The sequence below is a fragment of the Leclercia sp. EC_58 genome (assembly GCF_019584355.1).
Classification (GTDB): Bacteria; Pseudomonadota; Gammaproteobacteria; order Enterobacterales; family Enterobacteriaceae; genus Enterobacter.
Map to the genome: position 1 here is coordinate 1,525,252 of NZ_VDAM01000001.1, position 84,644 is coordinate 1,609,895.

An 84,644-nucleotide genomic window follows, 5' to 3' on the forward strand; every position below is an offset into this window, starting at 1 on the left:
GAAGGTGCTGAGGATCCATGATTCGCGGGTAATAGTGTTCACTTTACTCATAGTCAGACTCCCTCTCTATCACAAGTAATCATTTGGTGACGTGTTTTGATTGATATTGGCACCAATGAATCAGCATTGCAATGGCGATTTGCGAGCGTTACGCCAATCTAAAGCTGCTCTGATTAAAAATCCTATACGTGATTTTTATGCTTTGTATTTGTTAACTTATTGAAATAAATATTTTTTATTGATAGCACATAGGTGCGGATAAAGACATTGCACTTAGGGTGGAAATAATTTGCGTGATACGTCACAAATAATCAAATTCAATCTTGTGGTGATTATTTGTGATTACTAGAGTGGTGGCCTGTTGTACGAACATTAGGCATCGTACTGCCTTTACCGGAGAGTGTTATGGAGCTCCTCTACAGCGTCTTTACCGTCTTTTTTAATCAGGTCATGACCAACGCCCCGCTGCTGTTGGGTATCGTGACGTGTCTGGGTTATATCCTGCTGCGTAAAAGCGTGAGCGTGATAATCAAAGGCACCATTAAAACCATCATCGGTTTTATGCTGCTTCAGGCGGGTTCAGGCATTTTAACCAGCACCTTTAAACCCGTTGTCGCCAAAATGTCGGAAGTGTATGGCATCAACGGCGCGATATCAGACACCTACGCCTCAATGATGGCCACTATCGAACGTATGGGAGATGCCTATAGCTGGGTGGGATACGCCGTCCTGCTCGCGTTGGCGCTGAACATCATTTACGTTCTGCTGCGTCGGATTACCGGCATCCGCACCATCATGCTCACCGGCCACATCATGTTCCAGCAGGCCGGATTGATTGCGGTTTCCCTCTATATCTTCGGCTACCCGATGTGGACCACCATTATCTGCACGGCGATCCTGGTCTCGCTCTATTGGGGCATCACCTCCAATATGATGTACAAGCCGACGCAGGAAGTGACCGACGGCTGCGGTTTCTCTATCGGCCATCAACAGCAGTTTGCCTCCTGGATTGCCTATAAAGTCGCCCCGTATCTGGGGAAAAAAGAGGAGAGCGTTGAAGATCTGAAGCTGCCCGGCTGGCTGAATATCTTCCACGACAATATTGTCTCTACCGCCATCGTGATGACCATTTTCTTCGGCGCGATCCTGCTCTCATTCGGTATTGATACGGTGCAGGCGATGGCCGGTAAAACGCACTGGTCTATCTATATCCTGCAAACCGGCTTCTCCTTCGCGGTAGCGATTTTCATCATCACCCAGGGCGTACGCATGTTCGTGGCTGAACTGTCTGAGGCCTTCAACGGTATTTCTCAACGCCTGATCCCTGGCGCCGTACTGGCAATTGACTGCGCGGCGATTTATAGCTTCGCGCCGAACGCCGTCGTCTGGGGCTTTATGTGGGGCACCATCGGCCAGCTGATTGCGGTGGCCATCCTGGTGGGCTGCGGCTCCTCCATCCTGATCATTCCTGGCTTTATCCCGATGTTCTTCTCCAACGCCACTATCGGCGTGTTCGCTAACCACTTTGGCGGCTGGCGCGCGGCGCTCAAGATCTGCCTGGTGATGGGCATGGTTGAAATCTTCGGCTGCGTGTGGGCGGTCAAACTGACCGGTATGAGCGCCTGGATGGGCATGGCGGACTGGTCAATCCTGGCGCCGCCAATGATGCAGGGCTTCGCCTCTGTCGGCCTTATTTTTATGGGCGTCATCATTCTGATTGCACTGGCTTACATGTTCTTCGCTGGCCGTACGCTGCGGGCGGAAGAAGATGCGGAAAAACAAACAGCAGAAGTTTCTGCTCACTAAGGAGTTTTGATTATGACCGTACGTATCCTGGCTGTGTGTGGCAATGGGCAAGGGAGCTCCATGATCATGAAGATGAAAGTGGACCAGTTTTTAACCCAGTCAAACATTGACCACACGGTAAACAGCTGCGCGGTGGGTGAATACAAAAGTGAACTGAACGGCGCGGACATCATCATCGCCTCTACCCACATCGCCGGTGAGATTAGCGTCGCAGGCAATAAATATGTGGTGGGTGTACGCAACATGCTGTCGCCTGCGGACTTCGGCCCAAAACTGCTGGAAGTGATCAAAGCGCACTTTCCGCAAGATGTGAAGTAAGGAGAGGCATATGAAACTACGTGATTCGCTGGCGGAGAATAATTCCATCCTTCTCCAGGCCGAGGCCAATACCTGGCAGGAGGCGGTAAAGCTGGGCGTTGATTTGCTGGTTAAGGCGGATGTCGTTGAGCCGCGTTATTACCAGGCCATTCTTGATGGCGTTGAGCAGTTCGGGCCCTATTTTGTGATTGCGCCAGGGCTGGCGATGCCGCATGGCCGCCCGGAAGAGGGGGTCAAAAAAACCGGTTTCGCCCTGGTCACCCTGAAAACGCCGCTGGTGTTTAACCACGAAGATAACGATCCGGTGGACATCCTGATCACCATGGCGGCCGTTGATGCCAATACCCACCAGGAGGTGGGCATTATGCAGATCGTCAACCTGTTTGAAGATGAAGCCAATTTTGACCGTTTACGCGCCTGCCGTACCGCGCAGGACGTGCTGGATTTAATCGACAATGCCACTGCGGCGGCAGCTTAAAAGGGAGTTGAACATGTCATTACCAATGTTGCAGGTTGCGCTGGATAACCAGACTCTGGCCCACGCTTACGAAACCACGCGTCTGATCGCGGAAGAGGTAGACATTATCGAAGTGGGCACCATTCTGTGCGTCGGGGAGGGGGTCCGTGCCGTCCGCGATCTGAAAGCCCTCTATCCGCATAAGATCGTGCTGGCTGACGCCAAAATTGCCGATGCGGGCAAAATCCTGTCGCGGATGTGTTTCGAAGCCAATGCCGACTGGGTGACGGTCATCTGCTGCGCAGATATCAACACCGCGAAAGGCGCGCTGGAAGTCGCGAAAGAATTTAACGGTGACGTGCAGATCGAACTCACGGGCTTCTGGACCTGGGAGCAGGCAGAAGCGTGGCGCGCTGCGGGTATTCAGCAGGTGGTCTATCACCGCAGCCGCGATGCGCAGGCCGCGGGGGTCGCGTGGGGCGAGGCGGATATCAGCGCCGTTAAGCGTCTGGCGGATATGGGCTTTAAGGTTACGGTGACGGGCGGGCTGGCGCTCGAAGATTTGCCGCTGTTTGCCGGCATTCCTATCCACGTCTTTATCGCCGGTCGCAGCATTCGCGATGCCGCCTCGCCGGTGGAAGCGGCGCGTCAGTTTAAACGTTCCATCGCCCAGCTGTGGGGATAAGGAGCGGTTATGTTAAGCAAACAGGTTCCGCTTGGCATCTATGAAAAGGCGCTCCCCACCGGGGAGTGCTGGCTTGAGCGGCTGCGGCTGGCGAAACGGCTGGGATTCGATTTCGTTGAAATGTCGGTGGATGAGACGGATGCGCGTCTTTCCCGACTCGACTGGAGCCGCGAGCAGCGTCTGGCGCTGGTGGACGCCGTCGCCGAAACTGGCGTGCGCGTCCCCTCGATGTGCCTGAGCGCCCACCGTCGTTTTCCGCTCGGCAGTGAAGATGACGCGGTGCGGGCGCAGGGCCTTGAGATCATGCGTAAAGCAATTCGCTTTGCGCAGGATGTCGGGATTCGCGTAATCCAGCTTGCCGGTTACGACGTTTACTATCAGGAAGCCAATGATGAGACGCGCCGTCGTTTCCGTGATGGCCTGAAAGAGAGCGTTGAAATGGCCAGCCGCGCGCAGGTCACCCTGGCGATGGAGATCATGGATTACCCGCTGATGAACTCCATCAGCAAGGCATTGGGTTATGCCCATTACCTGAATAATCCGTGGTTCCAGCTCTATCCCGACATCGGCAATCTCTCTGCGTGGGATAACGACGTGCAGATGGAGCTGCAGGCCGGCATCGGACATATCGTGGCGGTACATGTGAAAGATACCCGTCCCGGCGTCTTCAAAAACGTACCGTTTGGCAGCGGAGTCGTCGATTTTGAACGCTGTTTCCAGACGTTAAAACAGAGTGGCTATTGTGGGCCTTACCTGATCGAGATGTGGAGTGAAACGTCGGACGATCCTGAGCGCGAAGTGGTGCAGGCGCGTGACTGGGTACTTGAGCGTATGGCGCGAGCCGGGCTTGGGGAGGAAGATCATGCAGCAGCTTAAACAGCAGGTATTTGAGGCAAACATGGATTTGCCGCGTTACGGTCTGGTGACCTTTACCTGGGGAAACGTCAGCGCGATTGACCGTCAGCGCGGGCTGGTGGCGATCAAACCCAGCGGGGTGGCCTACGAGACCATGCGCATGGAAGATATGGTCGTAGTGGATCTCGACGGTAAGGTCGTGGAGGGGCAGTGGCGACCCTCGTCTGATACCGCGACCCACCTGGCGCTCTACCGGCGTTATCCCTCCCTTGGCGGGGTAGTGCATACCCACTCGACCCATGCGACAGCCTGGGCGCAGGCAGGGCAGGCGATCCCCGCGCTCGGCACCACCCATGCAGACTATTTCTTTGGCGATATCCCCTGCACGCGCGCACTCACCGAAGAGGAGGTGCTCGGCGAATACGAGCTCAATACCGGCAAGGTGATTATTGAAACGCTGGGTGACGGCGAACCGCTGCACACGCCGGGAATTGTGGTCTATCAACATGGCCCCTTCGCCTGGGGTAAAGATGCCCATGATGCCGTGCACAATGCCGTGGTAATGGAAGAGGTGGCGAGAATGGCGTGGATTGCGCGCGGTATTAATCCATGCCTGAAACCTATAGACAGCTATCTGATGGACAAGCACTTTATGCGTAAACATGGCCCGAATGCTTATTACGGGCAAAAATAAAAAAAGCCCCCGGGCAGGGGGCTAATAAGACTATGACAATTTTTTCGTTGTTGGCTTTCCTGGTGCTAGCGTCAAAGCGTTACCGATAGATATCTGCGCTGACGTGCATATTGCCGTTGCTGCCCGGTTCACGGGTGAGCATGACGTGATAGTAGCGGGCATCCCGCGCATCGGCTTCTGCATTAATGGCTTCAGTCGCTTCACTTTCCGTGGCGAAGTTATGGTTGATATAAATGACGCCCAGACTTTGCACATCATCCATATTTCTGGCCTGTCGGCCATCAACCTGAATGGCTGCTGTCGCGTTTGCACAAAGCAAAAGCGCAGCCAGAACGGCAAGGGTGAATTTTTTCATGATATGCGCTCCACGACTAACTACGGTGCGACGATATTCACGGCTGTCTTTTGTCCAGAGACAGGGTCTGATTAAAGTGTAAGCACGAATCTCGCAGGCTATGGCGACCATTTCTGATGCAGTTGTTCAAAAAATCGCCGCGATCGCCCGTGAGTAATGGTAAATCACCCACTTACAACCGCTTTGCGCTTTGTGCGAATTATTTGCGCAATCAGCTTGAGTTTCGAAGGGTGCGCAAGTATTATGACGCGTCAATTTTTCAGCCGACCTTTAACACGTTCCTTGCCTCCCCGGGCCTCGGCTGACCCAGACAGGAGGCTGAATAATCCGTAAGGAGCAATTCGATGCGTCATTACGAAATCGTTTTTATGGTCCATCCTGACCAGAGCGAACAGGTTCCGGGTATGATCGAGCGCTACACTGGTGCAATCACTGCAGCAGAAGGCACGATCCACCGTCTGGAAGACTGGGGCCGTCGTCAGCTGGCTTATCCGATCAACAAACTGCACAAAGCTCACTACGTTCTGATGAACGTTGAAGCTCCGCAGGAAGCGATCGATGAGCTGGAAACTAACTTCCGCTTCAACGATGCCGTTATCCGCAGCATGGTTATGCGTACCAAAAACGCAGTGACCGAAGCATCTCCGATGGTTAAAGCGAAAGACGAGCGCCGTGAGCGTCGCGATGATTTCGCAAACGAAACCGCAGATGATTCTGATGCTGGGGATTCTGAAGAGTAATTTCTGATGACCAACCGTCTGGTGTTGTCCGGTACCGTGTGCAGGACCCCACTTCGCAAGGTCAGCCCATCAGGAATTCCTCACTGCCAGTTCGTGCTTGAGCATCGTTCAGTGCAGGAGGAAGCCGGGTTTAACCGGCAGGCGTGGTGCCAAATGCCCGTTATTATTAGCGGTCACGAAAACCAGGCCATTACTCACAGTATAACGGTCGGTAGCGCAGTAACGGTTCAGGGGTTCATCTCTTGCCACAAGGCAAAGAACGGCCTGAGCAAACTTGTTCTGCATGCCGAGCAGATTGATTTGATAGATTCTGGAGACTAGCCAAATGGCACGTTATTTCCGTCGTCGCAAGTTCTGCCGTTTCACCGCGGAAGGCGTTCAAGAGATCGACTATAAAGATATCGCAACGCTGAAAAACTACATCACCGAAAGCGGTAAGATTGTCCCAAGCCGTATCACCGGTACTCGTGCAAAATACCAGCGTCAGCTGGCTCGCGCTATCAAACGCGCTCGCTACCTGTCTCTGCTGCCGTACACTGATCGTCATCAGTAATCGGGCACGGTCCATTAATACGACTTTAAGAGGATAAGGTAATGCAAGTTATTCTGCTTGATAAAGTAGCAAACCTGGGCAGCCTGGGTGATCAGGTAAACGTTAAAGCGGGCTACGCTCGTAACTTCCTGGTTCCACAGGGTAAAGCTGTTCCTGCTACCAAGAAAAACGTAGAGTTTTTCGAAGCACGTCGTGCTGAACTGGAAGCCAAACTGGCTGACGTTCTGGCGGCTGCTAACGCTCGCGCTGAGAAAATCAACGCACTGGGCACCGTTACCATCGCGTCTAAATCTGGCGACGAAGGTAAACTGTTCGGTTCCATCGGTACCCGCGACATCGCTGACGCTGTAACTGCAGCTGGCGTTGACGTTGCTAAGAGCGAAGTTCGTCTGCCGAACGGCGTTCTGCGTACCACCGGTGAGCACGAAGTGGACTTCCAGGTTCACAGCGAAGTCTTCGCGAAACTGGTTGTTAACGTTGTTGCTGAGTAAGTAATTACTCTTCACCACGTCGAAGCGCCGGCCTTGTGCCGGCGTTTTGCTTTTTAACGCGTCCTGTTCCCTTCTTTGTGACTTGTATGGTGGCTATTCCTTGCGCATTCCCTGATAATAAAATGAAACACTATTTTATCTTTGGGATTTGTCATGGATACCGCTCTGCCCGCACCGCTTTTCTCCCGTAAAAACATTGTGTTCGCCAGTGCTACGCTGTGCTGTCTGCTATGGGGTAGCTCCTATCCCGCGATCAAGAGTGGCTACGAACTCTTTCATATCGCCACCAACGACATTCCATCAAAAGTGGTCTTTGCGGGGTATCGCTTTGTTTTTGCTGGCCTGCTATTGCTGCTGCTCGCTTTGGCCCAGCGCAAGCCGATTGGTCGGCTCAGCCCGCGCCAGTTCGGGCAACTGACGATACTGGGCCTGACGCAGACGACGATCCAGTACACGTTCTTTTATATCGGTCTGGCATACACAACGGGCGCCAAAGGGTCGATCATGAACGCGACCGCCACCTTTTTCAGCGTCATGCTGGCGCACTTTATCTATCAGAACGACAAGATCAGCTACAACAAAGCCCTCGGTTGTATCCTCGGGTTTGCCGGGGTGATGATCGTGAACTTTAACAGCGGCTTGCAGGACTTCCACTTCGTCTGGAACGGGGATGGTTTTGTGGTGCTGGCGGCGTTTATCCTCTCTGCCGCCACGCTGTACGGTAAACGCATCTCTCAGACGGTGGATCCGATGGTGATGACCGGCTGGCAGCTGGCGATAGGTGGGGTGATGCTGGTGGTGGGAGGCTATATCACCGGCGGAACGCTGGCCGTTCCCAGCGTCAAAGCGGCGGCCATCCTGGGCTACCTGACTCTGCTCTCATCGGTGGCGTTTGCACTGTGGAGTTTGCTGCTGAAATATAACCGCGTCAGCATGATCGCCCCGTTCAACTTCTTAGTACCGGTGGCCGGAACCGTCCTTTCGGCCATTTTCCTCGGCGAAAATATCCTGGAGATCAAATACGTTGTGGCGCTGGTGTTGGTCTGCTCGGGGATCTGGTGGGTTAACAAAGTCAGTGAAAAGCAGGCCCGGTAAGCGTTACGCCACCGGGCGAACCGCTATCTGGCGCGGATGAAGCTGCCGTCAGACTGACGGGTAAACAGCACCTGCTGGCCGTTGCCGCTGTCAATGGTCAGCCCTGTCACCACGCCGCTCGCATTCTGGCGGATCTGCACCATCTGGCCGTTTTGCAGATTGCTTAACGGCTTGCCTGGCCCCTCAACCTGCGCCATGGCATAGACGTCGGTTGGCGGCAGGTTGTGATCGCGGAATAGCTGCGCCATCGTTTTGCCCGATTCTACACGGTAGGAACGCCACTGCTGTTCAATACCGGGAGGGGATTGCTGGGATTGTACCGGCGCGGCGGCCTGCTCCTGGGGCTGCTCTTCCTGAATCGGCTCCGGCTCAACAGGCGCGACCTGGCCGGGATCGTTAGAGGGTGACACCAGCTGCGTTTGCATCGGCTGTGAATCTGGCTGCGGCTGCGTCTGCGAACGGAAATCCAGTTCGGCATCACGACGCACGGGCGCTGTGGCGCTGTCGTCCGCGCCGCCTGGCAGCAGAAAACCGACAATCACCATCAGCGCACCGATAATAATGCCTCTGCGGTGCAGCGGCGGCAGCGGGTCCATGATGCGAAAGTTATCTGGCGCATGCCAGATTTTCGTCAGGGTAGGTTTTAGTTCAAATGGCCCGGGCATGGCTCTCCTCCTGCTCCGCGTCTTTTTTCCTGTCCCGAGAAGTATAGTTTGCTAACTGCCTGATGAGCGTAACAAAGCCAGCTTCCGTGACACGCATTCGGGAAAAATCCAGATAGCCTCTATTGTTTCCGTTTCGTCGTAATTTGTCATCTTTCCATAAGACAAAGTTTTACCGGATGGAAGGTGGCTGTTATGCTGCCCGCTACTTTAAATGTGATGGAAGGAAATCCCATGACCACCCCGACTTTTGACACAATCGAAGCGCAGGCAAGCTACGGCATTGGTTTGCAGGTAGGACAGCAGCTGAGCGAATCAGGTCTGCAGGGTCTGTTACCTGAAGCGCTGGTGGCGGGTATCGCCGATGCGCTGGAAGGTAAACAGCCAGCGGTTCCGGTAGATGTGGTTCACCGCGCGCTGCGTGAAATCCACGAACGTGCAGACGCTGTGCGTCGCGCCCGTTTCGAAGAGATGGCTGCGGCAGGCGAGAAATTCCTTGAAGAGAACCGTGAGCGCGAAGGCGTGAACAGCACCGAAACCGGTCTGCAGTTCCGCGTTATCACCCAGGGCGAAGGTCCAATCCCGGCGCGTACCGACCACGTTCGCGTGCACTACACCGGTAAACTGATTGACGGCACCGTGTTCGACAGCTCTGTTGCCCGCGGCGAACCGGCAGAATTCCCGGTAAACGGCGTGATCCCTGGCTGGATCGAAGCCCTGACCCTGATGCCGGTTGGTTCTAAATGGGAGCTGACTATCCCACAGAACCTGGCCTACGGCGAGCGTGGCGCTGGCGCCTCTATTCCGCCATTCAGCACCCTGGTCTTTGAAGTCGAATTGCTGGAAATCCTGTAAGCGACCTCTCCTCTTCCTCTCCCCGGCAGGGGAGGGGAAATTAGTTAAAAAACCTATAGTTACGCCCCAGCCAACAGATTATCTTGCAAAAGGTCACAGTAAGTGTATTTTTGTGAGCTGTTTTGCGTGGCTTAAGTGATATGTCACTCAGTTTCAACATATTGTTAACATAATATTTAAATCAAAGTATTCATCCCGCCGATTCTTACCTAATATCGATGAGTCCTTAACCGGGGCTATCGCTTTTCGACGTAATAAAGGGCCAGAAGAGCCTAAACAACACAGGCAGTAACAACAGGAAAACATCACATGGTAGATCAGGTAAAAGTCGTTGCCGACGAAGAGGCACCGTCTGAACAATCGCTACGGCGAAATCTCACAAACCGTCATATTCAGCTTATCGCCATCGGCGGCGCTATCGGTACCGGGCTGTTTATGGGGTCAGGCAAAACCATCAGTCTTGCCGGGCCGTCGATCATTTTTGTCTATATGATCATCGGCTTTATGCTCTTTTTCGTGATGCGGGCAATGGGCGAGCTGCTGCTCTCGAATCTCGAATACAAATCCTTTAGCGACTTTGCTTCCGACCTTCTCGGGCCGTGGGCGGGCTACTTCACCGGCTGGACCTACTGGTTCTGCTGGGTGGTGACCGGGATGGCCGACGTCGTCGCCATTACGGCTTACGCGCAGTTCTGGTTCCCGGGCCTGTCGGACTGGGTGGCCTCGCTGGCGGTCATCATTCTGCTGCTGAGCCTTAACCTCGCCACCGTAAAAATGTTCGGTGAGATGGAGTTCTGGTTCGCGATGATCAAAATCGTCGCCATTGTTGGCCTGATTGTGGTTGGCCTGGTGATGATCATGACCCATTTTACCTCCCCGAGCGGCGTGCAGGCCTCGTTCACCCATCTGTGGAACGACGGGGGCTGGTTCCCGAAAGGGCTGAGCGGGTTCTTTGCCGGCTTCCAGATTGCGGTCTTCGCCTTTGTGGGGATTGAGCTGGTGGGAACCACTGCCGCAGAAACCAAAGATCCTGAGAAGTCTCTGCCGCGGGCGATCAACTCCATTCCCGTGCGTATCATCATGTTCTATGTCTTCGCGCTGATCGTCATTATGTCGGTGACGCCGTGGAGCTCCGTGGTACCCAGCAAGAGCCCGTTCGTTGAGCTGTTTGTGCTGGTCGGTTTACCGGCGGCGGCAAGCCTGATTAACTTCGTGGTGCTGACCTCCGCGGCCTCGTCTGCCAACAGCGGCGTCTTCTCCACCAGCCGTATGCTTTTTGGTCTGGCGCAGGAAGGCGTTGCCCCGAGCGCGTTCGCCAAGCTCTCTAAACGTGCGGTACCGGCGAAAGGGCTGACCTTCTCCTGTATCTGCCTGCTGGGCGGCGTGGTGATGCTCTATGTGAACCCAAGCGTGATTGGCGCGTTCACCATGATCACCACGGTTTCGGCGATCCTGTTCATGTTCGTCTGGACCATCATCCTCTGCTCGTACCTGGTGTACCGCAAACAGCGTCCGCACCTGCATGAAAAATCCATCTATAAGATGCCGTGGGGCAAGCTGATGTGCTGGGTCTGCATGGCGTTCTTCGTGTTTGTGCTGGTACTGCTGACGCTGGAAGAGGATACCCGTCAGGCGCTGATGGTCACGCCGCTGTGGTTTATCGCGTTGGGGCTGGGCTGGCTGTTTATCGGTAAGAAACGTATGGCTGGCATGCGTTAATTGTGTTGTGCCGGGTGGCGGCTGCGCCTTACCCGGCCTACGGTTCGTTGCTTTTGTAAGCCCGGTAAGCGCTAACGCTACCGGGCTTTTTTATTCCCCGGCCAGCGCCCGCGGGAACAGGACGTTATTCTCCAGACTGATGTGCTCCATCAGATCGTCGATCATCTCGTTAATGCCGTTATACATCGCGCGCCAGGTGGTGCAGGCATCCGCAGGCGGGGTCACGTTATGGGTGATGTGCTTGATCACCTCAACCAGCTCACCGGCGTCGTCATGCTCGCTTTCCATCACGCTAATCGGCCCCATCGCCTGGCTGCCCATTCCCTGTTTGATCATTGGGAACAGGATCTGCTCCTCTTTCATCATGTGGCTGGAGAGCTCTTCGTGCAGCAGGGTCAGGTTCTTCGCCAGACCGCGCGGAACAGAGGCTTTTTCGGCATGAACGCGCTCAACTTTGGTGGCCTGCAGGATCAGCTCCGGCAGCTGTTCGCGGTGGCGATCGTGAAAGCGCACGATGATGTGATCGATGATTTCGGCCAGCGCCACGCTGCGCCAGTCTTTTTCCAGCGGCTGCTCGGCCAGCTTCGCCAGTTCTGCTTCGATGAGGTCCAGATCCAGCTCTTTACGCGACGCGGCACGCGCCAGGGTTTGTTTACCGCCGCAGCAGTAATCCATATCGTATTTACGAAACAGCGCGGAAGCGCGTGGGATGGAGAGCGCCAGCTCGCCTAAAGGTTGGTCGCGGAAGGCCATGGTCGTTACCTCATCGTTATTTGATAAGATGTATTTTAAATGCATCTTTTAGGCGAAGCTATAACCCTTTATAGGCAGGGGTAAAAAAGCGATACAGATCACAAAAAAATGCCGATTTAACTCTATGAATGGATTTAAAAAACGGGTTTCGAAACTTTTTAAAGGCACGGAGACGGTAAACAACCCGCTGCGCCTGCCGATAGATACAGGTCAGACAATACCTGCATATAAAAAAGGCAACGCATGTTTAAACGTATAAAAGTGATAACCCTTCTGATTTCGGTGCTGCTGGCGCTCGGGATCATGCAACTGATCTCCGCCGGCATTTTCATCAACGCGCTTAATAACGACAAAGAGAACTTCACCGTTTCCCAGGTCTCCAGCCAGAATGTGGCCGAGTTCACCGACGCCTGGATCAGCCTTAACCAGGCGCGCGTCACCCTGAACCGCGGCATGCTGCGCCTGCAAAGCAGCATGGCTTCGCAGATCAACGGCGGGCAGCTGAACGAGCTGGTCAACACGGCAAAAAATCTGCTGGCAGACGCCCAGTCCCATTACGACAAATACTACGCGCTGCCGGAAACGCCGGGCCTGGATGAAAAACTTTCCAGCCAGCTGGAAGAGCAGTACCGCATCTACTCGGCCACCCTGACCCAGATGAACCTTCTGCTCTCCCAGGGCAACCTCGAAGATATGTTTAAGCAGAACGCCGAGCAGAAGCAGACCGCAATGCAGAAAGTCTATCGTGAATGGCGCCAGGCTCAGGCAGCCCTTACCGATAAAGGCATCGAAGATAACGAAAGCGACTACAAACGCATCCTGTGGATCCTTTCCGGGATGATGCTTCTGGTGATCGCCGTGATTGTCTCCAGTTGGATCGCCATGCGCCGTGTGCTGCTGCTGCCGCTGCAGGAGGTCATCGATCATATTCGCGCTATCGCCGCGGGTGACCTGACACAGCCTGTTGACGTTCAGGGCAAAAACGAAATGGCGATGCTGGCCTATAACGTTCACGAGATGCAGAAGGCGTTGGCGAACACCGTAGGTGTGGTGCGTGAGGGCTCCGACACCATCTACACCGGCGCGGGCGAAATCTCCGCAGGCAGCAACGACCTCTCTTCCCGTACCGAGCAGCAGGCGGCCTCGCTGGAGGAGACCGCGGCCAGCATGGAACAGCTGACCGCCACCGTGAAGCAGAACGCCGATAACGCCCGTCAGGCATCACGCCTGGCGCTGGATGCCTCAAGCACCGCCAAAAAAGGCGGAAACGTGGTGGAAGGGGTGGTGCGCACCATGGACGAGATCGCCAACAGTTCCAGCAAAATCGCCCAAATCACCAACGTGATTGACGGCATCGCCTTCCAGACCAACATCCTGGCGCTGAACGCGGCGGTAGAAGCGGCGCGTGCCGGGGAGCAGGGACGCGGATTTGCGGTGGTGGCAGGGGAAGTTCGCACCCTGGCCCAGCGTAGCGCCCAGGCGGCGAAAGAGATCAAAGGGCTGATTGACGACTCGGGTGCCCGGGTCAGCGCCGGTTCCGCGCTGGTCAATGAGGCCGGAGAGACGATGGCGGAGATCGTCAGCGCCGTAACCCGTGTCACCGACATCATGGGCGAAATTGCTTCCGCCTCTGATGAGCAAAGCCGGGGTATCGATCAGGTCGGCCAGGCGGTGGCCGAGATGGATCGCGTGACCCAACAGAACGCCTCGCTGGTGGAGGAGTCTGCGGCGGCTGCGGCAGCGCTGGAAGAGCAGGCGGCACGCCTGAACGAGGCGGTGGCGGTATTTAAGATTGCGAAGGGCCCGCTGGCTAAGGCTGCGCCGGTGAAAACCTATGCTGCAAAAGCCAAACCGGTACAGGCGACGACCGACGCCAACTGGGAAACCTTCTGACAGAGGCCGGGTGGCGCTAACGCTTACCCGGCCTACGGAACGCATGACTTTGTAGGCCCGGCAAGCGTAGCGCCGCCGGGCTTTTTCACGGTTGTGAAACCGGAACTACCCTCGGTTTTTCCGGTTTCGCACTCACCGCAATCACCACCCCCACCACCAGCAACACAATTCCCGTGCTGGTTAACAGCGGCGGCAGGCTCTGGCGCATCAGGAAGGTATAGAGCAGACCGGCCAGGGTTTCGAAGACAATTAGCGGCCCTAAGATCACCGTCGGTAATTTCTGGCTGGCGACGTTCCAGCACAGGGCGCCCACCCACGAGCAGCAGATGGCAATCGCCAGCATCAGACCGAGAAAGACCCACGGACGTGGCCCCAGCGGCAGGGCGAAGTCCGGCTGTTGCACATTCAGCCATACGCAGGCGACAAGGTAGCCCAGTAACGAGACCGGCAGCGTCACCAGCGCCTGGGCGGTAGCCCACATCATCGGATGTTTGTCGGGGTTTTCCCGCAGCCAGCGGGCGTTACGCAGGGCGTACCATGCCCAGCAGACCACCGACACCGACGCCAGCAGGATCCCCGAAACATAGCGCCAGCCACTACCACCGGCAACGCCGTGACGCAGCTCGGCGATATTCACGCACACCAGCCCCAGCGCAATGGCAAACAGCCCCGGAAGCATCTTCGACCACGCCAGCTTGCCATCGCGCTGGCTGTAGAGCAGGTTGGCGAACACCGGGATCACCACCGGCAGCGTGCCGATGATCATGGTCGACACCGGGGCCCCGGTACGCTGGATCGCGCTTGCCAGGCAGACGTAATAGATCAGGTTGCCCATCATCGTCAGCGACAGGGCGGTGAGCCAGTCCCGGCCTTTCAGCTGGCGTAACCGCGCCCGGCCGAGCCAGGCGATCGGCAGAGCGATCAGCCCCAGCGCCAGATAGCGCCCCATCGACTGTAGCGCCGCCGGGTATTCCGGGACGATCAGCGGCCCGACAAAAATCAGTCCCCACATTAACCCTGCAAGCAGGGCATACAACACGCCGCTAATCATTTTTTCCTTCCTCTGCTCTGAACCTGCTGGCAGTGTAGAAAGGCAACAGAGGGCGGTATTGTATGAGATTGCGCATTAGCGCTGCGTTACCTGTTTCTGGTAGCGCACCGGCGTAATGCCATAGCGACGGGTAAAGGCCCGGGTCAGGTGCGACTGATCGGTCAGGCCCGTCGCGGCGGCCACCTCTGCCGCCGGGAGTCCTTGAGTGAGAAAGGCTTTGGCACGCCACAGGCGGATCGCCATCAGCATCTGATGGGGTGTGACGTGAAAATGGGCTTTAAACTGGCGCTGGAAATGGTACGGGCTGAGCGACACCACCTGCGCCAGCTCATCGAGGGTCAGGGAGTGCATATAGTTGTCATGCAGATAGTCGCGCACGCGCTCGAAGCGATGCGCCCCTTCGTGCCGCACCGGGGCATGGCGCGCCAGCGGCTGGAAGGTATCAATAAGATCCAGCAGCAGCCCTTTTTGTGCCAGCGGATCGTCGGTATGCCACAGGCCGTAGATCAGCTGACAGATCTGCTGTGAACGGCGGGGATCGTGGCGGGTCACATCGCTGAACCACCAGTGGCGGATGCCTGTCACCTCCTCCAGCAGCTCCGGCTCGAGGTAGATCATCCGGTAGCGCCAGCCGTCGGCAGTTTCGGCCTCGCCGGTATGCAGTTCATCGGGATTCATGGTGACGACGGAGTGAACGGGGGCAACGTATTGCGTGCCGCGATAGCGGAAGCGTTCGGCACCGGCTTCTATGGCGCCAATACCGAAGGCTTCATGGGTGTGGGGCTCAAAGGCGTAGCGGGAGATATGGGCGTGATACAGCTCCACGCCCGGCAGCTGCGCCAGATGGCGAAAGCGCGCGCTGTCTCTCTCATCGAAAAACTGTTCAGGTACGCCTTGCACGGTGAGCCTCCTCGCGGGTCAGAATGTCATTATCAGAGATGACCCGCAGGGATGCCACACTAATTAACCATGTTTTAACAATTACAGGATGTGCTTCACGCTCTCCGCAAGCGTGGTGGTCGGGCGGCCCAGCAGGGCGCTCAGGGTGCGGCTGTCATCAAATAGGCCGCCTTTCGAGGCACCAATATCGGAGTCGGCCAGCATCTCCGCCAAACCTGCCGGCAGACCCACTCCCTTCAGCGCGGCGGCAAAATCGGCTTCGCTCAGGTTCTGATAGACCACGTTTTTACCGCTCTGGCGACTCAGCTCGGCAGCAAGCTCGCTTAATGTCCACGCCTGGTCGCCTGCCAGCTCATAAACTTTACCGGCATGACCCTCTTCGCTGATAACGCGGGCCGCAGCGGCGGCATAGTCGGCGCGGGTGGCGGAGGCGATTTTGCCTTCACCGGCCGCACCAATAAACACGCCGTGTTCCAGCGCAGGCGGGGCGCTGGCGAGGTAGTTTTCGGTGTACCAGCCGTTACGCAGCAGGGCGAAAGGAATACCGGATTCGGCCAGCGCTTTTTCGGTGGCGACGTGCTCCACATGCAGGCCCAGCGGGGAAGTGTCGGCATGCAGCAGGCTGGTGTAGGCGATAAATTTCACGCCCGCCGCCTTCGCCGCGTTAATGACGTTCTGATGCTGCGGCGCGCGCTGGCCCACTTCGCTGGAGGAGATCAGCAGCAGTTTATCCACGCCCACGAGTGCGGTGGTGAAAGCGGCCTGGTCGGTATAATCGGCCTGACGCACGGTCACACCCTGCCGGCTTAGCGCTTCGGCCTTCGCCGGGTTGCGTACAATGGCGACCAGTTGGCTGGCAGGAACGGTTCTCAGCAGCTGTTCAATAACGAGTTGGCCAAGCTGGCCGGTAGCGCCTGTAATTGCGATCATGATGAATATCCTTCGTCTCGGGTGAATGTTGTGGCACACTATCACTCAAACTAACTTTTAGTAAGTACGTACAAAAAGGTAAGTATCTCATGGCAAACCCAACCCTCAGCGAGCAAATGCGCGACGGCAATCTCTTTGCCGAGCAGTGCCCTTCCCGGGATGTGCTTAAGCATGTGACCAGCCGCTGGGGCGTGCTGATCCTGGTGGCGTTACGTCAGGGGACGCATCGCTTTAGCGATCTGCGCCGCAAGATGGGCGGGGTGAGCGAGAAGATGCTGGCCCAGTCGCTACAGGCGCTGGAGCAGGATGGCTTTGTCAATCGTGTGTCGTATCCGGTAGTGCCCCCGCACGTGGAGTACAGCCTGACCCCATTGGGGGAAGAGGTGAGTGAGAAGGTAGCGGCGCTGGCCGACTGGATCGAGCTGAATTTGCCCCAGGTGATGAGCAACCGGAATGAACGGGTTTTGTAGGCCCGGCAAGCGCAGCGCCGCCGGGCATTGTGCGGTCTGCTTGCCGGGTGGCGGCTGCGCCTTACCCGGCCTACGAAACGGCAACGTGCTTTTACCTGCTTAAATTTAACTGATAAATCGCAAATCCAATCTCATCGGTCGCGACCTGCTGCATCGGGTACTGCGCTTTCTCTTTGATAAACGCCGCCGCTTTTTCCGTTGGTGCGGTCTCAAAGCGGATATCCAGCTTCACATCGCTGTGAACAGGGGCCAGACGCCAGTTGTTGTCTGCTGCCGGATGGATTTCGCCGCTCTTCTTCGACTGCTCGCCAATCCACGTTGCCAACACCGAACGGTTCTCATCCGGTGAGGCGAAGGCGATATGGCTGTCGCCGGTCCCGGCAAACTTACCGCCGTAAGCGCGGTAGTTGTTGGTAGCCACCAGGAAGGTCGCTTTCGGATCAATCGGCTTACCGTTAAAGGTCAGGTTCTTAATGCGTTCGGCCTGGGCATTCACCACCTGGCACTCGCCGTCATATTTCGCCGGCTGGGAGACATCAATCTGGTACTCCACCCCGTCGATCACATCGAAGTTATAGGTGCGAAAACCGTCCCAGTTAATCAGCGACTGCGGTTTGGTGCTGGTCGGGTCGATCTGGTTAAACTGGCCCGCTGAGCACTCCAGCCACTCCTTCACCTCCTGGCCCGTGGCTTTGACCACCACCAGGGTGTTCGGATAGAGATAGAGATCGGCGGCGTTACGGAAGGTCAGTTGGCCTTTTTCGACTTCAACATAGCTGGCCGGATCGTTCTTGCGTCCACCCACTTTAAACGGCGCCGCAGCGGAGAGGACCGGCAGTTTCGCCAGATCCGGATCGCCCTGAATATAGCGCTCCACGTAGGCTTTCTGCGCCATGTTCACCACCTGCACGGTAGGATCGTCCTGCACCAGCGCCAGATAGCTGTACATGTTGTCGGCAGATTTGCCGATAGGTTTGCTGACAAACTCACGGGTGACGTCGTGATCGTGCTTCAGCACCTCGACGATCTTTTTATCCTCGCCCACCAGCGCTTTTTTAGCGGCCAGATCGTAGATCGGGCGGGCTTCGGCCTTCGACTGGGTGACCTGCCATTTACCGCCGTCATTATTCAGCACCAGATCGACCACCCCAAGGTGATCCCCCCACATGCCCGGCATCACCGCGGGCACGCCGTTCAGGGTGCCTTTGGCAATGTCAGCCCCTTTAATGCTGGCGAAATCTTTGCCCGGGAAGACCGCATGGGCGTGGCCGAAGAGAATGGCGTCCACCCCTTTGACTTCGCTGAGGTAGTAGACCGAGTTTTCCGCCATCGCCTGGTATGGATCGGCAGAGAGACCGGAGTGGGCTACCACCACCACCAGATCGGCGCCTTTCTCGCGCATCTCCGGCACATACTTGCGGGCGGTTTCGGTGATGTCATTGACCGTCACTTTGCCGCTCAGGTTGGCCTTATCCCAGGTCATGATCTGTGGCGGGACAAAACCGATATAACCGATCTTCAGGGTCTGCGGTTTCCCGTCCTGATCGACCACGGTGGTCTCTTTGATCAGATAAGGGGTAAACAGCGGCTTCTGGGTCTTAACGTCGATGATATTGGCGTTAACGTACGGGAATTTGGCTCCTGAAAGCGCCATATGCAGATAGTCCAGCCCGTAGTTAAACTCATGGTTACCCAGGTTACCCACCGCGTAATCCAGGGTGTTCAGCGCCTTGTAGACCGGATGCATATCACCCTTTTTCAGACCTTTCGCCGCCATGTAATCCCCAAGCGGGCTACCCTGAATTAAGTCCCCGTTATCGACCAGGACGCTGTTTTTCACTTCGCTACGGGCTGCGTTAATCAGGCTTGCGGTACGCACCAGACCAAATTTTTCCGTCGGGGCGTCTTTGTAGTAGTCGAAGTCCATCATATTGCTGTGCAGGTCGGTGGTTTCCAGAATGCGGAGATCAACCGTCGCTGCCTGTACGCTCGCCGCAATCAGCGTCGCCAGGAGCGTTGCGCTAAACTTAATCATCAGAGGAGTCCTTTTATTCGATCCAGGCCACAAAAGAATATGTATCTATATTTTTTTGCTTACAGAATTGTGAATCCTGCCAGAAAAAAGGGCCCTGAAACCGGAATTGCTTCACAGATAGCGGATTTATTCACAATGCGATATAAATAAAACAAAGAGTTATACCCACTGTGATAACAAAGAGGTGGAGAATGTTAGATAAAATTTGTCAGCTCGCACGGGAAGCGGGCGAGGCCATTATGCAGGTCTACGATGGCAAGATCCCAATGGACACGATCCGTAAAATCGACGACTCCCCAGTGACCGCAGCCGATCTCGCGGCGCACGGGGTGATCCTGAAAGGCTTGCAGGCGTTAACGCCCGATATCCCTGTGCTTTCCGAAGAAGATCCCCAGCCCTGGGAGGAGCGTCAGCACTGGCAGCGTTACTGGCTGGTTGATCCGCTGGACGGCACCAAAGAGTTCCTCAAGCGTAACGGTGAATTCACGGTAAATATTGCCCTGATTGATAAAGGCAAAGCAGTGCTGGGGGTGGTCTACGCCCCGGTGCTGAAGGTGATGTACAGCGCCGCCGACGGCAAAGCGTGGAAAGAGGAGTGCGGCGTGCGCAACCCGATCCAGGTGCGTGACGCCCGGCCACCGCTGGTGGTGATCAGCCGCTCTCACTCGGATAACGAACTTGAGGAGTATCTGCATCAGCTTGGCGAGCACCAGACAACGTCGATCGGGTCATCGCTGAAGTTCTGCCTGGTGGCAGAAGGGCAGGCGCAGCTCTATCCCCGCTTTGGGCCAACCAACGTCTGGGATACGGCGGCAGGCCATGCCGTTGCCGCCGCCGCGGGGGCCCATGTTCACGACTGGCAGGGCAAGCCGCTCGACTATACCCCGCGGGAATCCTTCCTTAATCCAGGCTTCCGGGTCTCGCTTTACTGACCGACCAACTTATGCAGCAGGGCGACCACCTGCTGCACCTCCTCCTGGGTCAGCGCCCCGTCTTTCGCCCACTGCACTTTACCTTGCTTGTCCAGCACGACGACGGCTGAGCTCTCTTCTTCCAGTTGCCAGGCGCCGCGGGCTGCGCCGTTGCTGTCGACGATGAACTGTGACCATGGGTAGAGCTTTTTATTACTCTCCAGGCTGCTGCGCACGAACATGCCGGACCCCGGTATCGCATCATCGGTGTTTACTACGGTAGTGGTCTGATAAGTATCTTTTGGTAAATGTGCCGACTTGATCGCTTCAATCAGGGTTGCGTTTTTCTCTTTTGCCGAGGTGCGACCGGCAATATGTAGCACCACTCGCACTTTGCCAGGAAGCTGCGCGCTATTCCAGGTTTTGTAGCTAAACTCATTATTGTCGAGGATCAATTCTCCCCGGTCGGCAATGCCCACCGGTGGCACACGTTGTCCCTTCTCAAAATTATGTGCGGAAGCCATCAGTGGCAGCATCAGGCAGGCAGTTGCCAGGATGTTACGTATGGTCATGGTGTTTTCCTTTTTGTTTTATTAGCAGGTGATCCGACCACTTGGTCTGATGTTTTAATCATAAGTGCGATCGCGGCGCTTTACCCGCAATCCCGGTGCCAGAGTGAGGGGGAACGCACATATCTGCACAAAAACGATGGCTTATACTGCCCGAAAGTTACGATTGCAAAGAATATTCTGATTATTTGTCATCAAAAGGTAAATAAACTTATGCAGACTGGGTATCACCATTTTTCTCGTCTATAGTCATTGGGCAACAAAATTTGCGCTCCAGAGGGTCGGCCCGATTGTGGTGCCGCAAGAGCGTATGATTCGCAGGAGATAATAGAATGAAAATTTTTCAACGCTACAATCCGCTTCAGGTAGCTAAATACGTAAAAATCCTGTTCCGTGGACGGTTGTATATCAAGGACGTTGGCGCTTTTGAGTTTGATAAGGGCAAGATCCTTGTCCCAAAAGTGAAGGATAAACAGCACTTTTCTGTGATGTCCGAAGTCAACCGTCAGGTTATGCGTCTGCAAACTGAGATGGCTTAACCAACGTGCTATGCAGTAAAAGAAACGGCTCCCGATGGGAGCCGTTGATGTTTCTGGTTTAGGCCGAGGCGTTCTCTTCAGCATCCGGCATTTTTGGCACGAGCACCGTCGGTTTGTTGTCGATGCGCGTCACCAGAAGTTGATCGATGCGGTAGTTGTCGATATCCACCACCTCGAACTTATACCCCGAGAACTTCACCGAGTCGGTGCGTTTCGGGATTTTACGCAGCATAAACATCATAAAGCCGCCAATGGTCTCGTAGTTGCCCGACTGCGGGAACTCGTCGATGTCCAGCACGCGCATCACGTCGTCGATAGGCGTACCGCCGTCCACCAGCCATGAGTTCTCATCGCGCGCCACAATCTGTTCTTCCAGACCCTGGCCCACCAGATCGCCCATCAGGGTGGTCATGACATCATTGAGGGTGATGATCCCCACCACCAGCGCATATTCGTTCATGATCACCGCAAAGTCTTCCCCGGCGGTTTTGAAACTTTCCAGCGCTTCGGAGAGCGTCAGGGTGTCCGGGACAATCAGGGTATTGCGGATCTGCACCCCGCTGTTCAGCGTCAGGCTCTGGTTCGCCAGCACGCGGTTCAGCAGGTCTTTGGAGTCGACATAGCCGATGATGTGATCGATATCTTCATTACAGACCAGGAACTTGGAGTGCGGATGTTCCGCCACCTTTTTCTTCAGGCTCTGCTCATCTTCGTGCAGATCGAACCAGATCACGTTCTCACGTCCGGTCATGGATGACGGCACGGTACGGGATTCCAGCTCAAACACGTTCTCGATCAGCTCATGCTCCTGCTTACGCAGCACCCCCGCCAGCGCGCCGGCTTCGAATACCGCGTAGACATCGTCAGAGGTGATGTCATCTTTACGCACCATCGGCAGTTTAAACAGACGGAAAATGGTATTGGCCAGTCCGTTAAAGAACCACACCAGCGGGCGGAACACGAAGAGACAGAAGCGCATCGGGTTGATGATGCGCAAAGCCACAGCTTCTGGCGCAATCATACCGATGCGTTTCGGGGTCAAATCGGCAAAGAGAATGAACAGGCCAGTCACCAGCGAGAAGGAGAGAATGAAGCTCAGCTGCTCGGAAAGCTCAGGGGAGAAGTATCGGGAGAAAACGCTATGGAATGCGGGCGAGAATGCAGCATCACCCACAATACCGCCAAGAATGGCGACCGCATTGAGGCCGATTTGCACCACGGTAAAGAACATCCCCGGGTTTTCCTGCATTTTCAGGACGCGTTGGGCATTGAGATCGCCATCATCGGCGAGCAGTTTAAGTTTAATTTTACGGGATGCGGCCAGAGAGATTTCTGAAATAGAGAAAAATGCACTGACAGCGATGAGACAAAGTATTACTAAAATACTGTTTAACATATCTTATCCGGCTTCTCGCCAGATCCTCGGAGGGAAGTTGGTCATACAGGTGTGTAGATATTTTGAACACCGGTCCGAAGCGGTAGGCCGGTTATTTCGAGGGGTAGTATAGCGTAAACGGCTGTAAAGTCGCCAGAGATCGCATTTTGAGCCGGTTTTGCTCGTCAACAGGCAAAACCGGCTTACTGTTATGCCAGCTGCGGCGGCAGGCAGACACCAATGCCACCGATACCGCAGTAGCCGTACGGATTTTTATGCAGATACTGCTGGTGGTCATCTTCCGCATAATAGAACGGTAAGGCGTTGGTGATTTCGGTCGTCACCGGGCGATCGTCACCGGCGGCGTGCATCGCCTGCTGGAAGCGCGCCAGACTGTCGCGGGCGGCGGCATCCTGTTCCGGCGTGAGCGGATAGATCGCCGAGCGGTACTGGGTACCGTGGTCATTGCCCTGACGCATACCCTGCGCAGGATCGTGGTTTTCCCAGAATACCTGCAGCAGCTGTTCGTAGCTGACGACGTTCGGATCATATACTACGCGTACCGCCTCGGCGTGACCGGTCTGGCCGGAGCAGACTTCGCGGTAGGTTGGGTTCGGGGTATAGCCCCCGGTATAGCCTGCCGCGGTGCTGTAGACGCCCGGCAGTTGCCAGAAGAGGCGCTCCACGCCCCAGAAACAACCCATCGCGAACAGGGCAATTTCCATCCCTTCCGGGACGTTGGTCATAGAGTGGCCGTTGACGGCATGGAGAGTCGCGACAGGCATAGGGGTGTTACGTCCCGGTAATGCGTCCGCCTGAGCAACCAGGTGCTTTTTATCAAATAAACTCACGGTGTGGCCTCCGGGTGGGTGATGTTTGGGTTAAGGTTGTCACGACGCGTTTAATTGAACACAATAAATGCGGTGAATGAGTCTAGATTTAAACATAAGAAATATTAGGGTGTTTAACCATTTTTCAACCCGCGTATTGGGTTTTGGGCTTTTGCCGTGATTTGCTGCGGAGCGGCACTTCATATGCTTCCAGGGGTGGAAACAAGGATATTCAGGAGAAAACGTGCCAAAAATCCGCCAGTTATGTTTAGCCAGTCTCTTGCTGACAAGCGGAATCGCCAGCGCGGCGAACGTTCGTTTACAGGTTGAGGGGCTATCCGGGGCGCTGGAAAAAAACGTACGCGCACAGCTCTCCACTATTGAGAGCGACGAAGTGACGCCCGATCGTCGCTTTCGCGCTCGCGTGGACGATGCCATCCGTGGCGGTTTAAAAGCGCTCGGCTACTACGAGCCGACCATCGACTTCGAACTGCGTCCACCGCCGGCCAAAGGGCGGCAGGTGTTGATTGCCCGCGTCAAGCCTGGGGTTCCGGTGCTCATCGGCGGCACGGACGTGGTGCTGCGCGGCGGCGCGCGTACCGATCAGGACTATCTTGAACTGTTGAACACGCGGCCAAAGAACGGCACCGTGCTCAATCACAGCGACTATGACGGCTTCAAAAAAGATCTGACGAAGGTGGCGCTGCGCAAAGGCTACTTCGACAGCCAGTTCAATAAAAGTCAGCTCGGCATCGCCCTCGACCGCCATCAGGCATTCTGGGATATCGACTACGACAGCGGAGAACGCTACCGCTTTGGTGATGTGACCTTCGAAGGCTCGCAGATCCGTGATGAGTATTTGCAGAATCTGATCCCTTTTAAAGAGGGCGACTATTACCAGTCGAAAGATCTGGCCGAGCTCAACCGCCGTCTGTCAGCTACCGGCTGGTTTAACTCCGTGGTGGTGGCGCCGGAGTTTGATAAAGCGCGACAGACCAAAGTGCTGCCGCTGCACGGCGTGGTATCGCCACGCACCGAGAACACCATTGAGACCGGGGTGGGCTACTCCACTGACGTCGGCCCGCGCGTAAAAGCGACGTGGAAAAAGCCGTGGATGAACTCCTACGGCCACAGCCTGACCAGCAACGTCAGTCTCTCAGCCCCGGAACAGCAGCTCGATTTCAGCTATAAAATGCCGCTGCTGAAAAATCCGCTTGAGCAATATTACCTGGTGCAGGGCGGCTTTAAGCGTACCGATCTGAACGACACCGAAGCGGATTCCACGACCCTCGCCGTGTCGCGCTACTGGGATCTCTCCAGCGGCTGGCAGCGCGCCATCAACCTGCGCTGGAGCCTCGACCACTTTACCCAGGCCAACGTCACCAACACCACCATGCTGCTCTATCCGGGGGTGATGATCAGCCGGACCCGTTCCCGCGGCGGCCTGATGCCGGACTGGGGGGATTCCCAGCGCTATTCGATAGACTACTCCAATACCGCCTGGGGCTCGGATGTGGATTTCTCCGTGGTACAGGCGCAAAACGTCTGGATCCGCACCTTTTATGACCGTCACCGCTTTGTGGTGCGTGGCAACCTGGGCTGGATTGAAACCGGCGACTTTGAAAAAGTGCCGCCGGATCTGCGCTTCTTCGCCGGGGGCGATCGCAGCATTCGTGGCTATAAATACAAATCCATCGCGCCAAAAGATGACGACGGCAAGCTGATCGGGGCCTCGAAGCTGGCTACCGGCTCGCTGGAGTATCAGTACAACGTCACCGGAAAATGGTGGGGCGCGACCTTTATCGACAGCGGAGAAGCGGTGAGCGATATCCGCCGCAGCGACTTTAAAACCGGCGCAGGCGTCGGGGTGCGCTGGGAGTCACCGGTCGGGCCGATCAAGCTCGATTTCGCCGTGCCGGTGGGCGATAAAGATGAACACGGTTTACAGTTTTACATCGGTCTGGGGCCGGAATTATGAGTTTATGGAAGAAAATCAGCCTCGGCGTGTTGCTGTTTATCCTGCTGCTGCTGGCTGCGGTGGCCTTTCTGGTGGGGACCACCAGCGGGCTGCATCTGCTGTTTAAGGCGGCAGACCGCTGGGTGCCGGGGCTGGAGATTGGCCAGGTCACCGGCGGCTGGCGCGACTTACACCTGAAAAACGTCCGCTATGACCAGCCGGGCGTGGCGGTCAACGCCGGGGATCTGCATCTGGCGGTGAAGCTCAGCTGTCTGCGCGACAGCAGCCTGTGCATTAACGATCTGTCGTTAAAAGATGTCTTCGTGACGATAGATTCCAAAAAAATGCCACAGTCAGAGCCCGTTGCCGAAGAGGAGAGCGGGCCGCTGGATCTCTCCACGCCATACCCGATATCGCTTAACCGGGTGGCGCTGAATAACATCAACGTCAAAATCGACGACACCACCGTGTCGGTGATGGACTTCACCTCCGGCCTGCGCTGGCAGGAGAAAAACCTGACCCTGACCCCGACTTCTCTGCAAGGGCTGCTGATTGCCCTGCCGAAAGTGGCGGAGGTGGCCCAGGAAGAGATCGTCGAGCCTAAAATTCAGAACCCGCAGCCGGAAGAGAAGCCGCTGGGCGAAACCCTGAAGGATCTCTTCTCGAAACCGGTCCTGCCGGAGATGACCGACGTTCACCTGCCGCTGAACCTTAATATTGAAGAGTTTAAGGGCGAGCAGCTGCGCCTTACCGGCGATACCGATCTGACGGTCTTCAACATGCTGCTGAAAGTGAGCAGCATCGACGGCAACATGAAGCTCGACGCGCTGGATATCGACACCAACCAGGGGAGCGTCAACGCCACCGGCAACGCCCTGTTGCGGGATAACTGGCCGGTGGATATCACTCTCAACAGCACCCTGAACATCGACCCGATTAAAGGCGAGAAGGTGAAGCTGAAGGTGGGCGGCGCCATGCGCGAACAGCTGGAGTTTGGCGTGAACCTCTCCGGCCCGGTTGACGTGGTGCTGCGCGGCCAGACCCGGCTTGCAGAGGCGGGCCTGCCGCTCAACCTTGAGGTGGTGAGTGAGCAGCTCTACTGGCCATTTACCGGTGAGAAGCAGTACCAGGCCGATGACGTGAAGCTGAAGCTCACCGGCAAAATGACCGATTACACCCTGTCGTTCCGCACTGCGGTGAAAGGGGAGGGGCTGCCGCCTGCCGGCATCACTCTGGATGCGAAGGGCAACGAGCAGCAGATCAATCTCGACAAGCTGACGGTGGCGGCGCTGGAGGGCAAAACCGAGCTGACGGCGCTGCTCGACTGGCAGAAGGCGATCAGCTGGCGCGGGGAGCTGAAGCTCACCGGGATCAACACCGCCAAAGAGGTGCCGGACTGGCCCTCGAAGCTCGACGGGCTGATTAAAACCCGCGGTAGTCTCTACGGCGGTAGCTGGCAGATGGAGGTGCCGGAGCTGAAAATCACCGGCAACGTGAAGCAGAACAAAGTGGATGTGAACGGCTCGCTGAAGGGCAACAGCTACCTGCAGTGGGTCATCCCGGGCCTGCACGTCGCGCTGGGGCGCAACACCGCCGATATTAAGGGCGAGCTGGGGGTGAAAGATCTCGATCTGGATGCCACCATCGACGCGCCGAATCTGGATAATGCCCTGCCGGGGCTGGGCGGAACCGCGAAAGGACTGCTGAAGGTGCGCGGCACGGTAGAAGCCCCGCAGCTGCTGGCGGATATCACCGCCAACGGCCTGCGCTGGCAGGATCTCACCATCGCCCGGGTGCGGGTGGATGGCGACGTGAAATCCACCGATCAGATCGCCGGGCACCTGAACCTGCGGGTCGATCGCATTTCCCAGCCGGGCCTCAACCTTAATCAGGTGACCCTGGAAGCCAAAGGCAGCGAGAAACAGCACGATCTCCAGCTGCGCATTCAGGGTGAACCGGTCTCCGGCCAGCTGCACCTGGCGGGCAGCTTTGACCGCCAGGAGACCCGCTGGAAGGGCACCCTGGATAACACCCGCTTCGCCACCCCGGTGGGGCCGTGGTCGTTATCGCGCGCTATTGCCCTGGATTACCGCAACGCAGAACAGAAGATCAGTATCGGGCCGCACTGCTGGACCAACCCGAATGCCGAACTGTGCGTGCCGCAGACCATTGACGCAGGCGCAGAAGGGCGGGCGGTGGTCAACCTTAACCGCTTCGATCTGGCGATGCTCAAGCCGTTCATGCCAGACACTACGCAAGCAAGCGGCGTGTTCAGCGGCAAGGCGGATGTCTCCTGGGATACCACCAAACCGGGGCTGCCGGAGGGCAACGTCACGCTCGCCGGGCGTAACGTGAAAGTGACGCAGGTGGTGAACGATGCGCCGCTGCCGCTGGCCTTCAGCACCCTCAATCTCACCGCCGATCTGCATAACAACCGCGCCGAGCTGGGCTGGCTGATCCGCCTCACCAACAACGGGCAATTGGACGGCCAGATCCAGGTGACCGATCCGCAAGGACGGCGCAACCTGGGGGGCAACGTCAATATCCGCAACCTTAACCTGGCGATGGCGAATGCAATCTTCTCCCGCGGTGAGAAGGCGGCAGGCATGCTGAATGCCAACCTGCGGCTCGCGGGCAGCGCCCAGAGCCCGCAGCTGTTCGGTCAGATGCAGCTGAACGGGGTGGATATCGACGGCAACTTTATGCCGTTCGATATGCTGCCGAGCCAGCTGGCGATGAACTTTAACGGTATGAGCTCGACGCTTACGGGCACCGTGCGTACCCAGCAAGGGCAGATCAACCTCAGCGGCGATGCGGACTGGAGCCAGCTTGATAACTGGCGCGCCCGGGTGGCGGCCAAAGGCAGCAAGGTGCGGATCACCGTGCCGCCGATGGTGCGTTTAGACGTCTCGCCGGATGTGGTCTTTGAGGCCACGCCGCAGCTGTTCACCCTTGATGGCCGCGTCGATGTACCGTGGGCCCGTATCGTGGTGCATGAACTGCCGGAAAGCGCGGTGGGCGTCTCCAGCGATGAGGTCATGCTCAACAACAACCTCCAGCCGGAAGAGCCACAGAGCGCCTCTATCCCGATCAACAGCAACCTGATCGTACACGTAGGCAACAACGTGCGCCTGGATGCGTTTGGGCTGAAGGCCAGACTGACCGGCGATCTGAAAGTCGCGCAGGATAAACAGGGGCTGGGCCTGAACGGGCAGATCAATATTCCGGAAGGGCGTTTCCACGCCTACGGCCAGGATTTGATGGTGCGTAAAGGCGAACTGCTCTTCTCCGGCCCGCCGGATCAGCCGCTGCTGAATATCGAAGCGATCCGTAATCCGGAGGCCACCGAAAATGATGTGATCGCCGGGGTGCGCGTGACGGGCACCGCGGACGAACCGAAAGCGGAAATTTTCTCTGACCCGGCCATGTCCCAGCAGGAAGCGCTCTCATACCTGCTGCGCGGGCAGGGGCTGGACAGCAATCAGAGCGACAGCGCGGCGATGACCTCAATGTTAGTCGGTCTGGGGGTTGCACAAAGTGGTCAGGTTGTGGGTAAAATCGGCGAGACGTTTGGCGTAAGCAATCTGGCGCTGGACACCCAGGGGGTCGGCGACTCCTCTCAGGTGGTGGTCAGCGGCTATGTACTGCCGGGTCTGCAGGTGAAATATGGTGTGGGGATCTTTGACTCATTAGCAACTCTCACGTTACGCTATCGCCTGATGCCTAAGCTATATCTGGAAGCGGTGTCTGGCGTAGACCAGGCACTCGATCTGCTCTATCAGTTTGAGTTTTAGCAATGCGAATATTTGTCTACGGCAGTTTAAGAACAAAGCAAGGCAACAGCCACTGGATGACTAACGCCCAGTTGCTGGGGGATTACAGTATCGAGAACTACCAGCTGTACAGCCTGGGCCACTATCCAGGCGCCGTTCCGGGAGAAGGAGCAGTACACGGTGAGGTTTATCGTATTGATAATGCCACGCTGGCCGAACTTGATGCCTTGCGCACCAAAGGCGGGGAATATGCTCGCCGGTTAATCCAGACACCCTACGGCAGTGCATGGATGTACGTGTACCAACGTTCGGTGGAAGGTCTGACGCTGATTGAAAGCGGTAACTGGTTAGACAGAGACCAGTACTGATATGAATAACGCCACCTTCGGGTGGCGTTGTTTTTTCAGGCCGCACAGATTTTGTAGGCCGGGTAAGGCGCAGCCGCCACCCGGCAAAAGGCCGCACAGACAAAAAAAAGCCCCGACAAGTCGGGGCTCTCTTCACGCAGTAAGCATTACTTCTTAGCGCGTTCGAAGGAGGCAACGATTTCCGCTTTAGCGGCTTCTGCGTTGTCCCAGCCTTCCACTTTCACCCATTTGCCTTTCTCGAGATCTTTGTAGTGCTCGAAGAAGTGGGCGATCTGCGCTTTCAGCAGCTCTGGCAGGTCGTTCACATCTTTGATGTGATCGTACTCTTTGCTCAGCTTGGTGTGCGGTACCGCAACCAGTTTCGCATCTTCACCCGCTTCGTCGGTCATTTTCAGCACGCCAACCGGACGGCAGCGGATCACGGAGCCCGGCTGCAGTGGATATGGCGTTGGGACCAGCACGTCTACCGGGTCACCGTCCAGAGACAGGGTGTGGTTGATGTAACCGTAGTTGCACGGATAGAACATCGCGGTAGACATGAAACGGTCAACGAACAGTGCGCCGGTGTCTTTGTCGATTTCGTATTTGATAGGATCAGCGTTCGCCGGGATTTCGATAACTACGTAGATGTCTTCCGGCAGTTCTTTACCCGCTGGGACGTTGAGTAAGCTCATGTCTGTGTCCTTTAAATGATTGGTAATCAAGTGGCGAGTATTATAGCCAACTGGCGCGGAATGTCTCCGCCTGTTTTCGCCAATCCCTGTTCCTGAAAACCATTATCAGCACTTTCTCATGACAAGATAATCCATAAACTCAGCCGCATTTTTAATGGCTCAGTGAAAGCGATTACAAACTTGTGATTAACGTTTTATTCACTTTTCCGAAGTGTGATGTAACACACTCCGTTACATCTCGCATTGTCTATAGTCTCTTCGCAGAACATTTTTTACCCAACAATAAACTACCCTACGAGGACGCACTTATGTGGAAGCGCTTACTTCTTGTCACAGCAGTTTCGGCAGCCATGTCGTCTATGGCGATGGCCGCCCCCTTAACCGTAGGATTTGCCCAGGTCGGCTCAGAGTCCGGCTGGCGCGCCGCTGAGACCAACGTCGCGAAGAGTGAGGCCGAAAAACGCGGCATCACGCTGAAGATCGCCGATGGTCAGCAAAAACAGGAAAACCAGATCAAAGCGGTACGCTCTTTTATCGCTCAGGGCGTTGACGCCATCTTCATTGCCCCGGTCGTGGCGACGGGTTGGGAACCGGTTCTGAAAGAAGCGAAAGATGCCGAAATTCCGGTCTTCCTGCTCGATCGTTCCATCGATGTAAAAGACAAATCTCTCTATATGACAACCGTTACTGCCGACAACGTGCTGGAAGGCAAATTGATTGGTGAATGGCTGGTGAAACAGGTGGATGGTAAGCCGTGTAATGTGGTGGAACTGCAGGGCACCGTCGGCGCTAGCGTGGCCATCGACCGTAAGAAAGGCTTTGCTGATGCCATCTCCAAAGCATCAAACATCAAGATTATCCGTTCTCAATCCGGCGATTTCACCCGCAGTAAGGGGAAAGAGGTCATGGAGAGCTTTATCAAAGCTGAGAACAACGGCAAGAACATCTGCATGGTTTACGCCCATAACGATGACATGGTGATCGGCGCTATCCAGGCGATTAAAGAGGCGGGCCTGAAGCCGGGTACCGACATCCTGACCGGCTCTATCGACGGCGTACCGGATATCTATAAAGCGATGATCGACAAAGAGGCCAACGCCAGCGTGGAACTGACGCCAAACATGGCAGGTCCGGCCTTTGACGCGCTGGAGAAATTCAAGAAAGACGGCACCATGCCAGAGAAAGTCACGATCACCAAGTCCACGCTCTATCTGCCTGATACCGCTGCAGAAGAGTTAGAGAAGAAGAAAAATATGGGCTACTAAGCTCGACTGAAAATGCCGGGCGACGCTGCGCTTGCCCGGCCTGCGGCTCGCTTTTTGTAGGCCGGATAAGCGTAGCGCCATCCGACATGATGCAGGGGGAACCATGACCACAGACCAACACCAGGAAATCCTCCGCACAGAAGGATTAAGCAAATATTTTCCCGGCGTAAAAGCGCTGGATAACGTCGATTTCAGCCTGCGGCGTGGCGAGATCATGGCCCTGCTGGGTGAAAACGGCGCCGGAAAATCGACCCTGATTAAAGCCCTGACCGGTGTCTATCATGCCGATCGCGGCACCATCTGGCTGGAAGGCCACGCCATATCGCCCAAAAATACCGCCCATGCCCAGCAACTGGGTATCGGGACGGTCTATCAGGAAGTGAACCTGCTGCCGAATATGTCGGTGGCGGATAACCTGTTTATCGGCCGCGAGCCACGTCGCTTTGGCCTGCTGCGCCGTAAAGAGATGGAAGACCGCGCCACAAAACTGATGGTGTCATACGGTTTCTCTCTCGACGTCCGCGAGCCGCTCAACCGCTTCTCGGTGGCGATGCAGCAGATCGTCGCCATCTGCCGGGCTATCGATCTCTCGGCAAAAGTGCTGATCCTCGATGAACCTACCGCCAGCCTGGATACCCAGGAGGTCGAAATGCTCTTCACCTTGATGCGCCAGCTGCGCGACCAGGGGGTGAGCCTGATTTTTGTCACCCACTTCCTCGATCAGGTGTATGAGGTGAGCGACCGTATTACCGTCCTGCGTAACGGCGGCTTCGTCGGCTGTCGCGAAACCCGGGAGCTGCCGCAAATCGAGCTGGTGAAAATGATGCTGGGCCGCGAGCTGGAGAGCAATGCCCTGCAGCGTGCGGGCCGGACGCTGCTCAGCGAGAAGCCGGTGGCGGCGTTTAAAGGGTACGGCAAGAAAGGCACCATTGCGCCCTTTGATCTTGAGGTGCGCCCGGGCGAAATCGTCGGACTGGCGGGGCTGTTAGGGTCGGGACGTACCGAAACGGCAGAGGTGATCTTCGGGATTAAACCTGCCGACAGCGGCACTGCGCTGATCAAAGGTAAACCGCAGACGCTGCGCTCTCCGCATCAGGCTTCCAGCCTGGGGATCGGTTTCTGCCCGGAAGATCGCAAGACCGACGGTATTATCGCCGCCGCTTCGGTGCGCGAGAACATCATTCTGGCCCTGCAGGCCCAGCGCGGCTGGCTGCGTCCCATTCCCCGTAAAGAGCAAAATGTGATTGCCGAGCGCTTTATTCGCCAGCTGGGCATCCGCACCCCGAGTGCGGAGCAGCCGATCGAATTTCTCTCCGGCGGTAACCAGCAGAAGGTGCTGCTGTCACGCTGGCTGCTGACCAAGCCGCAGTTCCTGATCCTCGACGAGCCGACCCGCGGTATCGACGTAGGAGCGCACGCGGAAATTATCCGCCTGATCGAAACCCTCTGCGCCGACGGTCTTGCGCTGCTGGTGATCTCCTCGGAGCTGGAGGAGCTGGTGGGGTATGCGGATCGGGTGATCATCATGCGCGACCGTCAGCAGGTGGCCGAGATCCCGCTGGATGCGCTCTCCGTTCCGGCAATCATGAACGCCATTGCGGCATAAGGAGTAGATCGTGATGTCACGTTCACTTTCTCAGACCGGCGAGACGAAGCGCCGCTTCAGCTGGCCCACCGGCACGCCGCAAATCATTGCGCTGATCCTGGTGTTGCTGGTGGACAGCCTCGTTTCGCCGCATTTTTATCAGATTATCCTCCAGGATGGGCGCCTGTTCGGCAGTCCGATTGATATTTTAAACCGCGCCGCGCCGGTCGCCCTGCTGGCGATCGGCATGACCTTGGTGATTGCCACCGGCGGTATCGACCTGTCGGTCGGGGCGGTGATGGCGATTGCCGGGGCGACGGCGGCCTCAATGACCGTGGCCGGACACAGCCTGCCGGTGGTGCTGCTGGCGACGCTGGGCACCGGCGTGCTCGCGGGATTGTGGAACGGCATCCTGGTGGCGATCCTCAAAATCCAGCCCTTTGTCGCCACCCTCATTTTAATGGTGGCCGGACGCGGGGTGGCGCAGCTGATCACCTCCGGGCAGATCGTCACCTTCAACGCCCCGAATCTGGCGTGGATTGGCAGCGGATCGCTGCTCTTCTTCCCGACGCCGGTGATTATTGTGGTGGTCGCCCTGATCGCCTTCTGGCTGTTCACCCGCAAAACCGCCCTCGGGATGTTTATCGAAGCGGTGGGGATTAACATTCGCGCCGCGAAAAACGCCGGGGTCAGCACCCGTCTGATGGTGATGCTCACCTACGTGTTGAGCGGGGTCTGTGCCGCCATTGCCGGGATTATCGTCGCGGCGGATATTCGCGGGGCCGATGCCAATAACGCCGGGCTCTGGCTGGAACTGGATGCGATCCTCGCGGTGGTGATTGGCGGCGGCTCGCTGATGGGCGGGCGCTTCAACCTGCTGCTGTCGGTGATTGGCGCGCTGATTATCCAGGGGATGAACACCGGGATCCTGCTGTCGGGTTTCCCGCCGGAACTCAACCAGGTGGTGAAAGCGGTGGTGGTGCTCTGCGTGCTCATCGTGCAGTCGCCGCGCTTTATCAGTCTCATTAAGGGGATGCGTGGTCATGATAAAACGTAATTTACCGCTCATGATAACCCTGGGCGTGTTTGTGCTGGGGTATCTCTACTGCCTGACGCAGTTCCCCGGTTTTGCTTCGACGCGGGTGATCTGCAACATCCTGACCGACAACGCCTTCCTCGGGATCATCGCCGTCGGCATGACCTTCGTGATCCTCTCCGGCGGGATCGACCTCTCCGTCGGGTCGGTGATCGCCTTTACCGGCGTCTTCCTGGCTAAGGCGATTGGCTACTGGGGGATCTCTCCGCTGCTGGCCTTCCCGCTGGTGCTGGTGATGGGCTGCGCCTTTGGCGCCTTTATGGGACTGCTGATCGACGCCCTGAAGATCCCGGCGTTTATTATCACCCTCGCCGGGATGTTCTTCCTGCGCGGCGTCAGCTATCTGGTGTCGGAGGAGTCGATCCCGATTAACCATCCGGTCTACGACACCCTCTCAAGCCTGGCGTGGAAAATCCCCGGCGGTGGCCGGCTGAGTATTCTCGGGCTGGTGATGCTGGGCGTGGTGGTGATCGGCATTTTCCTCGCCCACCGCACCCGCTTTGGCAACGAAGTGTATGCCATCGGCGGTAACGCCACCTCGGCGAACCTGATGGGGATTTCCACCCGTAGCACCACCATTCGTATCTATATGCTCTCCACCGGGCTGGCGACACTGGCGGGGATCGTCTTCTCCATTTACACCCAGGCGGGCTATGCGCTGGCGGGGGTAGGGGTGGAGCTGGACGCGATTGCCTCGGTGGTGATTGGCGGCACGCTGCTCAGCGGCGGCGTCGGCACGGTGCTAGGCACGCTGTTTGGGGTGGCGATCCAGGGGCTGATCCAGACCTATATTAACTTCGACGGCACCCTCAGCTCGTGGTGGACCAAGATTGCGATTGGCATTCTGCTGTTCATCTTTATCGCCCTGCAGCGCGGCCTGACGGTGCTCTGGGAGAACCGCCAGAACTCGCCTGTCACACGGGTGAGCACCACCAGCAAGCTATAAGCGCCTGAATTTACGTCAAGTCTAAATCTTTTCCGGTAGCGGCCGATAACCCTTAATTCTGTCCAGATTTATCTCGCTACCGGAAATTACATCATGCTTAAAACGCTATCGATTCGTACCGGCTTGCTTTCGTTACTGGCCGTTATGACCCTTCTGCTGCTGCTTGTCAGCGGTATCGGCATTTATGCCCTCACCCAGAGCTCCTCCTCTTTGCAGCGCATTAACCATCTTCAGGGCGAACAGCTGGTGCAGCTCAACTCGGGCTACACCCTGATCCTGCGCGCGCGCAACGAGGCGGGGCAGGCCGTCCGCATGATGGAGGTGGGGCTGCTGGATGACGCCACAAAATCGGTGAAAAACATCAATGACGAACTCAAACAGGCGCAAACCACGCTGAAAAGCGTGATCGATAGCGGGGTAAACGATCCCGAAGGTGAGGCGCTGCTGAAGAAAGTTGCCGCGAGCCTCGCCGCCTATAATGCTGAGGGGATCGTGCCAATGCAGAACGCCCTGAATGCGCAGAATGCCGATGACTATTACGATCTGCTGGAGAACCGTCTGGTGCCGGTAGCGCGTCAGTTTGATAACGATATGCAGGCCTTCCAGGCCTGGAGCGACAGCCGGGGCAAAGCTGAAGTCGCCGCGGTGCAGGCGAGTAAAAGTCGGGTGATGCTGCTAATCATCGTCGCCGCGCTGCTGACCGCGGGCATTATCGTGCTGGCGTGGCTGGCACTGCGCCATATGCTGCTGAAGCCGCTCTCCTCCTCTATCGCCCAGCTTGAACACGTGGCCGCCGGGGATCTGACCCACGCCCTGACCACTCCCGCAAGCCAGGAGTTTAACCGTCTCAACGCCGCCATTGAGGGAATGCGCCAGTCGCTGATGGGCTCGGTGCTGCGGGTGCGTGACGCCAGCTCGCAGATCGATACCGGCAGCCGGGAGCTGACCGCAGGCAATATGCACCTTGCCCAGCGTACAGAATCGACCGCCACCTCGCTGGAGCAGACCGCGGCCAGCATGGAAGAAATCACCGCCACGGTGAAGCAGAACGCCCACAACGCCGAGCAGGCGCATCAGGTGGCGAAGACGATGTCAGATACCGCTGACCGCGGCAGCGAGATGGTCTGTTATGTCATTGAGAAGATGCGCGATATCTCCGGCAGCGCCGATCGTATCGCCGATATTCTCAGCGTGATCGACGGTATCGCCTTCCAGACCAATATTCTGGCGCTGAATGCCTCGGTGGAAGCCGCCCGCGCGGGTGAGCAGGGGCGCGGCTTTGCGGTGGTGGCCGGTGAGGTCCGTAACCTCGCCAGCCGTAGCGCCGATGCGGCAAAAGAGATCCGCACGCTCATTAGCGATTCGCAGGCGCACGTCAGCGAAGGCAGCGAACTGGCGCAGCAGGCGGGGGAAACCATGGACGAGATCGCCAACGAGGTGATGCGCATGACCCGCCTGATGCGTGAGATCGCCAATGCCTCGCACGAGCAGAGCCGTGGTATTGAGCAGGTGAATATTGCGGTCAACCAGATGGACGAAACCGCGCAGCAAAACGCGGCGCTGGTCCAGCAATCGTCCGCCGCGACGCGCTCGCTGGAAGAGCAGTCCCGCGAGCTCATCGAGGCGATGTCACTGTTTAAGCTGTCGTCGCAACAGGCGTAGCCTTATCGTCTTCCGGCGTCGGGAGGCTTTCCGCGCCAGCCGGGGTGCTGGCGATATGGTCATGAATGGCGCCCAGCAGCTTTTCCATCTCGGCGGTCAAGCGCAACGCATAAGGCGTTGGCTCAAGAAACAGACCCTTGCGGGTAAACAGCGGCTCATTAAACAGCATGCCAAAGCGTTTCAGGGCCAGGCTGACTGCTGGCCTGGACATCTCAAGACGTGAAGAGGCTTTGGCCATGCTCCCGCACCTGACGACTTCAATAAATACCGGAATCAGATTGAGATCGATGCCAGTGGATGAGCGAGAGAGGTTTTTCATATCGGCTGATTTCCATTGAACGCTATTTGAACGCCGTCATGATGACGCATTGATTCAGCGGGTTACAGCAGCATTTTTATATAGTTTTATACCAACAAAGATATAAATGTTTGGAAAAACAAAAGGGGCCGAGCGGCCCCTTTTGGTCAAACTCAACAATCAGGCATCCGGAAATTCACGGATAAAGCGTTCCACGTCGTCAACCATATGATCGTTGCCAACGAAGAAGGAACGGCGCTGGTGCAGGCTTTCAGGAATGATATCCATAATCCGCTCTTTGCCGTCGCTGGCTTTACCGCCCGCCTGTTCGGCGAGGAAGGCCATTGGGTTGCACTCATACAGCAGGCGCAGCTTACCTTCCGGGTGGCTGGCGGTGCTTGGGTAGAGGTAGATACCGCCCTTCAGCAGGTTGCGGTGGAAATCCGCCACCAGGGAGCCGATATAACGCGAGGTATAAGGGCGCTGGGTCGATTTATCCTCTTCCTGGCAGAATTTAATGTACTTCTTCACCCCGGCCGGGAATTTAATGTAGTTCCCTTCGTTGATGGAGTAAGTGCTGCCTTTCTGCGGGAAGCGCATGCGCTCCTGGCACAGGCAGAATACACCCAGCGACGGATCGTAGGTAAAGGCATGGACGCCGCAGCCGGTGGTGTAGACCAGCATGGTGGAGGAGCCATATACCACATAACCCGCAGCAACCTGCTTATTGCCCGGCTGCAGGAAATCTTCTTCGGTGACCGGCGTGCCGACAGGGGTGACGCGACGGTAAATGGAGAAAATGGTGCCGACAGAGACGTTAACGTCGATGTTGGAGGAGCCATCCAGCGGATCCATCAGGACGACATACTTGGCGTGTTCACACCCTTCAAAGACGACGATTTCATCTTCTTCCTCGGAGGCGATCCCCGCAACGATGTCGCGTGCGCGCAGTGCAGCTTTCAGTTTTTCATTCGCGAACAGATCGAGTTTCTGTTGAACTTCGCCCTGCACGTTTTCAGCACCGCTGGCACCCAGGATATCGACCAGTCCGGCTTTGTTGATATCGCGATGGATGATCTTGGCGCCCAGCTTTATTGCCGACAACAAAGCAGTGAGCTCACCGGTAGCATGCGAGAACTCGTGCTGCTTTTCGACAATAAATTCACCTAACGTTTTCATAACACTTTCCCTGCATTGGATGTTGAGTAAAGTTGTTGATGCCCAACAATCTTAACAAACTTTCAAATTGTCGCGCAGAGGTGAATCGCGCCAGCTTGCTACAGATTTTCCTGAAATGCATTTCTCTGCTGCTGACATATGCGTAAAATGTGCGCCACATTGAAGAAGGATAGTGACGTATGCGCATTCATATATTGGGGATTTGTGGCACTTTCATGGGCGGCCTGGCTATGCTGGCGCGCGCTCTTGGCCATGAGGTGACAGGTTCGGACGCCAATGTGTATCCGCCGATGAGCACGCTGCTGGAAAACCAGGGCATTGATCTGATTCAGGGCTACGACGCCAGCCAGCTGGAGCCGCAGCCGGATCTGGTGATCATCGGAAACGCCATGACCCGGGGTAATCCCTGCGTAGAAGCCGTGCTGGAAAGGAATATTCCCTACATGTCAGGGCCGCAGTGGCTGCATGATTTCGTTCTGCGCGATCGCTGGGTGCTGGCGGTGGCGGGAACCCACGGCAAAACCACCACCGCCGGTATGGCGACGTGGATCCTCGAAGCCTGCGGCTACAAGCCGGGCTTTGTGATTGGTGGCGTACCGGGGAACTTTGACGTTTCTGCCCGTCTGGGCGAGAGCCCGTTCTTTGTTATTGAGGCGGACGAATATGACTGCGCGTTCTTTGATAAACGCTCCAAGTTCGTTCATTACTGCCCGTGCACGCTGATCCTCAACAACCTTGAGTTTGACCACGCGGACATTTTCGACGACCTGAAAGCGATTCAGAAGCAGTTCCACCACCTGGTGCGCATCGTACCGGGCCAGGGACGCATCATTCTGCCGGAGAACGACATTAACCTGAAGCAGACCCTGGCGATGGGGTGCTGGAGCGAGCAGGAGCTGGTGGGCGAGCAGGGCCACTGGCAGGCGAAAAAGCTCACCAATGATGCCTCCCGCTGGGAAGTGTTGCTGGATGGCGAAAAAGTCGGGGAAGTGCAGTGGGCGCTGGTGGGCGAACACAACATGCATAACGGCCTGATGGCGATTGCCGCGGCCCGTCATGTGGGCGTCTTGCCTGCCGATGCGGCCAACGCGCTGGGCTCCTTTATCAATGCCCGTCGTCGTCTTGAGCTGCGCGGCGAAGCCAATGGCGTGACGGTGTATGACGATTTTGCCCATCACCCGACCGCGATCCTCGCGACGCTGGCTGCCCTGCGCGGCAAAGTGGGCGGCACGGCACGCATTCTGGCCGTACTGGAACCGCGCTCCAACACCATGAAGATGGGGATTTGCAAAGACGATTTAGCCCCCTCTTTAGGTCGCGCGGACGAGGTCTTCCTCCTGCAACCGCAGCACATTCCGTGGCAGGTGGCGGAAGTGGCCGAAGCCTGCGTCCAGCCTGCGCACTGGAGTGCCGACGTGGATACGCTGGCGGAGATGGTGGTGAAAACCGCGCAGCCGGGCGATCACATTCTGGTGATGAGCAACGGCGGGTTTGGTGGGATCCATCAGAAACTGCTGGACGGTCTGGCGAAGAAAGCAGAAGCAGTGGCGTAAAAAAAAGCCCGGTAGCGTTAACGCTGACCGGGCTTTTTTTGTAGGCCGGATAGGCGTTTACGCCACCATCCGGCAAACAGCAAGTAAGATATTAACCTTCGGCTTCCGCCAGCTCGCGCAGATACTGGAAAATCAGACGTGCAGACTTCGGCGGCTTGTTCGCCTCTTTCTCTTTTTTCGCGTTACGGATCAGAGAGCGCAACTGCTGGCGATCGGCGTCCGGCCACAGGTTCAGCACTTCCGGTACGGCGTCATCGCCCTGTTCAATCAGACGATCGCGGATCTGCTCCAGCTTATGGAACAGCGCAACCTGCTGGTTGTGGCGGTTTTTCAGCTTATCCAGCGCCTGGCGAATCGGCTCTACGTCGCGCTGGCGCAATAATTTACCAATCAACTGAAGCTGGCGGCGGCGGCCCTCTTTCTTGATGCGCTGTGCCAATTCGATGGCGGCACGCAGATCCGGGTCGAGCGGGATTTTATCCAGCGCATTCTTACCCAGCTCTACCATCTCCGCACCAAGCTGTTTTAACTCTTCGGCGTCGCGTTTAATTTCACTTTTACTGACCCAGATGATCTCATCATCTTCGTCTTCGATGTCATCACCGGGAACGTCGTCGAGCCAGTCTTCGGGCTGCTTAGTCATGTCAGGCTCCTTAAAAAAAGAGGCTAATGTTACCAGTTTAGACGCGTACTGAGAAACGGTTCTCTGTTAGACTTCAGCTAACTACACCTTACATTATGGCATTTACGATGAAAGTGATCTCACAAGTTGCAGCGCAGCGTAAAGCACTGGAAGAGGCCGTCTCCATGGCCCTGGAGCTGGCGTCAGCGAAATCGGACGGGGCAGAAGTCGCCGTCAGCAAAACCACTGGCCTGAGCGTCAGCACCCGTTATGGCGAAGTGGAAACCGTTGAATTTAATAGCGATGGCGCGTTAGGGATTACTGTTTATCACCAGAACCGTAAAGGCAGCGCCTCCTCTACCGATTTAAGTCCTGACGCCATTGCGCGGACCGTGCAGGCGGCGCTGGATATCGCCTCCTACACCTCTCCAGACCCCTATGCCGGGGTGGCTGACAAAGAGCTGCTGGCCTTTGAGGCCCCGGATCTGGATCTCTTCCATCCGGCGGAAGTGACCCCGGACGAAGCCATTGAGTTCGCCGCTCGCGCGGAGCAGGCCTCCCTTAATGCCGATAAGCGTATCACCAATACCGAAGGCGGCAGCTTTAATAGCCACTACGGCATTAAAGTCTTTGGCAACAGCCACGGCATGTTGCAGGGCTATTGCTCCACCCGTCACTCTCTTTCCAGCTGCGTGATTGCCGAAGAGAACGGCGACATGGAGCGCGATTACGCCTATACCATTGGCCGCGCGATGGGCGATCTGCAGACGCCGGAGTGGGTTGGGGCGGAGTGTGCAAAACGCACCTTATCCCGCCTGGCTCCGCGTAAACTCTCTACCATGAAAGCACCGGTTATCTTTGCCAATGAAGTGGCGACCGGGCTGTTCGGGCATCTGGTCGGCGCGATTGCCGGCGGCGCGGTCTACCGTAAATCCACCTTCCTGCTCGATGCGCTGGGAACGCAAATCCTGCCGGAGTGGCTGACCATTGAAGAACACCCACACCTGCTGAAAGGACTGGCCTCCACGCCGTTCGACAGCGAAGGCGTGCGCACCGAGCGTCGCGATATCGTCAAAGAGGGCATCCTGACCCAGTGGCTGCTGACCAACTACTCCGCACGCAAACTGGGGCTTAAGAGCACCGGCCATGCGGGCGGTATCCACAACTGGCGCATTCCGGGCCAGGGCCTGAGTTTTGAGCAGATGCTGAAAGAGATGGGCACCGGGCTGGTAGTCACCGAGCTGATGGGGCAGGGCGTGAGCGGCGTCACCGGCGACTATTCGCGCGGGGCGTCTGGCTTCTGGGTGGAAAACGGTGAGATTCAGTATCCGGTGAGCGAAATTACCATTGCCGGTAACCTGAAAGATATGTGGCGCAATATCGTGACGGTGGGCAACGATATTGAAACGCGCAGTAATATCCAGTGCGGTTCCGTTCTGTTACCGGAAATGAAAATCGCCGGTCAGTAATACCCGTCATACTTCACGCCGCAGATGCGTTGGCTGCGCGCGCTCACCCCGGTCACTTACTTATGTAAGCTCCCGGGGATTCACGCGCTTGCCGCCTTTCTGCAACGCGAATTATTTAGGGTATTAGTCGGTTTTTTTAATAATAAAAAGGAAGTGAGCAATGCGTAAAACCCTGTTAGCTATCCTCGCAGCGTCATCGCTGGTCATGAGCACCCCGGTCTTTGCCGACCTTGAAGACAATATGGACACCCTCAGCGAAAACCTGAAAGTTGTGCAAAAAACCGATAACGCGGCGGAGATGAAAGAGGCGTTAACCAAAATGCGTACCGCGGCGGTAGACGCGCAAAAAGAGACTCCGCCAAAGCTGGAAGGCAAAGCGGAAGATAGCCCGGAGATGAAAGATTTCCGCCATGGCCTTGAGACGCTGGTGGGCCAGATTGACGGCGCGCTGAAGCTGGCGAACGAAGGCAAAGTGAAAGAGGCCCAGGCGGCAGCCGATGGCTTTGTTACCACGCGCAATACCTATCACAAAAAATACCGTTAATGGGTGCCTGAGCCTTACGTCCTTGATACACTCATGAAATGCAGGGGGATTGTACTCCCCCCGCATACTCGCTCTACTCCTTGCCAGAGTTGCAATCCAGTCGGGCAGTCACCTCCAGTGAACCTTTGCGATAGCTAATTTCGCAAAGGTTTCGCCGGGTTATCAGTGTGAGCAGGATTGCTGTTATTGCGGCAATCGTTGTTACTCTGATAATAAGTTTTGTGCTTTTCATGGATGCCTCCTTGCTTTTAAAGCGGGCGAGGTAGCGAACTCCACGTGTTCGGACGTGTCGTTTCGAGCCCCCGCCCTGATTTTTCGTCAGGCGGGGCTTTCCACTTCCCGTCCCATGCATGAGACGGTCAGTCTCAAGCACCCACGGCCACTCTAACGAATCCTCATAAGAAAACCTTATCCAGCTCACACTTCTACGAGTCTGCTCGTAAACTTTTTCACTTCCACAACGTGGCTTTTGCCATTCAGGAGCGTGATATTCATCACGTTAGGCCAGCGAAAAATCGTTATTCAGCGCAATTATGTGGCACAGATCACTGGTGCCGCTCTCCTTTCCACTTCGAAGTGGAAAACAACTCGCTACAAACCCCTGACACCCGGCGTTAGTTTTATCCCAGAGCCAATAACGGGGTAAGACGAGTGATTAACGGAACGGTAATAAACGACACTGGAGACCAGGCGGCGCAAACTGAACAGCTGGCCGACACCATGCTCAGGCAGATTTTCGCCCTGCTTAGTCATCACCACATTATCCCCAATGCCGTTCAGGAGCAGATGCTGACCTCCCACGTTCGCGCCATGGCGCACCGGTCGGTAACCGGAGAGCCGTTGCCGGAGGTCGAGGCTGACCTGTTTGACGAAATTTCACCAGAATCCATGCGACTTGCCCGTGAAGTGGTGGCGCAGTTTGGCAATCTTCCTGATGAAGAAGCCTGGCTGCTCTCCGTTCATTTCGAAGTCGCCAAAGACAACCTTTAAGGAGCACATCATGGAACAAATTACAGTGGTCATCGGCGATCGCCTGGGTAAAGGCCAGAAGGTTGCAGCAGGCGTTGAAAAAGCGGGTGGCCGTGCGGTCGTGGTGCCGGGCATGGCGGCAGATATGAAGCTGGGCGACGTGATGAAGGCGGAGAACGCCACCTTCGGTATCTCCTTCTGCGGCAGCGGCGGCGCGGGCGCTATCACCGCCCAGACCAAATATGGCTACAAAGCGAAGTACGGCATGCGCTCGGTCGATGAAGGCGTCACCGCCATCAACGAAGGCTGCAACGTGCTCGGCTTTGGCTTTATGGATAAAGAAGAGCTGGGCGAGCGTCTGGTTCAGGCGTGGCAGAAGAAGCACGGCGCATAAGCATGAAAGAACAGTTCACCACCACGGTGAGAGTGAAGGGCAAGGGCGACGCCAAAGCGCGCGCCTTTGCCGACGCGCTGAACCATGTTCAGGCCGCGGTGATGAAAGCATCGCCGCATATCTTACTGCGTATTGAGCCACAGGATGTGCAGGTTGTTCAGGCGCAAGAAGCGGTGCGTAAAGAGGCGTTTCTGTTCTTCTTTTTGCGCCGGGAAAGACGCACCTACAGCGTGGAGCTGGACGTGACCGTCAACGTGACTGCCATCAATCTGGACCAGGTGGACTTTGTCACGCAACGCTGATTCTTACTAATAGGGCAGACGAATGTTCCTGATAATTTTAATAAAATCGCTCATCATCGGCGGCCTGGTTGGCGTCGGCGTTGGGGCCGGGGCTGCACGCATGTTTCATGCGCCTACCACACAGGGTATGGGCGCTTTTCGTACGTTGGGGGAGCTGAACTCCTGCGAGGGGGATCCGGCGTCCCACTTCTCCTTTGGGTTAGGCTTCTTCTTTAACGCCTGGGCCTCGTCGGTTGCGGCGGGTTCCTTCACCCAGGACGTTGATCACCGCATCATCCCGAACTGGGGTGCCGCGGCGCTGATGATCAAAAACCGCAACGTCGGCGAGACGCTGCACGATCCCCGCAAAATGGCGATCGCCTGCGGCGTGATCGGCATGATTGTCGTCACCTTCCTGAACCTCACCGCCTCCTCCGTTCCGGCTGCGTTGCAGGTCACCGCCGTTAAGGTGCTGGTGCCGGCGGCAAACCTGCTGGTTAACACCGTGATGCCGGTGATCTTCTGGCTGGCGGCCATCGACGCGGGTAAAAAATCGGGCTTCTGGGCCACCGTCTTTGGCGGCGCGGCGCAGCTGATTATGGGTAACGCCGTGCCGGGTCTGGTGCTGGGTATTCTGATCGGTAAAGGGGTGGAAGAGAGCGGCTGGAACCACGTCACCAAAGTGATGATGGCGGCCATCGTTCTGCTCTTCGTGCTGAGCGGCTTCTTCCGCGGCTTCGACATGAAGATGATCGAATCCTTCCATCTGACCGTGCCGAACTGGCTCGACATGATCCACAACTCGCTCAGCGGCAAGTAACAGGAGCCTCTAAATGGAACAGAATAAAGGTTTTTGGTATGCCGACTGGTCGTTCCCGATCTTTGTTGGCCTGCTCTCCTCCGGCGTCTTCGCCGGGACACACATGTATTACCTCTACGGCATCGGCGCCTTTAACGAAGTGGCCTTCGTGGCGATGCTGAAAGCGGGCATCGATACCGGTGCCTACGGCGCGGTGGCGGCGTTCGGCGCCAGCTTCCTGTTCGCCCGTATTATCGAAGGCTCCCTGGTGGGGATTCTGGATATCGGCGGGGCGATCCAGACCGGCGTCGGCTTAGGCGTGCCGGCGTTGCTGCTGGGGGCGGGCATCATGTTCCCGGTGACCAACTTTATCGCCTCGCTGGCAACCGGCCTGGTGATTGGCCTGGCGATTGGCTACGTCATCATTCTGGCGCGTAAGTTCACCATCAATCAGAGCAACTCCACCTACGGGGCAGACGTGATGATGGGCGCGGGTAACGCCTCCGGCCGCTTCCTCGGGCCGTTAATTATCCTCAGCGCGATGACCGCCTCGATCCCAATCGGCATCGGTTCCCTGCTGGGCGCACTGCTGTTCTATATCTGGCAGAAGCCGATTACCGGTGGCGCCATCCTCGGCGCAATGCTTTTGGGCTGGCTGTTCCCGGTCGCCCTTTAATACCCGCGGGCGCTTCGGCGCCCGTCTTCTCAGGAGAACCCCATGTTTGATTTACTCCTGCGCCGTGCGCGCTTCACCGACGATACCCTGACCGATATCGCCATTCAGGACGGGAAGATCGCGGCGGTTGGCGACATCACCGATCCCGCACAGCACACCGTTGAACTCAACGGTGACACGTACGTCAGTGCAGGCTGGATTGATTCCCACGTTCACTGCTACCCGAACTCGCCGATTTATCACGACGAGCCGGACAGCGTCGGTATCGCCACCGGCGTCACCACCGTGGTGGACGCGGGCAGTACCGGGGCGGACGACGTGGATGATTTTTACGCGATCACCCGCAAGGCCACAACCGAGGTCTTTGCCCTGCTGAACATCTCCCGCGTGGGGCTGATTGCCCAGAACGAGCTGGCAAACATGGCCAATATCGACGCCGACGCGGTAAAGCAGGCGGTGAAGCGCCACCCTGATTTTATCGTCGGCCTGAAAGCGCGCATGAGCAGCAGCGTGGTGGGTGAGAATGGCATTACGCCGCTGGAACGTGCGAAGGCCATCCAGAGAGAGAACGGCGATCTGCCGCTGATGGTGCACATTGGCAACAACCCGCCAAACCTCGACGAAATCGCCGAACTGCTGAGTTCAGGCGACATCATCACCCACTGCTACAACGGCAAACCGAACCGCATTCTGACCCCCTCCGGGGAGCTGCGCGCCTCCATCACCTCCGCCCTGAAGCGCGGCGTGCGGCTGGACGTGGGCCACGGCACGGCGAGCTTCAGCTTTGAGGTGGCGAAACGCGCCATCGCGATGGGCATTCTGCCGCACACCATCAGCTCGGATATCTACTGCCGCAACCGCATCAACGGCCCGGTAGGTAGCCTGGCGAGCGTGATGTCGAAGTTCCTCGCCATCGGCATGTCGCTGCCGCAGGTGATTGAGTGCGTCACCGCCAACGCGGCCGAGGGCCTGCGCCTGACGCGCAAAGGCCGCATTCAGCCGGGTTTCGACGCCGATCTGACGCTCTTCACCCTTAAGCGCCAGCCAACACTGCTGGTGGATGCCGAAAACGACAGCCTGCAGGCTGAAAACATTCTGGTGCCGCTTGCCGCGATCCGCGCGGGCAAGGGCTACATGACCGAACAAGGGAGCACGGAACATGCCTTCAATTTTTGAGAAATATAATTTAAAACAGGTGATTAACACCTCCGGGCGCATGACGGCGCTCGGCGTCTCCACCCCGCGCCCGGAAGTGGTGCAGGCTGCAATGGACGGCATGAACCAGTACTTCGAGATGAAGGATCTGGTGAACAAAACTGGTGAATACATTGCAAAACTGCTGGATGTGGAAGGGGCAACCGTCGTCTCCTGCGCCTCGGCGGGCATCGCCCAGTCGGTGGCGGCGGTGCTGGTGAAGGAGAGCGACTGGCTGCTGGAGAATCTCCACGTCACCCCGATTGAGAACAATGAGATCGTCCTGCCGAAAGGCCACAACGTGAACTTTGGTGCCCCGGTGGGCACCATGGTGGCGCTGGGCGGCGGCAGGCTGGTGGAAGCGGGCTACGCCAATGAATGCTCCGCCGATCAGCTGGCGGCGGCGATCACCCCGCGCACCGCGGCGATCATGTACATCAAATCCCACCACTGCGTGCAGAAGAGCATGCTCAGCGTCGAACAGGCGGCGGTAGTTGCGCGTAAACACGACCTGCCGCTGATCGTCGATGCCGCAGCGGAAGAGGATCTGCACACTTACTACCGCGCCGGGGCTTCTCTTGTTATCTACAGCGGCGCGAAGGCGATCGAAGGGCCCACCAGCGGGCTGGTGATCGGCAGAACCCAGTATGTGGAGTGGGTGAAGCGTCAGACGGCGGGCATTGGCCGGGCGATGAAGGTGGGTAAAGAGGGCATTCTGGGCCTCACCTGCGCCATCGAACACTACCTGACGGCGACCAAAGAGAGCGGGGCGGAGATGGTGGCGAAGATGACGCCGTTTATCGACGCGCTCAACACCCTGAACGGCGTCACCGCCCGCGTGGTGTGGGACAGCGCGGGCCGCGACATCGCCCGCACCGAGATTAAGTTCGACGAAGCCACCACCGGCGTCGGCACCGGCGATCTGGTGCATGCGCTGAAGCAGGGCGAATACGCCATCTACTTCCGCGGCTATAAAGCGAACGAAGGGATTATCGAAGCGGACGTGCGCAGCGTCAGCGCAGAGCAACTGAACATTGTCTACCGCCGCATCAGTGAAGTATTAGGCCAGGAGAAAACCGCATGAAACTGACCCCCAATTTTTACCGTGACCGCGTCTGCCTGAACGTGCTGGCCGGCTCGAAAGCCAATGCCAGGGCCATTTACGAGGCGGCGGAAGGTCATGTGCTGGTAGGCGTGCTCTCCAAAAATTACCCGGACGTGGCAAGCGCGGTGGCGGATATGTGCGAGTACGCTCAACTTATCGATAACGCCCTCTCCGTGGGGCTGGGGGCGGGTGACCCGAACCAGTCGGCGATGGTGAGCGAGATCGCCCGTCAGGTGCAGCCGCAGCACGTCAACCAGGTCTTCACCGGCGTGGCGACCAGCCGCGCGCTGCTGGGTCAGAGTGAGTCCGTGGTTAACGGCCTGGTCTCCCCCACCGGCACCGTCGGGATGGTGAAAATCTCCACCGGCCCGCTGAGCAGCGCGGCACCTGATGGGATCGTCCCGGTGGAAACGGCCATTGCCCTGCTGAAAGATTTTGGCGGCAGCTCAATCAAATACTTCCCGATGGGCGGCCTGAAATGCCGGGACGAATACCAGGCGGTGGCGGAAGCCTGCGCCCGTCACGACTTCTGGCTGGAGCCGACCGGGGGTATCGATCTGGAAAACTTTGAGGAAATCCTGCAGATCGCCCTCGATGCAGGCGTGAGCAAGATCATCCCGCATATCTACAGCTCGATTATCGACAAAGCCAGCGGGGATACGCGTCCGGAAGATGTGCGTACGCTGCTGGAGATGACGAAAAAACAGGTTAAGTAGTCCCTCACCCTAACCCTCTCCCGCCGGGGGAGGGAAACATGATCAGGAGCCACCATGCACACCCGTAACCTGCTTGTCGCTTCACTCTCAATGCTTGCCACCGCCGCTGTCGCTCAGACCCAGTACGCCTGGGTGGGCACCTACAACCCCAACGGCGAAGGGCTCTACCGCTTTACCGTCGACCCGCAATCCGGCGCGCTTGCCAACAAAACGCTGGTGAGCAAACTGCCGAACGCCGCGCAGTTAACCGTCTCCCACGACGGTAAAACGCTCTATCTGGCAAGCGAAGTGGAGCAGGGGGTGGTGCAGGCGCTGCGGGTGGGCGATAACGGCGAGCTGAGCGAACTGAATCAGGTGGCCTCCGGCGGTGCGGGGCCGGTCTATCTCTCGCTGACGCCGAACGGCAAGCACCTGCTGGTGGCCAACTATGTCAGCGGATCCATTGCGGTGCTGCCGATCAACGCTGACGGCAGCCTGGGTAATGCCACGGATACCCACCAGGATCAAGGCGAGCCGGGTGCCGCTAAACCCGAAGCCGCCGTAGAGGGCAGTTTTGCTATCAGCGATCATAACGGCCCCCATGCGCACATGATCGCCGCCGATCCGAGCGGGAAATATGTCTTTGCCACCGATCTGGGGCTGGATCGTATCTATCAGTACCGTTTTGACGATCGCACCGGGAAGCTCACCCCGAACGATCCGCCGTTTATCAGCGCCTCTTCGAAAGGGGCCGGGCCGCGCCATTTCGTCTTTACGCCAAAAGGTGACGCCCTGTGGCTGATAAACGAAGAGGCGTCTACGCTGACCCATTATGCCGTAGAGGCCAACGGCACGCTGAAAGAGGGCAAGAGTGTCTCTGCGCTGCCAGCCGGCTACAAGGGCACCAGTTTTGCCGCCGGGCTGGCGTTAAGTGGTGATGGTAAGCAGTTGTATGTTGCTAACCGTTTGCATAACAGCATCGGCCACTTTACCGTAACGGCGGAAGGAACGCTGACGCATCAGGACGATGTCTGGACGCGGGGCGATTACCCGCGCACCCTGACGCTGGATAAACAGGGGCGCTGGCTCTATGTCATGAACCAGCGCAGCGACAACATCACCCGGTTTCGCGTGGCGCAGGACGGCAAGCTGAGCGTCGAGCCAGACTATACCCCGGTCGGCAGTCCATCCCAGATGGTCATTTCACCCTAAGCTGTAAGAGGACAACCCCGTGCGATTTCCCAACCAACGTTTAGCGCAACTGTTCGAGATGTTGCAAAACGAGACGCTGCCGCAGGACGAACTGGCGCAACGGTTGTCGGTCTCCACGCGTACCGTCCGGGCTGATATCACCGCGCTGAACGCGCTACTGGCGGGGAACGGGGCGCAGTTTATCCTTAGCCGGGGTAACGGCTATCAACTGAAAATTGACGATCCGGCGCGCTATCAGCTGTTGCAGGCTTCGCATCCGCGGACGTTGCGTATTCCGCGCACCGGCCCTGAACGGGTGCACTACCTGGTGGTGCGCTTTCTCACCTCGGCATTCTCCCTCAAGCTGGAGGATCTGGCCGACGAGTGGTTTGTCAGCCGCGCCACGCTGCAAAGCGATATGGCGGAGGTGCGCGAGTGGTTTCATCGCTATCGCCTGACCCTGGAGACCCGCCCGCGCCACGGCATGAAGCTGTTTGGCAGCGAGATGGCGATCCGCGCCTGCCTCACCGATCTGCTATGGCAGCTGGCGCAGCAGGACAACCTTAATCCGCTGGTGACGGAAGTGGCACTCAATGCGGGCGTGCCGGAGCAGCTCGCCGCCGTGCTGCATGAGACCTTTACCCGCCACCATATCCGCCTGACCGATGAGGGCGAGCTGTTTTTACGGCTCTACGGCGCGGTAACGGTGCGACGCATCAGCGAAGGCTATCCGCTGCCGGAGTTTAACGCCGAAGAGGTGGCCGAGAATGTGCGCGACGCGGCGCGGGATATCGCCAGCGCCATCGCCCGGCTGGCAGATAAAACGCTGTCGCCTTCGGAGGTGACCTGGCTGGGAGTACATATCGCCGCGCGTCAGGTGCAGGAGATCTCCCCCAGCGCCATTAACGCCGATGATGAAGAGGCGCTGGTGAACTACATCCTGCGCTATATCAACACCCACTATAACTACAACCTCCTCGACGACGCCCAGCTCCACGCGGATCTGCTGACCCACATAAAAACCATGATCACCCGGGTGCGCTATCAGATCATGATCCCCAATCCGCTGCTGGATAACATCAAGCAGCACTATCCGATGGCGTGGGACATGACCCTGGCGGCGGTGTCGAGCTGGGGCAAGTACACCCCGTATGCGATCAGCGAAAACGAGATTGGCTTCCTGGTGCTGCATATCGGCGTCGGCCTGGAGCGCCACTACAACATTGGCTATCAGCGCCAGCCGCGGGTGATGCTGGTGTGCGACGCAGGCAACGCGATGGTGCGGATGATCGAGGCCGTTTTGCAGCGCAAGTATCCGCAAATCGAGGTGACGCGCGTGCTGACGCTGCGGGAGTATGAGCAGTGCGAGAACATCAGCGAAGATTTCGTCATCTCCACCGCGCGGATCGGCGAAAAAGCCAAGCCGGTGGTGATGATCGCCCCGTTCCCGACCGACTATCAGCTTGAGCAGATCGGCAAGCTGGTGCTGGTGGACAGAACGCGCCCCTGGATGCTGGAAAAGTACTTTGACGCCAGCCACTTCCGCGTGATTAATCAACCCATCGACCAGCAGACGCTGTTCCGTGAGCTGTGCGGTCAGCTACAGGAGGAGGGGTTTGTGGATGCGGATTTTCTCGACTCGGTGGTGGAGCGCGAGGCCATCGTCAGCACCCTGCTCGGCGACGGCATCGCCCTGCCGCACTCCCTCGGTTTGCTGGCACAAAAAACCGTGGTCTACACCGTGCTGGCCCCGCAGGGGATTCAGTGGGGGGATGAAACCGCGCACGTGATCTTCCTGCTGGCGATCAGTAAAAGCGAGTATGAAGAGGCGATGGCTATCTACGATATCTTCGTCACTTTCCTGCGCGAGCGGGCGATGACCCGGCTCTGTCAATGTCACGACTTTGCGGAGTTTAAAGCCGTGGCGATGGAGAGTTTGAGCCGGTTTTGAGCTCAACGCAGATGATGCACCACCTGGTTACTGCTGCCGCGCCAGATAAGCATCGGATCTTTCAGATCCTGCACAAATTTGCCGTCGATCAGCACGTTGATCAGATCCACCACCTGCATTTGCTCATCGTTCAGTTCGTCCAGCTTATAACCCGTCCACACCCAGATATCTTTGCCCGGGCACTCGGCGCGAATGCGCTGCACCAGCTTAAGGATATCCGGCACGTTTTGCGGGTGCAGCGGATCGCCGCCGGAGAGCGAAATCCCCTGGCGTTTGATGCGCGTGTCGTTGAGATCGTCGATGATCCGCTGTTCCATCTCCGCGGTAAACGGCATGCCGGAGTTGAGCCGCCAGGTGCTTTTGTTGTAGCAGCCGGGGCATTCATGAACGCAGCCGGAGACAAACAGGGTGCAGCGGGTGCCGGGGCCGTTGACGATGTCGACGGGGTAGTACTGGTGATAGTTCATTTTCGCTTCTCAATTGACGCCATTACTGCGTTGGCCGCTCTCACTCACCCGGGTCACTTACTTATGTAAGCTCCCAGGGATTCGCTCGCTTGCCGCCTTGTCCTGGCGCCAATTGCTTTGCGAAAAGTATTGCGTCGGCAGAATAACCACGCCGGGTGTCGCGTAGCGATCCCGGCCTACAATGAGAGTGCGGTCCGTAGGCCCGGTAAGCGCAGCGCCACCGGGCATTAACGTGGCAGCGGATTAACCGATCTGCCCATTCCCCAGATGCTTCACGCGGCGCTTCACCTCTTCCTGCTTACCTGCATTGAACGGACGGGCGTCCGGGCTGCCGAGGTAACCGCACACGCGGCGAGTCACGGAGACGCGGGCGGCGTCGTGGTTACCGCATTTCGGGCAAGTGAAGCCTTTGCTGGTGCACTCGAACTCACCGGTAAAGCCGCACTCGTAGCACTCGTCGATAGGCGTGTTGGTGCCGTAGTAGGGCACGTGCTGATAGCTGTAATCCCACACGTCTTCCAGCGCCTTCAGGTTGTGCTGAATGTTCGGGTACTCGCCGTAACAGATAAACCCGCCGCTTGCCAATGGTGGGTAGGCTGCTTCAAAATCGATCTTGTCGTACGGGTTGACCTTCTTCTCCACGTCGAGGTGGAAGCTGTTGGTGTAGTAGCCCTTATCGGTGACACCTTCCACCACGCCAAACTCGGCGGTATCCAGGCGGCAGAAGCGGTCGCACAGGTTTTCGCTCGGGGTGCTGTAGAGGCTGAAGCCGTAGCCGGTTTCCTCTTTCCACCGATCCACCGCGTCGCGCAGGCGCTGGACGATAGCGATACCTTTCTCACGCAGGGCTTCGCTGTCGTAGATGTGCTGGTCGCCAAACAGGGCGTTAATGGTTTCGTGAATGCCGATATAGCCCAGCGAAATGGAGGCCCGGCCATTCTTGAAGATCTCCGACACATCATCGTCGGCCTTCAGGCGCACGCCGCAGGCCCCTTCCATATAGAGGATCGGGGCGACGCGGGCTTTGACCCCTTCCAGACGGGCGATACGGGTCATCAGCGCCTTACGCGCCAGCACCAGGCGCTCGTCCAGCAGTTTCCAGAATGTTGCTTCGTTGCCTTTGGCTTCCAGCGCGATGCGCGGCAGGTTCAGGCTGATCACGCCCAGGTTGTTACGCCCGTCGTGGATCTGCTCGCCGTTCTCATCTTCGTACACGCCGAGGAAGCTGCGGCAGCCCATGGGGGTTTTGAACGAGCCGGTGACTTTCACCACCTGGTCATAGTTCAGAATGTCCGGATACATGCGCTTGCTCGCGCACTCCAGCGCCAGCTGTTTGATGTCGTAGTTCGGATCGCCGAACTTGTGGTTCAAACCGTCGCGGATGGCGAACACCAGCTTCGGGAAGACCGCGGTTTTGCGGTTTTTGCCGAGGCCGGAAATGCGGTTACGTAGAATGGACTGCTGGATCAGGCGCGATTCCCAGCTGGTGCCCAGCCCAAAGCCAAAGGTGACAAACGGCGTCTGACCGTTGGCGGTGTGCAGGGTGTTCACCTCATATTCCAGCGACTGGAAGGCGTCGTAGCACTCTTTCTCGGTGCGGGAGCGGGCATATCCATCCGCATCCGGGATCTGCCACTCTTCCGCCACCTGGCGATGCTTGTTGAAGCTGGCGGTCACAAACGGGGCCAGTACTTCGTCGATCCGGTTGATGGTGGTGCCGCCATAAATGTGGCTGGCGACCTGGGCGATAATCTGCGCCGTCACTGCGGTGGCGGTGGAGATCGATTTTGGCGGTTCAATCTCGGCGTTGCCCATCTTGAAGCCGTGCGTCAGCATGCCCTTCAGGTCGATCAGCATGCAGTTGAACATCGGGAAGAACGGCGAATAGTCGAGATCGTGATAGTGGATATCCCCGCGCTCATGGGCCTGCACCACATCGCGTGGCAGCAGGTGCTGACGGGCGTAGTGTTTAGCCACAATACCGGCCAGCAGATCGCGCTGGGTGGGGATCACTTTGCTGTCTTTGTTGGCGTTTTCGTTGAGCAGCGCGGAGTTGGTCTGTTCCACCAGGCCGCGGATCTCCTGGTTCAGGCGACCGCGTTTTTCACGTTCAATATCCCGGTCGTGACGGTATTCAATGTAGGCGCGCGCCAGCTGCTTATACGGGCCGGACATCAGCTGGTTTTCCACCGCGGTCTGGATCTCGTTAATGTCGACCTTGCTGCGGCCCATCATCTGGTTGCTGACCACCTCTGCGACGGTGGCGCAGTAATCTGCGTCATCGACTCCCGCTGCTTTAGCTGCACGCAGAATCGCTTCCTGAATGCGCTCTGATTTGAAAGGCACGTTACAGCCATCTCGTTTCATCACATGCGGTGTCATGATCACTCCATTTAAGAACAGGTTATCCACAGAGGCAGGAAAAAGGCGCGGGAGCGTAACTCTCGACGCGCGCGCGATTTCTCCTGATTTCGACCCTTTTTATCCACAAATTTATGTTGTGTGGTGTCCGTCGTCTTGTGGAAATAATAGACCATGGATACAACATCTTGGGTCGGCGAGCATTCTAAGTTCTATATGTAGTGATTTGCATCAAACAAGTTTGCGATTTATTTGATTCAGGACAAGGTAAAAAACGAAGTGTACAGATGACGCGCGATAGAGGATTTGTAAATTTTGCAAGCCGAAATCGGGGTGATTTTCCACCCAAAAAGCGTGCGCCGGGCAACCGTGCGGTGCCCGGCACAGAAGGTTATGCCTGTAGCCACCAGACCGCTTCAAACGGCCTCAGGGTCATGGTGCCCGGCTGCGGCGAGACCTCGGCATAGTTGCTCATCACCACCTGCCAGTTGCCGTCCACCGTCTGCGGTTGCCAGGGCTGGCAGGCGCGGCTCAGGTTAGCCACCACCATCAGCGTCTGGCCCTGCCACTGACGGCGGTAGCACCACAGCGACGGGTGATCCGGGAGCAGATCCGCATAATCCCCCCAGGTCAGCACCGGCAGGGTTTTACGCAGCGTAATCAGCCTCTGGTAGGTGTAAAACACCGAGTCGGGATCGGCCAGCGCCGCGGCGACGTTGATCGTCTCTGCGTTATCGCTCAGGGCGATCCACGGCTCGCCGGTGGTGAAGCCAGCGTTGGGGGAGGCATCCCACTGCATCGGCGTGCGGCTGTTGTCGCGGGATTTGCTCGCGAGGATCGCCAGCAGCTCATCGGCGTCCCGCCCCTGCGTGCGCAGTTCGGCGAACATGTTGTGGCTCTCCACGTCCCGGTAGTCGGTGATGCGGGTGAAGTGTGGATTGGTCATGCCAATCTCTTCACCCTGATAGATGTAAGGGGTACCCTGCATGCCGTGCAGCACCATCGCCAGCATCTTCGCCGCCGGGACGCGGTACTCTCCCTCATCGCCAAAACGTGAGACGATGCGCGGCTGATCGTGGTTACACCAGAACAGCGCGTTCCACGCCCGGTTGTGCATCCCCTGCTGCCAGTGGCTGAACAGGGCCTTCAGCGCCACGAAATCGGGCTTCGCCAGCGTCCACTTCTCGCCGTTGGGATAATCCACCTTCAGGTGGTGGAAGTTAAAGGTCATCGACAGCTCACGCCCGTCGAGCGCCGCGTACTGCTGGCAGTGCGCCAGGCTGGTGGAGGACATCTCGCCCACCGTCATCAGATTGCGCGGGGTAAAGACCTCCCGGCTCATCTCCTGCAAAAACGCGTGTATGCGCGGGCCATCGGTATAGAAGCGGCGGCCATCACCGATCGCATCGTCGGGGAAGTCCTGGTCTTTCGACACCAGGTTAATCACGTCGAGACGCAGGCCGTCCACGCCGCGATCGGCCCAGAACTCGCACACCTTTTTCAGCTCGGCGCGCACCTGCGGGTTCTCCCAGTTGAGATCGGCCTGCTCCGGAGCAAAGAGGTGCAGATAGTACTGCTCGCTTTCGGCGTGCCAGCGCCAGGCCTTGCCGCCAAACTTGGAGCGCCAGTTGTTGGGAGTCTGCTCCGGGGTGCCGTCGCGCCAGATATAGAACTCGCGGTACGGGCTGGCTTTATTGAGCGACTCGCGGAACCAGGGGTGCTGGGTGGAGGTATGGTTAAACACCATATCCAGCACGATGCGTATCCCGCGCTCATGAGCCTGGGCCACCAGCGCGTCGAAATCGTCCAGCGTGCCGTAGGCCGGATCGATGCTAACGTAGTTTGCCACGTCGTAGCCGTTATCCACCTGTGGGGAGATGTAGAACGGCGTCAGCCAGAGGGCGTCAACGCCGAGGGTTTTCAGGTAGTCGAGACGCGACGTCACGCCGCGCAGATCGCCGGTGCCGCGCCCGGTGGTGTCCTGGAAGCTCTTCGGGTAGATCTGATAGATGACGCCGTTCTGCCACCAGTGAGGAAGGGTATTCATAATGCGTTCCTGCAAATGCGAAGGGGCGCAACTGCGCCCCGAAGAAGATTAAACCGCCTGCAATGTGCCCTGACGATACTTGCGCTGATAGACAACGGTCGTGAGCGCCATCGGCACGACGATCGCCACGGCCATCGCCAGCGCGAAGACCTGCCAGAAGGCGGTCTGGATGGAGAGGATGCCCGGCAGACCGCCGACGCCGATGCCGTTGGCCATCACGCCGTTCAGGCCACACAGCAGGCCCGCCAGCCCGGAGCCGATCATCGCGCAGAGCATCGGGAAGCGATATTTCAGGTTGATGCCGTACATCGCCGGTTCGGTGACGCCGAGATAGGCGGAGATGGCCGCCGGAACCGAGATCTCACGTTCGTTATGCTTACGGCTGACGATGATGATGCCGGTGACTGCCGAGGCCTGCGCAATGTTCGACAGGGCGATCAGCGGCCACACCGGGGTGCCGCCGAGGCTCTGGATCATCTGCATATCAATCGCCAGGGTGGTCTGATGCACGCCGGTGATCACCAGTGGAGCATAGAGGAAGCCAAACAGCGCGGCGCCAATCGGGGCGAAGCTGCCGGTCATCAGGTGACGCACCGCGTACGCCACGCCGTCACCAATCATGCGGCCAAACGGACCGATAAAGGCGTGGGCGAGGAACACCGCGAGGATCAGGGAGCAGACCGGCACCACCACCAGGTAGAGGTAGTCTGGCACCATACGCTTAAGACGGGTTTCAATCATCCCCAGCGCCAGGCCCGCGAGCAGGGCCGGGATCACCTGCGCCTGATAGCCCACTTTGGCGATGGTGAACAGGCCGAAGTTCCACACCTCAGGTACCTGCTGACCAAGTAAGTAAGCGTTCATTAACTGCGGAGAGACCAGCGTTACGCCCAGTACGATGCCGAGGATTGGCGTACCGCCCATTTTGCGCACCGCCGACCAGCAGATCCCTACCGGCAGATAGAAGAAGATCGCCTCGCCAATCAGCCACAGGAAGTCATAGATGCTCTGCAACGCCGGGTACATCTGCGCCAGGGTTTTGCCGCCGCTCATTGGCACATCGCCAATCACGTTACGGAAGCCGAGGATCAAGCCGCCGCTGATCAGCGCCGGCAGCAGCGGGAAGAAAATCTCCGCGAAATGTGAAATGAGCTGTTCATGCCACTTCATATTCTGGCGCGCGGCCTTTTTGGCCTGCTCTTTATCCGCCGATGAATGACCGGTGGTGGCCAGCAGCGCCTTGTAGTAGTCGCCCACCTCGGTGCCGATCACCACCTGGAACTGTCCGGCGTTGGTGAAGCAGCCTTTCACCATCGATAGCTCTTCGATCGCTTTCGGGTTGGCTTTGGCCGGGTCGTTCAGCACAAAACGCAGGCGGGTAATGCAGTGGCTGACTGTGGCGATATTGTCACGTCCGCCAACCAGCACGATCAGCTGGTCGATATCCGTTTGTTTTACTTTGCTCATCATGAAACCTCATGACAGATGGTAGGGGTTATGGACTGGGGGCAAGCCTACTCTTTCAGCATAATTCGGAAAATGGGAACGTTCCCGAAATCGGGCGAGGATCACAATAAAGCCTCTTATGACGCTCAGGAGAGGGCGACGGGAATGACGATCTGACGCGGTTTGCTACGGCCGTTAATCTGCTCAATCAATTGCCTGGCGGCCTGACGACCGGAGTCGGCGTAGCCGGGATCGACGGTGATGATCTCCGGGTGCAGGAACTTCATCAGCGGCGTATTGCCCACGCTCGCCAGCTGCAGGTTATCGATTCGCTGTTCTTGTAAGTACTTACTTGCGCCCAGAGCCAGAGTATCCGTGGCACAGAGCAGGGCGGTGGTCTGCGGGGTCAGCACGTCGGCCACCTTTTCATAACCCTGCTTCATGCCAAGGCCGGGTAACGCGGCTACGGCGGGGAGCGCGTGCTGTTTACAAAACGCGAGGTAGGCAGCATGACGGCGCTGACCGGTGGTAACATCGCTGTGCGGCACGCCGAGATAGCTGATATGGCGATGGCCGCTCTCATACAGGCGCTGCATCAGGGTGAGAATCGCCCCTTCGTCGTCATAGCATACGGAGGCAAACCCGCGGGCATCCCGCGCCATCAGCACCAGCGACGGCTTCCAGGGGATGAGCATCTCTTCATTGATGCCGGTAAAGCCAAACAGCACCACGCCATCAATGTTGCGGCGTTTCAGCATGCCGAGGTGCTCTTCCACCATCTGCGGCGAGAACTTGCTCTCCATCATGATCGGATCGTAGCCCTGCTCATAGAAGGCGGGCAGCATGGTCTGTACGGCCAGGTTCTCTGAAAGCGAATCCAGACGGGTGACGATGATCGCCACCACTTTATCGCTCTGCCCACGCATGGCGCGCGCCGAGCGGGAAGGGGAAAAACCGTGCTGGTTCATAACCGCCTCGACCCGTTCGCGCGTGCGCTGGCTGACACCACTTTCGTTGTTCAGCACCCGTGAGACGGTGGACTTACCCACGCCGCTCAGACGCGCAATATCTTTAATGGTGAGGCGGTTCTGCATGCTTTATATCCTGTTATGCATCAATGAAATAATCATTAATCCTAAGTCGGGTCCCGGGTTGTGCAATGGGCAATGTCTGGTTTACGTTTGGTTTAATACCCGGCCGTTATCATACCGCCCGAATTGCCGTACGCGGTATGGCTAAAACGCTATAGTGCGCACCGACTTACCTTTTTTTCTTACCGGAGGCTGTATGGATCCCGATCCCACCCCTCTCCCGACAGGGAGAACCCGTTCACTCCGGTAAGCCTTTTCACTGCCTTACCGGATGCGTAGGGCAGTGACGTATTCCCGCGTCCCTGCATAACTGATATCGCCGCTCAGGTGTGGCTCTGTCACGTCTGAAGGCAAAACTGCGCCCGTTTTTTGCGGGTGCGGGGGACTTGTTATGTTCAAAAATTTCACACAGCAGCTGTTTACCCGGCTGAGCCGTCACCTGCCGCGCCGTCTGGTGCAGCGCACCCCTATGGCAACCGGCAAAAGTGATGCCGCTATTCCCGCCACCCTTGCCGCCCACTGCCTGCAGGTTGCCGCCATGGATGAGCCCGCCCTGTGGCGGACGTTTGGCAGCCACCCGGAAGGGCTCACCGCCGCCGAGGTTCAGGCTACCCGCGCCCTTCACGGCGAAAACACCATCCCGGCGCAACAACCGGCCCGCTGGTGGGTGCATCTGTGGGCCTGCTACCGCAACCCTTTTAACCTGCTGCTGACGGTGCTTGGTCTTATCTCTTATGCCACAGAAGACCTGTTTGCCGCCGGGGTGATCGCCCTGATGGTGGGCATCTCCACGCTGCTGAACTTTATTCAGGAGGCCCGCTCCACCCGCGCGGCGGATGCCCTGAAGGCGATGGTCAGTAATACCGCCACCGTCCTGCGCACCCTCAACGACAAAGGGGAAAGCGGCTGGCAGGAGATCCCCATTGATCAGCTGGTGCCGGGGGATCTGGTGAAGCTGGCGGCCGGGGACATGATCCCGGCAGATTTACGCATTATCCAGGCCCGCGACCTGTTCGTGGCCCAGGCGTCGTTGACCGGCGAATCCCTGCCGGTAGAGAAAGTCGCCCACAGCCGCGATCCGCAGCAGAAAAACCCGCTGGAGTGCGACACCCTCTGCTTTATGGGCACCACGGTGGTCAGCGGCACAGCGCAGGCGATGGTGATCGCCACCGGGGGCAACACCTGGTTTGGGCAGCTGGCCGGGCGCGTCAGCGAGCAGGAGAGCGAACCCAACGCCTTCCAGCAGGGGATTGGCCGCGTCAGCATGCTGCTGATCCGCTTTATGCTGGCGATGACCCCCATCGTGCTGCTGATTAACGGCTACACCAAAGGCGACTGGTGGGAGGCCGCGCTATTCGCCCTCTCGGTGGCGGTGGGGCTCACCCCGGAGATGCTGCCGATGATTGTCACCTCGACCCTGGCGCGTGGAGCGGTAAAACTCTCTAAGCAGAAGGTGATCGTCAAGCACCTCGATGCCATTCAGAACTTTGGCGCCATGGATATCCTCTGCACCGACAAAACCGGCACCCTGACCCAGGACAAGATCGTGCTGGAGCACCACACCGACATCGCAGGCAAGATCTGCGAGCGGGTGCTGGAAACCGCCTGGCTGAACAGCCACTACCAGACCGGGTTGAAAAACCTGCTCGACGTTGCGGTGCTGGAAGGGGTGGATGAAGCCACCGCCCGTGCCCTTTCATCCCGCTGGCAGAAGGTGGATGAGATCCCCTTTGACTTCGAACGCCGCCGCATGTCGGTGGTGGTGAGTGAAGAGCAGGGCGTGCATCAGCTGATCTGCAAAGGGGCATTACAGGAGATCCTCAATGTATCTACCCAGGTGCGGCATCACGGTGAAATTGTTCCCCTGGATGAGACCATGCTGCGACGCATCAAACGCGTCACCGACAACCTGAACCGCCAGGGGCTGCGGGTGGTGGCGGTCGCCAGCAAGTTCCTGCCCGCGCGGGAAGGTGACTATCAGCGTATCGACGAATCCGATTTGATCCTCGAAGGGTATATCGCCTTCCTCGATCCGCCAAAAGAGACCACCGCACCGGCGTTAAAGGCACTGAAAAAGAGCGGCATCACGGTGAAAATCCTCACCGGCGACAGCGAGCTGGTGGCGGCGAAAGTGTGCCGCGACGTGGGGCTGGATGCAGGCGAAGTGGTGACGGGCAGCGAAATAGACGCCCTCTCGGACGATGCGCTGGCGCTGCTTGCAAAGCGCACCACGCTCTTTGCACGCCTGACGCCAATGCACAAGGAGCGCATTGTCACTCTGCTGAAGCGTGAGGGGCACGTGGTGGGCTTTATGGGCGACGGCATTAACGACGCCCCCGCGCTGCGTGCGGCGGATATCGGCATCTCGGTCGACGGAGCGGTGGATATTGCCCGGGAGGCGGCGGATATCATTCTGCTGGAGAAGAGCCTGATGGTGCTGGAAGAGGGGGTGATCGAAGGTCGCCGTACCTTCGCCAATATGCTCAAGTACATCAAAATGACCGCCAGCTCCAACTTCGGCAACGTCTTCAGCGTCCTGGTGGCGAGCGCATTTCTGCCGTTCCTGCCGATGCTGCCGCTGCATCTGCTGATCCAGAACCTGATGTACGACATCTCGCAGGTGGCGATCCCGTTTGATAACGTCGACGACGATCAGATCCAGAAGCCGCAGCGCTGGGAGCCGGCAGAACTGGGCCGGTTTATGCTCTTTTTCGGCCCGATCAGCTCCATCTTCGACATTCTGACCTTCTGCCTGATGTGGTTTGTGTTCCACGCTAACACCCCGGAACAGCAGACTCTGTTCCAGTCCGGCTGGTTCGTGGTGGGGCTGCTGTCGCAAACGCTGATTGTGCATATGATCCGTACCCGGCGCATTCCGTTCCTCCAGAGCCGCGCCGCCTGGCCGCTGATCGTGATGACGGGGCTGGTGATGGTGCTCGGCATCGCGCTGCCGTTCTCGGGGCTGGCAGGCTACCTGCAACTGCAGGCGCTGCCGCTCAGCTACTTCCCGTGGCTGGTGGCGATCCTCGCCGGGTATATGACGCTGACGCAGCTGGTGAAAGGGTTTTATAGCCGCCGGTACGGGTGGCAGTGATTTTTGCCGGGTGGCGCTGCGCTTACCCGGCTACTGGCTTTCTTCCCAAATTCCACAACCTGTGATCGCCATCATCCGCCGTGCTTGACGCAAATTTGCGCACATGTTAACAGAATGTTTTGCCTTTTTCGGCCCGTCAAATAAGGAACATTCATGTTACGGTACAGCCTCTTAACCGCCGGGCTTATGCTCGGCTTTTCTGCGTTTGCGGCTCCCGCAGGCGATCTCCCCCTGATGCCCTGGCCTGCAAAGGTCGAACGTCCCGCCACTCAGGGCGCACTGGTCATTAACAATAACTTCCAGGTGAGCGTCTCTGGGGACGATCTTGGCGACGCGGTGGCACGTTTGCGCCAGCGGGTGGCGCTGCAAACCGGCTGGACGCTCCAGCCGCAGGCCGATAAGCCGGAAAAACCGACGGTGACCATCGCCATCGCCCGCAAGGTGGCACCACTGCCGAAACCGGACAGCGATGAAAGCTACAAACTCACCGTCGATGCCAGCGGGGTAAATATCACCGCCAACACCCGCTTCGGCGCGCTGCGTGCCATGGAGACCCTGCTTCAGCTGGTGCAGAACGGCCCGGAAAATACCTCTGTACCGTGGGTGACCATTGAAGATGCCCCGCGCTTCTCGTGGCGCGGCCTGCTGCTTGATTCGGCCCGCCACTTTATTCCGCTGGAGGACATCAAACGCCAGATCGACGGCATGGCGGCGGCGAAACTCAACGTGCTGCACTGGCACTTAACCGACGATCAGGGCTGGCGGTTTGCCTCGAAGCGCTACCCGAAACTGACCGAACTCGCCAGTGACGGACTCTTCTACACCCAGGATCAGATGCGTGACGTGGTGCGCTACGCCGCCGCGCGTGGTATTCGCGTGGTGCCTGAGATTGACATGCCCGGCCATGCGTCGGCCATCGCGGTGGCCTATCCGGAGCTGATGAGCGCCCCGGGCCCGTACGAAATGGAGCGGCAATGGGGCGTGCTCAAGCCAGTGATGGATCCCACCAAAGAGGCGACTTACACCTTCGCCGGCGCGATGATCGCTGAACTGGCGGCGATCTTCCCGGATCCCTATCTGCATATCGGCGGCGATGAGGTGGACGACACCCAGTGGAAAGCGAATCCCGCCATCCAGCAGTTTATGCGTGACAACAAGCTGGCGGACAGCCACGCGTTGCAGGCGTACTTTAACCGCAAGCTGGAGACGATCCTTGAGAAAAATCAGCGCCAGATGGTGGGCTGGGATGAGATCTTCCACCCGGATCTGCCCAAAAGCATTCTGATCCAGTCCTGGCAGGGGCAGGACGCGCTGGGCGAAGTGGCGAAGCAGGGCTACAAAGGGATCCTCTCTACCGGGTTCTATCTCGATCAGCCCCAGTACACCGCCTATCACTATCGCAATGAGATCGTGCCCCAGGGGCTGAACAATGTGCTTGTCATTACCGACAGCGACAGCGCCCAGAGCTGGTCCTTCACCCTGCCGCGCCTGAAGGGCAAGCCGCTGGAGGGCAGTTTTACCCTGATAAAAGGCGACGCGGGCTGGCGCGGGTTTATTGATTTCAGCGGCAAATCCCGACGGGCGGTGCAGGATATCGTCTGGCGCAGCGACAATCAGGTGAGCTTCACCGTCGATACCTGGATGGGGGAGACCCGCCCGGTAGTGACGGTGAAAGAGGACCAGATTGAGGGCTATTTCCTGCTGGGTAACAGCCGTTATCCGGTGACAGGCCAACGGCTGGATGCGGTGCCAGAGGGGATCACCCCGGCGGTGCCGGACGCCAGCCAGCAGGCCAATCTGCTGGGCGGCGAGGCGGCGCTGTGGGCGGAAAACGTGGCGGCGCCGGTGCTGGATATCAAACTGTGGCCGCGGACATTTGCAGTGGCGGAACGCCTGTGGTCGGCGCAGGAGGTGAAGGATATCGACAACATGTATACCCGCCTGCAGGCGATGGATAGCTGGTCGACGGTGTCGGTAGGGTTGCAGCAGCATGCCCGCCAGCAGGTGCAGTTCACGCGTCTGGGGAACACCACCGACACGCTGCCGCTGACGATCCTCGCCCAGGCGCTGGAGCCTGCGCACTATTACACCCGTAACCATCTTAAATTCCAGGCCGGGAACTACGATCTGTTTGAGCCGCTAAACCGTCTGGCCGACGCGCTGGCACCGGAAAGCAATACGGTGCGGCAGATGAACCGCTGGGTTGAGCGCCTGGTGAGCGATGCTGAGGATAGCGAAAGCGCGGAGTCGCTGCGCCATCTCTTTAACCGCTGGCAGAACAATACGCCGGACGTGCTGGCGCTGGCCGAAAACAGTTATCAGCTGAAGGCGATAACGCCGGTGATCCAGACGGTGGACAAGCTGGCGGCGATTGGGTTGCGCTTAACGGATCTGGTGGCGCGTCAGGGGACGCTGGATGATACGGAGATTGCGTCGATTCAGGGCGAGCTGGATAAGGCGGCGCAGATTCAGGATGAAGTGGTGATTGCGGCGGTCTATCCGCTGGAGAAACTGCTGCGCGCGACGCGCAATCAGTAAAAAAATGCCCGGTGGCGCTACGCTTACCGGGCTGACTAAACATTCAGATCCGTAGGCCGGGTAAGGCGAAGCCGCCACCCGGCAAACAGACCGCGGTTCCTTGTGCCCGGCCTGTTCACCGGGCATCAGGAGAGCCTATTACTTCAGGGTCCACGCCATCTGCCAGTGAGAACCTACACCCGGTTCGAACTGGTTAGCGCCGGCAGCGTACTGTACGCAGTAGCCGCTGTAAGGTGCTTTCTTACACTGGTAGGTTTTGCCATCTTTCGGCTGCAGTACCACGGTGCCCGCTTTGTAGGAAGCGATGTTCTGCGGGAAGGTGTAATCATATTTACCTGTAGTACCGGATGACGCTTCGTTCTCCAGCATCATGTCGATCACATCCTGCGCGAACATTACGCCATCTTTGTTGGTGGCGAAATATTTCAGCATGTAGTGACCGGCAGTCACGTCAGACAGGTTCATGATCACGTCCTGGTTGGCGTTGTTCATGTCCTGCTTCAGGTAACCTTTTTCTGCACCCGCGTGATTCATCACACGTGCTTCCAGGTTAACATCGCCCTGGGTGTTCACGTGGAAGGTCACGGTTGCCGCGCCGTTCTTGATTTTGGAGAACTGCACGTTGGTGATAGCGATATTTTCGTTCACCTGAGCCTGCTGTTCTTCATAGGAGATCGCGACAGATTTCAGGTTGCTGCCATCTTTCACATACACGTTGTTCGCGCCGTGAACCGGGTTCACCACACCGCTCTCATCTTTAACACCTACGCGGACATCGCTGTGCGCGGCGTTGATTGCCTGCGCCAGGTCATAGGACCACTGACTTGCCTGACCCTGGGAAGCGGAGGAGATGGTCAGTTCGGTGCGCATGGAAACCACTTCGCCATTAGCATCGAAGAAGCGGGCAATCACTTTATCGCCTGCATTGACGTTATTACCGGCGATCTGGCCGTTCAGGGTTTTCGTCCACTCGGATACCTGAGCCGGGGTTTCGTCAGGGATCACGTTGCCGCCGTTACCGAAATCAACGTCGATAGCCTGGTAGAAGCTGTTAGTGGTATCGGCAATTTCCCATACCGCGTAAATAACCTGGTAGCCGGTACGCTGTGGCACATTACAGGTCATTTCCTGACGCTGAGCTGGTGCCTGGCCATTACCATTTACAGTACAGAATGGCGTGGATTCAAATTGATCGCGGGTCAGCGGTTTATTTGGATTCCAGTCTTGCTTGGTAATATACCAACGCCAGTTGGTGGTTTTATGTGGAGCAGTATGATACCAGGTAAAAGTATTTTTACCGGCAGTAATCGGAGTTTTGGTCCATGCGTTCAGGCTCTGACGATCGAGCTGAGAATACTGCGTAATACCGGCGCTGGCCAGCTGTCCATCCGGCGGCAGCGCGCCAGTTGGGAAGCCAGAGGTGCGTTCAACGCTCTGCGGTTCCCACTGAACAGAACCACAATCAATATTTTTACCGAGCTTACACATATAAGCGCGGCTGGCTGGAGATTCTACATAGCCATGTGCTAAAGCCGATGAAGCAACCGTGAGTGTGGCAAGTGCCAACGCAATTTTAGACAGTTTCATTTTTTATTCCATTAAAAGGGATTAATAATTTTTTGGGCAGGGTCAGTTTCCCCTGGAATAAAAAATTGATCATTTCAATCGGTGATGAAAAATAATGATGAAAATACTTGAAGTCTATTTATGGCTGTGTATTAACAAAATAAAAAAGGCAGCCTGGGCTGCCTTTTGCATATTAAAATCAACTATTAGCGACGCACGGCAATCGCTTCGATTTCGATCTTCACATCTTTTGGCAGACGCGCCACTTCCACGCATGAGCGCGCCGGGAAGCTGGCGTTATGCTCGGTGAAGAAGGCTTCGTAGGTGGCGTTAACGGTAGCAAAGTCGTTGAGATCTTTTACAAATACGGTTGTCTTAACGATATCGCCCACTTTCAGGCCAGCGGATTCAACGATCGCTTTGACGTTTTCCAGCGACTGACGCGCCTGAGCGGAGACATCTTCTGGCACATCACCGGTTTTTGGGTTCACCGGGATCTGGCCGGAGGTGATGATCATGCTGCCAAGATCAACGCCCTGAACGTAAGGGCCGATAGCTGCAGGTGCATTTTCCGTCGCGAGTACTTTGGTCATGATTTCTCCTGAATGAATACGAAAAGTCCCGGCCATTATAGAAAGCCAGGCATGCATTGCCACCTCAATTAGTTGGCCAGCACCACATTATGTGAAAACTCTTTTTCACAGTATTTGCATTTAAGTGCGATATCATTCGCGCGTTTTTTCACTGCAAAACTGGAGTTTACTGGCTCAGCATGGCTGATGCAGTTGCTGTTCGGGCACACCAGCACGCTCTCGATGCGCTCCGGCAGGCTCGGGCGGGATTTTCCCACCACTTCGTAGTCGTCGATGCGGTTAACGGTCGCTTCCGGGGCATACAGGGAGAGCTGGTTAACTTGCTCGTCGGTCAGGAAGGTGTTCTCGATTTTAATCAGGTCTTTGCGGCCCATCTCGCCGGAAGGCAGGTTCAGGCCGATGGTGATGCGCTGGTCGGTTTCGGTCAGTTTGAACAGGGTCAGCAGCTTAAAGCCCACCTGCGCAGGGATGTGGTCAATTACGGTGCCGCGCTTGATGGCTTCGACCTGGAGTTTGTTATCGTGTGTCATTGTCATTTCCCCTTACAGAGCTAAATCGCGATTCAGAACCAGTGCCAGTAACGCCTGACGGGCGAAGATGCCGTTTCCGGCCTGCTGGAAGTACCAGGCGTGCGGCGTTTTATCCACGTCGGTGGTGATCTCATCGATACGCGGCAGCGGGTGCAGCACCTTCATATTGTCGCGTGCGCCTTCAAGGTCGCTGGCGCGCAGGACGAACTGCGCCTTCACGTTGGCGTACTCCGACGGATCCAGACGCTCTTTCTGCACGCGGGTCATATAGAGAATATCCACTTCACCCATCACCTCTTCGATGCTGGCGTGCAGGCTCCACTGAATCTTTTTCTCATCGAGCATATCGAGGATGTACTGCGGCATCGCCAGCGCGTCCGGGGCGATAAAGTAGAAGCGGTTGCCGTTGAATTTCGCCAGCGCCTGGGTCAGGGAGTGGACGGTACGGCCATATTTCAGGTCGCCGACCATGGCGATATTCAGGTTCTCCAGACGGCCCTGGGTCTCCTGAATGGTGAACAGATCCAGCAGGGTCTGGGTTGGATGCTGGTTGGCGCCGTCACCGGCGTTCAACACCGGAACACCGCCGGAAAACTCGGTCGCCAGGCGGGCTGCCCCCTCCTGCGGGTGACGCATCACGATGGCGTCAACGTAGGTGCTGATGACCGAGATGGTGTCCGCCAGGGTTTCGCCTTTTTTGCCGAGCGAGGTGTTGCTGCTGTCGGAGAAGCCCACCACGCTCGCCCCAAGGCGGTGGATGGAGGTCTCAAACGACAGGCGAGTACGGGTGGAGGCTTCGAAGAAGCAGCTGGCGATCACCTTGTGCTTCAGCAGCTCCGGTTGTGGATTGGCTTTCAGTTTTGCCGCGGTTGCCAGAACCAGCTCCAGCTCTTCACGGCTGAGGTCGTTGATGGAAATGATGTGTTTTTGATAAAGCGGATTCATTTTTATCTCCTGACGCCGGGCAAAAAAAAGCCCCTCAAATGAGGGGCTTCTGGAATAGGGATCGCAACGGGAAGAAAAACAGCAGGCCAGCATCTGCTTTAAGACGCGCTGGGGCACTCTGTCGAACATGTTTGAGCATGCTTCCTCCTGGCAAATTGTGGGGCATTATACGCAGCCTGACCCGCGGATCAAGCGAATAATGCACTCTTTACGCAGCGAAAACGGTTGGGCGTGCATGGTTATGCGCAAGTGCAAATCCCGGTCAAAAAGTGGTGGTATGGCAGCTGAAATTCTCGTATAAAAGTTGAAAATGAAACGGTGTTTTATATTGAGGATTTAAACATGATCGTTGGTAATATTCATAATCTCCTGGCCTGGCTGCCGCAAGAACTGCGTCAGGCAATCGAACACGTTAAAGCGCACGTGACCGATGCTACCCCGACCGGTAAACACGACATCGACGGCAACAACCTGTTCTATCTGGTTTCCGAAGATATGACCCAGCCGTTCGCCGAGCGTCGCGCGGAGTACCACGCCCGTTATCTGGATATCCAGATTGTGCTGAAAGGCCAGGAAGGGATGACCTTCAGCACCCTGCCAAACGGTACGCCGGAGACCGACTGGCTGGCGGATAAAGATATCGCTTTCCTGCCGGAAGGCGAGCAGGAGAAAACCGTGGTACTGAACGAAGGCGATTTCGTGGTCTTCTATCCCGGCGAAGTCCACAAACCGCTGTGCGCGGTGGGCAACCCGGCGCAGGTGCGCAAAGTGGTTGTGAAGATGCTGGTGGCCTGATGCCTTTCCCCTCTCCCGTCGGGAGAGGGAGTTTCATCCTTTCATTCCGTTCTGTGATCAAGCTTAAAAAACAGACACACCCTCGTGTTACGTGATTGTCCTTCGCTTTCTTTGCGTTCTAGTATAAAAGTTAAATAAACGAACGCTGTTCTATAATATAGAACAAAATGAGTCAGCAAGGAGTTCTCATGCAGCAGACCGTGCAGTTCTCGGGCATTATTCCCCCTGTCTCCACCCTCTTCACCGCCGACGGCAAGCTGGATAAAGCCGGTACCGCCGCGCTTATCGACCATATGATCGACGCCGGTGTCGATGGCCTGTTCTTTTTAGGCAGCGGCGGGGAGTTTTCCCAGCTCAACACCGCGGAGCGCAAAGCGATCGCCGAATTTGCCATCGCGCACGTGAAGGGTCGTGTGCCGGTACTTATCGGTACCGGAGGCACTAACGCCCGGGAAACCATCGAGCTGAGCCAGCACGCCCAGCAGGCCGGGGCCGACGGCATCGTGGTGATCAATCCCTACTACTGGAAAGTGTCGGAAGCGAACCTGATCCGCTACTTTGAGCAGGTGGCCGACAGCGTCACCCTGCCGGTGATCCTCTATAACTTCCCGGCCCTGACCGGGCAGGATCTGACCCCGCATTTGGTTAAAACCCTGGTGGACTCCCGGGCCAATATCGTGGGCATTAAAGACACCATCGACTCGGTGGCCCATCTGCGCAGCATGGTCCTCACCGTCAAAGCGGCGCACCCGCAGTTTGTGGTGCTGTGCGGTTACGACGATCACCTGTTCAACACCCTGCTGCTGGGGGGCGACGGGGCGATCTCCGCCAGCGGCAACTTTGCCCCGCAGGTGTCAGTCAACCTGTTGCAGGCTTTCCGCGACGGCGACCTGGCCCGGGCGGCGCAGTATCATCAGACCCTGCTGCAAATCCCGCAGATGTATCAGCTGGATACGCCGTTTGTGAACGTCATCAAAGAGGCAATTTCCCTGTGCGTACGCCCGGTCTCCACCCACGTGCTGCCGCCTGCCGGGCCGCTGGATGACGCGCGCAAGGCGCAGCTGAAAACGCTGCTGCAACAGCTCAAGCTCTGCTGAACCGGAAGGTCACGATGTCGATAGAAACCATTTTTACCCCGCAGGATGATGCCTTCTATTCGGTGATCACCCACGCGGCGGGGCCGCAGGGGGCACTGCCCCTGACCCCGCAGATGCTGATGGAATCCCCCAGCGGCAATCTGTTTGGCATGACGCAGAACGCCGGGATGGGCTGGGATGCCAACAAACTCACCGGCAAAGAGGTGCTGCTTATCGGCACCCAGGGCGGGATCCGCGCGGGCGATGGCCGCCCGGTGGCGCTGGGTTACCACACCGGTCACTGGGAGATTGGCCTGCAGATGCAGGCGGCGGCAAAAGAGATCACCCGCAACGGCGGAATACCTTTTGCCGCCTTTGTCAGCGACCCGTGTGATGGTCGCTCCCAGGGCACGCACGGGATGTTTGACTCCCTGCCGTACCGCAACGATGCGGCCATCGTGTTTCGTCGTCTGATCCGCTCCCTACCCACGCGCCGGGCGGTGATTGGCGTCGCCACCTGCGATAAAGGGCTGCCTGCCACCATGATCGCCCTGGCCGCGATGCATACTCTGCCGACCATTCTGGTGCCGGGCGGGGCCACGCTGCCGCCAACCTTTGGCGAAGATGCCGGTAAGGTGCAGACCATCGGGGCGCGTTACGCCAACCATGAACTCTCGTTGCAGGAGGCCGCCGAGCTGGGCTGCCGCGCCTGCGCCACTCCGGGCGGCGGCTGCCAGTTCCTCGGCACCGCAGGCACCTCGCAGGTGGTGGCGGAAGCCTTAGGTCTCGCGCTGCCCCATTCGGCGCTGGCCCCGTCAGGGCAGGACGTATGGCTGGAGATCTCCCGCCAGTCCGCGCGGGCGGTGATCGAACTGGATAACCGCGGAATCACCACCCGCGATATCCTCACCGATAAAGCGATTGAAAACGCGATGGTGATCCACGCCGCCTTTGGCGGCTCCACTAACCTGCTGCTGCACATCCCCGCCATTGCCCACGCGGCGGGCTGCACTATTCCTGACGTGGAGCACTGGACGCGGATCAACCGCAAGGTGCCGCGGCTGGTGAGCGTATTGCCGAACGGGCCGGATTACCACCCGACGGTGCGGGCCTTCCTCGCGGGCGGCGTGCCGGAAGTGATGCTTCATCTGCGCGATCTTGGTCTGCTGCATCTGGATGCCATGACCGTCACCGGCCAGACCGTGGGGGAAAACCTCGACTGGTGGCAGGGCTCTGAGCGGCGGGAACGCTTCCGCCAGTGCCTGCGCGAGCAGGACGGCGTCGATCCTGACGATGTGATCCTGCCACCGGAGCGCGCGAAAGCCCGCGGGCTCACCTCCACGGTGGCCTTCCCGGTGGGCAACATCGCGCCGGAGGGATCGGTGATCAAGGCCACGGCCATCGACCCGTCGGTGGTGGGTGAGGATGGCGTTTACCGTCATACCGGCCGGGCGCGGGTGTTCGTCTCGGAAGCCCGGGCGATCAAGGCAATCAAAAACGGCGAGATCGCCCAGGGCGACATCATGGTGGTGATCGGCGGCGGGCCGTCCGGCACCGGCATGGAGGAGACCTACCAGCTCACCTCGGCGCTGAAGCATGTTTCCTGGGGAAAAACGGTCTCGCTGATCACCGATGCTCGCTTCTCGGGCGTCTCCACCGGGGCCTGTTTTGGCCATGTGGCACCCGAAGCGCTGGCCGGTGGGCCGATTGGTAAGCTGCGCGATAACGACATCATCGAGATTGTGGTGGACCGTCTTACCCTGACCGGCAGCGTGAACTTTATCGGCACGCCACTGACGCCGCTCACTCCGGAAGAGGGCGCCATTGAACTGGCACGTCGCCAGCCGCATCCTGAACTGCATGCCCACGAATTTTTACCCGACGATACGCGTCTGTGGGCGGCATTACAGTCGGTGAGCGGCGGCACCTGGAAAGGGTGTATTTACGACACGGACAAAATTATCGAGGTTATTAACGCCGGTAAAAAAGCGCTCGGTCTTTAATTATATTTATCGCTCTTGTCGCCTACGGAAAATATTCCGTGGACGGCTTTTCTATGCCTGCCATTTATTTATTTTTACGCTTTTAAAACAGTCATTTGATATATATCGAGCAGTGTCACAAAAGCAAAATAACGTAATTCAGAAATAAGATATGGCCATTGCTGATAAATTAATCAGCTTATTACACTCTATTAACACGTTATTGTGAATTCAGCACACTAAATAAGGGTGTATTTCTGATGATGCCATTAACCATGAAAGATAAAATTGGCTACGGGCTGGGTGACACCGCCTGCGGCTTTGTCTGGCAGGCGACCATGTTCCTGCTGGCCTATTTCTACACCGATGTGTTTGGTTTATCCGCCGGGATTATGGGCACGCTGTTTTTAGTCTCCCGCGTGCTGGATGCGGTAACCGACCCGCTGATGGGGCTGCTGGTGGACCGTACCCGCACCCGTTACGGCCAGTTCCGCCCGTTCCTGCTGTGGGGCGCCATCCCGTTTGGCCTCGTCTGCATGCTCACCTTCTACACGCCGGACTTTTCCGCCAACGGCAAAGTGATTTACGCCTGCGTCACCTACATCCTGTTGACCCTGGTCTATACCTTCGTGAACGTGCCCTATTGCGCCATGCCGGGGGTGATCACCGCCGATCCGAAGGAGCGTCATGCCATGCAGTCCTGGCGTTTCTTCCTCGCTGCGGCGGGATCGCTGGCGATCAGCGGCATTGCCCTGCCACTGGTGGGGATCATCGGGAAAGGCAACGAGCAGCTGGGTTACTTCGGCGCGATGTGCGTGCTGGGGCTTTGCGGCGTGGTGCTGCTGTTCGTCTGCTTCTTCACCACCAAAGAGCGCTACACCTTTGAGGTGCAGCCGGGATCGTCGGTGGCGAAAGATCTCAAGCTGCTGCTGGGCAACAGCCAGTGGCGGATCATGTGCGCCTTCAAAATGATGGCCACCTGTTCCAACGTGGTGCGCGGCGGGGCGACGCTCTACTTTGTGAAATATGTGATGGATCATCCGGAGCTGGCGACCCAGTTCCTGCTCTACGGCAGCATCGCCACCATGTTTGGCTCGCTCTGTTCTTCCCGTCTGCTGGGCCGTTTCGACCGGGTGAAGGCCTTCAAGTGGATCATCGTCGCTTACTCCCTGATCAGCCTGCTGATTTTCTTCACCCCGGCCGAGCATATCGCCCTGATCTTTGCCCTCAACATCGTGTTCCTGTTCGTCTTTAACACCACCACGCCGCTGCAATGGCTGATGGCCTCCGACGTGGTGGATTACGAGGAGAGCCGCAGCGGCCGCCGTCTGGACGGGCTGGTGTTCTCCACCTACCTGTTCAGCCTGAAGATCGGCCTGGCGATTGGCGGCGCGGTGGTGGGCTGGATCCTGGCGTACGTCAACTACTCCGCCAGCAGCAGCGTACAGCCGGTAGAGGTGCTCACCACCATCAAAATTCTGTTCTGCGTGGTGCCGGTGGCGCTCTACGTGGGCATGTTCACCATGCTGTCGTTTTACAAACTCACCGATGCGCGGGTGGAGGCCATCAGCCAGCAGTTACTCAAGCATCGCGCGGCGCAGGGCGAAGCCATTCCCGCCGCGGCAACGGCAGCATCTCATTAAGCAGGAGGCACTATGTACACCATTACCAACCCGATTCTGACCGGCTTTAACCCCGACCCGTCGATGTGTCGCCAGGGCGAGGATTACTACATCGCCACCTCCACCTTCGAGTGGTTCCCGGGCGTGCGCATCTACCACTCCCGGGATCTGAAGAACTGGCGGCTGGTAAGCACCCCGCTGGATCGCGTGTCGATGCTGGACATGAAGGGCAACCCGGACTCCGGCGGCATCTGGGCGCCGTGCCTGAGCTACGCCGACGGGCAGTTCTGGCTGCTTTATACCGATGTGAAAATTGTCGACTCCCCGTGGAAAAACGGGCGCAACTTCCTGGTCACCGCCCCCTCCATCGAGGGGCCGTGGAGCGAGCCGATCCCGATGGGCAATGGCGGGTTTGATCCGTCGCTGTTCCACGATGACGATGGCCGCAAATACTACATCTACCGCCCGTGGGGGCCGCGCCACCACAGCAACCCGCATAACACCATCGTGATGCAGGAGTATGATCCGCAGACCTGCACGCTGTCGCCGGAGCGCAAAACCCTCTTCACCGGCACGCCGCTCTGCTACACCGAAGGGGCGCATATCTACCGTAAGGATGGCTGGTACTATCTGCTGGTCGCCGAAGGCGGCACCAGCTATGAGCACGCGGTGGTAGTGCTGCGCTCAAAAACCATCGACGGGCCCTACGAGCTACACCCGGAAGTGACGATGATGACCAGCTGGCACCTGCCGGAGAACCCGCTGCAAAAAAGCGGCCACGGCTCGCTGCTCCAGACCCACACCGGGGAGTGGTACATGGCCTATCTCACCAGCCGCCCGCAGCGCCTGCCGGGTATTCCGCTGCTGGGCTCCGGCGGGCGGGGATACTGCTCCCTGGGGCGTGAGACGGGGATCGCGCGCATTGAATGGCGTGATGGCTGGCCGTACGTGGAAGGCGGCAAGCATGCCCAACTGACGGTGCCTGGCCCGCAGATGACCGAGAGCGCCGCCGTGGCGCAGACCAACTGGCGAGACGACTTCGATGGCGAGCGCCTCGACCCGGAGCTACAGACCCTGCGCATTCCGTTCGACGACTCCCTCGGTTCCCTGCGGGCCCGTAAAGGCTTCCTGCGGCTGTACGGCAACGACTCACTGAACTCGACCTTCACCCAGTCCACGGTGGCGCGCCGCTGGCAGCACTTCACCTTCCGCGCGGAAACACGGATGGAGTTCGCCCCGCGTCACTTCCAGCAGAGCGCGGGGCTGACCTGCTACTACAACAGCAAAAACTGGAGCTACTGCTTTGTGGACTATGAGGAGGGGCAGGGCAGAACCCTCAAGGTGATCCAGCTCGACCACAACGTACCCTCATGGCCGCTGCACGAGCAGCCCATCCCGGTGCCGGATGAGGCGCAGAGCATCTGGCTGCGGGTGGATGTCGATCGTCTGGTCTACCGCTACAGCTATTCGTTTGACGGGGGGCAGTGGCACACCGTGCCGGTGACGTACGAGGCGTGGAAACTGTCGGATGACTATATCGGCGGGCGGGGCTTCTTTACCGGCGCGTTTGTCGGGCTGCACTGCGAGGATATCAGCGGTGACGGCTGTCACGCCGACTTCGACTACTTCACTTACGAGCCGGTATAACGGCTCAGGCCGGGTAGCCCAGCGCGCGTGAGAGCTGGCGCCCGGCCTCCTGCAACTGCTCGCGGAAGCGGGCCAGCTCCTCGTCGTCCACCCGGGAGGTTAAGGTGGAGAGGCTCAGGGCGGCAATGACGCGGGATTCATGGTTACGCACCGGGACCGACACGCAACGCACCCCCTGTTCGTTCTCTTCGCTGTCGAGGGCATAACCCTGCTCGCGGGTCTGCGCCAGCGCGGCCAGCAGCGCCTCGCGGGAGGCCAGGGTCGCCGGGGTAAAGGTGGTGTACTGATAACCCTCAAGCAGCGTGTTCAGCTCGGCCTCGCCCAGCCAGGCGATCAGCACTTTGCCGATAGCGGTGGCATGCACCGGCAGGCGACGGCCAATGCGGGAGTAGGCGATGGCCGCCAGTTTGCCTTCGATCTTCTCGATATAGACCCCTTCGCGCCCGTCCAGAATGCCCAGATGGGTGGTCTGCCCGGTACGTTCCGACAGCGCCGTTAGGAAGTGCTTCGCTTTCTGACGGATATCCATGGTGCTCACCACAAAGTGACCGCGCTCGACCAGCTTCATGCCGGGGCGATATTTACCGTTCTCCGGGTTCTGATCGATATAGCCGTGCAGTTGCAGGGTTTTGAGGAGCGAGTGGAGCGTGCTTTTGCTCAGGCCCATCTGTTTACTGATGTCGGTGATTTTAAGTTCCGTCGCCTGTTCGTTAAACAGATCGAGGATCTGTAAGGCACGTTCAACAGATTGAATAATAGGCATAAGATCGGGACATCCGCGCTGGAATCAGGGCCAAAACGTACCCTGTTTACGCTGAAAAATCAATCGATGCGGGAGGCAGGTTCTTTACGCCGGGTCATATTCATGCCGCTGTAATTTGACTTAAGTGAACTTTGAGGCTTATTACCCTTGATTAAAAGGATAGGCTGTACCTATTACCACATTTTGATTGTTCTTTTACACTTATTTACCGTATGGCTTTCCGCTTTCTGCACGCTCGTTTAAAAGGTATTTTGATGACCGCTTCTAAAACATGGATCACTGGTAATGCTGCCAACTTACTGATTTAGTGTATGATGGTGATTTTAAGGTGCTTGCGTGGCTTCCATTTCCATCAGATGTCCTTCCTGCTCCGCTACTGAAGGCGTGGTGCGTTGGCAAGGCTGGGACGGAAGTCACTGTCGTTCTCAAAATCGGTGGAGCTGCATGACAAGGTCATCGGGCATTATCTGAACATAAAACACTATCAGTAAGTTGGAGTCATTACCTGGATCACTTTAGGTACTATTGCCAGTCCGGCCACAGGAACGTTATTTTCAAAAGTTCTTACTCAGCATAATCATAAATATATTCTGTGGTATAACAGCGAGCAGCTTTTTAAACCGGGCGATGAAATAAAGGTGATTTATAACCGTTTATTCGTGAACGACGAGCTACGCGATATCAATATCCTGCAAATCGATAAATACAGCCACACCCTTTGGCGCGTGATGCACAACATGTCCAGATGCCCCGGCCATCGCGACCCGGAGAGCAAACAGTGCGATGCCCCGGTAAAATGTATTTTTAAAAAGTGCCCCTACGGTAAGGTGCGGGTAACAGCAAATTAATTTCCTGAACGGATAATTTGAAAAGCAGGAGGGCCAAAACCCTCCCGTTATTTAAACGCAACCTTATTCACCCAGGGTCGCGACCATCACCGCTTTAATGGTGTGCATCCGGTTCTCTGCCTGGTCAAATACAATACTTGCCGCCGATTCAAATACCTCGTCCGTTACTTCCATTCCGCCGTGCAGATCGAACTCTTTCGCCATCTGCTGACCCAGCGTGGTCTGGTCATCGTGGAACGCCGGCAGACAGTGCAGGAACTTCACATTCGGGTTACCCGTCAGCGCCATCATCTGCGCATTCACCTGATAGCCGCGCAGCAAGGCGATACGCTCCGCCCACTTCTCTTTGGCTTCGCCCATCGACACCCAGACGTCGGTGTAGATAAAGTCCGCGCCCTTCACGCCCGCCGCGACATCTTCGGTGAGGGTGATTTTGCCGCCGTTCTTTTCTGCCAGCGCGCTGCACTCCGCCACCAGGCGCTCTTCCGGCCAGCAGGCTTTGGGCGCCACCAGACGGAGATCCAACCCGGTGAGCGCGGCTGCTTCCAGCATCGAGTTACCCATGTTGTTACGCGCATCGCCGGTATAGACCAGCACCATCTCGTTGAACGCCTTGCCCGGCAGGTGCTCCTGCATGGTGAGCAGGTCCGCCAGCAGCTGGGTGGGATGGAACTCGTTGGTCAGCCCGTTCCACACCGGCACCCCGGCAAATTCCGCGAGGGTTTCGACAACTTCCTGGCCGTGGCCGCGATACTGAATGCCGTCGTACATCCGGCCCAGCACCCGCGCGGTATCTTTAATTGATTCTTTATGCCCAATCTGGCTGCCGCTCGGCCCGAGATAGGTCACGCGTGCGCCCTGGTCAAATGCGGCAACTTCGAAAGAGCATCGGGTACGGGTTGAGTCTTTTTCGAAGATGAGCGCGATGTTTTTGCCAGTAAGTTTCTGTACTTCAGTCCCTTTTTTCTTATCGGACTTCAGCTTTGCTGACAGGGCAAGCAGGGAGGTGAGCTGTGCAGGGGTAAAATCGAGCAATTTCAGGAAATGTTTTTTATACAGTTCAGACATTTTATCCTCACATGGCAAAGGCCACTTATTGAATTAAAATTCACTTTATCTGTATCAATATGCACATGCAACCCCGTTGCACAAATCTTTCTTACAAAGGTGGAGGCAAACACATCCGTGTGTGAAAATAGAAGTATCTGCCGCACTTTAAAGAGGAACGAGCCATGGCAAACCCAGAACTGCTGGAAGAACAGCGCGAAGAGACGCGACTGATTATTGAAGAACTGCTGGAAGACGGCAGCGATCCGGATGCGCTCTACACCATCGAGCACCATTTCTCTGCGGATGATTTCGAAGCGCTGGAGAAACTGGCGGTGGAAGCGTTCCGTCTGGGTTATGAAGTGACCGAGCCGGAAGAGCTGGAAGTAGAAGAGGGCGACACCGTCATCTGCTGCGACATTCTGAGCGAAGGCGCGCTGAAGGCGGAGCTGATCGACGCCCAGGTAGAACAGCTGATGAACCTGGCCGAGAAGTTTGAAGTAGAATACGACGGCTGGGGCACCTACTTCGAAGATCCGAACGGCGAAGAGGGTGACGAAGACGACGAAGATTTCATCGACGAAGATGACGACGGCGTGCGTCACTAAGTGTTATTTGCGGCAGCTTCGGCTGCCGCTTCAGGAAAAATAATGGACTACCCGCAGATACTCGCCCCTGTTTTAAACTTCCTCCAGTGCCCGACCCCGCAAGCATGGATTGATCAAGCCCGCGACCCGGCGAACCTGCCGCTGCTGCTCACCGACCATATGGTGTGCGAGCTCAAAGCCGCCCAGACCGCGCTGTTACTAGTGCGTAAATACGTCGCCGACGAGAGCGGGGCCGACGCGCTGCTCGAGTGGCTCAAGCCCTACGAAGCCTTTACCTTCCGCGAAGGCCCGGAACCAGACTTTGTCGCCCTGCACAAGCAGATTGGCAAAAGCGTGATGCCCAAAACCGACGATCCCTGGGGCCAGGCGCTCATCGACAGCATGGTGCTGCTGATTAAAGAGGAGCTGCATCACTTCTGGCAGGTGCGCGAGGCGATGCTGACCCGCAAGATCCCCTACGTCAAAATCACCGCCAGCCGCTACGCCAAAGGGATGCTGAAAGCCGTGCGCACCCACGAGCCGCTGACGCTGATCGACAAGCTCATCTGCGGCGCCTATATCGAAGCCCGCTCCTGCGAACGCTTCGCCGCGCTGGCACCCTTCCTCGACGACGATCTGCAGAAGTTTTACCTGTCGCTGCTGCGCTCTGAGGCGCGGCATTATCAGGACTATCTGACGCTTGCCCAACAGGTCAGCGACGAGGATATCTCTTCCCGGATACAGCTTTTTGGTGAAATTGAAGCCACACTTATCTCAACACCGGATAACGAGTTTCGCTTCCATAGCGGCGTGCCGGTGTAAACCGGCATAGCTAAAGGATCAAGGATGCGTAACGATGAGAAGAGCGTGGACACCTATAGTCGCAGTGGCAGTTATCTCCGCAGCAGTAGCCTTCTGGGTTTATTACGACAAGCAACGCCTGCAGAACACCCCCGAACACCGGCTTGATACCACCCTTAACGCCATGCCCTCCTGGCAGGTGCTGAAAGAGCAGGACCCCCGATTTGTGACACGTATTCGCGAGCAGATCCTCACTATGCAAAAGGCGGGCGATTCTGAGCAGGACATTATCGACATGGTCCAGCCGCAGATCCTTAGCCTGCAGATGTCGCGCCTGCAATATGCCCCCGACGCGAATGCGGTGGCGTATATGAAGATCAACATGGAGCAGACCGCCGCCATTCAGAAGGTGAGTGACGACGCCTGTTTTCGTTTTCTGTTTCCGGGCGTGAAGGGGGGCATCAACCCGATGCGGGTGCTGGATAAAAATATGATGCAGCGCCGCATGCAGGCCGACGCCGAGATGATGCGCGCGGGCTGGAGTAACGATCGCCACACCGTGACCCCGGAAGAACACGCCGCCGCGGTGGAAGATGTGCGCCCGATTATGCAGGAACTCACTGTTCAATACGGCAAGGATATCCGGTTGCTGGTGATGCCAGAGAACGCGGTGGGCAAAGAGAAGCTCACCTGCGAGATGGTACAGGCGATGTGGGGTAAGGTGCTGAAGCTGCCGGAGCAGAAGGCGGCGAGGGTGATTCGGATGGCGGTGACGGAACTGGATTGACGTGGGCGCTGGTTTTTTGGGCACTTAACGCGGTTTAGCGCGTCGCCGCTTGCATGGCGGCGTGCGACAGGTATAATCCACAACGTTTCCGCATCCCCTTCAGTGCCGAAGTGGCGAAATCGGTAGACGCAGTTGATTCAAAATCAACCGTAGAAATACGTGCCGGTTCGAGTCCGGCCTTCGGCACCAAAAGTATATAAATAGACGTCAATCGACGTCTTTTTTTATGCCCAAAATCCGCGCCACACAAGCCTTTACCCGCTTTTCCCCTCAACTGAAGTCAACCTAACTCAACCCACATCAACAAGCTTGTGAGTATACTAATGAGTATATTTGTCGATTCGATATTGCCTGTATACTTACGATATACCAATGGAAGGAGGACCACTATGGCCCTAACGGATACTAAAGTTCGTTCTGCGAAACCTGAGGAGAAAGAGTATTCACTTGTTGACGGCGACGGCATGTCCTTACTTGTAAAACCTAACGGCTCAAAGTATTGGCGATTTCGTTTCCGTTTTGGCGGTAAACAACATTTGATGGCGTTTGGTGTCTATCCTGAAATTTCGTTAGCTAATGCCAGACAGAAGAGAGAAGAGGCCAGAAAGCTGGTTGCTGCTGGCATTGATCCTCGTGAGCATAAGCGTGCTTTAAAAGAAGAGCAGGCTAAAGAGATTATTACTTTCGAGAAGGTTGCCAGAGAGTGGCTTGCGACTAACCAAAAATGGTCAGAAGATCATGCTAATCGCGTAAAAAAGAGCCTGGAGGACAATATCTTCCCGGCAATTGGTACTCGCAACATTGCTGAATTGGGTACTCGTGATTTACTGGCACCAGTTAAAGCGGTGGAATTGTCTGGACGTCTTGAGGTGGCTTCTCGTCTTCAACAGCGCACCACGGCCATCATGCGTTATGCAGTGCAAAGCGGGCTGATTGATTACAATCCAGCGCAGGAGATGGCTGGAGCTGTCGCCTCTGGCAATCGACAACATCGCCCGGCGCTGGAATTAAAGCGTATCCCTGAGTTACTTGAGAAAATAGACGGCTATACCGGGAGGCCGCTAACCCGCTGGGCAACGGAACTCACTCTGCTTATCTTTATTCGTTCCAGTGAGTTACGTTTTGCTCGCTGGTCAGAGATCGATTTTGAAACGTCAATGTGGACCATTCCGCCTGAGCGAGAGCCTATTCCCGGCGTGAAACATTCTCAGCGAGGATCAAAGATGCGCACCCCTCATCTGGTGCCGCTTTCAAAGCAGGCGCTGGCGATCCTGAAGCAAATAAAACAGTTCTGCGGCAAACATGAACTCATTTTTATTGGCGATCATGATCCGCGTAAGCCCATGAGTGAGAACACGGTAAACAGTGCGCTACGGGTGATGGGTTATGACACTAAAGTTGAGGTTTGCGGCCATGGCTTCCGTACAATGGCTTGTAGTTCGTTAATTGAGTCAGGACTATGGTCGAAGGATGCGGTGGAAAGGCAGATGAGCCATATGGAACGCAATTCGGTACGCGCAGCATATATCCATAAAGCGGAACATCTGGATGAGCGCAAGTTGATGCTGCAATGGTGGGCTGATTTCTTGGATGCAAACCGAAATAAATTACATAGTCCATTTGAGTATGGAAAGAATGGATATTCAAATTGATGGCATTCATATTAATTAGGTTTTTCACTCGTTTTTATTGAGCTAATATTTATTTTTGATTTAATTGTTTTTATGGTTTTGCTTGATAAATAACGTTAAAATGGAAAGATTAATGATCGTTAAGTGAGTTTATATGAGTAATCTTGATAGTGTTCAAAAGCTTACATGTATTGAGGGGTTCTGTGGTGCTGGTGGAATGTCCCTTGGGCTTAAGCAGGCCGGTTTTGATATCAAATTAGCATTTGATATCAATGAGGATGCTGTAAAAACTTATAATAATAATCTTGGAGATCATTGCCTTCAATTAGATGCTTCTGCAATTAGCGGTAAGTCTCTTTTAGAAAGAGCGGGGATAACTTCTAGGTTAGACCTTTTTAGTGGTGGACCTCCATGCCAGGGATTTTCTAAACAAAGAAAAGGTGCTCATCTATTAAATGATGAAAGAAATAAGTTGGTTCTTGAATATTCAAGACTGGTAAATGAATTAAACCCAAGAGCTTTTTTGTTTGAAAATGTCGAGATTTTTGGACAGAAAAGAGGTCGGGATTTAATCGATGAAATAAAAGAAAAGTTATTCAAATATAACATCTTCACCTTTTTCATTTGTTCTTCAGATTTTGGTGTTGCCCAGAAAAGAGGGCGTTTTATTATGATCGGAATAGATAAGTCTGAGAATAGTGACTATCCAAAGCTCGAAAGAACAGACAGTGAGCTTACTATTAAAGATGTTATAGGTAATCTTCCTCCGCCCCCAGAAGATTATACTGAGCATAGTGAGATACCTAATCATATTAAGTGTAAAATAACAAAGCTTAATGAAGATAGGTTTTCTCATGTTCCTCCTGGCGGTGGGTGGAAAGACATTCCACATGATTTGAGATTAAAATGCCATCAAAATGTGGATACTAACTCTGGTGGATGGCCAGATGTATACGGGCGCCTTGAGTGGGATAAGCAATGTCCGACAATTACCGCGGGATTTGATAGTTTCACTAGAGGCAGGTATGGGCATCCATCTCAAAATAGAGCCATCACTCTTAGAGAGGGGGCTATGTTGCAAGGATTCCCTATCGACTACCGGTTTTACGGTAAGAGGGATGCCATAAGGTTGCAAATTGGGAATGCTGTTCCGCCTCCAGTAGCTAAAGCCGCAGGAACAGCAATTATTAAATGTCTTAATAATCAGAGCCCTGAAAACAGTAGTTATCAAAGCCCTATTGAGAACTCTAATGAGGAGCAAATTGAGCTGTTCTCGTAAAAAAATTATTTATATCTAACAAAAATTCACCCATTGATTTGACCGGTATAATATCGGTCAAATCAACCTGTAAATATCTTTCAGGAATATCGCAATAATACATTCCTGCAACATTTGAAAGGTATTTTTGATACAGCCGTATAGTTCCCGGTACACATATATGGTTTACTTTTCGATTGATTTTATCTTGCTGTGTTTCACTAATACATGCCAAGAAAGAGTTAAAAACACCATTGCCGAAATATGAATCTAAGATTCGTTGCTGGGCAAATGGTTGAACGATTCTTTCTCTTGTTGTTATTTTCAATGGGATAACAACTCCTCGGTTCACATTTTCGCCACTTTTAATTACTACATCGGTAGAAACACTTGCTGGATCTGTAAGCTCTTCATCAGAATTTATCTGATCAATCAATGGGATATGTTTTGAAAAAATTTCATTAGGGAGCATTACTTTCAAGAGCGCTGCGATATAAATTTCAAAAACTGTACCTGGTGTTTTTCTGCTACCTTTCTTCCACAAATCAAAAGCACAAGCTATCGACATAATTGAAGTATATATGACTTTATTTGCTACATTTGATTTATCTGAGTCCCAGTCAGTGTTAATCTTTTTTAAGTCGGTGAGTACATTATTGCTTAATTCCTTATAAATATTTATATCTCTAATATATAAGTCATTTCTGATAGGTCTGGAGATCTCATTATTGCCAAAGAAGGCATAGTAGCCTATCTCTTTTTTACCTTTAAATGGACCAAAATAATCATATTTTGCGTTCTCATTCAAAAGATTCATTGAATGCTCAATTAACTCTAACGTTGCTGGGAGATGATCAAGATTTCGATTATAAAGCTTAGATGCATGACTAATTAGTTCCCTTAATTTATCCACTTCAGACACCCCTTTAATTCTGCGCAAAGATGTATCATATCAATCTCTTGCTTTCAGAACAGTACATTATACAAAAAATTTCCTATTGGCTCTGCCTGAACATCTCTGATCCGGTGAGCCTGTTGGAAGATGTTTGTTACCTATAAGTGTCTGGCAGGAGGTAAAAGGCCATCTGGTGGTACCTGCCTTCAAAGCTCAAAATTATAGTTCATGCGAATAGGACGTAACTACTGGTTGGTAAGATCACTGTGTTTAGTGCTGGGGGTGTGTTTTTTGTTCCAGCTGATTGTTTGTTGCCTGCATGCTGCTAGGTTTTGTACGAAAAGTCGTTGTGGCTAAAATTGCCGCCATGACCGGTTGGAGGCCCGTATGGCAAGGCGTTACGAACTTTCTGATGCGTCATGGGAGCTGATCAAGGATTT

General features: G+C 56.7%; 80 protein-coding genes, 1 tRNA gene and 2 pseudogenes (1 of these 83 running past the window's edge). 53 read left to right on the top strand and 30 right to left on the bottom strand.

Going from position 1 to position 84,644, the window contains the following annotated elements:
- Nucleotides 1–51, bottom strand: partial view of an L-ascorbate 6-phosphate lactonase gene (gene ulaG, locus FHC51_RS07460; protein WP_103823006.1) — the start only. It extends 1,014 nt beyond the left edge of the window; only the first 51 of its 1,065 coding nucleotides appear in the window; it begins with the start codon at nucleotides 49–51; its stop codon lies beyond the left edge, outside the window.
- A gap of 354 nt (nucleotides 52–405) precedes the next feature.
- On the opposite strand from ulaG, the gene ulaA reads away from it, so the two are divergent.
- Genes ulaA through FHC51_RS07490 form a run of 6 tightly spaced genes read left to right on the top strand, consistent with a single transcriptional unit; the run spans nucleotide 406 to nucleotide 4,815 of the window.
- Nucleotides 406–1,806, top strand: coding sequence for a PTS ascorbate transporter subunit IIC (gene ulaA, locus FHC51_RS07465; RefSeq protein ID WP_220435217.1), 1,401 nt, complete (start codon nucleotides 406–408; stop codon nucleotides 1,804–1,806).
- Between the two features lie 12 nt (nucleotides 1,807–1,818).
- Complete coding sequence (ulaB, locus tag FHC51_RS07470) at nucleotides 1,819–2,124, top strand: PTS ascorbate transporter subunit IIB (RefSeq protein WP_103177980.1); 306 nt, start codon at nucleotides 1,819–1,821, stop codon at nucleotides 2,122–2,124.
- Nucleotides 2,125–2,134: 10 nt separating this feature from the next.
- Entirely contained in the window at nucleotides 2,135–2,602 is a 468-nt protein-coding gene (gene ulaC, locus FHC51_RS07475; protein WP_103823008.1) for a PTS ascorbate transporter subunit IIA, read from the top strand.
- A gap of 13 nt (nucleotides 2,603–2,615) precedes the next feature.
- Nucleotides 2,616–3,266 carry a 3-keto-L-gulonate-6-phosphate decarboxylase UlaD gene (locus FHC51_RS07480; RefSeq protein ID WP_103177982.1) on the top strand — a complete coding sequence of 217 codons (651 nt, stop codon included), beginning with the start codon at nucleotides 2,616–2,618 and terminating at the stop codon, nucleotides 3,264–3,266.
- Between the two features lie 9 nt (nucleotides 3,267–3,275).
- Entirely contained in the window at nucleotides 3,276–4,142 is an 867-nt protein-coding gene (locus tag FHC51_RS07485; RefSeq protein WP_103823010.1) for an L-ribulose-5-phosphate 3-epimerase, read from the top strand.
- Nucleotides 4,129–4,815: an L-ribulose-5-phosphate 4-epimerase gene (locus FHC51_RS07490; protein WP_220435218.1), complete on the top strand. Its 687-nt coding sequence runs from the start codon at nucleotides 4,129–4,131 to the stop codon at nucleotides 4,813–4,815. Before FHC51_RS07485 ends, FHC51_RS07490 begins: the two co-directional genes overlap by 14 nt.
- A gap of 79 nt (nucleotides 4,816–4,894) precedes the next feature.
- Here FHC51_RS07490 and yjfY read toward each other — a convergent pair whose 3' ends face one another.
- The gene (yjfY, locus tag FHC51_RS07495; RefSeq protein ID WP_114316075.1) at nucleotides 4,895–5,170 is read right to left on the bottom strand and encodes a DUF1471 family protein YjfY; all 276 of its coding nucleotides are present in this window, start codon (nucleotides 5,168–5,170) and stop codon (nucleotides 4,895–4,897) included.
- 344 nt (nucleotides 5,171–5,514) lie between these two features.
- Between yjfY and rpsF the strand changes: the two genes are divergently transcribed.
- The 5 genes from rpsF to FHC51_RS07520 all read left to right on the top strand — a co-directional run bounded on the left by rpsF (nucleotide 5,515) and on the right by FHC51_RS07520 (nucleotide 8,049).
- Nucleotides 5,515–5,910, top strand: a complete 396-nt coding sequence (gene rpsF / locus FHC51_RS07500) for a 30S ribosomal protein S6 (protein ID WP_103177986.1) — start codon at nucleotides 5,515–5,517, stop codon at nucleotides 5,908–5,910.
- Nucleotides 5,911–5,916: 6 nt separating this feature from the next.
- Nucleotides 5,917–6,231, top strand: coding sequence for a primosomal replication protein N (gene priB, locus FHC51_RS07505; protein ID WP_103177987.1), 315 nt, complete (start codon nucleotides 5,917–5,919; stop codon nucleotides 6,229–6,231).
- Nucleotides 6,232–6,235: 4 nt separating this feature from the next.
- Complete coding sequence (gene rpsR / locus FHC51_RS07510; protein ID WP_000135199.1) at nucleotides 6,236–6,463, top strand: 30S ribosomal protein S18; 228 nt, start codon at nucleotides 6,236–6,238, stop codon at nucleotides 6,461–6,463.
- Nucleotides 6,464–6,504: 41 nt separating this feature from the next.
- A complete protein-coding gene (rplI, locus tag FHC51_RS07515) occupies nucleotides 6,505–6,954 on the top strand; it encodes a 50S ribosomal protein L9 (RefSeq protein ID WP_103177988.1) in 450 nt (149 codons plus the stop codon).
- A 153-nt stretch (nucleotides 6,955–7,107) separates the two neighbouring features.
- On the top strand, nucleotides 7,108–8,049 hold the full coding sequence (locus FHC51_RS07520) for a DMT family transporter (RefSeq protein WP_103823013.1): 942 nt from the start codon (nucleotides 7,108–7,110) through the stop codon (nucleotides 8,047–8,049).
- Nucleotides 8,050–8,072: 23 nt separating this feature from the next.
- Here the strand turns inward: FHC51_RS07520 and FHC51_RS07525 are convergent, their stop codons facing one another.
- Nucleotides 8,073–8,714 carry an OapA family protein gene (locus FHC51_RS07525; RefSeq protein WP_114316074.1) on the bottom strand — a complete coding sequence of 214 codons (642 nt, stop codon included), beginning with the start codon at nucleotides 8,712–8,714 and terminating at the stop codon, nucleotides 8,073–8,075.
- 231 nt (nucleotides 8,715–8,945) lie between these two features.
- On the opposite strand from FHC51_RS07525, the gene fklB reads away from it, so the two are divergent.
- Together fklB and cycA are read left to right on the top strand one after the other, a co-directional pair.
- The gene (gene fklB / locus FHC51_RS07530; RefSeq protein ID WP_168191996.1) at nucleotides 8,946–9,566 is read left to right on the top strand and encodes an FKBP-type peptidyl-prolyl cis-trans isomerase; all 621 of its coding nucleotides are present in this window, start codon (nucleotides 8,946–8,948) and stop codon (nucleotides 9,564–9,566) included.
- A gap of 309 nt (nucleotides 9,567–9,875) precedes the next feature.
- Nucleotides 9,876–11,285, top strand: coding sequence for a D-serine/D-alanine/glycine transporter (cycA, locus tag FHC51_RS07535; RefSeq protein ID WP_103177992.1), 1,410 nt, complete (start codon nucleotides 9,876–9,878; stop codon nucleotides 11,283–11,285).
- A gap of 90 nt (nucleotides 11,286–11,375) precedes the next feature.
- Here the strand turns inward: cycA and ytfE are convergent, their stop codons facing one another.
- Nucleotides 11,376–12,038 carry an iron-sulfur cluster repair protein YtfE gene (gene ytfE, locus FHC51_RS07540; protein WP_103823313.1) on the bottom strand — a complete coding sequence of 221 codons (663 nt, stop codon included), beginning with the start codon at nucleotides 12,036–12,038 and terminating at the stop codon, nucleotides 11,376–11,378.
- Between the two features lie 243 nt (nucleotides 12,039–12,281).
- Between ytfE and FHC51_RS07545 the strand changes: the two genes are divergently transcribed.
- Nucleotides 12,282–13,931 (top strand): methyl-accepting chemotaxis protein, encoded by a 1,650-nt coding sequence (locus FHC51_RS07545; protein ID WP_220435219.1) that lies wholly within the window; start codon nucleotides 12,282–12,284, stop codon nucleotides 13,929–13,931.
- An 85-nt stretch (nucleotides 13,932–14,016) separates the two neighbouring features.
- Here FHC51_RS07545 and FHC51_RS07550 read toward each other — a convergent pair whose 3' ends face one another.
- From FHC51_RS07550 to FHC51_RS07560, 3 genes are all read right to left on the bottom strand, one after another.
- A complete protein-coding gene (locus tag FHC51_RS07550; protein ID WP_220435220.1) occupies nucleotides 14,017–14,982 on the bottom strand; it encodes a DMT family transporter in 966 nt (321 codons plus the stop codon).
- A gap of 75 nt (nucleotides 14,983–15,057) precedes the next feature.
- On the bottom strand, nucleotides 15,058–15,882 hold the full coding sequence (locus FHC51_RS07555) for an AraC family transcriptional regulator (RefSeq protein ID WP_220435221.1): 825 nt from the start codon (nucleotides 15,880–15,882) through the stop codon (nucleotides 15,058–15,060).
- A gap of 81 nt (nucleotides 15,883–15,963) precedes the next feature.
- Complete coding sequence (locus tag FHC51_RS07560; RefSeq protein WP_220435222.1) at nucleotides 15,964–16,812, bottom strand: SDR family oxidoreductase; 849 nt, start codon at nucleotides 16,810–16,812, stop codon at nucleotides 15,964–15,966.
- An 89-nt stretch (nucleotides 16,813–16,901) separates the two neighbouring features.
- Here FHC51_RS07560 and FHC51_RS07565 point away from each other — a divergent pair, with 89 nt between their 5' ends.
- Nucleotides 16,902–17,282, top strand: coding sequence for a helix-turn-helix domain-containing protein (locus FHC51_RS07565; RefSeq protein ID WP_220435223.1), 381 nt, complete (start codon nucleotides 16,902–16,904; stop codon nucleotides 17,280–17,282).
- 91 nt (nucleotides 17,283–17,373) lie between these two features.
- Here the strand turns inward: FHC51_RS07565 and FHC51_RS07570 are convergent, their stop codons facing one another.
- Nucleotides 17,374–19,317: a bifunctional 2',3'-cyclic-nucleotide 2'-phosphodiesterase/3'-nucleotidase gene (locus FHC51_RS07570; protein WP_220435224.1), complete on the bottom strand. Its 1,944-nt coding sequence runs from the start codon at nucleotides 19,315–19,317 to the stop codon at nucleotides 17,374–17,376.
- A 191-nt stretch (nucleotides 19,318–19,508) separates the two neighbouring features.
- On the opposite strand from FHC51_RS07570, the gene cysQ reads away from it, so the two are divergent.
- A complete protein-coding gene (cysQ, locus tag FHC51_RS07575; RefSeq protein ID WP_114316070.1) occupies nucleotides 19,509–20,249 on the top strand; it encodes a 3'(2'),5'-bisphosphate nucleotidase CysQ in 741 nt (246 codons plus the stop codon).
- Here cysQ and FHC51_RS07580 read toward each other — a convergent pair.
- Nucleotides 20,243–20,800 carry a YtfJ family protein gene (locus FHC51_RS07580; protein ID WP_220435225.1) on the bottom strand — a complete coding sequence of 186 codons (558 nt, stop codon included), beginning with the start codon at nucleotides 20,798–20,800 and terminating at the stop codon, nucleotides 20,243–20,245. The genes cysQ and FHC51_RS07580 overlap by 7 nt on opposite strands.
- 329 nt (nucleotides 20,801–21,129) lie before the next feature.
- On the opposite strand from FHC51_RS07580, the gene FHC51_RS07585 reads away from it, so the two are divergent.
- Nucleotides 21,130–21,336: a DUF1107 domain-containing protein gene (locus FHC51_RS07585; RefSeq protein WP_032616223.1), complete on the top strand. Its 207-nt coding sequence runs from the start codon at nucleotides 21,130–21,132 to the stop codon at nucleotides 21,334–21,336.
- A 58-nt stretch (nucleotides 21,337–21,394) separates the two neighbouring features.
- On the opposite strand, the gene FHC51_RS07590 is transcribed toward FHC51_RS07585, so the two are convergent.
- Nucleotides 21,395–22,732 carry a hemolysin family protein gene (locus FHC51_RS07590; RefSeq protein WP_103178002.1) on the bottom strand — a complete coding sequence of 446 codons (1,338 nt, stop codon included), beginning with the start codon at nucleotides 22,730–22,732 and terminating at the stop codon, nucleotides 21,395–21,397.
- Nucleotides 22,733–22,920: 188 nt separating this feature from the next.
- Complete coding sequence (gene msrA / locus FHC51_RS07595; protein ID WP_103178003.1) at nucleotides 22,921–23,562, bottom strand: peptide-methionine (S)-S-oxide reductase MsrA; 642 nt, start codon at nucleotides 23,560–23,562, stop codon at nucleotides 22,921–22,923.
- A 223-nt stretch (nucleotides 23,563–23,785) separates the two neighbouring features.
- Between msrA and tamA the strand changes: the two genes are divergently transcribed.
- Genes tamA through FHC51_RS07610 form a run of 3 tightly spaced genes read left to right on the top strand, consistent with a single transcriptional unit; the run spans nucleotide 23,786 to nucleotide 29,639 of the window.
- Nucleotides 23,786–25,519, top strand: coding sequence for an autotransporter assembly complex protein TamA (gene tamA, locus FHC51_RS07600; RefSeq protein ID WP_114388094.1), 1,734 nt, complete (start codon nucleotides 23,786–23,788; stop codon nucleotides 25,517–25,519).
- A complete protein-coding gene (gene tamB, locus FHC51_RS07605) occupies nucleotides 25,516–29,292 on the top strand; it encodes an autotransporter assembly complex protein TamB (protein WP_220435226.1) in 3,777 nt (1,258 codons plus the stop codon). The genes tamA and tamB overlap by 4 nt, the downstream gene beginning before the upstream one ends.
- A gap of 2 nt (nucleotides 29,293–29,294) precedes the next feature.
- The gene (locus FHC51_RS07610) at nucleotides 29,295–29,639 is read left to right on the top strand and encodes a gamma-glutamylcyclotransferase (protein WP_103823030.1); all 345 of its coding nucleotides are present in this window, start codon (nucleotides 29,295–29,297) and stop codon (nucleotides 29,637–29,639) included.
- A gap of 146 nt (nucleotides 29,640–29,785) precedes the next feature.
- Here the strand turns inward: FHC51_RS07610 and ppa are convergent, their stop codons facing one another.
- The gene (ppa, locus tag FHC51_RS07615; protein ID WP_103178006.1) at nucleotides 29,786–30,313 is read right to left on the bottom strand and encodes an inorganic diphosphatase; all 528 of its coding nucleotides are present in this window, start codon (nucleotides 30,311–30,313) and stop codon (nucleotides 29,786–29,788) included.
- Between the two features lie 308 nt (nucleotides 30,314–30,621).
- On the opposite strand from ppa, the gene ytfQ reads away from it, so the two are divergent.
- The 5 genes from ytfQ (at nucleotide 30,622) to FHC51_RS07640 (ending at nucleotide 36,867) form a co-directional block, all read left to right on the top strand.
- The gene (gene ytfQ / locus FHC51_RS07620; RefSeq protein WP_103178007.1) at nucleotides 30,622–31,578 is read left to right on the top strand and encodes a galactofuranose ABC transporter, galactofuranose-binding protein YtfQ; all 957 of its coding nucleotides are present in this window, start codon (nucleotides 30,622–30,624) and stop codon (nucleotides 31,576–31,578) included.
- Between the two features lie 103 nt (nucleotides 31,579–31,681).
- Nucleotides 31,682–33,184 carry a galactofuranose ABC transporter, ATP-binding protein YtfR gene (ytfR, locus tag FHC51_RS07625; RefSeq protein ID WP_220435227.1) on the top strand — a complete coding sequence of 501 codons (1,503 nt, stop codon included), beginning with the start codon at nucleotides 31,682–31,684 and terminating at the stop codon, nucleotides 33,182–33,184.
- A 10-nt stretch (nucleotides 33,185–33,194) separates the two neighbouring features.
- A complete protein-coding gene (gene ytfT, locus FHC51_RS07630) occupies nucleotides 33,195–34,220 on the top strand; it encodes a galactofuranose ABC transporter, ATP-binding protein YtfT (RefSeq protein ID WP_220435228.1) in 1,026 nt (341 codons plus the stop codon).
- A complete protein-coding gene (gene yjfF, locus FHC51_RS07635) occupies nucleotides 34,207–35,205 on the top strand; it encodes a galactofuranose ABC transporter, permease protein YjfF (RefSeq protein ID WP_103178010.1) in 999 nt (332 codons plus the stop codon). Before ytfT ends, yjfF begins: the two co-directional genes overlap by 14 nt.
- A 93-nt stretch (nucleotides 35,206–35,298) precedes the next feature.
- A complete protein-coding gene (locus FHC51_RS07640; protein WP_220435229.1) occupies nucleotides 35,299–36,867 on the top strand; it encodes a methyl-accepting chemotaxis protein in 1,569 nt (522 codons plus the stop codon).
- Here the strand turns inward: FHC51_RS07640 and FHC51_RS07645 are convergent.
- Together FHC51_RS07645 and fbp are read right to left on the bottom strand one after the other, a co-directional pair.
- The gene (locus FHC51_RS07645) at nucleotides 36,842–37,186 is read right to left on the bottom strand and encodes a LysR family transcriptional regulator (RefSeq protein WP_220435230.1); all 345 of its coding nucleotides are present in this window, start codon (nucleotides 37,184–37,186) and stop codon (nucleotides 36,842–36,844) included. The genes FHC51_RS07640 and FHC51_RS07645 overlap by 26 nt on opposite strands.
- A 159-nt stretch (nucleotides 37,187–37,345) precedes the next feature.
- Nucleotides 37,346–38,344, bottom strand: a complete 999-nt coding sequence (gene fbp, locus FHC51_RS07650; protein WP_103178013.1) for a class 1 fructose-bisphosphatase — start codon at nucleotides 38,342–38,344, stop codon at nucleotides 37,346–37,348.
- A gap of 179 nt (nucleotides 38,345–38,523) precedes the next feature.
- Between fbp and mpl the strand changes: the two genes are divergently transcribed.
- Entirely contained in the window at nucleotides 38,524–39,897 is a 1,374-nt protein-coding gene (gene mpl / locus FHC51_RS07655) for a UDP-N-acetylmuramate:L-alanyl-gamma-D-glutamyl-meso-diaminopimelate ligase (protein WP_220435231.1), read from the top strand.
- A gap of 91 nt (nucleotides 39,898–39,988) precedes the next feature.
- Here mpl and yjgA read toward each other — a convergent pair whose 3' ends face one another.
- Nucleotides 39,989–40,540 carry a ribosome biogenesis factor YjgA gene (gene yjgA, locus FHC51_RS07660; RefSeq protein WP_103178015.1) on the bottom strand — a complete coding sequence of 184 codons (552 nt, stop codon included), beginning with the start codon at nucleotides 40,538–40,540 and terminating at the stop codon, nucleotides 39,989–39,991.
- A gap of 95 nt (nucleotides 40,541–40,635) precedes the next feature.
- On the opposite strand from yjgA, the gene pmbA reads away from it, so the two are divergent.
- Together pmbA and cybC are read left to right on the top strand one after the other, a co-directional pair.
- Nucleotides 40,636–41,988, top strand: coding sequence for a metalloprotease PmbA (gene pmbA / locus FHC51_RS07665; protein WP_220435232.1), 1,353 nt, complete (start codon nucleotides 40,636–40,638; stop codon nucleotides 41,986–41,988).
- 160 nt (nucleotides 41,989–42,148) lie between these two features.
- Nucleotides 42,149–42,532 carry a cytochrome b562 gene (gene cybC, locus FHC51_RS07670; RefSeq protein ID WP_220435233.1) on the top strand — a complete coding sequence of 128 codons (384 nt, stop codon included), beginning with the start codon at nucleotides 42,149–42,151 and terminating at the stop codon, nucleotides 42,530–42,532.
- 73 nt (nucleotides 42,533–42,605) lie between these two features.
- Here cybC and FHC51_RS23160 read toward each other — a convergent pair whose 3' ends face one another.
- Complete coding sequence (locus tag FHC51_RS23160; RefSeq protein ID WP_309236373.1) at nucleotides 42,606–42,884, bottom strand: Hok/Gef family protein; 279 nt, start codon at nucleotides 42,882–42,884, stop codon at nucleotides 42,606–42,608.
- Nucleotides 42,885–43,183: 299 nt separating this feature from the next.
- On the opposite strand from FHC51_RS23160, the gene FHC51_RS07680 reads away from it, so the two are divergent.
- The 10 genes from FHC51_RS07680 to FHC51_RS07725 are packed head-to-tail and all read left to right on the top strand — an operon-like array spanning nucleotide 43,184 to nucleotide 51,787.
- Nucleotides 43,184–43,522, top strand: coding sequence for a glycine dehydrogenase (locus FHC51_RS07680; RefSeq protein WP_103823041.1), 339 nt, complete (start codon nucleotides 43,184–43,186; stop codon nucleotides 43,520–43,522).
- 10 nt (nucleotides 43,523–43,532) lie between these two features.
- On the top strand, nucleotides 43,533–43,895 hold the full coding sequence (locus FHC51_RS07685) for an SFCGS family glycine-rich protein (RefSeq protein ID WP_006179053.1): 363 nt from the start codon (nucleotides 43,533–43,535) through the stop codon (nucleotides 43,893–43,895).
- 2 nt (nucleotides 43,896–43,897) lie between these two features.
- Entirely contained in the window at nucleotides 43,898–44,197 is a 300-nt protein-coding gene (locus FHC51_RS07690; protein WP_006810338.1) for a DUF4312 family protein, read from the top strand.
- A gap of 22 nt (nucleotides 44,198–44,219) precedes the next feature.
- Nucleotides 44,220–44,996, top strand: coding sequence for a DUF4311 domain-containing protein (locus FHC51_RS07695; RefSeq protein ID WP_039030609.1), 777 nt, complete (start codon nucleotides 44,220–44,222; stop codon nucleotides 44,994–44,996).
- Between the two features lie 13 nt (nucleotides 44,997–45,009).
- On the top strand, nucleotides 45,010–45,651 hold the full coding sequence (locus FHC51_RS07700) for a DUF4310 family protein (protein WP_103178023.1): 642 nt from the start codon (nucleotides 45,010–45,012) through the stop codon (nucleotides 45,649–45,651).
- A 42-nt stretch (nucleotides 45,652–45,693) separates the two neighbouring features.
- Entirely contained in the window at nucleotides 45,694–46,827 is a 1,134-nt protein-coding gene (locus FHC51_RS07705) for an amidohydrolase/deacetylase family metallohydrolase (protein WP_220435234.1), read from the top strand.
- Nucleotides 46,811–47,929: a DgaE family pyridoxal phosphate-dependent ammonia lyase gene (locus FHC51_RS07710; RefSeq protein WP_220435235.1), complete on the top strand. Its 1,119-nt coding sequence runs from the start codon at nucleotides 46,811–46,813 to the stop codon at nucleotides 47,927–47,929. Before FHC51_RS07705 ends, FHC51_RS07710 begins: the two co-directional genes overlap by 17 nt.
- Nucleotides 47,926–48,666: a KDGP aldolase family protein gene (locus tag FHC51_RS07715; RefSeq protein WP_220435236.1), complete on the top strand. Its 741-nt coding sequence runs from the start codon at nucleotides 47,926–47,928 to the stop codon at nucleotides 48,664–48,666. Before FHC51_RS07710 ends, FHC51_RS07715 begins: the two co-directional genes overlap by 4 nt.
- Nucleotides 48,667–48,720: 54 nt before the next feature.
- Nucleotides 48,721–49,857 carry a lactonase family protein gene (locus tag FHC51_RS07720; RefSeq protein WP_220435237.1) on the top strand — a complete coding sequence of 379 codons (1,137 nt, stop codon included), beginning with the start codon at nucleotides 48,721–48,723 and terminating at the stop codon, nucleotides 49,855–49,857.
- Between the two features lie 19 nt (nucleotides 49,858–49,876).
- Nucleotides 49,877–51,787 (top strand): transcription antiterminator, encoded by a 1,911-nt coding sequence (locus FHC51_RS07725; protein WP_220435238.1) that lies wholly within the window; start codon nucleotides 49,877–49,879, stop codon nucleotides 51,785–51,787.
- Between the two features lie 2 nt (nucleotides 51,788–51,789).
- On the opposite strand, the gene nrdG is transcribed toward FHC51_RS07725, so the two are convergent.
- The 5 genes from nrdG to treR form a co-directional block, all read right to left on the bottom strand.
- A complete protein-coding gene (gene nrdG, locus FHC51_RS07730) occupies nucleotides 51,790–52,254 on the bottom strand; it encodes an anaerobic ribonucleoside-triphosphate reductase-activating protein (RefSeq protein ID WP_220435239.1) in 465 nt (154 codons plus the stop codon).
- Nucleotides 52,255–52,497: 243 nt separating this feature from the next.
- Nucleotides 52,498–54,636: an anaerobic ribonucleoside-triphosphate reductase gene (nrdD, locus tag FHC51_RS07735; RefSeq protein ID WP_220435240.1), complete on the bottom strand. Its 2,139-nt coding sequence runs from the start codon at nucleotides 54,634–54,636 to the stop codon at nucleotides 52,498–52,500.
- 370 nt (nucleotides 54,637–55,006) lie between these two features.
- On the bottom strand, nucleotides 55,007–56,662 hold the full coding sequence (gene treC / locus FHC51_RS07740; RefSeq protein ID WP_220435241.1) for an alpha,alpha-phosphotrehalase: 1,656 nt from the start codon (nucleotides 56,660–56,662) through the stop codon (nucleotides 55,007–55,009).
- A gap of 48 nt (nucleotides 56,663–56,710) precedes the next feature.
- On the bottom strand, nucleotides 56,711–58,129 hold the full coding sequence (treB, locus tag FHC51_RS07745; protein WP_220436662.1) for a PTS trehalose transporter subunit IIBC: 1,419 nt from the start codon (nucleotides 58,127–58,129) through the stop codon (nucleotides 56,711–56,713).
- A 125-nt stretch (nucleotides 58,130–58,254) separates the two neighbouring features.
- Nucleotides 58,255–59,202, bottom strand: a complete 948-nt coding sequence (treR, locus tag FHC51_RS07750; RefSeq protein WP_220435242.1) for a trehalose operon repressor TreR — start codon at nucleotides 59,200–59,202, stop codon at nucleotides 58,255–58,257.
- A gap of 388 nt (nucleotides 59,203–59,590) precedes the next feature.
- Here treR and mgtA point away from each other — a divergent pair, with 388 nt between their 5' ends.
- Entirely contained in the window at nucleotides 59,591–62,293 is a 2,703-nt protein-coding gene (gene mgtA, locus FHC51_RS07755; RefSeq protein ID WP_220435243.1) for a magnesium-translocating P-type ATPase, read from the top strand.
- A gap of 153 nt (nucleotides 62,294–62,446) precedes the next feature.
- Nucleotides 62,447–64,831, top strand: a complete 2,385-nt coding sequence (locus FHC51_RS07760) for a beta-N-acetylhexosaminidase (protein ID WP_220435244.1) — start codon at nucleotides 62,447–62,449, stop codon at nucleotides 64,829–64,831.
- Nucleotides 64,832–64,969: 138 nt separating this feature from the next.
- Here the strand turns inward: FHC51_RS07760 and gbpA are convergent, their stop codons facing one another.
- The 5 genes from gbpA to FHC51_RS07785 all read right to left on the bottom strand — a co-directional run bounded on the left by gbpA (nucleotide 64,970) and on the right by FHC51_RS07785 (nucleotide 68,631).
- A complete protein-coding gene (gbpA, locus tag FHC51_RS07765; RefSeq protein WP_220435245.1) occupies nucleotides 64,970–66,418 on the bottom strand; it encodes an N-acetylglucosamine-binding protein GbpA in 1,449 nt (482 codons plus the stop codon).
- Nucleotides 66,419–66,603: 185 nt separating this feature from the next.
- On the bottom strand, nucleotides 66,604–66,990 hold the full coding sequence (ridA, locus tag FHC51_RS07770; RefSeq protein ID WP_103823057.1) for a 2-iminobutanoate/2-iminopropanoate deaminase: 387 nt from the start codon (nucleotides 66,988–66,990) through the stop codon (nucleotides 66,604–66,606).
- Nucleotides 66,991–67,058: 68 nt separating this feature from the next.
- Nucleotides 67,059–67,520 (bottom strand): aspartate carbamoyltransferase regulatory subunit, encoded by a 462-nt coding sequence (gene pyrI, locus FHC51_RS07775; RefSeq protein ID WP_103823058.1) that lies wholly within the window; start codon nucleotides 67,518–67,520, stop codon nucleotides 67,059–67,061.
- 12 nt (nucleotides 67,521–67,532) lie between these two features.
- On the bottom strand, nucleotides 67,533–68,465 hold the full coding sequence (gene pyrB / locus FHC51_RS07780; protein WP_114316045.1) for an aspartate carbamoyltransferase: 933 nt from the start codon (nucleotides 68,463–68,465) through the stop codon (nucleotides 67,533–67,535).
- A gap of 34 nt (nucleotides 68,466–68,499) precedes the next feature.
- A complete protein-coding gene (locus FHC51_RS07785; protein WP_370463881.1) occupies nucleotides 68,500–68,631 on the bottom strand; it encodes a pyrBI operon leader peptide in 132 nt (43 codons plus the stop codon).
- A gap of 176 nt (nucleotides 68,632–68,807) precedes the next feature.
- Between FHC51_RS07785 and FHC51_RS07790 the strand changes: the two genes are divergently transcribed.
- From FHC51_RS07790 to FHC51_RS07810, 5 genes are all read left to right on the top strand, one after another.
- Nucleotides 68,808–69,260 carry a YhcH/YjgK/YiaL family protein gene (locus tag FHC51_RS07790; protein ID WP_220435246.1) on the top strand — a complete coding sequence of 151 codons (453 nt, stop codon included), beginning with the start codon at nucleotides 68,808–68,810 and terminating at the stop codon, nucleotides 69,258–69,260.
- Between the two features lie 188 nt (nucleotides 69,261–69,448).
- Nucleotides 69,449–70,357 carry a dihydrodipicolinate synthase family protein gene (locus FHC51_RS07795; RefSeq protein ID WP_220435247.1) on the top strand — a complete coding sequence of 303 codons (909 nt, stop codon included), beginning with the start codon at nucleotides 69,449–69,451 and terminating at the stop codon, nucleotides 70,355–70,357.
- Nucleotides 70,358–70,371: 14 nt separating this feature from the next.
- Nucleotides 70,372–72,339: a YjhG/YagF family D-xylonate dehydratase gene (locus FHC51_RS07800; protein ID WP_220435248.1), complete on the top strand. Its 1,968-nt coding sequence runs from the start codon at nucleotides 70,372–70,374 to the stop codon at nucleotides 72,337–72,339.
- Nucleotides 72,340–72,578: 239 nt separating this feature from the next.
- A complete protein-coding gene (locus FHC51_RS07805; protein WP_156653803.1) occupies nucleotides 72,579–73,961 on the top strand; it encodes an MFS transporter in 1,383 nt (460 codons plus the stop codon).
- A 12-nt stretch (nucleotides 73,962–73,973) separates the two neighbouring features.
- Nucleotides 73,974–75,587: a glycoside hydrolase family 43 protein gene (locus FHC51_RS07810; protein WP_220435249.1), complete on the top strand. Its 1,614-nt coding sequence runs from the start codon at nucleotides 73,974–73,976 to the stop codon at nucleotides 75,585–75,587.
- A 4-nt stretch (nucleotides 75,588–75,591) separates the two neighbouring features.
- Here FHC51_RS07810 and FHC51_RS07815 read toward each other — a convergent pair whose 3' ends face one another.
- Nucleotides 75,592–76,350, bottom strand: a complete 759-nt coding sequence (locus FHC51_RS07815) for an IclR family transcriptional regulator (RefSeq protein ID WP_156237651.1) — start codon at nucleotides 76,348–76,350, stop codon at nucleotides 75,592–75,594.
- Between the two features lie 336 nt (nucleotides 76,351–76,686).
- Here FHC51_RS07815 and FHC51_RS23215 point away from each other — a divergent pair.
- Both FHC51_RS23215 and FHC51_RS07820 read left to right on the top strand, forming a co-directional pair.
- Nucleotides 76,687–76,752 (top strand): annotated as a pseudogene (locus FHC51_RS23215) (IS1 family transposase); the annotation flags it as partial.
- Nucleotides 76,734–76,841 (top strand): annotated as a pseudogene (locus FHC51_RS07820) (IS1 family transposase); the annotation flags it as partial. The pseudogenes FHC51_RS23215 and FHC51_RS07820, both read left to right, overlap by 19 nt.
- A 420-nt stretch (nucleotides 76,842–77,261) precedes the next feature.
- Here FHC51_RS07820 and argF read toward each other — a convergent pair.
- Both argF and FHC51_RS23220 read right to left on the bottom strand, forming a co-directional pair.
- Nucleotides 77,262–78,266: an ornithine carbamoyltransferase gene (gene argF / locus FHC51_RS07825; RefSeq protein ID WP_220435250.1), complete on the bottom strand. Its 1,005-nt coding sequence runs from the start codon at nucleotides 78,264–78,266 to the stop codon at nucleotides 77,262–77,264.
- Complete coding sequence (locus tag FHC51_RS23220; RefSeq protein WP_371413825.1) at nucleotides 78,236–78,541, bottom strand: hypothetical protein; 306 nt, start codon at nucleotides 78,539–78,541, stop codon at nucleotides 78,236–78,238. Before FHC51_RS23220 ends, argF begins: the two co-directional genes overlap by 31 nt.
- Here FHC51_RS23220 and rraB point away from each other — a divergent pair.
- From rraB to FHC51_RS07855, 6 genes are all read left to right on the top strand, one after another.
- Nucleotides 78,431–78,853: a ribonuclease E inhibitor RraB gene (gene rraB / locus FHC51_RS07830; RefSeq protein ID WP_103178050.1), complete on the top strand. Its 423-nt coding sequence runs from the start codon at nucleotides 78,431–78,433 to the stop codon at nucleotides 78,851–78,853. The genes FHC51_RS23220 and rraB overlap by 111 nt on opposite strands.
- Before the next feature lie 42 nt (nucleotides 78,854–78,895).
- The gene (gene miaE, locus FHC51_RS07835) at nucleotides 78,896–79,654 is read left to right on the top strand and encodes a tRNA isopentenyl-2-thiomethyl-A-37 hydroxylase MiaE (protein WP_156653806.1); all 759 of its coding nucleotides are present in this window, start codon (nucleotides 78,896–78,898) and stop codon (nucleotides 79,652–79,654) included.
- 34 nt (nucleotides 79,655–79,688) lie between these two features.
- The gene (locus FHC51_RS07840; RefSeq protein ID WP_220435251.1) at nucleotides 79,689–80,420 is read left to right on the top strand and encodes a topoisomerase II; all 732 of its coding nucleotides are present in this window, start codon (nucleotides 79,689–79,691) and stop codon (nucleotides 80,418–80,420) included.
- Between the two features lie 104 nt (nucleotides 80,421–80,524).
- Nucleotides 80,525–80,609 (top strand) — tRNA-Leu (locus tag FHC51_RS07845).
- Between the two features lie 200 nt (nucleotides 80,610–80,809).
- Complete coding sequence (locus FHC51_RS07850) at nucleotides 80,810–82,072, top strand: integrase arm-type DNA-binding domain-containing protein (protein ID WP_220435252.1); 1,263 nt, start codon at nucleotides 80,810–80,812, stop codon at nucleotides 82,070–82,072.
- 133 nt (nucleotides 82,073–82,205) lie between these two features.
- Nucleotides 82,206–83,330, top strand: a complete 1,125-nt coding sequence (locus tag FHC51_RS07855) for a DNA cytosine methyltransferase (RefSeq protein WP_220435253.1) — start codon at nucleotides 82,206–82,208, stop codon at nucleotides 83,328–83,330.
- Here FHC51_RS07855 and FHC51_RS07860 read toward each other — a convergent pair.
- Nucleotides 83,299–84,231, bottom strand: a complete 933-nt coding sequence (locus FHC51_RS07860) for a type II site-specific deoxyribonuclease (RefSeq protein WP_309236304.1) — start codon at nucleotides 84,229–84,231, stop codon at nucleotides 83,299–83,301. The two genes, FHC51_RS07855 and FHC51_RS07860, sit on opposite strands and share 32 nt — an antisense overlap.
- Nucleotides 84,232–84,644: the final 413 nt, after the last annotated feature.

Coding starts and splice junctions, on each gene's coding strand:
- ulaA (WP_220435217.1), top strand. CDS start 406: ATGGAGCTCCTCTACAGCGTCTTTACCGTCTTTTTTAATCAGGTCATG.
- ulaB (WP_103177980.1), top strand. CDS start 1,819: ATGACCGTACGTATCCTGGCTGTGTGTGGCAATGGGCAAGGGAGCTCC.
- ulaC (WP_103823008.1), top strand. CDS start 2,135: ATGAAACTACGTGATTCGCTGGCGGAGAATAATTCCATCCTTCTCCAG.
- FHC51_RS07480 (WP_103177982.1), top strand. CDS start 2,616: ATGTCATTACCAATGTTGCAGGTTGCGCTGGATAACCAGACTCTGGCC.
- FHC51_RS07485 (WP_103823010.1), top strand. CDS start 3,276: ATGTTAAGCAAACAGGTTCCGCTTGGCATCTATGAAAAGGCGCTCCCC.
- FHC51_RS07490 (WP_220435218.1), top strand. CDS start 4,129: ATGCAGCAGCTTAAACAGCAGGTATTTGAGGCAAACATGGATTTGCCG.
- yjfY (WP_114316075.1), bottom strand. CDS start 5,170: ATGAAAAAATTCACCCTTGCCGTTCTGGCTGCGCTTTTGCTTTGTGCA.
- rpsF (WP_103177986.1), top strand. CDS start 5,515: ATGCGTCATTACGAAATCGTTTTTATGGTCCATCCTGACCAGAGCGAA.
- priB (WP_103177987.1), top strand. CDS start 5,917: ATGACCAACCGTCTGGTGTTGTCCGGTACCGTGTGCAGGACCCCACTT.
- rpsR (WP_000135199.1), top strand. CDS start 6,236: ATGGCACGTTATTTCCGTCGTCGCAAGTTCTGCCGTTTCACCGCGGAA.
- rplI (WP_103177988.1), top strand. CDS start 6,505: ATGCAAGTTATTCTGCTTGATAAAGTAGCAAACCTGGGCAGCCTGGGT.
- FHC51_RS07520 (WP_103823013.1), top strand. CDS start 7,108: ATGGATACCGCTCTGCCCGCACCGCTTTTCTCCCGTAAAAACATTGTG.
- FHC51_RS07525 (WP_114316074.1), bottom strand. CDS start 8,714: ATGCCCGGGCCATTTGAACTAAAACCTACCCTGACGAAAATCTGGCAT.
- fklB (WP_168191996.1), top strand. CDS start 8,946: ATGACCACCCCGACTTTTGACACAATCGAAGCGCAGGCAAGCTACGGC.
- cycA (WP_103177992.1), top strand. CDS start 9,876: ATGGTAGATCAGGTAAAAGTCGTTGCCGACGAAGAGGCACCGTCTGAA.
- ytfE (WP_103823313.1), bottom strand. CDS start 12,038: ATGGCCTTCCGCGACCAACCTTTAGGCGAGCTGGCGCTCTCCATCCCA.
- FHC51_RS07545 (WP_220435219.1), top strand. CDS start 12,282: ATGTTTAAACGTATAAAAGTGATAACCCTTCTGATTTCGGTGCTGCTG.
- FHC51_RS07550 (WP_220435220.1), bottom strand. CDS start 14,982: ATGATTAGCGGCGTGTTGTATGCCCTGCTTGCAGGGTTAATGTGGGGA.
- FHC51_RS07560 (WP_220435222.1), bottom strand. CDS start 16,812: ATGATCGCAATTACAGGCGCTACCGGCCAGCTTGGCCAACTCGTTATT.
- FHC51_RS07565 (WP_220435223.1), top strand. CDS start 16,902: ATGGCAAACCCAACCCTCAGCGAGCAAATGCGCGACGGCAATCTCTTT.
- FHC51_RS07570 (WP_220435224.1), bottom strand. CDS start 19,317: ATGATTAAGTTTAGCGCAACGCTCCTGGCGACGCTGATTGCGGCGAGC.
- cysQ (WP_114316070.1), top strand. CDS start 19,509: ATGTTAGATAAAATTTGTCAGCTCGCACGGGAAGCGGGCGAGGCCATT.
- FHC51_RS07580 (WP_220435225.1), bottom strand. CDS start 20,800: ATGACCATACGTAACATCCTGGCAACTGCCTGCCTGATGCTGCCACTG.
- FHC51_RS07585 (WP_032616223.1), top strand. CDS start 21,130: ATGAAAATTTTTCAACGCTACAATCCGCTTCAGGTAGCTAAATACGTA.
- FHC51_RS07590 (WP_103178002.1), bottom strand. CDS start 22,732: ATGTTAAACAGTATTTTAGTAATACTTTGTCTCATCGCTGTCAGTGCA.
- tamB (WP_220435226.1), top strand. CDS start 25,516: ATGAGTTTATGGAAGAAAATCAGCCTCGGCGTGTTGCTGTTTATCCTG.
- FHC51_RS07610 (WP_103823030.1), top strand. CDS start 29,295: ATGCGAATATTTGTCTACGGCAGTTTAAGAACAAAGCAAGGCAACAGC.
- ppa (WP_103178006.1), bottom strand. CDS start 30,313: ATGAGCTTACTCAACGTCCCAGCGGGTAAAGAACTGCCGGAAGACATC.
- ytfQ (WP_103178007.1), top strand. CDS start 30,622: ATGTGGAAGCGCTTACTTCTTGTCACAGCAGTTTCGGCAGCCATGTCG.
- ytfR (WP_220435227.1), top strand. CDS start 31,682: ATGACCACAGACCAACACCAGGAAATCCTCCGCACAGAAGGATTAAGC.
- yjfF (WP_103178010.1), top strand. CDS start 34,207: ATGATAAAACGTAATTTACCGCTCATGATAACCCTGGGCGTGTTTGTG.
- FHC51_RS07640 (WP_220435229.1), top strand. CDS start 35,299: ATGCTTAAAACGCTATCGATTCGTACCGGCTTGCTTTCGTTACTGGCC.
- FHC51_RS07645 (WP_220435230.1), bottom strand. CDS start 37,186: ATGAAAAACCTCTCTCGCTCATCCACTGGCATCGATCTCAATCTGATT.
- fbp (WP_103178013.1), bottom strand. CDS start 38,344: ATGAAAACGTTAGGTGAATTTATTGTCGAAAAGCAGCACGAGTTCTCG.
- mpl (WP_220435231.1), top strand. CDS start 38,524: ATGCGCATTCATATATTGGGGATTTGTGGCACTTTCATGGGCGGCCTG.
- yjgA (WP_103178015.1), bottom strand. CDS start 40,540: ATGACTAAGCAGCCCGAAGACTGGCTCGACGACGTTCCCGGTGATGAC.
- pmbA (WP_220435232.1), top strand. CDS start 40,636: ATGGCATTTACGATGAAAGTGATCTCACAAGTTGCAGCGCAGCGTAAA.
- cybC (WP_220435233.1), top strand. CDS start 42,149: ATGCGTAAAACCCTGTTAGCTATCCTCGCAGCGTCATCGCTGGTCATG.
- FHC51_RS23160 (WP_309236373.1), bottom strand. CDS start 42,884: ATGCATGGGACGGGAAGTGGAAAGCCCCGCCTGACGAAAAATCAGGGC.
- FHC51_RS07685 (WP_006179053.1), top strand. CDS start 43,533: ATGGAACAAATTACAGTGGTCATCGGCGATCGCCTGGGTAAAGGCCAG.
- FHC51_RS07690 (WP_006810338.1), top strand. CDS start 43,898: ATGAAAGAACAGTTCACCACCACGGTGAGAGTGAAGGGCAAGGGCGAC.
- FHC51_RS07695 (WP_039030609.1), top strand. CDS start 44,220: ATGTTCCTGATAATTTTAATAAAATCGCTCATCATCGGCGGCCTGGTT.
- FHC51_RS07700 (WP_103178023.1), top strand. CDS start 45,010: ATGGAACAGAATAAAGGTTTTTGGTATGCCGACTGGTCGTTCCCGATC.
- FHC51_RS07705 (WP_220435234.1), top strand. CDS start 45,694: ATGTTTGATTTACTCCTGCGCCGTGCGCGCTTCACCGACGATACCCTG.
- FHC51_RS07710 (WP_220435235.1), top strand. CDS start 46,811: ATGCCTTCAATTTTTGAGAAATATAATTTAAAACAGGTGATTAACACC.
- FHC51_RS07715 (WP_220435236.1), top strand. CDS start 47,926: ATGAAACTGACCCCCAATTTTTACCGTGACCGCGTCTGCCTGAACGTG.
- FHC51_RS07720 (WP_220435237.1), top strand. CDS start 48,721: ATGCACACCCGTAACCTGCTTGTCGCTTCACTCTCAATGCTTGCCACC.
- nrdG (WP_220435239.1), bottom strand. CDS start 52,254: ATGAACTATCACCAGTACTACCCCGTCGACATCGTCAACGGCCCCGGC.
- nrdD (WP_220435240.1), bottom strand. CDS start 54,636: ATGACACCGCATGTGATGAAACGAGATGGCTGTAACGTGCCTTTCAAA.
- treC (WP_220435241.1), bottom strand. CDS start 56,662: ATGAATACCCTTCCTCACTGGTGGCAGAACGGCGTCATCTATCAGATC.
- treB (WP_220436662.1), bottom strand. CDS start 58,129: ATGAGCAAAGTAAAACAAACGGATATCGACCAGCTGATCGTGCTGGTT.
- treR (WP_220435242.1), bottom strand. CDS start 59,202: ATGCAGAACCGCCTCACCATTAAAGATATTGCGCGTCTGAGCGGCGTG.
- mgtA (WP_220435243.1), top strand. CDS start 59,591: ATGTTCAAAAATTTCACACAGCAGCTGTTTACCCGGCTGAGCCGTCAC.
- FHC51_RS07760 (WP_220435244.1), top strand. CDS start 62,447: ATGTTACGGTACAGCCTCTTAACCGCCGGGCTTATGCTCGGCTTTTCT.
- gbpA (WP_220435245.1), bottom strand. CDS start 66,418: ATGAAACTGTCTAAAATTGCGTTGGCACTTGCCACACTCACGGTTGCT.
- ridA (WP_103823057.1), bottom strand. CDS start 66,990: ATGACCAAAGTACTCGCGACGGAAAATGCACCTGCAGCTATCGGCCCT.
- pyrI (WP_103823058.1), bottom strand. CDS start 67,520: ATGACACACGATAACAAACTCCAGGTCGAAGCCATCAAGCGCGGCACC.
- pyrB (WP_114316045.1), bottom strand. CDS start 68,465: ATGAATCCGCTTTATCAAAAACACATCATTTCCATCAACGACCTCAGC.
- FHC51_RS07785 (WP_370463881.1), bottom strand. CDS start 68,631: ATGCCCCACAATTTGCCAGGAGGAAGCATGCTCAAACATGTTCGACAG.
- FHC51_RS07790 (WP_220435246.1), top strand. CDS start 68,808: ATGATCGTTGGTAATATTCATAATCTCCTGGCCTGGCTGCCGCAAGAA.
- FHC51_RS07795 (WP_220435247.1), top strand. CDS start 69,449: ATGCAGCAGACCGTGCAGTTCTCGGGCATTATTCCCCCTGTCTCCACC.
- FHC51_RS07800 (WP_220435248.1), top strand. CDS start 70,372: ATGTCGATAGAAACCATTTTTACCCCGCAGGATGATGCCTTCTATTCG.
- FHC51_RS07805 (WP_156653803.1), top strand. CDS start 72,579: ATGATGCCATTAACCATGAAAGATAAAATTGGCTACGGGCTGGGTGAC.
- FHC51_RS07810 (WP_220435249.1), top strand. CDS start 73,974: ATGTACACCATTACCAACCCGATTCTGACCGGCTTTAACCCCGACCCG.
- FHC51_RS07815 (WP_156237651.1), bottom strand. CDS start 76,350: ATGCCTATTATTCAATCTGTTGAACGTGCCTTACAGATCCTCGATCTG.
- argF (WP_220435250.1), bottom strand. CDS start 78,266: ATGTCTGAACTGTATAAAAAACATTTCCTGAAATTGCTCGATTTTACC.
- rraB (WP_103178050.1), top strand. CDS start 78,431: ATGGCAAACCCAGAACTGCTGGAAGAACAGCGCGAAGAGACGCGACTG.
- FHC51_RS23220 (WP_371413825.1), bottom strand. CDS start 78,541: ATGGTGCTCGATGGTGTAGAGCGCATCCGGATCGCTGCCGTCTTCCAG.
- miaE (WP_156653806.1), top strand. CDS start 78,896: ATGGACTACCCGCAGATACTCGCCCCTGTTTTAAACTTCCTCCAGTGC.
- FHC51_RS07840 (WP_220435251.1), top strand. CDS start 79,689: ATGAGAAGAGCGTGGACACCTATAGTCGCAGTGGCAGTTATCTCCGCA.
- FHC51_RS07850 (WP_220435252.1), top strand. CDS start 80,810: ATGGCCCTAACGGATACTAAAGTTCGTTCTGCGAAACCTGAGGAGAAA.
- FHC51_RS07855 (WP_220435253.1), top strand. CDS start 82,206: ATGAGTAATCTTGATAGTGTTCAAAAGCTTACATGTATTGAGGGGTTC.